Below are 115,343 nucleotides of genomic sequence, written 5' to 3'. Positions count from 1 at the left end.
TCTTCCTGATGGTTTTGGATTTTTGCGCTCATCAGAAGGCTCATATCTAGCTGGTCCTGATGATATCTATGTCAGCCCTAGCCAAATTCGCCGCTTTAGCCTAAAAACTGGTGACAGTATCGCTGGTACGATTCGCCCACCAAAAGATTCTGAGCGTTATTTTGCGTTATTGAAAGTCGGCGAGATTAACTTTGATACGCCAGATCGCTCACGTCATAAGCTTATCTTTGAGAACCTAACGCCGCTATTCCCAACCGAGCATTTAAAACTTGAGCTTGGTAACGGAACCACTGAGGACTTGACTGGTCGTATCATCGATCTAATCGCTCCGATTGGTAAAGGTCAGCGCTCTATCATCGTCGCCCCGCCAAAAGCGGGTAAAACGATGCTGCTACAGACCATCGCTCAGTCAATTACCCGTAATAACCCTGAATGCTATCTAATCGTCCTATTGATTGATGAGCGTCCAGAAGAAGTCACCGAGATGGTACGTACGGTACGCGGTGAAGTGGTTGCCTCTACCTTTGATGAGCCGCCACAGCGTCACGTACAAGTGGCTGAAATGGTGATCGAAAAAGCCAAACGTTTGGTTGAACATAAACAAGACGTGGTTATTTTGCTTGATTCAATCACTCGTCTGGCTCGTGCTTATAACACGGTTATCCCATCATCAGGCAAAGTACTAACTGGTGGTTTGGATGCCAATGCGTTAGAGCGTCCAAAGCGTTTCTTTGGTGCTGCACGTAATGTCGAAGAAGGCGGTAGTTTGACCATTATTGCCAGTGCATTGATCGATACTGGTAGTAAAATGGATAGCGTTATCTTTGAAGAATTCAAAGGAACGGGTAACCAAGAAATTACGCTTGAGCGTGACTTGGCCGAAAAACGTGTTTTCCCTGCGATTAATATCAAAAAATCTGGTACACGCCGCGAAGAGCGCCTGCTTGATGAAGACAAGCTGCGTAAAGTCTGGATCTTGCGTAAGTTGCTGCAACCGATGGATGGTGTTCAAGCCACTGAGTTCTTGTTGGATCGTCTAAAAGAAGCGAAAACCAATGATGAGTTCTTTGAGCAGATGAAGCGCAAATCACAGAATTAATTTGCGAGCATTGTTCTACAATTATTTATATTAAGACTGCCAATAGGTGGTCTTTTTTATTTCCGATTGCCAAAATACTCGCCTACCTATTTTTGAGCTAAGTACCTCATATAAGCAAGTACCTGCTTGATGATACAGTCTGGAAACATCAATTACATGTTGTTTGCAAAGTTTAGCGCTTTTACTACGACTATATAGTCAGCAACCGACTATTATGACAGATAGTAGGAATACATTTGAAACTACCATGGACATTGTTTTTTAAAGGTCTTACATTTTAAATTTGATGGATAAATAGGTGATAATATGAAATTTGCTAAAACGATCGCAATGACAGCAATTACGAGCTCAGCACTAATCATGACTGGTTGTAATTCATATGGTGGCGGTATGAGCAATACTGCTAAAGGTGCTACTGCTGGCGCTGCTGCTGGTGCTCTTATCAGAAGCAAAGGCGATAGCAAAGACATCGCTCGTGGCGCATTAGCTGGTGCAGCTATCGGCGGCGCTGGTGGTTACATTCTTGATAATAACTAAATCCTTCTATCTGATATCTCTTCATTATTAAATTGAGTGATATCAACCAGAGGATAAAAAAAAGCCTGCAATTGATTGCAGGCTTTTTTATGTCAACTTTTTGCGTGGTTATTATTGTACTGATAACCCATAGGCGGAGTTGTCAAAAGTAAATCACTTTTAAAGCGCGCCACTACTTTTAAAGCGCGCCACTAAACGTATCGCAAGATTGTACATTACCACTCTCTAGGCCACGAGTGAACCATTCAACACGCTGCTGACTGGTACCGTGAGTAAAGTTATCAGGCGCGACCGCTCTCCCACTCGCCTGTGCCAATCGATCATCACCGATCTGACCGGCAGCATTGATAGCCTCATCAATATCGCCCGCTTCTAAAAACTGTACACGCTCTTGATTACGCTGTGCCCAAACGCCAGCAAAGCAGTCTGCCTGTAGCTCTTGTAACACTGATAACTTATTGGATTGTGCTTGGGTGACTTGCTGACGGGCTTCGTTGACCTGCTGACTAATCCCCAATAGCGTTTGAACGTGGTGTCCAACCTCATGTGCGATAACATAAGCCTGCGCGAAATCGCCCGCTTTGCCTTGGTTTTCTTGACTACCTGATCCTTGCTGATCACCTGAAATACCGAGGTTTTGACGCATCTCCACAAAGAAGGACGTATCTAAATAAACCGTCTGATCCCCTGGGCAGTAAAACGGACCTGTTGCCGCGCTAGCACCACCACAAGCTGAATTCACTTGACTATTGAACAGAATCAATGAAGGCTCTTTATAAGTACTACCCGCTTCGTTAAATATCTGATGCCAGACCTCTTCGGTATCCGCCAGCACAACTTTGACAAACTGGGTATCTCGATCATCGCTTATCGCAGGCTCGCTAGAAGTTCCATTACTACCTCCACCAGCGATTACCTGACCTGTTTGCAGCGCAGTCATGGGATTTACCCCAAATACCAGCCATAAAATACCTGCGATAATGATACCGCCGATACCACCACCTATCATTTTCCCGCCGCCCGTACTGGAGCGTACGTTAGAACTGCCTCGTCTGCCTTGCCATTTCATAGTTTGTTCCTCAAATATACGATATATACCTGTTCGTATCAGTCATTATTTATTTTGTACCGCTCCTAGCCAGATCCTTCAAATCAATATTTTAGCCAGCTACATTTCACTCAATTATCGTAAAAGTAAGCGGTCTAAAAGTACTTTCTCATAAGGTCAATCATTATTGACTCCTAATATCTCAATAATCGGCGTGTTTACTTCTATTTTGCTCGATGAAACATGATGAATACTAAAAATCATGCTAATAAATGGACACCAAGAGTTCTCTGCAATAGGCTGATGTCATTGATTATACGTCGATTAATTTGGTTTGTTGTATTAAAAATACTATCGAACAGCTGAAGTAAAATATTATTTTAAATATTATTGTTACTTAATTGTACAACCCTATTTCCATTTTCATATAAAACATATAGAATGCGTGGAAGCTGAGTAGCTGTGACTAAGACTAGTTGAATTCTGAGAAATCTCGGAATTCGACCTTTGTTGCTGCTACTGCTCATTTCATTTTCCGGAGAAAACCTTATGAAACTTAAATTACTTGCTCTAGCTGGTATCATGACTGCAACTATGGGCCTAACTGCCTGTGACAGCAACAAAGAAAACGCTGCTGAAGATTTATCTGACGCGCAAGAAGAAGTGCAAGACGCACAAGAAGAACTAGCTGAAGGCACTGCTGACGGCGAAGCGATTCCTGCTGATGCTGACGCTGCTGTTGCTGACGCTGAAGCGAACATCGCTGATGCACAAGTTGCAACTGCTACTGACGAAATGGACGCTGAAGTTCCTGTAGACGGTACTACTACTAGCGTTGACGTAGCTAGCGAAACTGATACTGCTGCTGTTGACGCTTCTGACGAAGTTGTTGTTGAAGAGCCAGCTCAGTAATTTATTGTTCATACAATAAATAAACGGTAATAAAAAAAAGAGAGCCTATGCTCTCTTTTTTTATGCCTGCAATTTATGACAGCTAGTTACCCGTAACCATACTTGGTACTCATTGGCTATATAAGATACATGCAGCGCAATATATGAAAAATCGTAATCGCAGTCATGTGCAAACACATATCAATAGTTTTACAAGGCTATAGCGAAAATAAGCAGGCTTTCATACTCAATAACGCATTAAGTATCGAATAAACGCTCATCAACTTTCTGACGAAATTTTTGTCCCGTTTTGAACGTAACCACGCGGCGCGCGGATACTGCGACAGGCTCCCCTGTTTTAGGGTTACGACCTGGACGGCTGTTCTTGTCTTTAAGCTCAAAGTTGCCAAAGCCTGAAAGCTTGACCTCTTTGCCATCAATCAAACTATCTGACAGCTCATCAAAAAAGTTCTCCACCAGACAGCGACCTTCTTGGCGTGTCAGATTTAGATGACTCATTAAGTGCTCAATCATGTCAGATTTGGTTAAGGTGCTCACAGTACGACTCCTATGCTATGTCGTGATGTCGAATATCATGGTTTAGCGGTATGAAGGTTAAGTCTAATTATTATAAAGGTTTTTTGAGCAGTTTTTAATAAACTATGCATTAAAATCCTTTATTAATAATGACTTAACTTATTCTACAAGTAAAAGGGTTATAAATAATAGTTTTTACGAATAGCAATGCTCCATAACCTAATCGTTGAAAAGGCTATGGAGCATTGGATATAACTAAATGTCAGCTGTCACGTAGCTGGACTGAGTGTTGATCTACTAATGCTTGGACAACCTTATCAGTGGCAGCTTTCACTGCTTCATCAGACAAGGTTTGTGTACTGTCTTGCCATATGAGCGCAAACGCCAATGAACGTTGACCTGTTGGCATGTTATCACCTTGATACACATCAAATAGCCATAAATCCGTTAGCAAAGTCCCTGCCGCAGAGCGTATTGTCGTCTCTAACGTCTGCATACTGATATCACTGTCTACTAAAATAGCAATATCACGGCGTACCTGCGGAAATTTACTCGGCGTGGTAATTGTGTGCTGCTCACGAGCCAGCGTCAATAGCGGTGCCAATGACAATTGAGCGACCCATGTTGTCGGCAGATCTAACTGCTTAGCAGTATTTGGATGTAGCTGACCCAACCAACCAACATATATATCATCGATATATAACTCAGCGCTTTGTCCTGGATGGAGGAAGCTCAGCGCACTACGCTCATAGCGAATACGGGCGCTATCAAGCTGCGCTGGTAATAATTGTTCAATGTCATGTTTTAGATCATAAAAGTCTAGCGCACGATTTTGATACGCTTGCTCGCTCCATACATCACCCACTGCTACCACAGCAATGCTTGGGGTTTGTACCAAATCACTGATACTTTGTCCAACAAAGCTAAGACCCGTCTCAAAGAAACGTACGCGTGGCTGCTGACGATTCAAGTTATATTGCACGCAAGGCAGTAGGCTCGATAGCAAGGTACGACGCATGACCGCCAAATCACTAGAGATAGGGTTTGCCAGTGCCAACACCTCCCCTAACGCTTCATCATCAAGCAATGCTTCTAATTTTGCATCACTAAAACTAAAGCTAATCGCTTCCATATAACCGTTATCGACCAGTGCTAGCTTCATCCCATGAGTCAAATCTGCAGTATCGTCATAATCCATGCTAACTTGCAAATGTGGCAGGACGCTTGGAATATTGTCATAGCCATAGATACGGGCAATTTCTTCGATGAGATCTTCTCGGATACTCATGTCGAAGCGATAAGACGGTGGCTTACAAATTAGTGCGTCGTTTTGCTGCTCTACCTCAAAACCTAATTGAGTTAAGATACGCACCATCTCTGATGGATCGATATCAATACCAATAACATCACGTACTTTCGCGATTGGCAATGTGATCGGAGCACGTGCTGGTAAACTCTCAAGGTTTTCGGCCGTGACTATTTGACTCGCTTCGCCGCCCGTGATGGTTGTGATCAAATCACAAGCGCGTGCCAAGGCCAGCTGTGGCAATTCAAAATCAACCCCACGCTCAAAACGCTGTGATGCATCAGTATGCAATCCAAAACGGCGTGCGCGCGCAGCGATAGCCAGTTGATTAAAGAAAGCACTTTCTACCACGATATTGGTCGTACTATCAGTGACACTACTACGCTGACCACCCATGATACCAGCCAGTGCCAAGGCACCTTTGTCGTCAGCAATCACAAGCTCATCACCGGTTAGCGTAACCGTTTGCTCGTTGAGCAAAATAATGGTTTCGTCAGGCTGTGCTAAACGCACAACAATATCACCTTCGATGGTATCAGCATCAAAAGCATGTAGCGGCTGACCCAATTCCATCAACACATAATTGGTCACATCGACCAAGAAGCCATGCGAGCGTAGACCTGATTGAACTAGCGCGTCTTGCATCCATTTTGGGGTGTTGATACTGCGATCGATATTGCTAATAGATTGTAATAGGTAGCGAGGACATGCTTCGATGGCATCAACCGTTACAGCGGGCGTTGCCCCATTATCAGAAGCAACTACATTGTCAGGAATTTCTGGCATTTGCACAGACAAATCATTGATGACTGATATCTCACGAGCGATACCGCGAACGCTAAAACAATCACCGCGATTTGGGGTGATAGAAATATCCAATATTTGATTATCTAGACCTAAATATTCACGGATATCGGTACCAATTGGTGCGTCTTCAGGCAGTTCAAGCAAGCCATCTATATCATCGACCAAATCAATTTCAGAGGCGCCGCATAGCATACCGTTTGAGGTAACGCCGCGTAGTTTACTTTCCTTAATCTTGAACCCTTTTTTGTCATCACTGGGTAAAACCGCACCGACGGTGGCAACAGGCGCTTTCATACCGACGGTCACATTGGGCGCACCGCAGACAATTTGTAGCGGCTCAGCGTCGCCAATATTTACCTGCGTGACTCGTAATTTATCTGCATCAGGATGCTGCTCAACGCTCACGACTTCACCGATGACCACACCACTAAACTCACGGGCAACCGCATAACGATCATCAATCTCAAGCCCTGCCATGGTCAGCTGTTCGGCCAACTGTTCGCTGGTATTTTGGGGGTTTACCCATTGACGTAGCCACTGTTCGCTAATTTTCATAAATATCTCGGATCAGAATTTTATAATAAAGATGTTGGAGTAAAGCTTGGCAAATTAACTTGTTGTATTAACAAGGAGCACTTTTATATCAACAAAAGCACGTTAGCCAAATTGCTTTAAGAAGCGCACGTCATTTTGGAAAAATAAGCGCAAGTCATCAATACCGTAATACAGCATCGCAAAACGCTCAATTCCCATACCAAATGCAAAGCCTGTGTATTTGTCGCTATCAATACCGCAGTTGGTCAATACTTGTGGATGCACCATGCCGCAGCCCATCACTTCAAGCCATTTACCGTTATCATCTAAGATATCCACTTCTGCAGACGGCTCAGTGAATGGGAAGAATGAAGGACGGAAACGTACGGTCAGCTCTTTGGCAAAAAATGCTTCCAAGAACTCACTAATCAGACCTTTTAGCTCAGCAAAAGTGCTCGACTCGGTGACCATAAGGCCTTCTAGCTGATGAAACATCGGTGAGTGGGTTTGGTCTGAGTCGTTACGATACACACGGCCTGGGCAAATGATGCGAATCGGCGGCTCATTTTTTTCCATGGTACGAATCTGGACAGGACTGGTATGCGTACGCAGTAGATAATGCGCATCGAAATAGAATGTATCGTGCATCGCGCGCGCAGGATGGTGCGACGGGATATTCAACGCCTCAAAGTTATAGTAATCGCTCTCAACTTCAGGGCCAGTTGCGACATTGAAACCCGCTTGAATAAAATACTGCTGCATACGCTGAGTAATCATCGTTACTGGATGCAGATGACCTTTTTGACCACCGCGAGCAGGCAACGTAATATCAATGCTCTCTGCTTCTAGCTTGGCATTGAGCGCGGCGACTTCTAGCTGCTGCTGCTGATCAGTCAATGCTTGCTGAATGCGGCTACGTACCTCATGCAACCAGCCACCGTAGGTTTTTTTGTCGTCAGCATCGAGTTTGCCCATCTGCTTTGACCAGCCCGTCAATGGGCTCTTTTTGCCAGTCAATTGCACACGCAAATCTTGCAACGTACGCGCATCAGTTACTTGTAGAATCAAAGCTTCAGCAGCACTCGCAAAGTCAGTAAGCTGAGCTTCATTGAGCTCGTTTAGCTCTGAAGACAAGGTCGGTAGCGCCGACAAGTCGTTGGTAGCAGCAGGGTTAGTCATAAGACGCATTATTCCTGATTTGAACGGACTATTAATTGTAGGGGTTTGACCAAATATTGCAAACCATTTATCCAGTTATGTTTATATAAAAAATTGATATAAAGACTGGTTATAAGAATGGCTTGAGTATTTAGTCGATGACAAACGTATTTCGTATCGACAAAGCCTCGACGTCGAACAGGCATAGAATAATTTCATATAAAAAAAGCCACCGACCAGCGGTAGCTTTTATTAATATCGTACTATTAATCAATATTAGTTCTATTCGTTTAGATGCTTACTTAGATAAATTTTATATCTACTTAATCTCTAAAGAGTAGTTAATATTTATGCTAGTTCCGCTTTTGCTTTTTCGACCAATGCTGTGAAAGTCGCTGCATCATGCATAGCGATGTCTGCTAGAACGCGACGATCGATTGCGATGTTTGCTTTTTTCATGCCATTGATAAAGCGGCTATAGCTCAAACCGTTTAAGCGTGCACCAGCATTGATACGTGCGATCCAAAGACGACGGAAAGTACGTTTTTTGTTGCGACGGTCACGATAAGCATATTGACCAGCTTTGGTCACTGCCTGTACCGCTACGCGGTAAACACGTGAACGGGCACCGTAGTAGCCTTTTGCGCGTTTTAAGATTTTTTTGTGACGGCGATTTGCCTGTACACCACGTTTTACACGGGCCATAATTTACTCCAAGATTTTGTAATCACTGTTAAGCGAGTGATGATGCTGTCAAATAACAAACATCATTGTCAGATTGCAAAGTCAAATATCATTTCATCAGATAGTTTTCAATCAAAGATAGATGACGGTAGGCTATTAGATGTATGGGCACATACGACGAACTGCTGCTTCGTCAGACTTATGTACCAACTTAAGACCACGCAACTGGCGAATACGCTTAGGTGATTTCTTGGTCAAAATATGGCTTTTGAATGCTTGCTTACGTTTAAAGCCGTTTGCTGTTTTTTTGAAGCGTTTAGCGGCACCGCTTCTGGTTTTCATCTTAACTTTCATGATGATTTGCCTCTTTTTCTGTTTTAGAACCTGGTCGTCAAATAGTCATACCGAATAATCGTTATATAAATAACAACTAAACCTCTATTTGCCTCGAGGTGGGAGGCGCTATTTTAGCAGATAGTGCCTTGTTTTGCCAAGTAAAGTTTTGGCTAACCTTTACCTGGCAACAAAGACCGTTAATCAGCATGAGTAGCGCTGTAGCGCGGCTCTCAAAAACCTCATGAAAATGGTCAATTTTCATCCAAATAGATTGAATGTCAGCTGAAGCTGTGCTTAAGTAGATACTTAAGTTACATCATAATATGAGTGTCATGGAAGCACACTCATTTATTAAGTGTATACAGCTTTATTGTCTGTTCATCATTATTATGATTCTGCCAACCTATCGCATGATAAGTAGCATAATTGTTTGCCATCACTTTAGGAGATAGTGTGTCAAAGCAAGAGTTGGTATTTGAGGATTGCTTATTTGTTTTTGAGACAGTGATGCGCGTGCGTCATACCGAAATCGACTTGGGACAGCATGTGACCATCGAATCTCTGACTGCCCTTCTGTCCGAAGCGCGACTAAGGTTTCTACACGCTAAAGGTATTAAAGAAATCAATTCAGATAAACAGGGCTTGATTATTGATACATTGCAGTTGGTTATTTTGAGTCGTATACAAGCACGTGAAGAGCTTTTGTTTGAAGTCGGTGTTGAGCCAATATATGATAATGGCGGTAATATAGTGATAAAAGTTACCCGTATGCACACGGGCGAAACGGTCGTAAAAGCACGGCAGCATTTTAGAAATTATGATTTTAATCTCAATAAAGTGATTAAGCTTGATAACACAACCAAAGAGGCTCTATATCCTCATTTATTTAGGCTGTAAAATAGCGAGTCAATATCACCCTTTTCATTCTAATGCTCGCGCAGATTTCATATGACATCATATTTCAGATTTCAGAGCATTACAGATAGTCTTCTCGCTCTAATCATAACTCGCTCCAATCATAAGTAGTATAATTACTTATTGATATTTTTACTCTCTAACTATAAGACGACACATAAATTATGATTCTACCTGCTTGGCTGACTGCCGTAACTTTTAATGCTGATGGTTTGATTCCTGCAATTGCTCAAGATCATGAGTCAGGCCGTATTTTGATGATGGCTTGGATGAATGCAGAGGCATTACAGCTCACGGCACAAACGCAGACCGCGGTTTATTTTTCGCGATCGCGTGGCAAATTGTGGCACAAAGGCGAATCATCAGGTCATACGCAAACCGTCCACGATATTCGTCTAGACTGTGACGCAGACGTGATTGTGCTAAGCGTGACTCAAGCGGGCGGTATTGCTTGTCATACAGGCCGCGAGTCTTGTTTTTATCAGCGTTTAGATCTATCAGGCCAAACACCTGAATGGCAAACTGTCGATAAAGTATTGAAAGACCCTGCGGATATTTATCATTCTGATGAATCTGCTAGCACCAATTCTGAAAACGAAAATGCTAGCGCGACCACCCACTCTAATAACACTCAAGCGCAAGTCGATACTACTCAAGCGCCAATTGATAAAGGCTCTGTGCTACAACAGCTTGATCAGGTATTGGCAGAGCGCAAACAAGCCGATGCCGACAGCTCTTATGTCGCCAGTCTATACGCTAAAGGTTTGAATAAAATATTAGAAAAAGTCGGTGAAGAGAGTACAGAGAGCATCATTGCTGCCAAAGATTTTGCTCACTGTGATGAAGGTAAAGACAAAGCTGCTTTTGAGGCGGCGCGCCATGAGCTGATCTATGAAGTGGCAGATGTCTGGTTTCATACTTTAGTCGGACTGGCATGGTTTGACATAGAGTCAGATGCGGTATTGAACGAACTGGGTCGACGGTTTGGCTTATCAGGTATCGACGAAAAAGCGGCTAGATAGTTATTGAGATACAAAAAAAAGCATCGACCCTGTTTGATTATTGTTGATTTCACCTATTTGTAATAACTGCGGGTTATAATATAGCTCTGTTTTATCTCGCATTATATGTGATGCTTTTTTTTGATACAAAAATCTTTTATCAACACAAAGCAGGTTTTATCAACACAAAGCAGACATATAAAGACTGAAAACTAAGTCACAAAACCAGGTCACAAGGATACCATTATGGGTAGTTTTTCTATTACGCATTGGCTGATACTATTGGTCGTCGTCGTTGTCGTGTTTGGCACTGCAAAACTAAAAAATGCTGGCAAAGATTTGGGCGGTGCGGTTAAAGGCTTTAAAGAAGCGGTCAAAGATGAAAACACAGAGCATGCCAAAAAACGCGTGGTGCTTGACCATGATGGCACTGCCCATACCGACGAGCGCCCAACAACCACTAAGGTTGATGACAAGCATAATGTATAGCCTCTAGACAGTGACATCGGACCATTATGTTTGATATCGGGTTTTCTGAACTACTTCTCTTTGGCGTAATCGCCCTAATCGTTTTGGGCCCAGAAAAACTGCCACAGGCAGCGCGTACGGCTGGGCAATGGTATGCCAAAATTCGCCGCACCGTCTCGACCTTGCAATCTGAGATAGAGGCAGAGCTGGACTTGGCTGAAACGCGCCAACAAATGCAAAAAGAGCTGGCCAAAATTCGCCAAACTGAAGCCGATATGAGGCGTGAGATGGCGGAGATGCGCGGTAATATGAAGGCTTTTGAAAGCTCACATAGTCCATCTTCAATGTCTGATGACGTCGCAAGTAGTAGAGATAGCGAAAATAGCAAAGAGAACGGAACAAAGCACAATCAACCAGCCGCGCCAAAAGCGTTTGACTATAGTTATACAACTGACAGTCATGCCACTGAGGCGCACGAAGACACTGCAGAAAATAACCAACTGTCGAAGAGTGACCACAGCGATGCTGATAGTGATGTGGTCGATAAGGACAACATGGCGCAAGCTGCCCAAACCTTCTCTACTAGGCCATGGGAAAATATGTGGTTCCGTTTGGGTGCTTACGATAAAGCCCGTCGCCTCCCAATGCCGCCTTATCTACCGAACTATAAAGCCGATACCTTACTAAATAGCTCGGTAAGTACGCAGACTTCTGATAATAAGCAGGGGACTGACTGATGCAACTACTCAAACGAAAAAAAAGCCGCCAAGAAAAACTCACTGATTTAGATATTCCTGCTTTAGATGGTATTGATCAAAACGATAAAGCAACAACTGATAGCACTCAAAATGAATCATCAGATGATGTTTTAAGCGCATTGGGTGACATGCCTATCACCGAGCATTTGATTGAGCTACGCCGCCATTTGATCAAAATATGCGTGGCTGTCTTGATCATCTTTTTGGGTTTGGTCGGTTACTCACGTGAGCTTTATAACTTCTTATCAGATCCGTTGGTGGCGCAATTACCTGCTAACTCAACCATGATTGCCACAGATATCACCTCGAACTTTATGGCACCGATACGTTTGACGGTCTTCGTCGCCGCCTTTTTGGCAATGCCTTATATTCTTTATCAAATTTGGTCGTTTGTCGCGCCAGGGTTATATAAAAAAGAAAAGAGAATCGCTATTCCAGTGCTGCTGTCTTCTATATTTTTGTTTTATGCAGGTGTGGCTTTTTCTTATTTTATTGTGCTCAAAGGGGTCTTAAAGTTTTTTATTATGTTTGCCCCGCAAAACGTATTACCGATGACCGATATCGACAGTTATCTGAGTTTTGCTTTAAAGCTATTTATGGTGTTTGGCTTGACGTTTGAGATTCCAGTTGTGACCTTGCTATTGATATTGGCAGGCATTGTCTCCATTCAGAGTCTAGAAGAAAAACGTCGGTATATCATTGTCGGCTGTTTTGCTGTCGCTGCCGTGGTCACGCCGCCTGACGGGGTATCGATGCTGATGCTAGCGATCCCAATGTGGTTACTGTTTGAGCTTGGGTTATTTTTGGCAAAAATTTTGATCAAAGAAGAACCTAGCACTGATCTGATATCAACCGTCAAAGAATAAAGTATTTACCCGTCTGACTTATCTTGTTTTCTTCTTGCCCCACGCGTAAGCTTAGTGCTTATTGTCACGATTGAGTACCGCCATCTATAAGCCATTGTCGATCCAGTGGCTTTTTTTGCCCCTTGTGTTTTTAATCACTTTTGTATTTAGGTAGCTTTATTATGTCCGCATCGATGCCAGCTTATATGAGCGATCCCACTGATGAGCAGCTCGCCGCGCTGAATATGGCGATGGACCACAAATCATTTAAAGTGGTGGCGTATGCAGGCGCTGGTAAGACCACGACACTAAAGCTAATCGGTGAGCGCTTGCGAGGTCGCGGACTGTATCTGGCCTTTAACAAAGCGATTGCCAATGATGCTCGCTCAAAGTTTCCACCACATGTAGAATGCCGCACTTTTCACTCGCTAGCCTATCGTCATGTGGCGCGTGATATCACCGCCAAGCTATCTTTGCCGCGCTTTTCACCCAAGCGCCTCGGTGATGATTTGGGATTGCAGCCTGTGCAAGTCCGTCGGCAAATGGATGGCGTTAACAAATACATTACGCTGACGCCAGCACGATTGTCTCGGTTCGTCAGTGATGCAGTAAGTAACTTTTGTAGTACACATGCCAGCTATCCTGCACCAAGGCACATACTGTTCCCAAGCTGGCTCGATGCCTCAGACGCCGAGCAACTACGTGAGATGCTCTACCCTGCTGTTGAGCAGCGCTGGCTACAGTCGATCGATGCGCGTCATCCTGCGGGCATTGGTCATGACATTTATCTCAAACTATGGGCATTGTCTAAGCCGAGTATTCCTGCGGACTTTATCTTATTTGACGAAGCGCAAGATGCTGATCCATTAATGATGGGTATTTTGACTCAGCAGTCGAGACAAGTAATCTATGTGGGCGATGCGCATCAGCAGATTTATGAATGGCGCGGCGCGGTCAATGCGATGAAAAAACTACCCCTACCGCAGACACTATTGACGCAATCTTTTCGCTTTGGTGAGCCGATTGCAGAAGTGGCAAATACCTTACTAAAAGCACTGCAAGAAGACGTACCGTTAAAGGGCAATCCAAACAAACAGTCTTCTACTGATAAAGGTATGGTACACAGTAAAAAGGACGCCATTTTATGCCGTACCAATGCTGCGGCGATGTCGCAGTTGTTGACAGGACTAAAGCACGGGCATCGCGTGGCGCTACAAGCCGATACCGACCGTATGCTCAAATTCTGCCAAGCAGCGGAAAACTTAAAAAATGGTAAATCGGCTTATGGTGTACCAGAGCTGGCTTATTTCTATAATTGGGGCGATGTACAAGAGTACGCTGAAACCAATGAAGGCAGTGATCTTAAAACACTGGTCAAATTGGTCGATGATCATGGAACTAATGTGCTCAGCCAAGCGGTCAATAGCTTGACCAGCATCGAAAATGCGGATTATGTCATCTCTACCGCGCATAAAGCCAAAGGGCTTGAGTGGGGTAAAGTACAACTAGATGATGATTTTTACTACGATGTGACTACCAATGCGGTCAAGATAAGTCCAGAAGAGCTGCGCTTGCTCTATGTCGCTTGTACTCGGGCGCAGAATAATCTAGATATCCACAATATTAAAGACTTAATATCTGGATTACAGACGGGCAAAAAAGTGATTTTTGGCAATACTTAGTCACTTTTCATATTTGCCAATTTAAGTCCCTAGTCTATTTCTATTTATAACGACCTTTTAGCAGTGAATAACCAGCATGAATCAGAACCAACAACTTCAAGAACGCCAAAATACCGTTAACCAGTTATTTGCAGCTCCCGTCCGACTCCTCGCACCCATGGAAGGCTTAACCGATCCTTTGATGCGCCAAATCTTAACGCAGATTGCGACGGATTTGGGTCGTCCTTATGATTGGTCAGTAAGTGAATTTATTCGTATCACGCAGCATGTCTTGCCAGCCCATGTGTTTTATAAATACGTGCCAGAGTTACATCACAATGCCAAAACCGCCTCCGGCACGCCGATTCATGTGCAGATATTGGGTAGCGACGCGCAGCTGATGGCAGAAAACGCCACTTATGCTGCCGAGCTTGGTGCACCTGCGATTGATATTAACTTTGGTTGCCCTGCCAAGACCGTTAATAGCCATCGCGGCGGCTCGGTGCTGCTTGACGAACCTGAAACCATGTATCAGATTATCAGTGCGGTACGTAAGGCCGTTCCTGCTCATATTCCTGTGTCTGCCAAGATTCGCTTGGGCTATACAGATACTAGCCGAATGGATGACATTCGCGGCGCAATTGCTGCAAGTGGCGCTGACTGGTTGACCATCCATGCACGCACTAAAACCCAAGGTTATAAGCCGCCTGCCTATTGGGACAAAATCCAGAGTTTTAATGCGCTCGATATTCCAGTCATTGCCAATGGGGAAATTTGGAACTTTGAGCATGCGCAAAACTGTATGGCGCAAGCAGGTACACAGCATTTGATGCTTGGGCGCGGTGCAGTCACGCGTCCTGACTTGGTTGCACAAGTTGATAATGATGATGATGATGATGATGAAAGTGGAGAGAGTACGACAACCTTGTTCTGGCAAGATTTGATTGCGCATCAGATTCAGTTTTTGGAAGGTGAGGCAAAGAACGATGTGGTACTGGTTGGGCGTTATAAACAGTGGTTAGGGATGCTCACCAAAGGCTATGCTGAGGCGCAAACAGTGTGGGAAAGTATCAAGCGAGAGAAAAACAAAGCGGTGATTATTCGTGCACTACAAGCGAGTGTTCAAGAATAATCACCTATTCTGATCTGATGTATTTGATAAGTATGGATGGGCAGCGCTATACACTGACTCGTATCGCTAAATAAAACAGCATCAGACAGCATGCCATTGATAATACCCAAAGGATAGAGCGAAACGTCGATAAGTTGGTGATGTACGCGGTGCAATAACCAATCCGAATAATCACATAGAGCCAAGCCAATACGTTGATAATCGATTGTGGTACAAAGAACAGCATAGCCACCAGCACTGCCGCCAAAAATACCGGTAAAGTCTCATAACTGTTTTTTTGTGCAGCATCAGCACGTGCCGCCATCCCTGTCGCATTTTTGAAAAAATCGCGAGGATGTGCATTATTTCTGACCCTAAAGCCGCCAGATACTTTTGCAATTATTGATACAGCCCATGGCAATAAGCTCGCTACCACCATCGCCCAAATGGCAGACGCAACTTTATCAGAAACCAAGTCAAAAAATGCACTGATCATTATATAAGTCCTTAGCCTGCAATCACTTCAAAATCATGGGTGATATTAACCCCACCCGCGACCAGCATGCGACTGGCTGAGCAGTATTTTTCTGCGGATAAATGAATGGCTTTTTCAACCTGTTTGTCTTTAATGTCTTGACCAGTAACCACAAAATGCAGGTGAATATCGGTGTAAACGGCTGGTGTGGTCTCGGCACGTTGCGCAGTTAGCTCACAACGCACGTCTGTCACTGCTTGACGTGATTTTTGGAGGATTGACACCACATCGTAGCTCGCACAACCACCCAGCCCTAATAAAACCAGCTCCATTGGGCTTGAGCCTTTTTCTTTGTCCGCATCGATTTGTACATTATGTCCTGACGGTGACACACCCATAAAGGCTTTGTTCTCTTGCCATGTAACGCTTGCTTTTGATTCTGACATTGTGAATGTTCCTTACTTTAATTGGCATATTGCCTATTTTTATTGTTTGAAATATATGCAGCTTAGCTAGTGTAGCATAAGCCAAAGCAAGATTTTATAAAGCCATTGTTTGGCTATGGTGTCGTGAGAAAACAATTTCTTGATCTCACCCTCTTTTTTAATAAATGATTTGAGCACTATGCAGCTATCGTTACTCGCATCAATATTTATTAAATTTTTATTTGAAAAACCTACAAAAGTTTGCTTATAAATAGTTGATTTTAAAAGGTAAAACTCGTGAAACATTTTATAGCAAAATACTGTTACACATTTTGCTTGTTTCTTGGTTTAATAACGGTAATGAATCTTGTTTTGAGCTGATATCGATAACAATCACCTTATAATAATTACGATTGCTATCATGGTTTTAATTCAAAACGAGCTATTTTTAAACAAATTAAAGGGTTTAGTCATGATAGATGCAGACGGCTTTCGCGCCAATGTCGGCATCATCTTGGCAAATACACAAGGGCAGGTTCTGTGGGCAAAACGCATTGGTCACAACGCTTGGCAATTTCCGCAGGGTGGTATCGACCGCGGGGAGACGCCGATGGATGCAATGTATCGCGAGCTCTGGGAAGAGGTCGGTTTACATCCGCGTCATGTGGACTTATTAGCAGTCACCCAAGACTGGCTGCGCTATCGTCTGCCAAAACGCTATGTACGTCATGGCCAGCACCCCTTATGTATTGGGCAAAAACAAAAATGGTTTTTGCTACGCTTAGATGAGCCAAACACCCAACATATCCGCTTCGATGAAGGGAAGCCTGAATTTGACCACTGGCAATGGGTCAGCTACTGGTATCCACTCGGACAAGTGATCCACTTTAAACGAGGCGTTTATCGTCGCGCCTTACAAGAATTGGTACGAGAACTTCCCTTAAAGCAAGAACTGATCATTCCTGAGCAAAACAATCATTTGATTCAGTCTTAATTTACGAAATGTTCTTTTACCTTTTTATATAAATGATGAAAAGCCTGTATCCAGTGATACAGGCTTTTTTTATTAAATATGAGTAAGGCTAAAGCGTATTCTAGGGTTTGATAGCAATTTTTAATACGCCATCACGTTGATGCATAAATAAGTCATAGGCTTCTACAATATCGTCTAGTGCGTAGATATGCGTGACCATTGCTGATAAATCGACACGCCCTGACTCAACCACATTCAATAGACGACGCATACGCTCTTTACCACCTGGACATAAGGCGGTACGGATCGTGTGATCACCAAGACCAGCCGCAAAATGTGCCATCGGGATTTTTAAATCTTCGGAATATACGCCAAGGCTTGAGAGTGTGCCACCTGGTTTCAATACTTTAAGACATTGCTCAAATGTAGATTGTAAGCCTAGCGCCTCAATACTGCTATCAACACCGCGACCACCAGTGATTTTCATGATCTCGTCAATGACATCAACTTCGTTAAAATTGAGAGTGATATCTGCTCCCAGCTTTCTGGCCATGGCTAAGCGCTCGTTATTGCCATCGATAGCGATGATCGTTGATGCACATCTAAGCTTTGCGCCAGCGGTCGCGCACAAGCCAATTGGTCCTTGCGCAAATATCGCAACGATATCACCGATTTTTATATTGGCATTTTCAGCACCTTTAAAGCCTGTTGACATAATGTCTGGGCACATCAAAACTTGCTCATCGGTCAGACCATCAGGTACAGGTGCTAGGTTAGCCTGCGCATCAGGTACCAATACGTATTCGGCTTGCGTGCCATCGATGATATTACCAAAGCGCCAACCACCAGTCGCTTTATAGCCATGACAAGCACAGGTACCATCTGGTCCAATGTAACCGCCATCTTGTGAAGGGAAACCATCTTGACTGGCATAAGAAGTAAAACTTGGACAAATCGCACCAGCGATGACTCGTTGACCTTCTTCATAACCCATCACCGCATTACCAAGCTTTTCGATAATGCCCACTGGCTCATGACCAATAGTCAGCCCTTTAGCAACAGGATATTCACCCTTAAAGATATGAATATCAGTACCGCAAATGGTCGTTGTGGTGATTTTTAGCAAAGCATCATTTGGCCCAACATCGGGTATCTTCTTATCAGTGATTTCGATCTTACCTGGCTCAACAAATATTAGTGATTTCATCATGCTCATGCCACACTCCTTGTTTTAACCCTTATTTGGACATAATAGAGTTTGATACCCTACTCAATGAGTGTAGGCCATAAAAGTGACACTTTAAAGCAAAATCCACAATTACTTTATGGTTTTAAAAACTACTGATAAATTCACGTGAAATGAAATATAGATACAGCCGAAAATAAGTGATGACTTTTACTCACTATCAATTGAATGCGGATACTCTCGACTGACAATATGCGCGGTAATCTCTGCACCTTTTCCCTTCTCTTGTCTCAAGGTTAAAATACTCTGGGTTCGTGTTCCATAAGTAGGCTTGCTGGTGTCAGCATTGCCAAAGCTCACAGGCTCAATATAGACAGAGGACAAGGTTTGCTCAAGCTCAGTGCTCATCCCTGTATCTGGTAGCTGATCATCTGGTGCCTTGGTATTATCTGACAACACATTGAATGCAGCTGCTTGCCAGTAGCTAGCCGCGCTGTCTTCGGCAATTAGCGGTAGCACTTCTTGGCGAAAACGACCACGCAACCGCTCAGTCTTAAACCAAATGTCCTCTGGCTGACCGTTAGAAAGCACGTGTAGACCTGTATGCAGTGGCGTGGGAGCATGACCGCGATTATTAACGATGACCGCTTGCCGAGCGTCACCGATAATCAGATTAAAGCCCGCATAAGCTTGTAATTCAATCTGTCGTGCAAACGCCATCGGACTGAGCGTACTGGTCAAAAAACGCGTGACCAACTCACCACGAGAACGTTCATCTGAACCTGCCTGCACACCATCACGAAAGTTGAGTACCGCCGCCCAGCGTCCATTTTTCTGATAAATAGTGTCATCCTCGCCTACTGTATCTGTTAGCGACTGCTGATGAATACCTAGCCATGTGCCGCCACTTTGACGGTCACGCCCTGCATAAATCGGCTGATCAGACCATTGATGCAGCGGCTCTGTCGGACGCTGCAAAAACTCATCGCGATTAGACAATAGCACTAATGGCAGCTCGTCAAACAACTGCCAAGCAATGGCGACAATACACATAGTATTCCTTTTATAATCGTTTGTTAGGCACGAGATTTTTGGTAAAAACCAAAATCATCACTTAAAACTGATTTGCTCAGCAAGTATCATTTATCGATCACCACTCAATATCTTATTGGCAGGGTAACTGATTTGCGATGTTGTACGTATCACCTGTGACTGCTTACTTGGCACGTTAAACTCCCACGCTACCATGCCTTGATTGTCATTCCAATTGCGCTCCGTGACAGGCGGCGTGTGGGTGACTGCGACTTTGAGACTGTCATCACGGCTAATAGGCTCGCTACCCAATACTTGCAAGCGCACAGTGCGGTTATGCTGATTGGTAAATTGATAGGCCTTAGTCATTGTTAAGGTTTGTGTACGGTTCAGCACGCCTTTTTCACCTTGCTTGTCTTCATTGATTAGCTCTTTGACCATCATGCTGGGATCACGGCCAAAACCAATTCCCTGCTCTTTTAACACCTGATAGTTATAGCGCGACTGTCCAACATAGTTGTCATCACGGTACAGCTGTAGTGAGCCATCTACCCACTCTGGGGTCAAAAATGGCGCTGATGCGTACCAATAGGCAGCTTTCTCAACGCTCGGGGTACTACGAACCCAAAGTTTGCTACTGCCAGACTGCTCACCAATGACAGTGCGTACTCGCCTGCCACCACTGGGTATCGTCACTCGCTGCGGCAAGCGATATTCAATAATACCGTTTTTGTTTTGGCTACTGACGGTGAAGTTCGGCAATGGTGCCATATTTGGTGCTCTATAATCGTCGCTATAACCTTCTCTGGCAAATACTACGACAGGCGTGTTATCCGACATAGGTATTGCATACTCAACATTTTGGTTTTCTTCATAAAGTGATAGGCGCGGCACATGAGGCAGTCGCCCTGTCGCACTTTGGTTAGGGTTAGCAGTACTAAGGGTCACAGGGACGTTTGTCCAGTTCTCGCCGGTTTGTTGGGCGATAATCGCAGAGGCGGTGATATTTAGCTGCTCGCTATTGGTGTTGAGACGCGCTTGATAGGTGGGCTCCCAGCCTGCGCCTTGCACCTGATAATGCAATTTAATGCTACTTGGCGCGCGACTGGCAGTGCGTACACTCACCTGTGTCACATTACTCGCCGTTGACATGACACTGCCTGCCATCAGCTGATTCAGTGCCTCTTGGGCGCGTGCTTGGCGCTGCTGAATGTCCAAAATCTTTTGGTTAAGACTGTTCGCTTGAGTCTCTATATCGCGTGTGTTGTTGGCGATAGTCCCTTCGGTATTGAGTTGCGTAACTGTGGTCAAATTCTGCAAGTAGGCTTTTGCTAAGCGCGCCGCCTCTAATTCCGCATTAATACTAGCCAAGGTATTTTGCTGTATTTGTACCTTGGCGTCACCTTGATATTGGCACTGGATTGCTTGCTCTCCTGTTAACTCTTCAATACTGATTTCACCAATATTGACATTACCCACCGCCTGTACGCTGAGACTGTCTTTATCCATATAAGCTGATAGGCACGAAAATACCACGGTTTGCTCACCATTCCCTGTGATAGGCAATGAACGTGTCACACTCGCCAGCCCTTGATAAACCGTCACTTGCTCGATACTACTCGTTGCCGCCTGGGCGACGGGTAACCCTAATACTGTACTGCCACCAAGCACAAGTGGCAAAACCATAAGGCGCGATCGTTGCGAGCGCCGTGATGAGGTGCGAGCAGGAGCCGTTAGGCCAGACCACTGTGTTCGGTATGCGTTCATATATCTTTCCTTAGAAGTGAAATCGATCATGGCGTCAGCGTAATATATTCATGAGATAAGTATGTGAAATAATGTCTATTCTATAAGCATTACCGTAGCCGTTTTGCAGATTTTTAGCAATAAGTGCTTTTAGCAACCTATGTGCTTATATCAGCTCTTCTCTATGTCGTGACTTTGTTTTTACATTGCACCAATTTTTCATCTCCTTCCCCGTTATGGTGCAGCTTATTAACAATCGTGCACTAAATTAACGAAAATAACAGACAATATTTATTTATTGCTCAATTATTACGCGATTATTGGCTTTTTTGACTTGGCACGGAACTTGAACGCTTAATAACTGTTCAGGAGCAGTACTTTATCTTTTGTGTCTATTTAGGAGATGTCCATGTTTTCATTACCCACTTTAGCCAATCCTCAGTTTATTGACGCTCAATCACACGGCAAAATCAAATCACGCTTTTCGTTACTAGCAATTGCCGTCGTTGGTAGTCTGAGCCTCGCTGGCTGTCAAAAGCCTGCCGAAACTGCGACATCGACAGAGACAACGACTGAAACTACAATAGAGACAACGACCACTCCTGCCGCTGATGGCGACACGATCAAAGTAGGCATCTTGCACTCGCTATCTGGCACCATGGCCATTTCTGAAACCTCGCTAAAAGACACCGCACTTATGACCATTGACGAGATCAACGCCAATGGCGGTGTGCTCGGTAAGCAACTAGAGCCAGTAGTCGTCGATCCTGCCTCTGATTGGCCATTGTTTGCCGAAAAAGCCCGTCAGCTGCTCACTCAAGACAAAGTCGATGTGATTTTTGGTGGTTGGACATCAGTATCGCGCAAGTCAGTATTGCCAGTGGTTGAAGAGCTGAACGGCTTGATGTTTTATCCAGTGCAGTACGAAGGCCAAGAGCAATCAGAAAACATCTTTTACACTGGCGCCGCGCCCAACCAGCAAGCCATTCCAGCGGTAGAGTATTTGATGAGTGAAGAAGGCGGCGGTGCAGAGCGCTTTGTATTGTTGGGTACGGATTACGTCTATCCACGCACTACCAATCAGATTTTGAAGGCATTTTTGAAATCAAAAGGCGTGGCTGATGCAGACATCATGGAGGAATACACGCCATTTGGTTTTAGCAACTACCAAACCATTGTCTCGAATATTAAGAAATTCTCAACAGGCAAAAAGACTGCGGTGATCTCTACCATCAATGGCGACTCAAACGTGCCGTTCTATCGTGAACTTGCCAACCAAGGTATCAAAGCCTCAGATATTCCCGTCATGGCGTTCTCAGTCGGTGAAGAAGAGCTGCGCGGTATCGATACCAGTTTGCTACAAGGTCATTTGGCGGCATGGAACTACTTTATGTCGATCAAAAACCCAACCAATAGCGATTTCACCAAACGCTATAAGCAATACGCGCTGGACAAAAACCTACCTAATGCCGACAAAGTCGTGACCAATGATCCGATGGAGGCCACCTATGTGGGTATCAATATGTGGAAACAAGCCGTTGAAAAAGCAGGCACCACCAATGTCGATAAAGTACGTATTAGCATGGCGGGACAAACCTTTGATGCGCCTTCTGGCTACACCCTAAAGATGGATGACGAAAATCATCATTTATGGAAGCCTGTGATGATTGGACAAATTCGTACGGATGGTCAATTTGACATTATCTACAAAACTCCAGAAGTTATCCAAGCGCAGCCATGGAGCGAATACATCCCTAAATAAACGGTCTCCTAAATAAAGTTGTACTGAAAAATGCATGGATAGTCGGTAGATGGATAAATGAGATAAATAAGCCAACGCCTACTCTCCATATTGATTTTCAACACTTATTTTCAAAATTTCAAACACCTCAAAACCTTATCATCACTTCTACTGCTTAGTCCGCTAAGCAGCAGAAGCTAAGGGTTTGTTGTCTGTAAAAACAGGGAGCCGCACATGCAGCGCCATACTTTACGCCCGTTTGCAGGGCAAACATCATCCGAACATGGTAATAGTCCAAAAGCATCAGTTAGTGAAGTCATGCAGCACGCGGCTCGTTTTTCCATCTATGCACCGCTACAGTTACTTGCATTGATTGCATTATTCATAACCGCCACTGCCCATGCTGACAACGATTCCCAATCGGCAAATATCGCCATTGTCACCTCAGAGTCGATGACCGATGGCAATGACACACTACGCACCAATAACGAGCAATCATTGACTACGCCTACACAAGCCTCAGCTGCCATATCAGGCGATGCTATCCAACAATTTGTGGCGGGCGATTTTAGTAAGCGCCAAGCCATGTTAAGTGATTGGCCAGGGTCAATTGAGAGTTTGGACAGTTTTGTTGAGTTGATTGCCAATGATGAGCTGTATCAAGGCAAAGGCGGACAGACTTATTTACTCAACGCAGAGGATCAGCTATTTACGTATCCTGACAGAAAAGAAACGAACGATTGGCCAAGTGATCTATCACAAATCACCCTGACCAATGCCCTACGCTCGGCGCTTATTTTTGGACAAGCAAAGGTAAAACTGGAGTCTGACAAGCCAGCACAGCGCCTGCAAGCGGTGGATATTTTGGCTGATAATATTGACCAAGTCGATCCAGCCATTATTACAACGGCCGCCGCAAATGAGGACAATGCCACCGTTCAAAAAGCACTAACCGCACTACAGGCACGTATTGATTTTAAAAATGGCGACCTACCTACTCAGATTGCAGCGGTCAATCTACTCGCTGATAGCGACAGCCCGCAGGTATTGGTTGATATTGAGTCTGCCCTTGCATCTGACAACTTAGATCCGACGCTTGAGGCGGCACTTACCGATGCCAGAGATAGCGTGGCACGCCGTATCCAGATAAGCACATGGACAGGTCATATTTTCACTGGGATGAGTACCGCCAGCATTTTATTGCTCGCGGCACTTGGCCTTGCGATTACTTTTGGACTGCTTGGCGTAATTAATATGGCGCACGGTGAGCTGATTATGATTGGCGCGTATACCACTTATATGGTGCAAAATTTCTTCCAAGCTTATCTGCCGAATATGGCTGGCTGGTATTTGCTTGCCGCTATTCCAGCTGCGTTTTTGGTCAGTGCCATCATCGGTATGATTATTGAGCGTATTGTCATTCGTCCGCTGTATGGTCGTGAGCTAGAGACCCTATTGGCAACTTTTGGCGTCAGTCTAATCTTAATGCAATTGGTGCGAATGATTTTTGGCGCGCAAAACGTTGAAGTTAGCAATGTGGCGTGGCTCAGCGGTGCGTATCAAGTGTCATCAAGTTTGGTACTGCCTTATAACCGTATCGCCATCATCGTGTTTACGGTCATCGTCGTGGCGCTACTGGTGTACTTGCTCAATAAGACTCGCTTTGGTTTGTTTATACGTGCCGTCACTCAAAACCGTCAAATGGCACGTGCCGTCGGTATCCCTTCTGCGCGCATCGATATGATGGCATTTGGTTTGGGTTCTGGACTGGCTGGTATGGCAGGCTGCGCGCTGGCTCAAGTGGGCAACGTGGGTCCTGATCTGGGTCAGACGTATATTATCGATACCTTTTTGGTAGTCGTCGTTGGCGGAGTTGGACAAGTATGGGGCGCGGTTTTGGCCGCCTTGGGATTAGGTGTCAGTGGCACGGTGCTTGAGATTGGCATTGGCGCGGTATTGGCCAAGATTGTGTTGTTGGTTCTTGTGATTCTGTTCATTCAGAAGCGGCCACAAGGTTTATTTGCGCTCAAAGGCCGCTTTGTCGAATAAGGAGACTCTTATGATACTGACCAAATTACTGTCTGATACAAGGCGCAGCGCCATTTTAATCGGTTTGTGCTTTGCGGTGCTATTAATACTCCCTTGGCTGCACTTAATGCCAGAGGCATCACCCTTTCACCTATCCGCCTACTGGATTACCCTGATTGGCAAAATCATGGCACTGGCAATGGTGGCCTTGGCACTAGATCTTGTCTGGGGTTATGCTGGTATTTTGAGTTTAGGGCATGGTCTATATTTTGCGCTGGGTGGTTATGCGTTTGGCATGTACTTAACGCGTGAGACTGCTGGCGATGGCCTGCCTGACTTTATGCGTTTTTTGAGCTGGACTGAGATGCCATGGTATTGGGCGGGCACGCAGCATTTTTGGTGGGCGATGGCATTGGTGGTTTTGGTGCCAGGGGTGATTGCCTTTATCTTTGGTTTTTTTGCTTTCCGCTCAAAAATCAAAGGTGTTTATTTTTCTATCATTACTCAAGCCATGGTTTATGCCGCCGCCCTGCTATTCTTTCGTAACGAGACAGGATTTGGTGGCAATAACGGCTTCACGGGCTTTACCACGCTTCTAGGCTACGACATTACTGCTGCCTCAACCCGTGCGGTGCTATGTTTTGTCACTGCCTTGGCGCTCCTCTTGTCTTACATGGGACTGCGTTATTTGATGAATCAGCCGTACGGGCGAGTGCTAGGCGCGATTCGCGATAGCGAAAACCGCTTGCAGTATTTAGGCTATCGCACGCTATGGTACAAGCTCTCCGCTTGGGTATTATCCGCTGTCATTGCTGGTATCGCAGGTGCGCTCTATGTGCCGCAAGTCGGCATTATCAATCCAAGTGAAATGAATCCTGTTAACTCCATTGAAATGGCAGTTTGGGTAGCGACTGGTGGTAGAGGCAGTTTGATTGGCGCGATTTTAGGTACTGGTGTGGTGAACGCGGTAAAAACCTACTTTACGGTTGCCTACCCTGAGTTTTGGCTATTGATTTTAGGCGGACTATTCGTTGTGGTCACGTTGTTTTTACCCAATGGCATTATGGGCTTGTTCGATCGCTTTAAAAAGGAGAAAGAGTAATGCTAACTGATAAATCAACAACGTCCGAGCAGCCAACCAATGAGTATGGGCGTACTCATGGTGGTACGGGTCGCAGCCATCCAAAGCCGTCAGGCGTTGATTTTAGCCATGGTATTGCGCTATATCTAGAAGATGTGAGCGTTTGGTTTGACTCGTTTCGGGCCCTTAACAATCTGTCGCTCTATATTGAGGAAGGTGAGCTACGCTGTATTATCGGCCCCAATGGCGCGGGCAAAACCACACTGATGGATGTCATCACTGGTAAAACCCGCCCTACCGAAGGCAGCGTGTTTTTTGGTCAAACGCACAATCTTGCCAGCCTATCTACCGAAGAAATCGCTGAGGCTGGTATTGGTCGTAAATTTCAAAAACCCACTGTCTTTGAAAACTTCACCGTCATGGATAATTTGCTACTTGCCGCGCCAAAAGACAAGCGCGTTGTCAAAAGCTTGTTCAATAAACTTGATGCCGATACTCGCGATACTCTCGATGCCACCCTTGAGCAAATCCGCCTGACTGACAGAATCAATAAGCCAGCTGGCCTGCTCTCTCATGGTCAAAAACAGTGGCTAGAGATTGGCATGCTACTTATGCAGAGTCCCAAACTGATCTTGCTCGATGAGCCAGTAGCCGGTATGACCGACGCCGAAACCGAACATACTGCCGAGCTGTGTCTACGACTAAAGAAAAATCATACCTTAGTGGTGGTCGAGCATGACATGACCTTTATCGATGCGATTAGCGAAAAAGTCACGGTATTGGCTCAAGGTGCGATATTGGCCGAAGGTACCTTGGCGGAAGTGCAAGCTAATGAAGCGGTGATTGAGTCCTACTTAGGTCGATAATTGGGGCACCAATTCAATACATCGCCCGCCAATAAACCGCGAAACTATGCAAATGCCAAGCTATGCAAATTCGAAACCATGCAAATATTAAAAATCATTGAAAGATTAGGAGACCGTCATGTTACAAGTCAATGGTATCAATCAATATTACGGCGGCAGTCATATTTTACGAGATGTCTCACTCACAGCGCCTGTCGGTGCGTGCAGCGTGGTACTTGGCCGTAATGGCGTGGGCAAGACCACCTTACTCAAATGCTTAATGGGGATATTACCGATCAAATCAGGGCAAATTTTGCTCAATGACCAAGACATCAGCAAACTCTCACCCGAGCAGCGTGTGCGAGCAGGACTGGCTTATGTGCCGCAAGGTCGCGATATATTCTCGACACTGACGGTAGAAGAAAATATATTGATCGGTATGGCAAAGTTTTCACGCGCTAAAGCTAAACAAGTACCCAAGCATTTATATGACATTTTTCCAGTGCTTGATGAGATGAAACATCGCCGCGGTGGTGATTTGTCCGGCGGTCAACAGCAGCAGCTTGCCATTGCTCGTGCGCTCGCCTCCGAGCCTTCAGTACTGATTTTGGATGAGCCGACCGAAGGTATACAGCCGTCTATCATTAAAGATATCGGCCGTGTGCTTCGGGACTTGGCTGACAAAGGGGACATGGCCATTGTACTGGTCGAGCAGTTTTATGAGTTTGCCGAAGAGCTCGCTGACAACTACACCGTATTATCACGCGGTAAGGTCGTGTCTCAAGGTGCAGGCGATACGATGGCCGACAACAAAGTACAGGATCTAGTCGCCATCTAGCTGCATTTACTTAACCGCATTTATTTATGAGCACTTGGTAGTGACCACTTAAAAACGATAGAGATCACATTTTTATCTTAAATTGTTAGCTACCAAGACTATATATCATCATGAAAACCCACCCCAATCACAGTCAATTTTTTATCTCACTTTTTATCTTTTTTGGCTCTTAGCATAGATATTATGCACTACCTCAAAAACTTAAATTGCCAATAACCTCTGATTGGGTTGGAGCAATTATGTATGCTGGGCGCATGAAATTTGCTATTATAGTCAGCACTTTATTATCAATATTATGACACCCTTATGATGATTCATCCTCAGTACGATCCTGTCGCCTTGGCACTTGGGCCCGTCGAAGTCCACTGGTATGGGCTGATGTATTTACTGGCGTTTGCTGCCGCTTACGGTCTGGCATGGTATCGGAGCACCAAGCGTGAGGGCTGGACAACAGATATGGTCTCAGATCTCGTGTTCTTTGGTGCACTGGGCGTCATCTTAGGTGGTCGTGTCGGTTACGTATTGTTTTATCAATTTGGCGAGTTGCTACAAAACCCTGCCTACCTCTTCAAGGTTTGGGAAGGCGGCATGTCATTCCATGGTGGCCTGATTGGTGTCATGCTGGGGATGCTGTACTTTGCTCGCAAATATAAAAAGACCCCGTTTCAAGTACTCGATTTTATCGTGCCTTGCGTCCCGACAGGCTTGTTGTTTGGTCGTATTGGTAACTATATCAACGGCGAGCTATGGGGCCGTGTCTCTGATAGTGGCTATAATTGGCTCACCTACTTTCCCCAAGCGGCTGGCTTTGATATGCAGCAACTACAGGCCAATCCTGAACTACAAGAGGTGATGACTGAGGTCAATGGTCAGTACTTATTACCTCGTCACCCATCACAACTGTATGAAGCCTTTGCCGAAGGTCTGCTGTTATTTTTATTCCTTTGGTGGTATTCATCAAAACCTCGTCCGCGCATGGCAGTGACTGGTGTCTTTATGCTGGGCTATGGCTTGAGCCGCTTTATCATTGAGTTCTTCCGTCAGCCAGACGTTGACCAAGGATTTATTTTGTTAGGTTGGGTGACCAAAGGGCAAATATTAAGCACCCCGATGATTATTATCGGTCTATTCTTGATCGGTTACGCCTATAAGCGTGGCATCTACGATTGGGGTAAGCATGCCGCTTACTAAGGCTCTCGCCTTACCGATGAAACGATTAATCACTTGAATAAGAGGGTACGCCTCATAACGCCTACCCTAGCAATACTTTTAACAATGATAGCGTCTATATGGATTACTAGCCTAATCTGTGGACGCTGTCAGCAGTAATTAAAGAGCACTTTTATGAGCAATGGCACCCAAAGTAACAACGAGCAAGCGTATCTTGATTTGCTGCGCCACGTCTTAGACAACGGTACTGAAAAAGGCGACCGCACGGGTACGGGTACGCTGAGTCATTTTGGCGCACAGCTGCGGTTTGACTTAGCGGCAGGTTTTCCACTATTGACGACCAAAAAAGTTCACTTCAAATCTATCGCCTATGAGCTGCTGTGGTTTTTGAGTGGCAGCACCCACGTTCAGTATTTGCAAGACAATGGCGTGCGTATCTGGAATGAATGGGCGACAGCGGAGCAGACCGCACGCTTTAACCGTCCTGCAGGCGACTTAGGTCCCGTATATGGTCATCAGTGGCGTAACTATGGTGCAAGTAAAGGCGCGGACGGCAGCTATAACGATGATGGTGTCGATCAAGTCGCACAGGTCGTTGAGCAAATCAAAACCAATCCCAACTCGCGCCGCTTGATTGTCTCTGGCTGGAATCCGGGCGAAGCAGAGCAAGTGGCGCTACCGCCGTGTCATACGCTGTTCCAGTTTTTTGTGGCAGACGGTAAACTCTCCTGCCAGCTATATCAACGTTCGGCTGATCTTTTTTTAGGTGTGCCCTTTAACATTGCCAGTTATGCGTTATTGACGCATATGGTTGCGCAAGTGTGTGGTCTGGAGGTTGGTGAGTTTGTTTGGACAGGTGGTGATTGCCATATCTACCAAAACCATCGTGAGCAAGCTGAGCTACAACTGACACGTTCGCTATATACACCGCCAACATTGACACTGAACCCAGAGGTTAAAGATATTTTTGCCTTTGAATACGACGATATTAGCGTCAATAACTATGATTCTCACCCGACCATCAAAGCCAAAGTTGCCGTTTAACAGAGTCTTATTCACTATCGTAAATAAGACCATGAGTTAAAAATATAGACGTTTAAAAATATAATAGAAAGGACACATTATGAGTTATGCCCACACTGAAGTTGCCCAAATCGCCGCCATAAGTAGCAATCGCTGTATCGGTAAGAACAATGAGCTGCCGTGGCATATCTCACAAGACCTGCAGCACTTTAAACAGTTGACCACACGTGACCCGCAGAATACGGCCTCGAGTAGCGATATGCAAGGCATCGTCATCATGGGTCGCAAGACGTTTGAATCAATGGGTAGTAAGCCTTTACCAAAGCGTGTGAACTTCATTGTCTCCACTCAGATGGACTATGCAGAGCAAAAAGGACTGGTAGGACACGCCCATGCGCACGTGGTTCACAACTTAGATGACGCCCTGACGCATGCCGCAAGTTTGGCACATGGACTGCATTTAGATACCATTTGGGTGATCGGCGGTGAGCGTATATTCAATGATGCCATGATGTACACGGATCGCATTGAGCTGACGCACGTAGACACCGAAATTACCGATGGCGATGCTTTTTATCCTAAGCTACCCGCGCGCTATAAAGTAGCTGAGGAGTCTGAGCAGATGCATGACGAAAAGAGTGCGTTAGATTTCAAATTTGTGACTTATAGAGTAGAGAAGACTGACCAATAGTATTTGATTAACTCAAAAAAAGGGCTGTCGCAAATAAATCAAATTATCTGCGGCAGCCTTTTTTTTGGACGCTATCAAGTTATTGGTAAAAATAATAGATCGAGCTACTCGTGCAATACTTTATAAACCGTTTTTGCCAGTACAGGTCCAATGCCCTGCACGCCTGCAAGTTCCTGCTGTGACGCGCCAAGCAGTTGCTGCATACCGCCAAAGTGATTGAGCAAATCGCGGCGGCGCTTTTCACCAAGACCTGGTATCACCTCGAGCACCGATGATGAACGACGCTTGTCGCGTTTTTTACGATGCGCGGTAATCGCAAAACGATGCGCCTCATCACGAATATGCATCAGTAAATGCAATGCTTTGCTATCCATAGGTAAATCAAGCGGCTCATGATCTAAAAAGTGCAAGACTTCGAGTCCCGCCTTACGCCCTTCCCCTTTGGCAACACCAATGAGCAAGGTATCACCAAGAATACCCAATTCAACCAGTACTTCTTTTGCCATACTCAGCTGACCTTTACCACCATCAATCAGCAGCAAATCAGGCAACGGCTGCTTTTTATACCGCCTTGTCAGCACTTGTTTCATCGCTGCATAGTCATCGCCGCCTTGGATATCATGAATCGCATATTGACGGTAATCACGCCTGCGCGCGCCGCCTTGATCAAACACCACGCAGCTACCGATGGTCGCCTCGCCCATGGTATGGGAAATATCAAAACACTCAATCCGATCAATGGTGCGATCAGTCACCTCAGCCAGTACGTCTTTTAGCGCGCCAAAGCGTGCATGTAGCTCCAAATAATCGCCCAACTTAGTTTTTAGCGCATTACTGGTATTCAGCGTTGCCAAGTCCAGCCACTCTGAGCGATGCTCACGTACATTGGTTTTGATGACCACTTTATTGCCAAAATGCGTTGCGAGAGCCTCGCTTACCGCTACCTGATCAGGAATCTCATGGCTTAATATAATCTCGGCTGGCAGATCGTCGGTCACCTGAAAATAAAACGAGGTAATAAAAGCCGATAGGTTATCTGCTAGCGGCTCGCTACTGTCCACATCAGGGAAATAGTTTTTGCCACCTAACACACGACCACCGCGTACGGTCAGCACGTTGACACAAGTCATGCCAGCCTGACTAGCAATCGCAATCACATCTGCCTCACCTTGCACCGTATAGACGGCCTGCTTTGCTTGCACTTCGCGTAGCATCGACAGCTGATCACGATAAAGAACGGCTTTTTCAAAATCCAGTGCTTCAGCCGCGCCTTCCATCTTCTCAATCAGCGTGCTATGAATATCGCTAGAATCTCCCTTCAAAAAGCGAATGGTATTATTAACGTCCTCTTTATATTCTTCTGGCGATACCAAGCCGACACAGGGCGCACGGCAACGCTTAATCTGATACTCCAGACAAGGACGCTGACGCTGCTTAAAAAAAGTATTGGTACATTGGCGCATTTGAAACATTTTTTGCATCAACACGAGCGTTTCTTTTGCTGCATGGGCAGAGGGGAATGGGCCAAAGAAACGGCCTTTTTGATGATTGCCTTTGCCGCGCCCATACGCCAAACGTGGATAAGGCTTATCCGCTGAGATAAACACGTATAGATACGACTTATCATCACGCAGCAAGACGTTATAAGGCGGGCGATACTCTTTAATTAAGTTCTGCTCGAGCAACAGCGCTTCGGTCTCACTACGCGTGATGATGGTCTCAATATTATGAATCCGTGCCACTAGCGCCCGCGTTTTTGGATGATCAATCGTCTTTGCAAAGTAACTGTTTACACGGCTCTTTAACGACTTGGCTTTACCAACGTATAAAATATCGCCGTTTTTGCCCAGCATTTTATATACCCCTGGCAAATTGGGCAGGTTCTTGATCAGATGCTTAAGACGGGCTTTTTTATCATCGACAGGACTCGACTCTGAGACAGTAACCATAGAATGTATTGCTCTTAAAAATCTTAGTAATACTGCTAGTTATGGGGCAGTAATCGTGGTTTTGCAAGCTGATTATTGCCCCAATAGCACGCATAAAAAAAGCCAGCTTTATGCTGACTTCGTTTGTTCGGTCATATGCTAATCATTAATGGTCTAATGACGGAAGTTTGCCATCAATGCTGGAATACCCGGCAACATACCAACGATAGCCATCACCCCGGTCAGTACCACAAACATAATACCCGGTATAATCCAGCGGCTCATTTTAGTCAAACTGGCGCTGCGCTCTTTTGAGCCAATCAAGCCCAAATTATCAAGCAATAGCGTGAGTGACCAACCAAAGGCTGGGTTCACTAAGGCAGAAGCAAACACCACAATAGCGGCAGATTGCGTGGTTTTACCTTCGCGCGTCATCTCCATACCAGCCTCTAATAGTGGGATAAACACCCCAACGATCAATGCTACGCACATCACTGGTTGCCAGATGGCCAAATCCATCGGATAGCCCCATACACCTGCGATAATACAGAACAAAGCCGTCAATAAAGCACCAGCAGGAATCGGACGCTTAGCAATCGCCGCAGGGACAATATACGTTCCCCAAGAGGACGCAAAATTGGCACCACCCAATACAGAGCCAACTACCTGACGAAATGAAGCGCTGGTCATCGTATCATCGATGTCCATAAGTACTTTTTCAGTACGTTTAGGGTAGCTGATTTTTTGGAATACCTGATGACCTAAGAAATCTGGTGACCACATTGCCACGGCCAAAATAGCAAACGGCAATACCACAATGAAGCTTTCAATCGTCGGTAGCCCTAACATCCAACCTGTGTTCTCACCCCACCAGTACATTGGATTCATATGCGGTAGACCTGGTGCTGTTTTGAACGCAAAAGGTGCGCCCAATGCAAAAGCAAGACCGCCGCCTAATACGCAACTGAGCGGAACCGCAAGCCAGCGTTTTTGCCAATGCTCAAGCAATGCATACAACAGGATAGTCGCCAGAATAATAAAGAAAGCAATGTGCGACATGCCAATCCCTTCTGCCCAAGCAAAAAGGTTCTTAACCTGTGAGGTGGTTCCGATAAAGCCCAAGTAAATCAATAGGCCACCGCATACGCCTTTGCTGGTCAAATTAGCCAGTAAGCTCCCCCCTTTACTAATAGCGAGCAGCAGACCAAAAGCACCAATCAGTAGTCCAAAAGCCATTGGATGACCACCTGCAGCCACAACAATAGGAATCAATGGAATAAGTGGCCCATGAGTACCGGCAAGGTTGGCCGTCGGTAGCAAAAATCCTGAAAATAAGATAATAAAGAACGAGACAATCAACAACTCATAACGAACGTTTTCTAAAACAAAGGCATCACCTAGGCCGAGTGGGCCTGCAAAGGTTGCCGCAATCGCACCCACCATGACCACTTTACCGATGGTCGCTGCCATCGCAGGGATAGTATCTTCATACTCAAAACGATAGTCACGGAATGGTAAATTGGGACGCCAGCGTTTTGGCTGCATGATTTGCAACTCATGGTTTAGATAAGCGTCACGACTGTCAAAGCTTGAACTTGGCTTATGCAAATCTATATAACTACCCTGCAATTCGCTGTTTTGATTGATTGGGTTTGGTCGCGGCGTATTAGACCCTGAAGATGAGGTCTGAATGTTACTCATCACATTTCCTTGTGTTGATTGCGTTTTTGATTGGCTGATACTTTTAATTTGGTATTCGCTAAATGACCGAGCGGTCATAATAAACGGAAAACCATTGTATGTTAAGGGATAAGAAAATGCGAATTTAAGGTGAATTAAAGAGACTGTATGTATCGTTATGACACATAAATTAAAGTTTTCATTGAATACAGGAATGAACTTAATAGGAAACTATCAGGAAAAAACAGCGCTGATTTGGGCGTAAAATTAAATTAAAGCCCAATTTCCTTAAGAATGACTTACATCTGAATATTTTTTATCATATAACTAAATACTAAAGATAGTTATAATAAATACTAAATATTGCTTTACGATAGCTATAAAGACTATGCTCAGTTACGCTTTAAAACTAGCGAGCGCAGTCATTTTTAACTATGATAAATGTCTTTGTCGTTTATCATCTAATAGTAAGTACTAAAAAACAGCGTTACCCATATCACTGAAAAATCAATAAAAGCAACAGGATAGATTTATGAGTGTACTACCCAGCAATTTTGAGACTTTGAAGCGTCGAGCCAAGCAAAGTATCATGCCGCTACTGACCCCGCACCTACTGAAGCTGCGACTCAATACTTACGCGCCCTATATCGGTGCAGGCATCAAAATCGACCACATCAGCCTCGATCAGGGATTGTGTGTGGTCAGCATGGGACTGACCACTCTCAACAAAAATATCGTCGGTACTCAATTCGGTGGTAGCTTGTATTCTATGGTTGATCCCTTCTATATGCTCATGCTGATGCATCAATTGGGTAGCAACTATGTGGTCTGGGACAAAAGCTCAAATATCGATTTTATCGCACCGGGAAATAGCAGAGTCACAGCACGAATGAAAATACCTAGCACTGAGGTGATTACCATTCAAGAGTTAGCGAAAGACGGTGAAGCTGTGTTTCGTGAATATAAAGTCGATATCGTAGACGACCAGCAAAAGCTCATTGCTACCGTCACCAAAACCTTGTATATCAGACTGCGCAAATACAGTAAATCTAAAGAGCAAGCCAGCCGAATTGAGACGCCTCATACTGAATAGTTTTCGACTATTCGTAAGAAGTAGCACCTATCATCTGTTAATATCCAGCTAATCGCCCAGCAAGCCTAAATTGATAAGCGTGCACATACAAAAACCCCAATCCAGCATTCGCATAGATTGGGGTTTTGTCTTTTTTGGTATGGCCCGCTTATTTATAAATAAACCTATGAATAAGGGCTTGTATCTACTATTACCTTGTTTTGAGTCAATTCTAAAACCATACAATCAACTCAAAACGGCAAACTTGTACTTAGATACCAGGTGCAGTATCAACTGCATCAGGTACGCCAGCGTCAGTCTTTTTCTGAGCTGGACGTGGCGCAAGTTTTTCGCGGATACGTGCTGATTTACCAGAACGCTCACGTAAGTAGTACAGTTTCGCACGGCGAACAGCACCACGACGTTTCACTTCAATACTATCGATGATTGGTGAGTGCAATTGGAATGCACGCTCAACGCCAACGCCGCTTGAGATTTTACGTACGGTAAACGCTGAGTTTAAACCGCGGTTACGCTTAGCAATTACAACGCCTTCAAAAGCCTGTAAACGCTCACGCTCACCTTCACGTACTTTTACTTGTACCACAACGGTATCGCCGGGTGCAAAGTTTGGGCGCTCGATCAATTGAGCGTTTTCGATGACCTGAACCAATGGATGCTTGTTGCTCATGAGAGTTATCTCCTCACATTAGATAATAGAGGCTTTACGCATATCACCTGTTTGTAATAATTAATCATATCTCTTTATAGTGAGATACAACATAAATGGGTTATAACCAACGGCCACTATGCGATGACTCGTTTTATTATTGCTCAAAATTCTGTTTCTTAACTGTTTATCAAGTTTAATGACGATAAAATAAGGTATCAACAACCTACTTTTTATCTGCTTTCGCTAGTGCTTTAAGCCACTTCGCTTGCTCTGCCGTTGGGATAAACGCTTGCCACAAATCTGGACGACGCGCTTGCGTACGACTGACTTGCTGACTAAAGCGCCACTTGGCAATATTGGCATGATGCCCTGATAGCAATACTTCAGGAACTGCCATGCCCGCAAACTCATGCGGCTTGGTATAGTGTGGACAATCAAGCAAGCCATCGACAAACGAGTCTTGCTCTGCTGACTTATCATCACCCATGATATCGGGCAGACGACGTATCACACTATCCATCAGCACCATTGCTGGTAGCTCACCACCAGTCAACACGTAATCACCTAGTGATACTTCCATATCGACATACTGTGACAGTAGGCGCTCATCAATACCTTCATAACGACCGCATAACAAAATCATGCCATCGTAATCAGTCATACCGACGACGCTACTCTCACTAAGCGTTTGCCCTTGCGGTGACATATAAATCACCGGACAATGCTCACTATCGACACGGCAACCGTATTGCTTGGCACGCAAGCGTGCATCCTCAATGGCTTTTGACAATGGCTCAGCCATCATCACCATCCCAGGACCGCCACCATACGGGCGCTCGTCAATACGGCGATAGTTATCAGTGGTATAATCACGTGGATTAATGCATTCAATCGTAACTTGCTCCTGAGTCACTGCCCGTCCCGTGATTCCAAACTCACGAATCGTGGCAAACATCTCAGGAAAAATACTAATTACGGCAAAATACATCTGATGTCTACTTGCATTGAGGCTAAAATAATCGGTGTGACTATCAATAACATCTGACTAAGAGCCAGAATTGATATCAATAATCACTCGGCCATGCCACAAGTACTGTTTTTTCAGTCATATTGACCTCTATTACAGTTTGCTTATGCCATGGAATTAGGCGCTCTTCATTATCCAAACTGTCTGAGTTGGCTGCCACGCGCATGATGTCATGGGCACCAGTTTCAAACATTTCAGTGATATTGCCTAGATACTCGTTCTGCTCGTTCATCACGCGCAAACCGACCAAATCCGACCAATAATATTCGTCTTCAGCTGTTTCCGGCAAGACGTTTTGTTCGACCCAAACAGTCACGCCGTTCATGGTCTCAGCAACATTGCGATCAGGAATCTGCTCAAATTGAGCCACAATTCCTGTTCCTTGCTCACGCCAAGCTTTCACAGTCAAAGGTTTCATGCCAGTAGCAGTTTTCATCCACCACGGCTTCATATCGAATATCGCTGTACGATCATCCGTATCACTAAACACCCAAAGCCAGCCTTTGATGCCATAAGGCTTCTTAAGTTGACCGATTTTCATAAGGGCACTAGCGTTTGGAGTGGATGACATAGCAGCTAACCTAACAATGATTAAAACAGCAATTGCAAAAACAATTGTGTCAAAAGCGATAAACAGTTAATGGCGCACCCTGGTCAGACCAGTTACGCTATGTATTCTAAGTCTACTGAGTCGTCTTGTAGTCATACTACAAGTGGCTCAGTAACAACGAAAACTTAAGCAGTTGCTTCAGTTTGTGCTGCAGACTTGTTGTAAGCTTTTGCTAATGAAGCAACGCGATCTGAAGGTTGTGCACCTTTTGCGATCCACGCATTGTACGCTTCCATGTTTAGGCGTACTGCTTCTTCAGACTCTTTAGCGAGTGGGTTAAAAAAGCCGATGTTTTCAATATAGCGACCGTCACGCGCGCGGCGTTGATCAGCAACAACTACTTGATAAAATGGGCGTTTCTTGGCACCGCCCCGTGCTAAACGAATAACAACCATGTGAATTCTCTCTTTCGCAGGTATACCAAAAAGGGCATAATTATATCACAGTCTTTATTTGTTGAAAACATAAACTGCGCATATTTAATTATTTATTAACAATAGCTTAAATACCAGTCTATGTAAAACATAATCGAGCATAACCATGCGTTTTATACAATTATCAACGACGGTCTATCTTAATCAGTTACTAAAATATACCGCGCTTTAAGTTTGATATTATTAAAATATTGGAGAGGTACATAACAAACTGCTTAAATGAATAGCCTCACAGCACGATTCATTGATTATGCTATTCTATGGTGTGTTGAAGTAGACTGACACACCCTACTCTCAGCCGCCATGTTTAGAAATAACCCGCTCTTTCTCCAAAATAAAATCGCGGCTCAACTCAAAACCAAATTTAATCAGACATTTTCTTAATCTGCTGGATTTATATGATTACTCCAAACTCAAAGCCCCGTCGCAAAGGTTGGCTACCACGTTCTTACTCCAATACTTGGCTGACAACCTTGATGGTCGCTTTTATTGTCCTCATCAGTGTGAGTTTGTCGATTTTATTCTTTTGGCGCAGTCTGTACCTACCAGAACTCAAAAACCATGCGCGTTATTTGACAAGCGAGCTGCGATTAATTAATAGTGTGAATAAAGACTGGCAATATCGTCCTGATATCCGCCAATGGGTTTATCAACATTCTCATGTCGTGGTGGTGAACAACCCCAGTGACTTTCCGGAGGTGGCTGACAAAGCATTTGTGAGCTTCTTTACTGATGTACTTCAGTATGAGATTGGTGCGCAGCTGGGTCGACCTGTCGAAGTTTATTTCAAGTTCAAACCAACACCGCAGCTTTGGGTACAAGACAGCCGCGATGACAGCTTCTGGATTCGTGAACCAGTGGTTTACTATTCACAGTACAGCCCAACATTGCTCATATTGTTTTTGATTGGATTGCCTATCTTATCGCTACTGACCATTATTTTGTTAGCACGTCAATTGAACCGTCCTTTACGTTATCTACAACGTGCAGCGACTAACTATATTCGTTTGGGTCATGCGACCACACTGCCAACGCAAAAAGGCCCTACCGAGATACGTCAAGTAAACATGGCTTTCAACCGTCTATTTACAACGTTAAATCAGGCCCAAAAAGAGCGAACTATTATGCTCGCTGGTATCTCACATGATCTGCGGACACCATTGACTCGTATGCGTCTGACTGCTGAGATGTTGCCAGATGATTTTTTTCGTGAAGGGCTAATTTACGATATTGAGGATATGGATGCGATTTTGGAGCAGTTCATCTCATTTATGAAGGATGGTTCCGATGAGCCAGTTAGCTTGACTAATTTGGACACGATATTTAATGAGATCATGGTGCAGTTTGCACCGATGAAGTTCGTTTATCAATCAGAATGTCACAAGGTCGTTCCTGTACGCCCCTTATCCATCAAGCGTCTCATCATTAATCTAATCAATAACGCCAATCGTTATGGCAAACCGCCGATTTATCTATCAGCCACGGTAATACCAACATTTATAGAAACGGTTGAAGAAGAAGATAGCGATGTCGTCAGTGAAAACGTTGTCAATAAGGAAGCACAAGAGCAACTGATGATTTGTGTGCGTGACTGCGGTGACGGTGTAGCAGAGGATCAATTGGAGCGTATCATGCAGCCATTTGAGCGTGGAGAGACCGCACGCACTACCCAAGGTAGCGGTCTAGGGCTGGCCATTGTAGATCGCATTGCGCGGTTACACCATGGTACAGTCGAGGCCATCAATCACCCTGATGGTGGGTTGCAAGTATGTGTGCGTATACCCCTACTCTCTAAAGTTGCTGGAGACAATACCTTGGCTGCTGATGCAGTCCATGACACATCTACAGCCGATAGTATTACATCGAATGCAGAAAATCCTTAACACGATCGCTTGAGAAAACCCTGCGTGGATAAATTAATCTTTGCTGCCAATAATAGGCGGAATATATTCAGCACTATTAGTAAATGCTAATGGCTGAGTAATTTCTTCTTTGGCTGTCTTGAGCGTTTGGGTTGTTGATGGCTGCTTTAGAAACAAGTAGTAACCCAGCGTGATCGCATTTAATAGCACCAAGCCACCAAATAAATATGGCATCCTTTGCCTCCTATATTGTCAAACTACCCTAGAATAAGCTACTGCAAGCATGACACCTGATGATCAAAATATTGGTAATCAGGTTCGTTTAATGATGACAAATTTTTTACTTGTCATCATTGTTCAGTATTGTTATTTAGTGTCAAAATCGCGTTCGCTTTTTTCTTGTGTCAATTCGTCAGCAGCCAAAATTTGTGTGAGCGGCTTGATAGGCCATGTCATTACGAATCTTGCGCCGCCAAGATCTCGGCTCTCATCTACTTTCATACTACCATTAAACCAAAAGGCAATGCGCGATACAATAGACAGACCTAGGCCGTAGCCGCCTGATGCTCGTGTACGGCTATCATCCAAGCGCGAAAACGGTATAAATACTTTTTCACGATCAGCCTCAGGAATACCATGGCCGTCATCTTCGACGCTGACAAATGCATTGCCCTTTTTGACACCAGCACTAATAATGATCGTGGTCTCGGCATAACGTAAAGCATTACCTGCAAGATTCTGAATCACACGGTGCAGATAGCGTCGATCGGCAATCGCGGTTACTTTCGCATTTGGCAAGTTGGTCACTATTTTAATCGGCTTACCTAGCGCATTGGTCTCACGCTCAATCTGCTGTAGCAATTCTCTGAGATTTACTGGTTCTAAATCTAATTTTGGCGAGCCCTCTTCGAGCTTGGCATAAGTCAAAATCTCATCAATCAAGCCATTAAGTGATTCAATATCTTCATCGATATAGTCACGCTGCATGAAACGTGAATCTTCGTCATCAGTATCAGCCAGCATATCTACCGCAAATCGAATACGCGCAACTGGCGTACGAAGCTCATGTGATACGGCTCGCGTGAGCTCTCGTTGCGACTCAATCAAACGCTTAATATGTGACGTCATCGCGTTAAAAGTCGCTGATAAACGTGCGATCTCATCTTGACCAATTACTTGTACTTGAATATCAAGGTTGCCTTTACTTACCTCATTAACACCCACTTGAATCAGCTGCAGCTTGCGCTCAAGTGGGAAAATGAGCGCATAAACACCCAAACTGATTAAAAACATACTAATCAGAATCATACTAATAATTAAATTAAGTGGAAACCAGTTAAATAAGGGTACAGGGCCTATCAAGACTGCCATATCATTAATTTCAGACGGAACCACTATCTTGATGGCCGAACTACTGGTACTACTATTAGGGTCTTGCAATGAGATGACCACTTCATCACGGCGTAGGCGCGACATTTGATCTGAATCTAAATCGAGCGTGTTAACGGGCACAAATGCCAGAGGGAAAGAAAATTTCTCCTCAAGTTCAGCCAAGCGCGCGCGTTTATCAGACAAGGTGACTTCATAAGACAAATCGTCCAATAAAAAGACAGCAATGGCTCTGACTTGCTGCTCCGTGACTTCCGATATCCGTGCTGTTAGGACATTCTCATTATCCGGCAAGCGATAATAAACATCTGCATACACAGGCTGTTCGACGTAACGAACGACCGTATTATCATTTTTAAAGCGTCGTAGCTCGCTGGCAGTAAAATCTACTTCATCAATAGGTATGATTTTAAAATTTGCACCAAACAAACTACTGGCATCAGACAGCCAGTATTCACGCTCTTCTGCAGTATTTTGGTGAGAGATACCTTCGCTCACCAAATGAAAAGCCCCCATTGCCATGTTTTCACGATAGGACTGTACACGCTCCTTATTGATAGTACCCATCAATAACTGCGCAAACAATGCTACGCACAAGCAGACTATAAGTAGTCCAGCATAGATACGAACAAAAATACTGTGTTTTAAAGAAGAGACTAATGACATACGTGCCGTGACCAACTTAATAAATAAAAACTGCTGACATCATCTAGCATATAATCGCTGCTATGTGATTGATATCGAACACTGTTGAATAGGATTATCAGACGCTAAATGGTATATTTTAATGGATATGTAATGATCATCCAAACAGAATAGACATCTTGTGCATTTAGTTCGCGTCTATAATAAGTGCTTAATTAAACCACATAACACCGCATTTAAGTTCAAAAATTAGAATTTAGCCACAAAAAAAACCAGCAACTAGGCTGGTTTTTTCAAACGGCGATCAATATTCAGTCATTAAATGAGCAAAAATGACTTAGTTACCTTCTTTCACAAACAGATAACCCTTACTACGTACCGTCTTAATACGTTTTGGATTTTCTGGATCATCACCGATTTTTGGACGGATACGTGAGATGCGCACATCGATTGAACGATCTTGTCCATCATATTCAATACCGCGTAGACGTTCAAAGATATCTTCACGAGATAAGATACGACCTGCGTTAGACGCAAGCAACCATAGTAGATCGTATTCTGCACTGGTAAAATCAACCAATTCATCACCTAGATTGACTGAACGACCACCATTATCAATGACCAACTCGCCAAACTCTAGACGCTGTGGCACGTCTTCTGATGGTGCATTCTCTGAACGACGTAGCAAAGCACGAATACGGGCAAGCAATACACGTGGCTGAGCAGGCTTGGCGACATAATCATCAGCACCCATCTCAAGACCCAATACCTGATCCATGTCTTCAGTACGTGCAGTCAACATCAAAATTGGATTTTGATAATGCGGGCGCACTTCACGGCATACGGTCAGACCATCGCTACCAGGAAGCATAACATCAAGTACGACCATGTCTGGTTGCTCATTGACGATACGGCGTATAGCACGGTTACCATCAGTTTCAATTGCTACTTCTAAACCATTTTTGACCAAGTAATCTTGAGTCAACATGGCCAGACGCTCATCATCTTCAACAATCAAGATTCGGGGGGTGTTGTCTTCTTCAGTCGTTGTCATTGTTATATCCTCTAATACATCTAATTTAAAAGCAGTAAAAGTAAGAGCGGTAAAAATTAATAGCACCATAAAGTGGCACAATCGATGTTCGTATAGCTGTTACAAACTTAGCAGCACAGTATACTATTAAACGTATCGCTTCCTATACTATAGCTGATAGTCGTTAACAAAACCTATAAACTACATCGACTAAAACTTTAGTTTACGTCCAAAAATAATGTCATATATTTCTGCATTAGCTAATGGTTTTACTTTTGCAGACTACTTAATATCTAAGTGCATATGAATTATCAAATGAATGATTAAGGTTGCTCAAATACACTCAATCATCGCTGTTTATTTACGATGTTCCATTATCTAATATAACGACATATTACGATTGTCGCCAGTAACTTTTCGGAATATTCTAATATTGTTTCTCTCAATCATAGATGAGCCATTTTGCTTTAAAAAATAGAGAATTCATTTATTCATACCTCAGAGCTTATCGAGGTCAATCATGATAAAGTGAATCAATCATTAACAAGTAGACATAAAAAAACAGCCCATATAATGGACTGTCTTTTTATCATTACTTCTAGCGATAACTCTAAATGATTAGCTAGAACTATCAGTAATGAATTATGCGCGGTTTTTATACTTACGAATAGTCTGTAATTGTCCTACTGACTCTGCAAGTGAGGCCAAAGCCGCATTGGTTTGTAATGTATCAGATTGATTGACCAGCATTTGCTCCGCTTTTTTACGTGCTTCAACGATTTTGCTTTCGTCAAGATTATGCGCACGCATGGCCGTATCAGCCAATACGGTAACCATTTTTGGTTGTACTTCTAATACGCCACCTGAAACATAGATCACTTCTTCTTCGCCGTTTGCTTTTTGCACTCGCATTGCACCCGGTTTTAGCAAAGTAATAAGCGGTGTGTGACCTGGCAATACACCAATCTCGCCTTCGGTACCAGTAGCTATTAACATGCTAATTTCGCCTGAATATAACTCTTCACGAGCACTTACGACGCGACATTGTAACGTTGCCATACTTAACTCCTTACCATAAAAGCGCGATCAAAAAACAGTAAAACTGCGATGCGTTACTGAAGAGTAGATATAAGGTTTATATCTACTCGTTAGCTTATGCGCATACAACTTACGCTGACTTAGACTTCATTTTTTCTGCTTTAGCAACAACTTCGTCGATGCTACCAGCCATGTAGAACGCTTGCTCTGGTAGGTCGTCGTATTCACCAGCAATAATTGCTTTAAAGCTAGCAATGGTATCGCGTAGTGGTACATATTTACCAGGTGCACCAGTGAAGACTTCGGCTACGTGGAATGGCTGAGACAAGAAGCGCTGGATCTTACGAGCACGATAAACAACCAGTTTATCTTCTTCTGACAACTCATCCATACCCAAGATAGCGATGATGTCTTTAAGCTCTTTATAACGCTGTAGAACTTCCTGAACACCACGAGCAACATTGTAATGCTCTTCGCCGATTACTTGTGGATCTAGCTGACGTGACGTTGAATCGAGTGGATCAACCGCAGGATAGATACCTTGTGATGCGATATCACGGCTTAGTACAACTGTTGCATCCAAGTGAGCAAACGTTGTAGCAGGTGATGGATCGGTCAAATCATCCGCAGGTACATATACCGCCTGAACTGACGTGATAGAGCCTGACTGAGTTGACGTAATACGCTCTTGTAGTAAGCCCATTTCTTCAGCTAGTGTTGGCTGATAACCAACCGCTGACGGCATACGACCGAGCAATGCTGATACTTCTGTACCCGCTAGTGTATAACGGTAGATGTTATCAACAAACAATAGTACGTCACGACCTTTGCCAGTAACAGGATCTTTGGTATCACGGAAGTACTCAGCCATGGTCAAACCAGACAGTGCAACACGTAAACGGTTACCCGGTGGCTCATTCATCTGGCCATATACCATTGCTACTTTAGACTTACTGAAGTCTTCGGTGTTTACAACGCCAGCTTCCTGCATTTCGTGATAGAAATCGTTACCTTCACGAGTACGCTCACCGACGCCCGCAAATACTGACAAACCTTCATGTTTTAGAGCGATGTTGTTGATCAGCTCCATCATGTTAACGGTTTTACCAACACCAGCACCACCGAACAGACCAACTTTACCACCTTTAGCGAACGGGCAAAGTAGATCAATAACTTTGATACCAGTCTCTAGTAACTCAGTGCTGTTTGACTGATCCGCGTAGCTTGGCGCTTCACGGTGGATAGACCATTTTTCGTCAGCAACAACAGGACCTTCTTCATCGATAGGACGACCAAGAACATCCATGATGCGACCTAGCGTACCAGTACCTACAGGCACAGAGATAGGTGCGCCAGTATTAGTAACAGGTAGGTTACGCTTTAAACCTTCGGTTGAACCCATTGCAATAGTACGTACAATACCGTCACCTAGCTGTTGCTGTACTTCTAGGGTAGTTTCGGTACCATCTACTTGCAAGGCATCAAAAATTTGAGGAACTTCATTACGGTTGAACTCAACGTCAAGAACCGCGCCAATAATCTGTACAATACGACCGCTACTCATTGCGTTCTCCTTGAACTTCTATATATAGGTGTAGTCAATTATGAAACAGCAGCAGCACCGCCAACGATTTCCGAGATTTCTCGGGTAATCGCCGCTTGACGCAGCTTGTTATAAACCAACTGTAAATCGTTAATAAGGTCACCAGCATTATCTGTTGCCGCTTTCATGGCTACCATACGTGAAGACTGCTCAGAGGCAATGTTTTCCATTACCGCTTGATAAACAATCGACTCAATATAGCGACCAAGCAATTCATCAATTAACGTCTTGATGTCAGGCTCGTAGATATAATCCCAGCTAAGTTCTGTCTGTAGACCACTGTCTTCATCATCAAATGACTGCTCTGGTAGAGGAACCAACTGATTGACTGTTGGTTTCTGAGTCATCGCATTGATAAATCGGTTATAGACCACATAGATACGGTCAATATTGCCGTTACTATAGTCTTCAAGCATTGCTTGAACCGGTGCATTTAATTGTTCAAACGTTGGTTTATCGCCATAATCGGTCACAGCCGATGTAACTTTACCACCAAAGTTCTTGAAGAAACTCACACCTTTGGCACCGATGACTGCAAACTCAGCTTGTACAGACTGATCTTGATAATCTTGGATACTTTTAGTTAGGGCTTTGAATAAATTAATATTCAAACCACCCGCTAGGCCACGGTCAGAGGTAATGACAATATAGCCAACCTTATTGACTGGACGCGATACCATATACGGATGTTTGTAGTCTGATGAGGCATGCACCAAATGTGAAATAACCCGGCGCATACTATCAGCATACGGGCGACCCACTTCCATGCGCTCTTGCGCACGGCGCATTTTACTTGCCGCTACCATTTGCATAGCACGAGTAATTTTCTGGGTGCTTTTAATACTGGTGACTTTGGCACGTATCTCTTTTAAGCTTGCCATAATGATTCCAATATAAGAGGGTTAAAAAGCATTGGCGCATGCGACAATCGTTTGATATACAACATCAATCCTACAGAATAACATTTTATATCTTGTGGCATTACGCGATCTAATACCGGTAATGGTTAAAACAGTGGCGCAAATATCTGGTCAGACAACGCGCCACTTTATCAGCTCTAAGCTACAGTTATAACCAATTCGGCTTAACCCGTTAAATTAATAACTGTGATTTTGTTTAAAGGTCTCTAGAGATGACTTTAAACGACCTGCGATATCATCATTGTAGTTCGCAGTGTCATCAATCTCACGCATCAATTCACTTTGCTCATCATGCATATAACGTAGGTACGCTTCTTCGAAAGAACCAATCTTTTCGACAGGTACGTCAGCTAAGAAGCCTTCGTTTGAAGCATAGATAACGGCTGCTTGCTCAGAGATTGACATCGGCTGATACTGCTTCTGCTTCATCAGTTCAGTTACACGCTCACCATGATCAAGCTGCTCGCGAGTGGCGTCATCAAGATCTGAGGCAAACTGAGCGAATGCTGCTAATTCACGATACTGAGCTAGAGCGGTACGGATACCACCAGATAGCTTTTTGATGATCTTAGTCTGAGCGGCACCACCAACACGAGATACCGATATACCAGCGTTTACTGCTGGACGGATACCTGAGGCGAATAAGCTAGACTCTAGGAAGATCTGACCATCAGTGATCGAAATCACGTTAGTTGGTACGAATGCAGATACGTCACCAGCTTGTGTTTCAATGATTGGTAGTGCGGTCAAAGAACCAGTTTTACCTTTCACTTCACCGTTAGTGAACTTCTCTACATAATCAGCATTTACACGTGATGCACGCTCAAGTAGGCGTGAGTGTAAATAGAATACGTCACCAGGATAAGCTTCACGACCTGGCGGACGACGTAATAGTAGTGAAATCTGACGATAAGCAACTGCTTGCTTTGATAAGTCATCAAATACAATCAGTGCATCTTCGCCGCGGTCACGGAAGTATTCGCCCATCGTACAACCTGAGTACGGTGCGATATACTGAAGTGCTGCAGGCTCTGATGCTGAAGCAACCACAACAGTGGTATATTCTAGTGCGCCAGTTTGCTCAAGCTTACGTACGACGTTAGCGATAGTCGAACGTTTCTGTCCGATAGCCACGTATACACATTTAATGCCTGAAGCTTTCTGTGCGATGATCGCATCGATAGCCATCGCTGTTTTACCAGTCTGACGGTCACCAATGATAAGCTCACGCTGACCACGACCGATTGGAATCATGGTATCAACGGCTTTATAACCAGTCATTACTGGTTGATCTACTGACTGACGGTCGATAACGCCTGGAGCGATCTTTTCGACTTTATCAGTCATCTTGGCATTGATCGGACCTTTGCCATCAATAGGATTACCCAAAGCATCAACAACACGGCCTAACAGCTCAGGACCTACTGGTACTTCAAGAATACGACCAGTACAATAGGCTTTTTGACCTTCTTGCAGCTTTAGGTAATCGCCAAGTACTACCGCGCCAACAGAATCACGCTCTAAGTTTAGAGCCATTCCGTAGATTTCGCCTTCAAACTCAATCATTTCGCCGTACATGGCATCTTCAAGACCATGAATCTGCACGATACCGTCAGATACTTTGACAATCGTGCCTTCATTCTTTGCAGTTGCACCCGCATCAAGGTCTTGAATACGCTGCTTAATCAGGTTACTGATTTCCGCTGGATTCAATTGTTGCATTGCCTTGTTTCCTTTAATTTATGATAACCCGCCCACTGACTCAAATGCTCTTGCTATGACGCACGTAATATATGAATGCGTCGATAAATGGCATTAGGCAGTTAGCTGTGTTTTTAACTGTTGTAACTTGCCGCGCATCGAATCATCAATGACTTTATCACCGACTTTGATTGTAGCGCCTGCCAATAAACTTGGATCAACTGATTCGTGAATCACTACACTGGCATTTAGCGAGGTAGCAAGACGCGTTTGTAGCATTTGACGCTGGTCATCAGTCAATGGGTAGGCAGAAGTCACATATGCGTCAAGCTGCTTTAAGCTTATTGCCTTGTGACGGCGATAATGCTCATAAACTTCAGGAAGCAGCGCTAGACGCTCTTGTTGCGCCAACTGCTTAACAAAATTATTGAGCTGGGGTGATACTTTAGGGTAGCTAATACTGTTACCGTAGCGAGAACCTTTGCTCTCGCCTAGTAGCTGTTTAAAAGCAGAGTCGCTATCACCGGCCACTTGTGAGTCATAAAGATCGACCAAAGCAGCTGACTTATGCTCAGCAGAAACAGCTGGATTGTCTAGCCAAGTACTGAACGACTTGTCATTGACAACAGTGCTAGCGACAAGTAAGAAATCTTCCCACTCGTGTACAGCGCCGTTTTCATTGGCATAGTCAAACGCGGCTTTAGCGTACGGTCGTGCTAAGGTTGATAAGTCAGCCATTATATCCTCACAATTACAGCTTCGCCGCCAGTTGGTCTAACATACTGGCATGTTTTTGCACATCGACTTTGTCTTGCAAAATCTTCTCTGCACCAAGTACAGCCAGTTCAGCAACTTGGGCACGTAATGATTCACGCGCTTGATTGATTTCTTGGTCGATAGACGCTTGCGCTTGTTGACGAATGCGCTCGCCTTCCGCTTGGGCTTGCGATTTTGCATCTTCGATGAGCTGATTGGCACTCTTGTTTGCTTGCTCAATTAGAGCGGCAGCCTTGGTCTTTGCAAGATCAAGTTCCTGCTGGACATTTTGCTCCGCGGTCGCCAAATCTGCTTTTGCTTTTTCTGCGGCATTCAGACCTTCAGCAATTTTACGCTGACGCTCATTGATGGCACCGATAAGTGGTGGCCACACGAATTTCATGCAAAAAATCACAAATATTGCAAAAGCAATGGCTTGACCGACGAGGGTAAAATTGATATTCACGTGATCACCTCTTTGTTAATGAAAAATCAGTTTCATTGATCATGTTTGGTAGTCAAATCTTGACTATCTTTAATAGAAAACCCTTGAGCACCAAACATGTACAACTGAGCTTTCGGATTAACCTGCTAGAGGGTTAGCGAACAACAATAGCATAGCAATACCAACACCGATCATCGGAATAGCATCCAAAAGACCTGCTACGATGAACATACGAGTTTGCAACTGTGAGCCAAGCTCTGGTTGACGAGCAACGCCTTCTAAGAATTTACCACCTAGAATAGCAAAACCAATACCTGTGCCAAGTGCGCCAAGACCGATAAGTAGTGCTACTGCGATAACTGTGTAACCACCTAATACTGGATCCATTGATGTATCCTCATTTACCTATTGAATGTCTAATTAATGTTCAGTTGATGATGCAAGCGACATATAAACTATCGTCAGCATCATGAATACGAACGCTTGAAGTGTAATAACTAAGATGTGGAAGATAGCCCACGGTACCGATAACGCCCATTGAATCCAAAACGGCATTAGAGCAATCAGTATGAAAATCAATTCCCCAGCATACATGTTACCGAATAGACGCAAACCAAGTGATACAGGTTTTGCTATTAAGGTAACTGCTTCTAGGATGAAGTTGATCGGGATCAAAATCGCTTGTACGATCGGGTTTTTGGCGCTAAATGGATGCAGTGTTAACTCACCGATAAAGCCGCCCAACCCTTTTTCTTTAATGCTATAAAAGATAATCAGTGCAAAGACAGAGAACGACATGCCAAGCGTGATGTTAGGATCAGTCGTTGGGACAATCTTAAAGAAAACATGATGTGGATCGTGACCCATAGCGGCGCCAACTTGACCTGCAATACCTGGAATAAAATCAACAGGTATCAAATCCATCAAGTTCATCAAGAAGATCCAAACAAAAATAGTCAACGCCAATGGCGCGATCAATTTTGATGTACCACTGTACGAATCACGAACGTTGTTATCAACAAACTCAACGATCATCTCAACCGCTGCTTGAGTTTTGCTTGGTACGCCTGAGGTGACTTTTTTGGCAACCATCCAAAAGATGGTACAAAATAAAATACCTAGACCAACTGACCATAGCATAGAATCAAGATGGATAGCGTTAAAGCCCATTTGCCCTGCTTCTTCAGCATCATAGGCAACTTTCCAACCTTCGCCCGGCAGATAGCCGTACGTCCAATTCGTTAAGTGGTGAGAGATATATTCTGATGATGTTTGCTCGGATGCCATAATGTAAGCTTCTTATTAATCAACGATTTAATCAACTACCAAAAATATGGTTGTCATCTGATGGGGTTTGGTATTTCTATTTGCCTTGTAACTAAACAAACAAATAAATCATACTAAAAGCACCCATGTAACCAACAACATCCAACCCATAGTTCTATTACTAATGCTATATTTGATAACTTGACATAAATTTTAGCTATCAAAAAAGGGCTTATGATAACTCAGTAATAGCCCTTGCATGTATACGCAAAATTATTATATATGTGCTTGTCTACTGGCCGTTTTTTACGACCGGCGCTTAGTGTAGCGCTCATAAACAAAATATTTAGCTGCCTATATTAATGCAGCGTTGTATTCGTGTAAAGTCAATTATGATTTTATTATCCACTGTATGAATAAGTTAGCTGACAATAACGGCTACTAATATAGTTAGTCGTCCATAACTAAACTGTAAAAATTTAATCATCAGTGAGGTTAATAGCTTGGTCAGCTCTACCCTATCACTGTGTCGTTGCATACTGCGCCTGACATAGAGGCTCATACTTCGATTTTTATAATCATTGGTGCTGTCATGGGACAGTTTTGTACTTTGACTTTCTGAACTAGTCATAGAGAAGTTGGACGGCAGGGTGACGTGCCAGTACTATTAATAAATTATCTATGTAGTGATCATTTATTAGCGCTAGCGTATATGCCACAACATCCAACTGTGACTAATTTGCATTACCATAAAACCGATAAACAGCGCAGGCGCCGATAGGGGTTGTACGGTAATAAAAATTAGTGCGAAACCAAACACAGTCAACAGCCATTTAGCCATTTGACCTCGATATAGCTGGCTAACGATATGTTGGCGCGCGCGATATCCAGTGTACCAAAAGATAAAAAAAGCAAAAACGGCTTGAGTCGTGAAACTGAGCAGTGCACCAATGGCGGCGCTCTTTGCTACAGTAAGCTCACTACGTAACCAAATCGTATCTATAATCCAAGCAATAATGATAAGGATAAACAATATCCATGCTTGCCGTTTGATATAGATGCCTATTTTATCTTTTTGCGTGCGTTTGGCAGGCTTGGTCATCGATATTCCTATAGCCTTTCAGCATTGGGATAATATAGCATACTTGCGACACTTTTATCCGTAAATGACTTACTCTACAGGCATTACCTTTAAACCAAAATAAAACGCCACTTATTATAAGGAGACAGCCACTATTAAGCAAGTAAAATATGACTTTTATCAGTCACCTAACGCAATCCACTGCTATTGCTATGTTACGTAGCCGTACCAGATACTTGAAAAACAGCTGTCTCACTCTTTTTAAAACTCTAGCCTCTAGAACAGCCCTAACGAATGGCTTCCTATTCTAGGATATGCATTGGTGGATTTGCTGAGCCATTGCTGTCCATCCTTCTACAAAGTCTTCGCTATCGCTCATGTCTTCGATTTGGACAGTGGTATTAATAGGTTGCAATTTGGCAAGCAATCCTTTGCTAGCGGTGCTTTGGTTGATCAAGCACATTTGTTTGGCTGGACGATTGTCATTAAGCCAGCGCAATTGACTTGCTTTTGGGGCAAGGTGATGGTCTGGGCTTAAGCTACCTGCCAGCTTTATTTTTGTGGCATTTTCAATATATTGATAGGCATCGTGATAGGCCCAATAAGGACGCTGTTTTTGTGTGGATTGCTGTATCTTTGCTACAGCATTGTCCATACGCTGTGCAAACTTTTTGGCGTTGGCTTGGTAGGTGCTTTTATACTCTGGATTGGCATGGCTATGGATAACAGCTAAAGCACGAGTAATGGCCTTTGCATTTTCAGGATCAAGCCAGATATGTGGATCAAATGTGCCTGCAATAGGTTTTCCTTGAATATTACGAAGAGGATGTCGAGTAAAAGCATCAAAAGCAAATAGGTCAATGGCATTAGGTGCCATCTCTAAACTGCCAGTCAGGCTGTTTTCTAATGAGGGACCAAACCAAACCACAAATTTACTGTCTTGAATGGCTTTCTTATCACTTGGACTAATACTGCCATGGTGACCGACATCGCCAGCTTGTAAAATTTGGTTAGCAGAAGGGGTGCCTTCCGTCACAGCTTGGCTAAGTAAAAACATAGGATGATTGCTGACACTGACCGTTGCTGCGTGCGCGCTTAATGTAAAAGAGCCTAAGACTACCAATCCTGTAATCAGTAAGCGCTGTAACGTAATGATTGAGCGTCGTAAATAAGTAAAAACAGAGTTCATGGTAAGCTCTTTAATGAATGAGTAACAAAATTATGAGTCACAGTGTCGTGCCGCATCATGGATAAAAAATGATCAATATATATAAGAGAGGTAAGACAACTGATTCGATTCCACGTTTATTATGTTATACTATAACAATAAAAAACGCTATCATAAAAAACGTCATGCGATTACCATGCTATTTTTGGGAGCCTGTACTATGTCTACTACCTCATCGAATTGCGAACATTTACATGATGTGCAAGATTTGACTCCGCATGACGTTATTGAACGCTTAGCAGCAGCAAAAGAGCACTGTCGTCTGAGTGGGGCACGTTTTACCCCTTTGCGCCAGCAGATATATCAGCTGGTTTTAGAGTCTGATCAACCTGTTGGTGCTTATGACTTAATCACGCAATTGCAGCAAATGCGCCTCTTTGAAATGGATGATAGTGATACGCTAAAAGCATCAGGCTTATCAAAGCAATCTATAGAAAAACCATCAACCCAAAAGCGAGCGCCAAAAAATGTTGCGCCGCCAACGGTTTACCGCAGCTTGGAGTTTTTACTAAGTGAAGGTTTGATTCATCAATTAACGTCTATCAATGCTTATGTTCCTTGCTGCCATCCCAGAGCACAACACACGGCTGCCTTTTTAATCTGCGATCAGTGCCAGCGGGTTCAAGAATGTAGCAGCTTACCAGTACAAGAAATGATGAGTTTCGCTGAGCAAGATGTGGGTTTTACTGTTGAGCGTAGTGTGATTGAGCTTAGTGGTCGTTGCCAAGTTTGCCAATAAGATTTATTCAGGCTCTTTGGTTGCCTAAAAAGTACGTCACTGTCATTGTTTGTTTATTTGTATTATCCATTTACCTATTCGTTGTCACCCTATGAGCCTGTCTACCTCACCCTCTAAACAGTCGACTACTGCTATTGTGAATAGTAGTCCCACGAATGAAGCTGGCAAACTGCTGAGCTTGAACGACGTCAGCTACCATATCGGGCATCAACGTTTGCTCTCACATATTGATATCGATATTGCAATCAATGAAACCGTTAGTATTATCGGACCTAATGGTGCCGGTAAGTCAACGTTGGTCAAGCTTATTTTGGGTCTGATCGAACCCACAAAAGGCAGTATCACAGCCCATCAGCAGCTACAGCTTGGCTATGTGCCGCAGCGATTTGCTGTGCCGCCCATACTGCCGCTGCGCGTCTGCGATTTGTTGGGACAAGCAGATAAGAAGCGTCTTACTTCTGAGCAGCGACAGTTTATATTTGATAATTTGTCACTAACGCATTTATTGTCGCGACAAATGCTGCACTTATCAGGTGGTGAAACACAGCGAGTACTATTGGCACGAGCTCTATTAGATAAGCCAAATTTACTTATCTTAGATGAACCGATGCAGGGTCTCGATCCTGACACCGAGGTTTGGTTATATCAATTTATTGATGAGTTGCCGGAGTTTTTGCGCTGTGCGATGCTGGTGGTATCTCATGATTTGCACTGGGTAATGAAAGGCAGTCGCCGTGTCATTTGTCTCAACAAGCACATTTGCTGTGAAGGACAACCAAGCGAGCTTGCTATCAGCTCTGAGTTTCAAAAGCTATTTGGTCATCATTATGAGCAGCCATATGTGCATCAGCCGCATGCTTGCGAGCATCATGCACCAAGCGAGCTATAACGATAACGACCAAAAACAATGATGAGCTAAATCGAAAATAGCTCATATCAAATTCGTTAAAGCTAGGGTTACCAGACCGATAGATAGCACTAACTTTTCTTATAAAAATTTTACGGACACTTCTTATGACCGCTTGGTTAGCCATTATTGCACCTGCTTGGATCGCTGGCAGTATTTTAGCCCTACTATCAGCGCCTTTAGGATGCTTAGTCTTGTGGCGACGCATGGCATTCTTTGCCGATGCTTTAGCACATGGTACCTTGCTTGGAGTTGCACTTGCTGCTTGGTGGCAGTTGCCTATGGGTATAGGTGTGGCGCTGGTTAGTGCAGCGGTGGTGCTGTGTCTGGTACTGATGGATGATGACCGTCTGCCAGCTGATGCCGTGCTTGCGGTGGTAGCCGTCACGCTGTTGTGTTTGGGGCTATTGACTTTAACGCAGCTGACCAATCAACAAGCCAATGTCTTGGGGTTTTTATTTGGCAATTTACTTGAGCTGGACTGGGCGGATTTACCACTACTCGCTGGTAGCGTACTGGCTGGATTGGGGCTACTGTTGTATATTTGGCCCGCTCAAATAAAACTTGCAACTCATGAAGCACTAGCTCGTATTCAAGGCATTAATCCGACCCGCCAGCGACTATTTTTTATGGGCGTTCTCGCAGGGTTTTGTGCGATTGCGCTACAGGCTGTTGGAAGCTTATTGATCAGCGGTTTATTGGTATTACCTGCACTGACGGCACGCTTATGGTCTTCATCACCAAAACAAATGGTGGTCACAGCATTTATCATTGCGCAGCTCGGCGTGACGCTCGGCGTGTGGGGAAGTATCTGGCTAGATATCCAGACGGGACTCTCTATCGTATTGATACTAGCGATATTATTTTTTATCGCGCTAATTGTTTCCAAGCTAGCCAAAATAAAATTTCGGTCAGCGCGCTAGCGTGCTGATATATGGGCTATAGCAGCATTATACATTCCCTTTAGTCAACTTTATTTCATTAATATTACTAGAGCTTTCATTGGCTTTATGTTATAAACTTGCTTTACCATTATTTATAACGATTCGCTATATGACTTATCATTAATTAGCGTTAATAATAGATTCATATAACTTTGAAAATAATAGATCATTTATCCATACTCGTTCTCACAATGACCATTGTTTTGATTCGATAAGGGACCGACCCAATGCCGAACTATCCCGTCAATAAAATCAGCACGTCCGATGAACAGATAAATATTTTACAAATTACTGATTTGCATCTATCTACGCCTGTCGCTGCTGATACTGACAGTAGTCATGTCAATGAGGTGGGTGATTGTCAGCGTAATTTTGAAGCTGTACTGCAGCAAGCGTTAAATGAAGATATTCGCTGTGATTTGATTATCGTGACTGGCGATCTGGTCAGTAAAGTAAAGCCCGCCACCTATGACCATATTTTTGCCGTACTACAGGCAACCCAGATTCCTTTTGTATGTATCGCTGGCAATCACGATGTGACTGATGAGAATGGTGAAGATTTGCCGTTTTTTCAGCGGACACTCATTGCCCAGCCTGCTGACTCACGCTTACTCAGTCGGCACATCATTGAGAGTGATCACTGGCAGCTACTGTTATTAGACTCGTCTATCACAGGTAAAGTGGCAGGTGAGATAACCACCACAGATATTGATTGGCTATGCAAACGGCTTGAGGCATGTGACAAGCCTGCGCTTATCGCCCTACACCATCACCTCATCCCAGTAGATTCTGACTGGATTGACACCCATATGGCGCAAAACGCTGAAACTTTTTGGGAGTATATGGCGCCTTTTGAGCATTTACAGGTGATTATTAGCGGTCATACTCATCAAGAGCAGATTCGTTATCGCCAAGGTGTGACTGTTTATAGCACGCCATCTACCTGCTATCAATTCAAACCTTATTCGCATGATTTTGCTTACGACGAAGCGTGTTTGCCTGGTTACCGCTGGTTGCAATTAGCCAACAATGGAAAGGTTGCAAGCTGGATTGAAAGACTGGATACTTAATGCCCATATTTATTGGTGCATAAAATAGCTATAGCGCTTACACCTCAAGGATTTAGCACCTATTAATTGAAGTGGCGCTAGAGAGTAGATTAAGAAAAAATGAGATCAGTATAAAAAATAACTTCATTATTATTAAAAACAATGATACAACTTGTAAAATGAAGCGAAATGACCTGATATCTCATATTAGTCAGCAATATAGTAGCTAAAATCGTTTTTTACAGTCAGTAATTTACCACATGATTGCAGCCATGCTATCGAACCAAAATGTTGCATCGCAGTATAACTAAGCAATGGTGTGTCGATACCGATAGACCAGCATAACGATATTATTTGATCAGCTGTGTTACTTGTGTTACCAAGTGGTAAAACGTTTGATAAAGGGACAAATTATAGCGTTTGTAAAACTGATAACGTCTTGTCTTTTGATACGTCGTTTTATTGAATTAATTTGAAAAAGTAGGATACCCATATGAGCACCGTGACCACAAATCCAAGTGAAGTCAAGTTTACTCCTTATGTGCCAGCCCCAGACGAAGAGTATATGTCTGATGCACAATTAGAGCATTTTAAGGCGATTTTGTTGGAATGGAAAAACCAACTGATTGGCGAAGCGGATCGTACCAAAAACTACATCCAAGACGAATCAAGCGCCATGCCTGATATCAATGACCGTGCGACTCAAGAAGAAGAGTTTGCGCTCGCTTTGCGCACACGCGACCGTGAACGCAAACTTATCCGCAAAATCGACAAGTCTATGCTAGAAATCGAAAATGACGACTATGGATTTTGTGAAACTTGTGGCGTAGAGATTGGTTTGCGCCGTCTTGAAGCACGTCCAACAGCGACCCAATGTATCGACTGCAAGACTTTGTCTGAGATTAAAGAACGCCAAAACCAAGGCGCTTAAATCAGATAGAACTAAGATGACTGTAAAACAAAGCGACCCTATAAGTGGTCGCTTTTTGCATTTTAGACGACCGTTTAGACGACCGCCTCCTCACGCAAACGCTCCCCCTACTCTGTGTTGAGTATATGACTGATGTAGCGTTGGTGAAATGTTGCCCTTGCTCACGAAACAATCTCATTTAATAAATATCTTTTGAACCTGATTTTTATTATTCTATCTATATTATTTTTATCGATAGCCATTTATTGTGAAAACTATTCCTACTGACGCGCCATCTCACACCAAATTATCCCAGCCTATTGGCCGCTTTGCGCCTTCACCAACGGGTGAGTTGCACCTTGGTTCTTTGACCACGGCACTTGCAAGCTTTTGCCATATCAAATCGATCGGTGGACAGTGGCTGCTGCGTATCGAAGATACCGACATCGAGCGCTGTGATAGACAGTTCACTGAACAGATTTTGATGGACCTAGAGGTGCTTGGATTGCACTGGGATGGTGATGTCATTTATCAATCTGAACGTATTGATATTTATAACGAATACTTGTCTTCATCATTACGCCCATTGACCTATGGTTGCCAGTGCTCACGCAAAGACTTAGAGCAATATTGGGCGCAAGAGGAAATTAGTAGACATCACAATAATGCAAACTTAACACAACCATGCAACCAAACGCAGCCAAACAGACAGCGTTACCCACGACGCTGTGTCGCATCTGGCCTTGACAGACAACAGCATAAATTACGTATACAGCTACCAGACTATAAAATTGGCTTTCACGATGGTATCCAAGGACTGCAATGGGACAATCCGCAGCAGACACTAGGAGATATGGTGGCTCGTCGTCAAGACGGTATGATCAATTATATACTGGCAGCCAGCATTGATGACGGCCTACAACAGGTGACTCATATCATGCGTGGTTTGGATATCTTACCCATGACCACGGCACAGATCAGTATCATGCAAGCAGCACAACTGCCAACCATCGACCAATGGTATCATCTGCCATTAATCAATAATGCGGATGGTCAAAAGCTCTCTAAGCAAAATCTTGCGCAGCCAATTGATACTTCAGACCCAAGCCAGCTTATCGCTGATGCCTTAAAACTCCTACAGCAACCAAAGGTCGATATTGATACACCAGAGAATATGCTCAAGCAAGCAATTGCTCAATGGGACAATACGCCGCTACAAGGGAAACAGCAGTTGAATTCGCCTTATTGAAGATAACTAAAAAGTAACTCACAAAAAACAAATAGCAAAAAGCGCCACTGTTTGCGGCGCTTTTTTAGTGCTTGCTCATACAGTATATAAACTAACTTCAACTTTTTAGTAGTAGCGGCATTGGCTTTTTTCAATCTCAGGACTTTCTTTATATATTTTCAATAATAAAGCCACCATCACTAAGCTAATCAACATTGAAGAACCGCCATAACTAAAGAATGGCATGGTGAGGCCTTTGGTAGGAATAGCACCCATGTTCATCGCCGCATTAATAATTGTCTGTGCAATAAACACCACACCGATACCGAACGCGGTATAGCTCATGCGCATCTGGCGACGTTTTAGCGCGTTGTAGCTGATACGCATCGCACTACCGATAATCAGTGCTTCGAGTATCAATACCATACTGACACCAACAAAGCCTAACTCTTCACCCGTAATCGCCAATAGAAAGTCAGTATGCGCTTCAGGCAAATGCGACAGTTTTTGTACGCTTTCGCCATAGCCAACCCCAGTGAACTGTCCACGGCCAAAAGCAATCAGACTACGTGCCAGCTGATAATCGGTATCCTGCACATCATCAAACGGATCCATGAACGACATCACACGTACCAATCGGTACTCTGCCGTGGTCACCATCAACACTGCGCCACCAACGGCAGCCGCACCCAATGCTAAGAAGTGCTTGTAAGGTGCTCCAGCGATATAAAAAATCGCGAACAGCGTCCCCAAAATAACGACAAAAGAACCAAAATCTGGCTGCGACAATAGCAGTATCGTTATCAATGCCACCACGAGCATAATGCGTAAAAAGCCATCTAGGCCATTACGAACCTCAAAAGAGCGGCGCACCACAAAATCAGAGACAAACACAATCATGACCAGCTTGGCTAATTCTGCTACCTGAAAGTTAAAGCCACCTAGCGTGAGCCAGCGTTTAGAGCCGTTAATGGGCGTACTAAACAGGGTTGCCACCAGCAATATCCCGGTGATACCCAATAGCAGAAACTGAGTTTCAGTCTTATATAGCGTCCGTAACGACACACCATAATAAGGGATAATAGCGACGATTAACCCAATCGTCATGTACAGTAGCTGATTATTGAAAAAATACAGCTCCGTCATACCGCGACTGAGCGCAAAAGGGATAGAAGCAGAAGCCACCATCAGCAGACTGAGTACCATGATACAGCCGACGCTCGATAATAAAATTGCGCGCGCTGATGGCATAGAAAGAACACCATCTGAGCCAGAGGCTTGCTTGGTTTTGGGCGAAGAACGAAAAAAAGAGGAGAGCGCCATAATTTTATATACACTAACAAACGAAAAAACACGGCGTCTATGAAACGCCACCGTTTAAAAAATCATAAAGTAAATCTTACTAGATAGACGATGATAAAAACCCTCAATCATCAAAAAATGCTTGAGCAATCATCTATCTAGCAATCAGAGTCGTTACGGTTGACAGTAGCAGCAATCTATAAGCAAAACAATCATTTATAAGAGAAATACTGCTTTGGTTAATAAGTAATTCACGTGCTACTACACCATCTAAGCTAATCTGTTCGAGCCCATAGCCATTTAAAACTTTTAACTGATAATCGTGCTATCTGATTGTGCCATATCTAACTGAGCAACCAGTCGACTGAAATGCTCACCGCGAGCCGCATAACCACTGTATTGATCAAAACTGGCACAAGCAGGCGACAACAATACCGCTTGCACTTGCGATAAGCTGCTAGCAGTGACTTGCTGAATAGTGACAAAGGCGTTTTCTAATGTTTGGCATTGATGCAATGCGACATCATCGCTTAATTTTGTTGCGCGTAAATGCTGCTCAATTTGCTTGCCATCCTCACCAATAAATAACACTTGGCTGACATACTGATTGATAAAGGGCGTCAACTCACCAAATTGCTGACCTTTACCTTGCCCGCCCAAAATCAACAATAGCTTACCATCTTTTGGTGCATAGACCGCGCCTAGCCCTTCGATAGCGGCCATGGTCGAGCCAATATTGGTGCCTTTAGAATCATCAAAATAGTCGATATTAGCAAAGCTCCCTACATATTGGCAGCGATGCTCAAGACCTGTGAATTGCTGTAACGTCTCGAGCATACTCTCAAGGGGCAAACCTGCAAGCTCACCAAGTGCCAAAGCTGCTTGCGCGTTCAGCAGATTATGACGCCCTTTAATCAACAGTTTGTCTGCGGACAGTAATCTTTCTGTACCGCGTGCAAGATAAGTTTGGCCTTCTGTGTCTGTAATGAGACCATACTGACCTTTATCGGGCGCATGGATACCGGTACTGATTCTGGGTAGGTTGTCTGCGACTAATGGACGGGTGAGCGCATCTTCGCGGTTAATGACCACTGACTTGGCACCTTGAAAGATACGATGCTTGGCTTGATGATAGCCAAGCATATCACCGTGGCGATCTAAATGATCAGGTGACATATTGAGAACAGTCGCTACTTTTGCCCCCAAGTTAGTGACGGTTTCTAGTTGAAAGCTAGACAACTCCAGCACTGCCAACTCCATATCTGCATTATCAAGCAAAGTCAGTGCTGGCACGCCAATATTGCCACCAACACCAACATTGACGCCAGCATCTACCGCCATTTGTCCAACTAAGGTCGTTACGGTACTTTTAGCGTTGGATCCTGTGATCGCCACTATCGGTGCAGTACAGGCTTCGCAAAATAGCTGAATATCGCTAACTACTGGAATATTTGCTTGGCGCGCGGCTGCAATTGCATCATTTTCGAGCGAAATGCCTGGGCTAATAATAATGCGTGCCGCTTGTTGTAATAGCTCTGCGTCAATCGCACCAAACTGACGAACCTCGATCCCAGCGGGCAGTTGCTCTGCCAATTTAGGCGCGACTTGTGCATCTGTTACCGCTACTTGATAGCCTTGCTTGGCCAGATAATGCGCGACCGATAACCCAGACTGTCCCAAACCGACCACGACCTGTAGACCGTTGCCTTTATGGATTAAGGTTTCTGTTGCGGTATTAGCGGTCATATCTATTCCTTCTATTGAACGAGCAAAATGGCGTCAAGCAAACTGAGCGTACAGCGACTCTAAATGACACCGCCAAGATGACAAGCATCATAACGGTATCGTTCATATTTCGGTACTGATTTTTTATGACTTTGTGCTATTATTCGCCTGTTTTTATATTCAGTGGCTAATGCTATAATAGTTAGCTTGATTGATATGTGACATTGTTATGTGACAAGGCGTTTCGCCTGACTATTTTAGTTTAGCATGTTGTCACATTTATCGCGCTATTGTCACGTCTCTTTAGCAACGATTCGTGTGTGATAGTGATATGTCAGATAGTAGTCATGATTTGGCAGATTATTTATCACCCTCTACTGCAGCAAGCGATTGCTGACTCTATGTCTTATGATAGGTATTTTTTTATAGCCTATTTTAAGCAACCTGATTCAAACCATATTTTTAGGTCATTTTACTGTCCTTATCATCGTATTGATTATTGATGAGCGTATTCGTGATACCAAAAAAAATCAGTAGACATACTTATTATTGACCTTTCACACTCCAACACAGCAACATGATCCAGTACATGTTGACGTAAAAGAAAAATGAATAGCTATTATTAGCGACGCGATCATTTTATAAATGAGTAATGATTACTTTTTTTGCCTCTAACCCTATGTAGTTTACTTATGACATCTTTTATTGATAACTTGCGTGACGAGTGGTTTTCCAATGTTCGCGGTGACGTTTTATCGGGCTTGGTTGTCGCCTTGGCGCTTATTCCAGAAGCCATTGCCTTTTCTATTATCGCAGGTGTTGATCCAAAAGTCGGCCTATATGCCTCATTCTGTATCGCGGTCGTGATCAGTTTTGTTGGTGGTCGTCCAGGTATGATTTCGGCAGCAACGGGTGCTATGGCCTTAGTCATGGTCGATTTGGTTGCTGATCATGGCTTGCGGTATTTACTGGCTGCAACATTATTGTGCGGCGTTATTCAGGTCGTCATGGGCATCCTAAAGCTTGGTAATTTGATGCGCTTTGTCTCGCGCTCAGTCGTCATTGGCTTTGTCAACGCACTGGCAATATTGATATTCGCCGCCCAGTTACCAGAACTGAATCCCATGACCGAGCGTGTCGGTATGACTGTTTATATCATGACCGCTGTAGGCTTGGGGATTATCTACCTGTTTCCACTTATTCCTAAAATCGGTCGCATCATTCCGTCACCATTGATTTGTATCGTTGGGTTGACGGCTGTTGCGATGTATATGAATCTTGATATTCGTAACGTCGGTAGCATGGGTGATTTGCCAGATTCGTTGCCTGTGTTTTTGTTGCCGGATATTCCATTAAACCTAAATACATTGCTAATTATTGCGCCTTATTCTATTGCGCTTGCCATTGTGGGTTTATTAGAGTCTATGATGACTGCGACGATTGTCGATGAGCTGACCGATACGCCAAGTGATAAGAACAAAGAGTGCCGCGGTCAAGGTATAGCCAACGTGGTGTCAGGTTTCTTCGGTGGTATGGCAGGTTGCGCCATGATCGGTCAGTCAATGATTAATGTAAAATCCGGTGGACGCACGCGCCTTTCTACCTTGATCGCAGGTGTGGTACTGCTCATCATGGTAGTATTCTTAAGTGAATGGGTCAGCCAAATCCCAATGGCAGCCCTCGTTGCCGTCATGATTATGGTATCGATTGGCACGTTTAACTGGCAATCTATTCGCGAATTCAAAACGCATCCTATGTCATTCAATATAGTGATGCTAGCGACGGTATTGACCACTGTCTTTACGCACAACTTAGCTTATGGCGTTGGTGTTGGCGTGTTGCTATCTGCCTTGGCATTTGCCAATAAGATTGGTCAGTTCTTAACCATATTCAGTGAGTACGATGACAGTAGCAATACCCGTTATTATTATGTTCAAGGACAGGTGTTCTTTGCCTCGACGACACAGTTTTTGAATAGCTTTGATACCAAAGAAGCGGTAGACAGCATTCAAATTGACGTCAGCCATGCGCATTTTTGGGACATCAGTGCTGTTGATACCTTGGACAAGCTGGTCATGCGCTTGCAACGTGAAGGTATTGATGTCAAAGTGGTAGGACTCAACAATGCGAGTCGAACACTGATTGACCGCTTCTCTGTTCACGATCGCCGAGATATTGGCTTATTAGATTAAGCAAATCTGCATCCGCCTTGACATTGATGTATGGCAAGGTTTTGTGAATCGATGGATAAATAGACAGCTGCGTTGGTCAAAAGAGGTGGGTATGTACGTGATGCCTTAACCCTACGCTGAGTGGCTGATTTTTATGATTAGAATGATGTGGCCGTTTTATGAGTAACTTAAAACCAGATAGTGTCATTGCTTGCTTGGACTGTCCTGATCATGTTCAAGCCGTATTAGAGGCCAGCATGTGGGCTTCCATTCGCTTGCGCGCGCCTGTAGGACTACTACACTCAGTCCCAAGCTTACAGCAAAAAGCTGCAGTCAATTATTCTGGTTGTCTCAATATCGATGATGAAAATGCCTTGCTTGAGCAGTTCACAACCAAAGAGCATTTGAGCAACTGTGAGCTAAAAGCACAGGGTAGATTGCTACTGTCTCAAGCTACCACGTATTGTGAGCAAAAGCCTCATAAGCTCAAAACTTATACCTTGCATCGTCATGAAAACCTGAACCAGAGTATCGATTACGTCGATGATAAGGCACAATTGATCGTCATCGGTCATCATGTCACATGTAAATCGACATTGGGACAACTGATTAGAGTCAGCCACTGCCCCATTTTGGTGACACATGCACCATTTTTGCCCCCTACTACCGCTTTATTTGCTTTTGACAACAGTCCAACATGCCATAAATTACTTAATTGGTTGTGTAAGACCCCGCTCGTACGTGCCTTGACCATTCATATTGTCATGATCGGTAAAGAAACCTCTGATAACTGTGATGCCCTACGTGAAGCATATGCGAAGCTCAAGCAAGCAGGTATCAAATCTAAAAAAACATTATTAGACTGCCGTGATGTTGCAGCGGCTTTAAATTACTACCAAAACCAAAACGATATCGGCTTACTCATAACAGGCGCGTTTGGCCAATCGCGTTTACGTGAGTTGCTACAAGGCAGCGATACTAAGAAGTTACTAGGCAGCACCAAAACACCATACCTCCTTTTTCCTAAGGCTTAGGCATCGTTTTATCTACACACACATAGCCTATCTATTTAAGCGCAGAGCACCAACGACTCTTTTGGTCTCTGCCGCTTACCGCAACCTCTCCTCTATTTAGCTTTAATCAGCTGTCATCAAATACCCACTTTATTACTAAACTCAAGTTAGCAAATCGTCACATGAAATAGAGGGATAGCCTCCCCAAGCACCTAAAAAGTTGGTTATAATAAAGTTTTCATTAACCAAATGCTAAAGGTTGATTCACTTTCACTATGTTTATAATGATGGCTCTCATCATTACATCGTCACTCATATGCTCTGTTGCAACCGCGGTTATTTTTGAATAAATAAACCCAATTCTACCTCCCCCTTGAGTAGGTTGGCACAGTTCTTGAATAACTTACCGTAAGCAAAGCAGAGATACGACGATGCACCATAATGCCTCTATCAATCTGCGGCATCACACAAATAAGGAATTTTTTATGAAGCTAATCACTGCGATCTTAAAACCGTTTAAGCTCGACGATGTGCGTGAAGCGCTTTCTGACATCGGTGTTAAAGGTGTTACCGTCACTGAAGTCAAAGGTTTCGGTCGTCAAAAAGGTCACACAGAGCTCTATCGCGGCGCAGAATACGTGGTGGACTTTTTACCCAAGGTAAAAGTCGAAGTCGCTGTGATCGATGAGATGGTCGAACCTGCTATTGAAGCGATCACTCGTATCGCTAGCACTGGCAAGATTGGTGACGGCAAAATCTTCGTCACTGCGCTTGAGCAAGTCATTCGTATCCGTACGGGCGAAACCGGACCTGATGCTATTTAGATTTGAGGCCATATCTATAAACATCGATTTATAGGAAAAGGCTCTTACTGCATTTTTATCTATCGGTCACACCGATATCTATATCGTAAATTCAAGGGGAATTTAAATGGAAAGTCAAATCTTTGAGCTCCAGTATGCGCTCGATACGTTTTACTTTTTGATCTGTGGGGCGTTGGTCATGTGGATGGCAGCCGGCTTCACTATGTTAGAGGCCGGACTGGTCCGATCAAAAAATACGGTCGAAATCTTAACTAAGAATGTCGCGCTATTTGCAACTGCCAGTATCATGTACATGATATGCGGCTACGCTATTATGTATGGTGGCGATCTGTTCTTGAGCGGAATTGCAGGCGGCGACACCTTGGTAGAAGACGCGTTAGCAGCCTCTGCCGAAAATGGCTTTGGTGGTGACTCTGTCTACTCTGCAGCCTCAGATTTTTTCTTCCAAGTAGTCTTTGTAGCGACTTGTATGTCAATCGTTTCAGGTGCTGTTGCTGAGCGTATGAAGCTATGGGCTTTCTTATTATTTGCTGTTGTTATGACCGGTGTTATCTATCCATTAGAAGGCAGTTGGACTTGGGGTGGCAACGATGTCTTTGGGTTATTTAACCTAGGTGATATGGGCTTCTCTGACTTTGCAGGCTCTGGTATCGTCCATATGGCGGGTGCTGCTGCTGCTCTAGCAGGTGTATTGCTCTTAGGGTCACGTAAAGGTAAATACGGTCCTAACGGTGAGATACGTGCGATTCCTGGTGCTAACCTACCACTGGCAGCGCTTGGTACGCTAATCCTATGGATGGGTTGGTTCGGCTTCAACGGTGGTTCAGTACTTAAACTTGGTGATATCGCCAGTGCCAACTCTGTCGCCATGGTATTCTTGAACACCAATGCTGCTGCCGCTGGCGGTGCTGTAGGCGCTCTGATAATCGCTCGTATCATCTTTGGCAAAGCAGATCTAACCATGCTCCTAAACGGTGCATTAGCAGGCCTAGTCGCCATTACTGCAGAGCCATCAACCCCTTCTGCGCTACAAGCCACTCTTTTTGGTGTTATCGCTGGTGTCATCGTCGTGTTATCAATCTTAGCGTTAGATAAAATCAAAATTGATGATCCAGTGGGTGCAATCTCAGTTCATGGCGTGGTTGGTCTATTTGGTCTACTAATCGTACCAATTACCAACCCAGCATCTACCTTTGTCGGTCAGATTGTGGGTGCGGCGACCATCTTTGCTTGGGTGTTCATCGCTAGCTTGATCGTTTGGGGAATCCTCAAAGCAGTCATCGGTATCCGTATCTCTGAAGAAGATGAATATGAAGGTGCTGATATTGCAGAATGTGGTATGGAAGCTTATCCAGAATTTATCAGATAAGATTCCTCAATAGTCTAAACCCTATCATTCGATACGCTGATACTACTTACCGTAGTGTCAGCGTTTATTATTCTAGTCATCAAGCAATCCCCTTTCTTAAAACGATAAAATAAGAAGTATAAAAAATCCCGCAAAACCTTTCGGTAATGCGGGATTTTTATCTATCAGGTTCAGACTTAATAGTTAGGTTCTTTATGGATTTATTTCTTTTTCCATACTTGACTACGTGAGAATGGACCGATATAACCTTTTATGTTTAACGAGTTACCGTTTAGAGTTGCAGTCATACGATAATCTTTACCTTTTGCTGGATCAGTAATCGTACCACCACTATATTTACCGTTACCATCAGACTTCAGACCCTTGATGACCGTCGTACCAACATGCTTTTTGCCTTTAGCCGTATTGGCAGCAATAAGTGTACCGGTTAACACGCCGTTTGACTCAGTGATTTTTACCGTGCCTTTTGGCTCACCATCGTCGTATGTCTGCCAAGTAGTATTGGCTAATGGATCAGCGGCAAATGCCATACTAGCAACACTAATACCAGCAACTGCCAAAGTGGTTTTTGTAAATAATTTCATAGATTGACTCCCTTCATACAATGATTGCTCGAAACATTATGTTTCTGATGTCCTATGCTTATCCTTTGCTAGAATCTTTTATTACAAGCTTTACGATTCTCTACTTATAAAACGTAGGTTATCGATATTGCTCATAACTCTTTGTCAAAGATTTTGAGCGACATAAGCGATGTCTTGACTCATTATAAGCAATTTTCCGACTTTGCCTAGTAATTTTTTTATACTTTATTATTTCTATAAAATAAAACCATATCAAAGACTTACAAGAAGGGATTGTCGATATCTTTGTCCAACTGGTCATCATTTTCTTTTGACTTATCATCATTATTACTATAAAGGTTTTTACTTTCAAATGCGTTTATGACCCGACTCATTAGCTCATGCAATTGCTGGGCGTGTTCATATCCAGATGCATCCAAAGTCAGGTCAATATCACCATAGATGATGACTTTGTCCTTTTGGTTTTCAATAACAAGATCACCAACCTGCATGCTTTGGTGATCATTGGCGAATGGGTCAATCATGTGTTCATCCTTATGGTGTATTTAAAACCCAAAAAGTACTCTACGTTTTGCTCTATGCCTTTAATTGTGCAAGCAACCACTCCAAAATAGCCCAGACAAATAGTATCCAATCCGGCTCCTGAGCGGGCGTATCAGTTGTGTCTGAACTCTCACCTGCCTTCAATGGCAAGTCAAACGCTTCTCGCTTGGTTTGAATGTCCAACATCGGCAAGACATCGATACCGGTTTCAGCGGTCAGCTCATCGATACTAATAACATCGATGCGCTCCGACTCGTCATTTGGTGCGTAATATACCCCTGCTTGATTGGTCGCGGGTATATACACTGCTTTGAAAAAATGGCTGGGTACAAGCACACGATTGGCAAGCTGCTTGGTTTTTTTATTGGTAAATGCGACACCTGTGATGGTATAAACCTCACCGTATTGCTGCGTCAAATACCGAGTGGCAGACTCGATATTACGCCAAATATAACGATTGTTACGTGGTGACTGCGGCGCAATATTGGCCAGACTGAAGCTATCATACTGTTGGCTGCGCGTTGCCATATCGGCATTTGGTGCTAGGTGTCCGCGATCATAACCAGAACCTGAATAGTCAGATAATGACGCGCGTGCTGATTCTGGAAGCTTGCTTTCTTCATGGAAGCTATCTTCACGGTCGATCTGTTTGGCTTGCTGCAGACGTGTGCGATCTAGATGCTCTGCTGACCACAGCGGTGTCCGTGATACACCAGAGTACATAACGGCAAAGCCATCCATGCATAATGCTTGTGTCTTATTACTCAGCTTAGTGTTGGTAAATTCAGGATAGATACCACCATAAAAAGATTGGCTACACTGCGTGAAATCATCAGCATGCGCTTGAGTAATACCTATTGCAACTGTCATGACAGTCATTAGCATGCTGTGTTTAAGCCCATATGTGCGCTCACGGAAACTTATCATTCAACTTTCAACCATTTATACTCATCATTGCGTATCTGCTATCCTAGCAGGCAGTTAGCAATAAAGAAAGATAGCGCGCAAGTCGTGACATTTTAAATGGTATCCGCTATACTTAGGCGTTCAAAAAACGGTGAAGTGGGTGAGTGGCTGAAACCGCACGCCTGGAAAGTGTGTATACGTTCATAGCGTATCGAGGGTTCGAATCCCTCCTTCACCGCCAATCTTATTAAGTGCTAGTTTTCCTATCTTGTCCCACCCTATCCCAAACACTGCTTAAACCCCTTATAAATAACGCGTCTAGCGTTTTTTTTATACTTGTTATTTACCTATAGATAATATTTCAATTCTGAATGATTCAGCTGTATCGATGATATTAGCTCATGATGGGGAATAGTGCATAAAAAAGCCCCAAACCACTAAAGAGTTGCTTGGGGCAAAAAATTGATATCGTCTATCAATGATTAATCGTCATGATCCACATGATCACTCAAAACCTTACCTGTCATGCTATCGACCACAACATCATAGATTTGACTACCTTTACCAATTTCAATCTTATAAACAGGCTTATTAGCATCCATATCAAACTCGGCTTCCAGCACCGTGCCGTTTAGCGTTTTATTGGCACTTTTCATGGCTTGCGACAGGCTAGTTTTTGCTTGTTTCATGGCGTTATATTCGGCCAAATCTTCTTTATCTAAACGCTCTATTTCATCTTTTATCACTTCACCTGTATTGGCATTGACGATGACTTCTTGCTCGTTGTTATTGGCAATAATTTTAATCTCATAATGGTTATTTTCCATACGGTCTTCTTGATCAAAGCCTGCACTAATAATATTGCCTGCTACCGCCTTATTGGCGAGAATCATCGCTTGCTCTAAGCTGATTTTACTCTGTGATAACGCAACGGTTTCATTCACTGATGTAGCGGCTTGGCTCAATGGAATAGCAGCCGCGCTAAGGGTAGCGACACTCAATGCTACTGCTAATGATTTTTTTAATGTTGATATGTTTTTCATAATAAGGCCTTCAGGTTTTCCAGATATATTATCGAGATCGTTATTTATTGAAATAATGTCGTGAAAGATGGTGACACAGTCCGCCGCGTTCTGTCTAAATGATTTATGCTGATAAAACGTAACTTATGTTGTGTCTACAAGGTAAAGTATTTTATAACTATGTCAAAGCGTGGCCGAATTGTTTACTACTTTTCAAAATATGGTGTTTATCAAACAGAACGATATTGCGATTAGTAGCGATGAGACGTCGGAATACAGTCATTTTGATAGATGTCTTGGCTAAGTTAATGCCAATCGATAATGCTTAGTTATTAGAAATCAATAAAATGGTTTCTTGATGAATGGCTTAATCTAGAAATGACAAAAAATAATTAGAGAATATTTTTCATCATTACTCCCATGTGAATTTTTATAGTGATAATAAATGTATAAGTACTTATAGGTAAAAATAAATAAAGGTCATCTTTAAATTACTACGTATTGTATTTGCGGTGATTAGTGTTAGAAAATTTAACTTTAGTACAGATACTGCCACTATTTATTAGCACAAAAGGTGTCATAAGATTTCCAAATAGATTTATTAGCGTTATCTTGGTTGATTTTCTCCGCGGGCGTTGCCATTTCAAATAGGGTTCGGAGCACTACAATTTTACGGTTAATGAAAATATTAGGTTTTTGAATATCATATGTGAATAAAACGTAAATTCTATTGTAGCAACACTGTTAAAACCGAAAATTTGTTTTGCAATTAACTATAGCTTTATCTATGATTATTTTCTTACGGGAAACTAACGATAGGTAACAATATGAAAATCAATAAGCTATACGCAGGGATCGCCTTGGCAAGTACAATGATATTGACAGGGTGCGGTGATGATAACGAGGTCGGCCCTACCGTTAATAACGAATTGGACTATACAGTTTTTGATCCTTTCACCGATATGTCAAATGATGAATATCAAGATGGCTGGGGCAAGCTCGCGTACAAACTCAGTAATAATGGCTTGATACAAACAATCTCCACTGTGGTAGGAAGCTCACCTACTGCTTATCAAAATAGTAGAAGCGACGATGATGAGCTGGAATATTACGCTGGCAAAAACGCGTTCGCTGCTGTTCCTGAAAATTTTGACAGTAAGTTTTATAAAATCAACTTCGTTGATAGCGATACCTTTACACTAAAAGTTCAGTCAAATAATTCAACTTTTAACTCTACTTATGACATTGCTACTCTTGACCTTACGGGCGTAGGCAAGCAACCACGCAATGCTACTACTGGTATAGATACTGATTTAGATTATTTCCCTGATGGATTTAATGCCACTTTTCCTAGTGGCTCTCAATGCTATATATTTTTAGAAACACCTAATCAAACTTTCTATACTTTTTCTGAAGATGAGGATGAAGGTAGCATGACTATAGATGAGTGGATTACTAACCAGCAAGAATGGTATACAGTCACTAATGTTGTCAAAGAATATGTCGGACTCAATAATGAGCTACCAGCTGTTAGATATACTGACGAAGATGGCGATATTATTGCCGCTATTAGATACAACGGTTTGATATACAGCGCTTCATATAGTCAGGAAGGAATCCAAGAAAAAGAAAACACTGATCCTGGTGTTTCAGAAGTTTACTGTAATCAGTATAACGATGTAGCGACTAAATTCTTGGAAACACAAATCAAGGCTAATTATTAATATTAGCTGTGAATTGAGACCTAGCTACTTGTATACATTAAGACAAAAAATAGCGCCTACAATGGGCGCTATTTTTTTATATTACGACACTGCGTAAGTATTCGAGAATTAGCACAGATGACCAAACTCTATTGAGTAGATATTTTATCGTTCAAAAGATCGATCAAACGTTTATTACTTTTTGATTAAGGTATAGGCCACGTTGGTATCATCCAACTGCACTAAAGACGCCAGTCTGGCTGATAGCGGATCTTTATTTTCGATGGCCGTTAAGATTGCTTTGTGCCTTGGTAGGGAGTGCGTTTGTAAGTTAGGTCTTAAGCTGGTCAGCTTAATAGATTGTTGTAGCGGTAATACCAACATTTTTGACATATAAGCCAGTAGGTCATTATGTGTGGCCTTGGCAATGGCAAGATGGAACTCTATGTCAGGTTGCATAAATTCTTCTGCATTAGTCGCCTTTTCCATGCCTTCATACGCTGTTTTGATCTGTAAAATATCGTCATCGGTTGCAGTGGTAGCAGCAATATACGCCATCTCAGGCTCTAACACACGTCGAACGGTCGATAAGGTTTTGAAAAAATCATTCTCTGGTGTAGATTCAATCAACCAAAACAGCACATCTGGATCAAGCATATGCCATTCGTCTTTGGGACGCACGACCGTACCGACTTTGGGACGCGAGTATGTCAGACCTTTAGAGTTCAGTACCCGTATGGCTTCACGAGAGACAGGACGGCTGACCTGAAACTCCTCACACAGCTCATCTGAAGAGGGTAGTTTTTCGTTTTCAGGAAAATGACCAGAAACGATTTTTAGACCCAATTGTTGAACAATTAATGCATGTTGGCTTTTGCTTGGAACGGGGTTTTTGTAGTCGGCAGTGCTCATATATTATCGTTACTCATATTTGACACTAGTATGTTATAGAAGACCTTATCAATAAACAAGGTCTTCTATTTTGCATAAACTAGTGCCAATTTTTGAGCAAATTAGTGCGAATGACGAGGTACCTCAGAACCGCGACAACCGACCAGAAAATCAAAATCACAGCCTTCATCCGCTTGCAGCACATGCTTGACATAGAGTTCGCGATAGCCGCCAATAAAGTTGGGTGTCGGTGGTGGTGGTAAATTCGCTAAGCGCTGCTGTAGTTCTTCATCACTGACATCTAAATGCAATTTACCTGCGTAGGCATCAAGCTCAATAAAGTCACCGTTTTGTACCGCAGCCAATGGTCCGCCTGCGCGGGCTTCTGGTGCCACATGTAGTACTACGCTGCCATACGCCGTACCACTCATACGTGCATCAGAAATTCGCAGCATATCTGTGATCCCTTTTTCTAGCAGTTTGGGTGGCAATCCCATATTGCCAACTTCGGCCATACCGGGATACCCTTTAGGTCCTGCGTTTTTGAGTACCAAAATACAGGTTTCATCGACATCCAAGTCTGGATCTACAATACGGGCTTTATAGTCGTCAAGGTCTTCGAATACCACGGCACGACCACGATGTTTCATCAGTTCCGCTGAAGCCGCCGACGGTTTGAGGACGGCTCCTTTTGGTGCTAGGTTACCATGTAAGATACACATACCGCCGTCTTTACTCAGTGGATCGTCTATTTGACGGATAACCTCATCATTATAGATAGGCGAGCTTTGACAATTCTCCCAAATGCTTTGTCCATTCGCAGTCAGTGCTTGCGGATGCGGTAGCAGATTGTGCTCACCCATACGGCGCAGTACCGCAGGCAGTCCGCCGCTATAATAAAACTCTTCCATCAAAAATCGCCCTGATGGCTGCAAATCCACAATAGTAGGCATGCCGCGACCAATACGATTCCAGTCCTCTAGCTCTAAATCAACACCAATACGTCCAGCAATGGCTTTTAAGTGAATCACTGCGTTGGTTGATCCACCAATGGCGGCGTTGACTTTAATCGCATTCTCAAATGCTTCTTTGGTTAAAATTTTGGATAACGTCAGGTCTTCTTTGACCATATCAACGATACGCATACCTGATAAATGCGCCAAAACATAACGGCGTGAATCTACTGCTGGAATAGCGGCATTGTGTGGTAAAGACGTCCCCAATGCTTCAGCCATACAGGCCATTGTCGAAGCTGTGCCCATCGTATTACAGGTACCCGCTGAGCGCGACATGCCTGATTCTGCAGATAAAAATTCATTGAGATCAATCTTGCCAGCCTTAAACTCTTCATGCATTTGCCAGACAATGGTACCCGCGCCAATATCTTTTCCTTTATGTTTGCCATTTAGCATCGGCCCACCGGTGACTACAATAGCTGGAACATCGCAACTGGCCGCACCCATCAGTAGCGCAGGTGTGGTTTTATCACAGCCTGTTAATAGTACGACCCCATCCATCGGGTTACCACGAATGGCTTCTTCTACATCCATACTCGCCAAATTACGCGTCAGCATCGCCGTTGGGCGTAGGTTGGATTCACCATTTGAGAAAACAGGAAATTCAACAGGATACCCACCCGCTTCTAAAATGCCTTTTTTTACATGCTCAGCGATTTTGCGAAAATGGGCATTGCAAGGAGTCAATTCTGACCACGTATTACAAATACCGATAATGGGTCTGCCATCAAACTCATGATCTGGGATGCCTTGATTTTTCATCCAGCTACGATACATAAATCCATTTTTATCCGCCGTTCCAAACCAAGCTGCCGAGCGTAGTGGCTTCTTTTTTGACATCTTTACATCCTTATATAGTAATACTATTTAAATAATATCAATTAAAATACACTAAAAACAATCTTTTTAAAAGGGTTTACATTTAAATAGTATTACTATATTTTAGTTAAAGCTTTTATACATTATTTCAGTTATCGACTGATAACACCCTCAATTACAGATAATTTCTCTTTGGCATGATGCGTGAGAATTACCACATGGAACGTGGAGTCGGATATGGATTTCGAAAAGAACGTTATACGAACAGTGACCTACAGATTAATCCCTGCATTAATTTTGCTTTATGTGGTCGCTTATATTGATCGCGGTGCAGTCGGCTTTGCCCATCTACATATGGGTGCTGATGTTGGTATCGGTGACGCCGCTTATGGATTTGGCGCAGGCTTATTTTTTATTGGTTACTTCATGTTTGAGGTGCCAAGCAACTTACTATTGGCCAAGTTTGGAGCACGTAAGTGGTTCACTCGCATTTTATTGACATGGGGTTTGATTACCATGGCGATGGCGCTTACCCAAGGCCCTAAGAGCTTTTATGCGCTTAGGTTTTTACTCGGTGTTGCTGAAGCAGGGTTCTTCCCTGGTGTTCTATATTTGATTACCCAATGGTTCCCAGTGCGTCATCGCGGCAAAATCATGGGTATGTTCGTGCTGTCGCAGCCGATTGCAATGGTGATTGCAGGCCCGTTATCCGGTGCCTTACTCGGTATGGATGGCATGGCGAACATGCATGGCTGGCAATGGTTGTTCATAGCTGTCGGCTTACCTGCTGTTCTTTTGGCGCTACCCACGTATTTGTATTTGCCAGATGATATTAAAACAGCCAACTGGTTAACCACAGAGCAAAAAAGTTGGTTGCAAAATGAATTGGTTAAAGATGAGTCTGAGTATGAGCAAACAAGGCATGCCAATCCTTTACATGCACTAAAAGACAAACGTGTGTTACTCCTTGCGCTGTATTACCTACCTGTCACCTTGAGTATTTATGGTTTAAATCTATGGCTACCTACGATTATCAAGCAGTTTGGTGGTGGTAGCGATCTACGAGTTGGCTTCTTGTCGAGTATTCCTTATCTTTTCGGAGTTGTCGGATTACTGATTATTCCGCGCAGTACGGACCGTCTAAATGATCGTTATGGGCATCTTGGTTTTCTTTATGCAGTAGGTGCTTTTGCTATGTTCTTAAGTGCTTGGCTCACCTCTCCTATCCTGCAATTGGTTGCACTATCTGCCGTCGCGTTTTGCTTATTTTCGACAACGGCTGTTTTTTGGACACTGCCAGGCCGTTTCTTAACAGGCAGTAGTGCGGCAGCTGGTATTGCCTTGATCAACTCAGTAGGTAACTTGGGCGGTTATTTGGGACCTTATGGCATTGGTTTATTAAAGGAATACACAGGGCACATGGCAGCGGGCTTGTATTTTCTCTCTGTGGTGATGGTATTTGGCTTGATTTTGACTTATTTCGTCTACGCCAAATTTGAAAAAAAGAAATCTGAAAAAACAACCGTTAGCGAACAAGCGTACTAAGGACATTAATCATGAATATTATTCAATTTGAAACCCAAGACCAGCAGCGCGCGGTTGGCATTGTCGAAAACAATACTGTCAAGCCAATCAATCAGGTGACGACGGTTCGAGACTTAGCATTAATGGCAATCGAAAACACACTGAGCCTAGAGCAACAAATCGAACAATTAGGCTTCGCCTCTGAGAACTATGACTACGCACAACTACTAGACAACTTACAGGTACTTGCGCCTTTAGATCATCCAGATACCGCGCATTGTTTTGTCTCAGGGACGGGTTTGACCCATCTAGGCTCAGCGTCTACTCGTGACAAAATGCACCAACAGAACGTAACGGATACCGCATCAGTGACCGACACCATGCGTATATTCCAGTTAGGGATTGAAAAAGGCAAACCTATTGACGGTGAGGTGGGCGCACAACCTGAATGGTTCTATAAAGGCGATGGCTCTATTGTGGTTCGTCCTGGTGCAGACCTGCCAATACCTAATTTTGCAGAAGATGGTGGCGAAGAACCTGAAATTGCAGGTCTGTATGTAATTGGTCCAGATTCAAAACCTTATCGCATTGGCTTTGCCATGGGTAATGAGTTTTCTGATCACATTATGGAGCGTCGCAACTATTTGTATCTTGCCCACTCCAAATTACGTTTTTGTAGTTATGGCCCAGAGCTACGCACGGGTGAATTGCCAAAACATTTGGTCGGCACCAGTCGTCTACGCCGTGATGGTGACGTGATTTGGGAAAAAGAATTTTTATCAGGTGAAGACAATATGTGTCATAGCCTAACCAATCTTGAATACCACCATTTTAAATATCAGCAATTCTTAAAACCAGGTGATGTACATATTCATTATTTTGGTACGGCGACGCTGTCATTTGCAGACGGTATGCAAACCCAAGTCGGTGATGAGTTTGAGATTGAGATGAAAGAATTTGGTCATTCTTTAAAAAATAAGATTACACATACTCAACCTGAGCTATCCATTGGTTCAGTTAAAACCCTATAAGGAGAATACTATGGTTATTGGACATAATTTTATTGCAGGTCAACGCAGTGCGCTTGGCAGCAAAGTCTTACAAAGCGTTGATGCTAGCACAGGAGACGCCTTGGCTTATGAGTTTCATCAAGCGACTGAAGAAGAGGTCAATACAGCCTGCGAGGCCGCCAGTGACGCCTTTAAAAACTATCGTAATACGTCACCTGAACAGCGTGCGTTATTTCTAGAAGCGATTGCCGATGAACTAGATGCACTGGGGCAAGATTTTCTTGACGGTATTTCACAAGAGACCGCCCTACCACTTGCCCGCTTACAAGGCGAGCGTGGTCGTACCAGTGGTCAGATGCGTTTGTTTGCTAAAGTACTACGCCGAGGTGACTATCTAGGGGCGCGTATCGATACGGCATTGCCTGAACGTGAGCCTATGCCGCGTGTAGATTTGCGTCAAGTGAAGATAGGGGTCGGTCCGATTGCTGTGTTTGGGGCCAGTAACTTTCCTTTAGCCTTTTCGACAGCAGGCGGTGATACGGCTTCTGCGTTAGCAGCAGGGTGTCCTGTCGTGGTCAAAGCGCATAGTGGTCATATGGTAACAGCGGATCAAGTAGCACAAGCGATTGATAGAGCGGTTGCGAGCACCAATATGCCCAAAGGTGTATTTAGTATGGTTTATGGCAGTGGTGTCGGTGAAATGCTGGTAAAACATCCCTTGATTCAAGCAGTTGGTTTTACAGGTTCGCTAAAAGGTGGGCAGGCATTGAGTGCGATGGCAGCCGCTCGCCCCAATCCTATTCCAGTATTTGCAGAAATGAGTAGTATCAATCCTATGCTCATGCTACCCGCTGCCCTAAAAAATCGTGGAGATAGTATTGCTCAAGACTTAGCAGATTCTGTCGTGATGGGCTGTGGACAGTTTTGTACCAATCCTGGTTTAATCATTGGTATTAAATCACCTGAATACAGTCAGTTTATTGAAAATCTGACAACTATTATCGATGCCAAACCTGCACAAACCATGTTGAACGCAGGCACATTAGAAAGCTACTCATTGGGTCTGGAAGATTTGATGACACATGAAGGGTTCCAGCATTTAGCCGGACAGCCTCAACAAGAGAATCAAGCGCAGCCGCAACTGTTCAAAGCAGATGTGGAGTTACTGCTGGCAGGCAATCAGTTGCTACAAGAAGAAATTTTTGGTCCTGCGACCATAATCATTGAAGTCCAAGATAAGGCACAGCTGATTCAAGCACTCAGTAGCATGAACGGTCAACTGACAGCCGCTTTGATTGCTGATGAAGCCGATTTTGCTGAATTTGCAGACGTGGTACCTGTATTAGAAGAGAAAGCTGGACGCCTACTCTTAAACGGTTATCCAACAGGAGTAGAAGTTTGCGAGGCAATGGTACACGGCGGGCCTTATCCTGCAACGTCTGATGCACGTGGCACGTCGGTCGGAACGCTGGCAATCGATCGCTATCTACGCCCTGTGTGTTATCAAAACTACCCCCAAAGCTTGTTACCAGAAGCATTGAAGGATGAAAATCCATTCAATATCTTGAGATTGGTTAACGGTGAAATGACCCGAAATAAAATTTAGTATGAGAAATTAACCAAAAAAGAGACCCATTAATGGTCTCTTTTTTTACTGTATATACCATTAAAAAATAACGCCCATTTAAGGCGTCATTTTTGGATTATCGAAGGTTAGTCTTAAGAACGATGTTCGTGAGTATTTTTACCTTGATATTTACCTTTCACCTTATATTTAGTAGCTGCCGCCTTTGATCTATCGTGAGAATCCTTCGCCTTATTTTTGACAACTTTATGCTTGCTATCTGCCTTGTTACCATGTTTTTGGTGTTGTACTTGAGACGCATGATGTTGTGAATAATTTGGTGCAGCATTGGCTTGACCAACCATCGACAAACAAGCAGTAGCGGCTAGAATCGAACTTACTATTATCTTTTTCATTGTTTTTCCTAATTTAATTCATATTAATAAATTATGATTAAAGATACCTTATGAAGTATCACGATAAAGCATCGCTCTATCGACAAAGAAAATGATAACTGGTTCTCGTATTAAGTAGCTTTATGAAACTTGAAGAAAGGTTGCGATTGTTACCACTGCTAAGCGCATTCATATACTAACGGTAGAAAGCTACAGAGTTGCACTATTGGCTGGTATTTATTGAACCTACCAACCTCTATATGACGATTTTGCCAACCGTACAACGAATTTATAGCGCTTAGCATAATGCTTGACGCTTATACACACAGCTCAACTCTTCTATCAGCGCTGATTGGATAACAAATTTATGTGTGGGTTATTACGTGTTTTATTAACCGTGCTTGGGGCGATACTAATTATCGACTGCGTTACCTTGATGGCTGTTGATAAGATTAATTTTGGTACAGTGCTGCCTTTTTTGATAGGCGTGGTTTTTGTAGGCCATGGACTGTTTGCGCCCTTAATTACGAAAATACTTTCCAATAATCCTTTATTGCGACGTATTTGGTACGGATTATGGCTGATGTTTGGGTTATGGCTCGTCAGCTTTTTAATTTTTATTTATTCATTGCAGCAGCAGATTGCAAAGGGCAGACAAGATTTGCCATCTGTGGCGGCCATTATTGTACTCGGTTCTGGGACGGTCGATGGCAAGCCAACCCCCACCCTAGCTAGTCGCTTGGATACAGCCGCACAACTGATCGAGCAGCAACCACAGGCGCTCATTATTACAAGTGGCGGTGTGGGCTATGAGCGCACGCGCAGTGAGGCGGACATCATGGCGACTTACTTGCAGCAAGCACATGACATTCCACTAGATCGTATTTATCAAGAAGGCAAAAGCACCAGTACTGAAGAAAATCTGGCCTACAGCCAAATCATACTTGAACAGCATGGTATTGATAAAGAGGCATCCATTGCGATTGTCACTAGCGATTTTCATACTATCCGCGCGGCTGCTATAGCTCGCCATCAAGGTTATACGCAACCAATCACGCTTGCCAGTCCAACACCGCTGTCTATTCGCTACAATGCATGGTTTCGTGAGTATTTTGCCTTTGGTAGCGGTTGGCTACTACAAGAATACTGATTAATGGATACCGTAACAAAAATATTAAAAGGCGCTCAACTGGTCGCCTTTTTTTGCAAAATATAAACCACGAATTTTGCCTCTGTTTTAAATGATGCTTTCTCTACTGCTGTCAGCAACGCTTGTCTTTTTTCACTACGTGCGCGGTAGGCATAAGGTGTCATCGTCATTAAATCAGCCAAATCATCCGCTGATAATGTCATCTCTGTACTAACATGGTCAGTCCCCATCAACATAAAGTATGGTGCCAATTCGTGTAAAAACTTATCAGAATCATGCTCACGCACGTCATCAAACAAAGCCTCTCGCATCGTCGCTAAGTGTCCGGCATCTGGTTTGGCAATGATTAAATACCCATCATCAGCCAATACCTCAGCGAACGCTTCAGGCAAAATAGGACTAAAAATACTGCTAATACCCGTCACACTATGAGAGCGTAACGGTAGATGCGCGGCGCTGGTCACTAGCGGATAAACCACTGTTGTTTTGGCAGCGTTAGTATTCTTGCGCTGATACCAAAGACGACCTGCCGCTTTACTCACTTTAGCCAATTCCACCAATGCAGGTTTGCTGATATCCGCCGCTATAAGAGTATCTATGATATCCGAGCCCAGTTGTGCCATTGCTTGTGTGTAGTAGCCTTCGCCGCAGCCAATATCAAGCCAATTAACAGACTTAGTATCTTGCTCCTCTATGACCTCACTTTTTGACAGTAACGCTGCCATCTTTTGGCTAATCAGATTCTGTAACGGCGCATAGTGACCATGGTTCAAAAATCGCTTGCGGGCATTGATAGATTCTTGACTGTCGCCAGGTGCTTTTGATTTCTTCTGCTGTACAAGCAACAGGTTGACGTAACCTTGGCGAGCCACATCAAACGGGTGTGAGGTTTGCTTGGGGTGCAAACTACCGTCACAGCGCCAAGTATCTGCGGCTGGCTGTAGTGGCGACTGACAAAGTGGACAAATAAATAAGGACACAGGTATCTCAAAGTCATAGCAATATGACCCACATTTTAACAAATTTCGTGTGCCTTAAACGATAAAAAGCCATCTCAATACTCATTAAGATGGCTTCTAAGCAGGAAAGTTAGGTACATTTGAGGCTTGTCTTTCTAACGCAGCTTCAAGGTCATTAGCCCAAGAATAACGAGAATGATGGCGATAATCCAAAACCGCGTCACCACCTGCGTTTCTTTCCAGCCAATTTCTTCAAAATGATGGTGTAGCGGTGCCATACGAAAGACACGTTTTTTACGCAATTTATAAGAACCCACTTGCAACATCACTGATAGCGCTTCGGCGACAAATAGACCACCCATAATGGCAAAGGCAATCTCTTGTCGTGTCATCACGGCAATCGTACCGAGCATCGCACCCAATGCCAACGCACCCACATCACCCATAAATACTTGTGCAGGATGCGCGTTGAACCATAAAAAGCCAAGACCTGCCCCAACCATGGCACCACAAACGATAATGACTTCAGAGTTGTAGGGAATGTACGGAACATGCAAATAATCCGCAAAGCGCACATCGCCCGATACATAAGCCATCGCACCCAAGCCTGCTGCGACAAGCACTACTGGTAGGATTGCCAAGCCATCCAAGCCATCCGTTAAGTTGACCGCATTGGACGCACCATTGATCACAAAGTAGGTGAAGATAATAAAGCCAATACCAAAAGGTACTGCCGAAAATGGAATCATCCAATCTTTAAAGATCGGTATCAACAAGTCCTGCATCTCGCGAGTGGTGTTGATATCCGGCTGTAGTGTGGCGATGTAGTATAAAGAGACGCCGACGAATAATGCGCCCATCGATAACCAAAAATATTTCTTTCGCGCAATCAAGCCCTTTGGGTCTTTGTACTTGATTTTGAGCCAATCATCCGCCCAACCTACAGCACCAAAGATCACCATAACAACGAGCAAAATCCACACATAAGGATTGTTTAAACGTGCCCATAACAGAGTCGATACCCCAATAGCACTGAGAATCAATACCCCGCCCATGGTGGGCGTACCGGTCTTGACCAAATGCGATTGAGGCCCATCATTGCGAATAGCCTGACCGTATTTGAGTGAACGCAGGTGTTGAATGACACGCCCGCCAAAAAACATACTAAATGCGAGGGCAGTGACCACCGCAAGCAGCGCTCGCAACGTCAACGAAGAAACCGCAGAAAACGGCGTATAATACTGGCCAAGCCAGCCAAACAACCAAACTAACACCGCCTACTCCTCTACTAGCGCATGAATAAGTGTTTCCATTGTCATGGAACGCGAGCCTTTGAACAACACAGTACAAGGCTTAGCTTGTTGCGCTTGCAAATACGGCTGTAAATACTGTAATAAACTGTCTTTGTCTGCGAATGCCTGAGCATTGATATCAGCAATCTCTTTCGCACCAGCAACGGTGGCCTTGGCATATTCGCCAACACAGAGCAGCACATCGATACCTGTGGTCGCGATAGTACGGCCTAGGCTTTGATGCTCACTAACTGCCGCCTCTCCTAGCTCGCCGATATCACCCAACACCATCACTTGCGTACCCGTTTGTGCAGCCAATACTTTGGCAGCGGCACGTACCGAGTGTGGGTTGGCGTTATACGTATCATCAATCAGGCGGTGCTTACCCAGTATTTGACTGTTCAGACGACCTTTGGCTGGACGCGCGTTTTCAAGCCCAATAACAATGTCACTGACGTCGATATTTAACGCATGCGCACAGGCTGCAGCAGCCAAAGCATTATTGACATTGTGTTCGCCTGCTAATGGCAAGTTGATATCATGAATCTGATTACCGATATGTAGCTTAAACTCACTACGCTCTGGCTCTACGTCTAAATGGCTCGCGCTGACATCGGTATTACCAAACCCAATCACATGTGACGTGTGCTTTTCAGCAATGCGGCGCAACTGGTTGGTAAAATCGTCCTTATCAGGAACAATCGCAAACTGCGCATCCGTTAAGGTGTGATAAATTTCTGCTTTGGTTTGGCAAATACCTTCACGGCTACCGAACTCACCCAGATGAGCCGTACCAATATTTAGGATACAGGCTACATCAGGACGCACAATTTCAGTGGTATAAGCGATCTCACCAATATGGTTGGCACCTAACTCTAAAATGGCATAACGATGATGGTCTGATAACTCAAGCAGCATCATTGGCACACCCAAATCATTATTGAGGTTACCACGGGTAATTAGTGTCGGTGCCAGTCGACCAAAAATGCTACCTAGCATTTCTTTGCAGGTGGTTTTACCACTAGAACCAGTAATCGCAATCACGGTCAGATCTTTATGCTGCTGGCGACGATAGCTTGCCAGCTGCCCTAACGCCAAACGGGTATCACTAACAACCAGCTGCGGAATCGCATTTGATTCAGATAAGATAGGACGAGACACGATGGCTGCGATGGCACCCTTTGATGCTGCCATGTCGATATAGTCATGACCATCGAAGTTCTCACCACTTAACGCCAAAAAGATATCACCGGGTTTTATCGTACGGGTGTCGGTCGCAATACGCTTACTCGCTAATGATGCCTGTCCTGCATCTGCATAATCTTGTGGCAACTGCCAATGACTATCGAGCGATGCTGTCGCTGCGAGCATATTATCCATTTGCCAGACATAAAGCCCTTGCGACTGGATGGTGTTATCGTGGTCGGCTGTCATAATGGTTACCTTATATAATGACTACTTCATTTTTATATTTAATAATTAATTTTTTGATAATAAGCGTATCGATAGTCAATCGACTATATGCGGCCGGCTTTATCTAACGCTTGCTGCAAAATAACACTGTCATCAAAATCATAACGGACGTTGTTAATCTCTTGATAGGTCTCGTGGCCTTTACCAGCGATGACGACAATATCGTCTACACCTGCCTGACTCACGACATACTCAATGGCCTTTTGGCGAGCAGGTTCTATATGCGTACGTTGATATTGCTCAGCACTCATCCCAGCCTGCATATCCTGCAAGATTGCATTAGGGTCTTCGGTACGTGGATTATCAGCGGTCAAGACAACTTGATCAGCACCTGTGAGGCCAGCCTGCGCCATCAATGGACGCTTACCTGCATCACGATCGCCGCCACAACCAAACACTGCCCATAGCTGGCCTTTACAGTGAGTTTTCAGGCTCGCCAGCACTTGACTTAAGGCATCTGGCGTATGCGCATAATCAACGATAAAACAGCCGTCATTGGATGGCACACGTTGCATACGCCCAACCGCACCTTGTAGCTGCGTGACCGCAGTCGCAATGCGCCCAATATCCACATTTGACTCAGTAGCAGACTTAGTAGCAGACTTAGTAGCAGACTTAGTAGCAGACTTAGTAGCAGACTCAGTACTAGTAACAATACCAGTCGCTACTGCTGCTGCGATAGCGGCAAGCAAATTAGCAACATTAAAGCGGCCGAGTAATGGACCGACAATCTCGATAATATCTGTTTTCTCATCACCAACTGTTTTATCATTAAAGTTAGTACGCAGACTGATTTTGACACCCTGTAGACTTGGCTCGATATCAGCAGCGACAAAAGTAGCAGATGTTGCAGGCTCTAGACTATATGTCCATACCGTCAAGTCACTAGCAGTGGCTGTATCAAGCATAATCTGAGCATGCTCATCATCGACGTTGATGATGGCATGGGTCAAATCTGGGAAGTGAGCTTTATCAAACAGCTTGGCTTTGGCAGACGCGTATTCTTCCATATCAGCATGATAGTCTAAATGGTCACGACTCAGATTGGTATAAATCGCAATGCTAACTGGCACGCCTTGTAAACGCTGCTGATCCAGACCATGAGAGCTGGCCTCTAACGCCAATATTTCAGCATTTTCGGTGCCCATTTGATACAAAAACCGCTGTACAGCCAAGGCGTCTCCAGTGGTATGACTGGCTTGTACCAACGCACCAAGGCGACCATTACCCGCCGTACCCATCACTGCACTGCTCATGCCTGTTAATTGCGTCAGTTGCGCCACCAATTGACTGATGGTGGTTTTACCATTGGTGCCCGTGACAGCGACTACCTTTGGCAGGGTCACTGGCTGCTGATATTGCAGATATGCTTGGATTAAGCTGCCTAAGAAATCACGAATATTAGGGACGTATAAGATTGGGCACGGCAGCGCTGCTAATTGCTGTGACGCATCGCTTTTACTATCTATCGTTGACGCATTACTGGTATCTGCAGAGCCACTGGTATCGCTCATTAAAGTAATAGGATCAATTTCCGATAGCACAAAAGCCGCTTTTGAGGCAGCCTGCAACAGATAATCGCGACTCTTTTGAATGTTCGGCGTGTGGCTGTTCAGAAGGATAAATACGTCATTATCAGACAGCTGACGGCTGTCCAGTCGGAACTGCTGAAAAGGAATATGAGCAATCGATTGAATCTGATCCGCCCCTGATTGACTCGGTGCCTGTTGAACCGATGTTGAGATCATCGCTGTTAGCTGTTGCGCCAGCCTATTATCGCTCGTATCGATAAGCTGCTGTAGGGTGGCCGTCGTAACAGTGGCGCTATTTGGCGATAAGGTAGGCATGGTCATGGGCAAATCCTAAACAGTTAATACAAATCAGCCCCTAAAGAGCTGACTACTTAAAATCATTAAACGCCTACTGTGGTTCTGTTTTGAGCGGCTTATCCAAAGGCACATTGTATAATCGTAACGCTTCTTTCATCACGTTGTGGAACACAGGTGCGACCGTTAGACCCGCATAAATCTGACCACGCGGATCTTCAATAAGCATGACGCCCACAAGCTTTGGATTAGACGCTGGTGCCATACCAGCAAAGACGTTACGATACTGATCAGTATAATAACCACCTTCTGGATTGATACGGCGCGAGGTACCAGTCTTGCCTGCCACACGGTATCCGTCAATGGCGGCGGCTTTAGCTGTTCCACCTGCCTCGGTCACACTCTCAAGCATCTGTACAATAGACATCGCCTGCTCGCGCGCCATAATGCGTTTGCTTGGTTGCGGCTTGTCATTCTTAATCAAAGTCAATGGGTGCATCACTCCGCCTGCTGCGAGGGCTGAATAAGCCTGCGCTACCTGCGCTAGTGTCACTTGTAAACCATAACCATAACTGACTGTCGCACGGCGTGAGGTTTCTTTCTCTTTTGGCGTCACAATGAGACCACTGCCTTCACCTGGGAACTGTAAAGGTGTTTTTGAACCAAAGCCAAACTGTCTTTGCATATTAGTGATGGCATCAGGCGGTAGCGATAACGCAATCTTAGTCGAAGCCACGTTACTAGACTTCTGTAGTAGCGTCGCCATGTTGATCATACCCAAGTTATTATGATCGCGGATGGTATAGCCACGCACGCGAATTGAGCCTGGATTGGTATCAATTAAAGTAGTCGGCGTATATTTTCCTGAGTCTAGGGCGGCGGCAACGGTGAAGGGCTTCATCACCGAACCTGGTTCAAACACATCCAACAGCGCGCGGTTACGCTGGTTTTCACCAGTCATCTCATTGAGGTTGTTTGAGTTGAACGATGGCCATGTGGATAGCGCCAGTACTTCACCAGTCTGTACATCGACGATCATACCCGTCGACCAGCGCGCTTTTTGCAGACGCCCTGCTTTTTCTAGCTCTTTATAGAGCAAATATTGCAACCGCGAATCAATCGTCAGCGCCACATCTTTGCCTGGTATCTCAGGCTCAAGTTGCTTGATCTCTTTTAAGCTGTTTTGTTTGGCATCTTTTAAAACAAGCACCTTGCCATCATCACCTGCTAAATCTTTTTCATACTGGCGCTCAATACCAGCACGTCCTTCATAACCACCCTCAGGGTCGTTGGCGTTTTGTCCCATAAACCCTAACAACTGCGCGTTAGATTGCGGCTGCGGATAATAGCGCTGAAAGAAGTTTTTCTCATGGACACCAGGGAAATCAAGCGAGCTAACACTTTGCGCAATCTCAGGTGTGACTTTATTGAGAAGGGGTAAATAATGCGAGCCTGCACCAGACGGCAGTGCCGCTTTGACTGCTGCTTCATCGGTCACATCAATGCTGTCATCGATTGCCGTGGCTTTTTTTAGCTCATCGACTGAGATATTAGCAGCCGCAGCCAGTGTGGTCAGATCCATATTGTCCAAACGCTTTTGCATACGCGCCTGCAATTGTGGGCTGCTAGGATTGGTCAAGATAATACGTTTGAGCTCGTAGTATTCACTCGAGTAATCATGCGGGCTAAACGACACGGTCGCCAGCGGTGCGCTGACCGCAAGCGGTAAATCATTACGGTCGGTAATCATACCTCGATAGGATTTTTGCGTGCGCTCACTGGTAATGAGCTCATTACCTTTGTCTTGATAGAACTGCGCGTTGGCCACCTGAATATAGTAGGCACGGCCAATCAATAGCACCAATATAACCAGCGCCAAACCCCAAACGGTACGAAAACGGTTTTTATCCTGCTCAAAGCCGCCACGAGAGGACGCGCCAGAGGCTTTACCTAAAAACCCTCTTTTACTCTTTGGGTTTCTGGCACTGGCATGCGTCCCTTTCGTGTCACTCTTTTTTATACGATCAAATAATTTGGCTTTGCGACTGCCTGCCGCCTTATCACTCGTTTGTCCAGATTTGGCAGCGCTCGCACGGCGTAATGGTTTGGTCACCTTGCCACTGGCTGGTTTTTTGCTGGTGTTTTTTGCTGGTGTGGATTTAGGTTTTTTGTCACTCATTGTCCTGCCTCCGCTACCGGTTCTTCAGGGGAGATATCGGTAGAGGCTCGTGGTCCGACCACATCCAAATCTAACTCATCGTCGTCATCATCAGAGACTACTGGTGCCAAGGCGGTGGCGACACCCGGTTGAATAATCAGTTTATCCTTCAATGTCGGTGAGTACATACCCAATTCCGCCACTGCACGACTGGCGATTTGCGGTGTCGCGCTAAAGGTTTGCTGCTCAATCAATAGACGCTGATGTTCTATTTGTAGCTTACGCTCTTGTTTTTTCATGTCTTGCAAGGTTTTATAATCCTGATGATATTGCTGAACGGCTTCGGCAGTCTTGATGCCGCTCCATACGATTGCGGCTGCCAAGAGCAGTAATACGACCACATAAATGCTCACCACATTGAACCGACGCACGAATAGCTCGCCGACATCGGTGTTATAGGGCGCGGCGGCGCGGCGGTTTGCAGGTTTGTCAGATATTGCCATGACGATCTCAAAAAGTGAACGTAAACGATAAAGTAGATAATGGTCTGTAAGCAATGAACGCATCATTGCTCAGCCATACCATTGATAAAAATAAAACCAAAGATAACCGTCTTATAGCGGCAACAGCCTACCGCTATAGCGATATGTCATATCAACACCAAACCTGCTGTCTTGCCAAACCTGCTGCCTTACAAAGTCGAATAGGTCGAATAAATAACCTCGTTATCTTAGAATAAAAAACGACTGAGTTACTTGATATCTCAGCCACTCTCAACTAATAAATGACAGAAAATTATTTGCTGAGCCTAACAGACAATATTTACAGCTTTTTAACAGTGGCGTAGCGATTAAGACATTTATGCATCATTCAGACAAACAATAGCAATCATATGCGATTTACTCAGTGTTTTCATCCATGATTTATGGCGCGATCGTCTGCTGATACTCTGTGTCGGTGCGAGTTGCCATACGCAACCATGCACTGCGCGCGCGCGGGTTTTGGCTCGTTTCAGCTTTGCTGGGGCCAACGCGTTTAGGTTTGCTAAAGTAACGTGGACGATTCGGCGGCATCGGTAGATTTTCATCTTCTGGATACTGGCCTTTGCTATGACGCTGCAAAAACTGCTTGATACGGCGATCTTCTAGTGAGTGAAAACTAATCACTGCTAGCTGCCCGCCTGACTTTAAGATAGCAATACTTTGCGCTAAAAAGTCGTCGACATCGCCCAGCTCATTATTAATAAAAATACGCATAGCCTGAAAGCTTTGTGTGGCTGGGTGTTTGCCACGTTGCCAATTAGGATGGGCTACTTTGATCACTTCTGCCAGCTCAAGCGTAGACTCGTAGCTTTCCATCTGTTTGATAGCGCGCGCAATACGCCGACTATGACGCTCTTCACCAAACTCATAAAGCACATTGGCCAACGTTTCGTCATCGACCTGCTCAAGCCACTCGGCAACTGACTGGCCACGGCTGGTATCCATGCGCATGTCCACTGCCCCATCGCGCATAAAACTAAAACCGCGACTACCGTCATCAATCTGCGGTGATGAAATGCCCAAATCTGCCATCAAGCCATCCACTTGCGTAATACCCATAGCAGCCAGACTGTCTGTCAACGTTGCAAAGCTGTCATGAACCACACGCACGCGGCTGTCTTTACTTGCCAATTCCTGCGCCACGCTAATGGCCGTCGGGTCTTTGTCAAAGACAACCAGTGTGGCGTCATCGGCAAGCTGACTTAATAGTAACCTGCTATGACCGCCACGACCAAAGGTTGCATCAACGTATATACCGCTTATATTTAAGCTATTTTGGTCATTATTGCTTTGAGCAGCATTGCCTGTTTGCTTGGGTAGAGATTTTACACCCAATACTGCTGCGACGGTCTCTGGCAACAGCACCGCATCGTGGACAAAATCCAGCTCATTAGACGGGGCAGAATCTTCCATCGACGATTGCAGGTTTTGAGCTGCATCATTTTCTATCGAAAAGGGGCTGATCGCAGGCTTAGGAGCAGCCGCGACTGAAGAATGGTTAGCGTTAGCATTTGACTTAGATTTAGATAGGGACACAAACAACTCAGTAGATGACGACCATACTGGCCAGTAATTGGATGAAAATAAACAAGTTATGACTTGCCTAGCATTATTATCGCAAGGATACACGGCTAGTCAAGCACTAGAAGGGCTTTTCATTAAAAATATCACATGTCTCTGTTATACTAGCGCTATATTTTACGCTATTTCTTCACATCGACTTCATATCTTTCATCGCTATTTATACTAATAGCTTATATTGATAGCAAACTTTGAGACTTTTATCATGCAAACCTCTACTGACAGCAAGCGCCCTGTACGCACGCGTATCGCCCCATCACCAACCGGCTTCCCACACGTAGGCACTGCTTATATCGCCCTATTCAATTTGGCTTTCGCCAAAGCGCACGGCGGCGAGTTTATCTTACGTATCGAAGATACCGACCAGACGCGCTCGACTGAGCAATCAGAAAAAATGATTTTGGATGCCTTGCACTGGGTTGGCCTAGATTGGAGCGAGGGTCCAGATATTGGCGGCCCACATGCGCCTTATCGTCAGAGCGAGCGCAGTGATATTTATAAAAAGCATGCAGAGATACTCATAGAAAAAGATCATGCATTCCGCTGTTTTTGTACCAGCGAAGAGCTAGATGCTATGCGCGCTGAACAAATGGCCAATGGTGAGACGCCGCGTTATGACGGTCGCTGCGCACATCTTGCTCCAGAAAAAACCGAGCAATTAGTAAGCGAAGGCAAACCACACGTGATTCGTATGCGTGTGCCAACCGAAGGCACTTGTCAGGTACAAGACATGCTACGAGGTACGGTTGAGTTCCCTTGGACCCAAGTCGACATGCAAGTACTGCTAAAAACAGACGGCATGCCAACCTATCATCTCGCCAACGTCGTCGATGACCACTTGATGGAAATCACCCATGTCATGCGCGGTGAAGAGTGGCTGAACTCTGCACCTAAGCATCAACTGCTGTATGATTATTTTGGTTGGGAGATGCCGACCCTTTGCCATATGCCACTACTGCGCAACCCTGACAAATCAAAACTGTCTAAGCGCAAAAACCCAACGTCTATCACCTACTATCGTGATGCAGGCGTGCTGCCTGAAGCGCTGCTAAACTATCTCGGTCGTATGGGCTACTCAATGCCTAATGATGCTGAGCAGTTTACGCTAGAGGAAATGATCGCCAGCTTTGATATTCAGCGTGTGTCGCTTGGTGGCCCTATCTTCGATATCGAAAAACTGAACTGGCTTAATGCCGAGTGGCTACGTGCGCTTAGCCCTGAAGAGCTAAAAAATAAAATCCTTGAATGGGCCAGTAACAGTGACAAACTAACGGCCATCGCAGCGGCGATTCAGCCACGTATCGAGCTATTGTCTGATGCGGTCAATTGGGGTGGTTTCTATTTCCAAAACCTACCTGACATCAACGCTGAAAGCTTCACTCATAAATCACTCACCCCTGAGCAGATTATCGAAATGCTGCAATTGGCGCTTTGGCAGCTTGAGACCTTACCAGCGTGGTCAGAAGAAAACATCTATGCCACGCTAAAAGGCCTTGCCGCGCACCTTGATATTAAGATGCGTGACTTTATGGCGCCGTTCTTTATCGCTATCGCTGGTAGCACGTCATCGACGCCCGTCATGAACTCCATGGCGATTATTGGCGCTGATATGACCTTAACTCGCTTACGTCATGCCGTTGATGTACTGGGCGGTCTTGGCAAAAAGAAACTGAAAAAGCTTGAGAAGCAAGCGGCAGAATTGCCAGATTTCTTAGCAGCTGCTGAATAGCTCAGAAGCTGAATAACTTCTCTGCTAAATAGTCAATTAGCGAAACTTGTCGAGTGTAAAAGGGTCAGACCATCTCTGACCCTTTTTTCGTTATGAATCAGTAAAACTATCTTCGTACTATTAAACGTCTTTTATTAAATATTTTAATTGGAAACAAACATGGCCGCCAAAACCGTCACAATAGAAAGCAAAGATTATGTCTTTAACACCTTAAAAGAAGCGCAGAAATACTATGATGCCATCGTAAAAGAGCTGTTTGATGCAACTTTGACCCTGACCAAGGGCCAAGACTTCGAAGATTTAAAATGGATATACAGCACTTACTGCGGTTATACCAAACATAATCTAGATAAATTGGGCGAATATGACATCATTGGCGTCAAAGGTATCAGAACGATCAGAGAAAAAGGCGGTCAATATATGCCAACGGAATGCTGTGCGATTATTTTTTCTGATGGCAGCGAAGCAGAGTTTTATACCGATAAAGCCATCAAAGAGATCGCGCTTAAGCAAAATCCACGCTAATTTGGGCTTGTTGGGCCTTTAAAATAGGCTAAAATGCTTTTTTTTGCATATTTATGAATTATTTTTAAAATAGTTGTTGACAAGACTGCCGCTCTTACATAAAATACGCACACTCTTAGCGAGGGGCTATAGCTCAGTTGGTAGAGCACTTGCATGGCATGCAAGGGGTCAACGGTTCGACTCCGTTTAGCTCCACCATACTTATTTATAGCAACGCTCAGTATTACTGAAACGTAATCATAAATACTCGCTAGTAGGACGATATCAGCACCTAGGCAACGCTTATTTACTAAGCTATCTGATATTGTGAAGTACCGTTGTAACCACTGGTTATAACACTCTATGCGTCCCCATCGTCTAGAGGCCTAGGACACCGCCCTTTCACGGCGGTAACGGGGGTTCGAATCCCCCTGGGGACGCCACTATTCGGCGTCACTTATTAGCACTTTTGCTTAGCATTAGATCAGACTAATAAGCGAACACTAAAAAAGCCCAGTCATCATACGGTGACTGGGCTTTTTTACGTCTGTCATTTCTCCAATATGTCTTAACGCAGTTCTTTTCATAGCTATCCGCGCTATTGCCAACCTATCTAATGCTCGCTACTATCTATCTCATCAGCATTTTATACAATATAAAAATGCCCTACGACGTATGGATTTTCGGTGCTATTAAAGGAAGGGATTAGCTATGTTTGGTATTGAGAATTACCTAGGGTTTGTCCTAGCGGCTATTTTGTTAAACCTCACGCCCGGCACCGATAGCATGTATATCATCACTCGCAGTGTCTCGCAAGGACAAGCTGCAGGGGTTTATTCTGTATTAGGCATCACCACAGGTGCTTTGGTACATACATTATTCGCGGCGCTAGGACTGTCAGTACTGCTCGCCAACTCCCCTACGGCATTTATGCTCGTCAAATATATTGGTGCGGCTTACTTGTGTTATTTAGGCTTTAAAATGCTAACGAGCAAAAACTCGAACTCAATCGCAAACAATTTGTCTAAAGCTCAGAATGTGACTAACCAAAAGGCTGTAGACGGCTGGAAAATCTATCAGCAAGGCGTGTTGACCAATCTATTTAACCCAAAGGTAGCCTTATTCTTCTTGGCGTTCTTTCCGCAGTTTATCGACGCTAGTTATGCTTATGGCATGCTGTCATTTTTGATATTGGGATTGACTTTTGCTACCACTGGCTTTATATGGTGTTTATGTTTGGCGCTATTGGCGTCAAAGTTCAGCAAAAAACTAAGAGAGAATCCAAAAATTGAATCCATGATGAATAAAATAAGTGGTGTCGTATTTATGGGGCTAGGAATTAAGCTGTTGACTGAAAAGGCTTAAAGAGTAAAGTAACAAGAAGAAAAAACGTTTTTCATAAAAAAGCCCAATCTCCTACTTTGACGGAGATTGGGCTTTTTTCATACTAAGTCTAATACATTACTAGCCTGCTTCTTTGCTCTCAGCAGCCAACTGACGTAGTACATAGTGCAACACACCGCCATGACGCACATATTCGCGCTCTTTTGGTGTTTGCAGACCGACATTAACCTCAAAGGTCTCGCTTGACCCGTCAGCACGTGTAGCTGTAACCGTAGCTGTTTTACTCTCGCCATTATCCAGACCCGTGATGCTCAATACTTCAGAACCATCTAGTTTGTAAGTCTCTGCATTTTGACCGTCTTTAAACGTCAATGGCAAAACACCCATACCGACGAGGTTTGAGCGGTGAATACGCTCAAACGAGCTGGTCAATACCGCTTTTACGCCGAGTAAGATCGTACCTTTGGCTGCCCAGTCACGACTAGAGCCTGAACCATACTCTGACCCACCAAGTACGACGAGCGGACGCTTATCTTCTTTATACTTCATCGCTGCGTTATAGATAGGCATTTCTTCGCCATCTTGTAGCGTAGCGCTGTCATCTTTAAAGTAGTAGGTATAGCCGCCTTCCTTGCCACCCATCATGGTATTTTTGATACGGATATTGGCAAAAGTACCACGGGTCATGACTGCATCGTTACCACGACGTGAGCCATAGCTGTTGAAGTCTGCTTCCATCACACCGCGCTCTTGCAAGTACTTACCGGCTGGTGAGTCTGGATCGATATTACCTGCTGGTGAGATATGATCGGTGGTGATTGAATCACCAAACAGACCTAAGATACGTGCGCCTTCGATATCAGGGATGCCTTCTGGCTCCATGGTCATGCCATCAAAGAACGGCGGGTTTTTGATATAGGTCGATCCTTCATCCCACGGATACAGCTGGCTATCCGCTGAGCTAATGGCGTTCCATGCGGCACTACCGTCGAACACTTCGCCGTAGTTTTTGCGGAACATATCAGCGTCGATGTTATTGGCAATCAGCTCGTTAATTTCTTCTGAAGTTGGCCAGATGTCTTTTAAGAATACATCCTTACCGTCTTGGTCTTGGCCTAGCGGATGGGTCGTCATATCGATATCGACCGTACCTGCGAGCGCGTAGGCAACAACTAGCGGTGGTGATGCCAAGTAACTGGCCTTCACGTGCGAGTGAATACGACCTTCAAAGTTACGGTTACCAGATAGCACCGCTGCCGCTACCAAATCGTTCTCTTCGATGCCTTTTTCAATCTCTTCTGATAATGGGCCTGAGTTACCAATACAAGTGGTACAACCATAACCGACGAGGTAAAAACCTGTTTTTTCTAGCTCATCCATCAGATGGGTTTTTTCTAAATAGTCAGTAACGACTTTAGAACCCGGTGCGAGTGAGGTTTTGACCCATGGCTTGGCTTTAAGGCCTTTAGCAGCGGCTTTTTTGGCAACCAGACCGGCACCAATCATAACGGCTGGATTAGAAGTATTAGTACAAGAGGTAATAGCAGCAATCACTACTGAACCATCACGCAGTTTGTGCTCCTTGTCGTCAATATTAACGCTTGAGAACACGTTATTAGCTGGCTGATAGCCTTTGCTATCGTCAGTTTCGGTATCAACGTTGATGTTTGGTTCGGCTGCCAAGTGTTCCGCTTGCTCCTGCTCGCCACCTTCTTGGTCAAAGCGTACTTTACCTTCGACTTCTGACTTGCGATCTTTGGTCATTTTTTCTAACGTTTCGCCAAATTTTTCGTGCATATCAGACAGATTGATACGCTGCTGTGGCAAGTTTGGCCCTGCTAATGCTGGTTGTACTGACGACAGATCGAGCTCTAGCTTGCTCGAATAGGTCGCCGCTGGCGTATCGGCATCGTGCCATAAGCCTTGCGCTTTAGCATACTTTTCGACCAGCTCGATCTGCGCTTCTTCACGGCCTGATAGACGCAAGTAATCAATCGCCATTTGATCGATTGGGAAAATACCACAAGTCGCGCCATATTCTGGTGACATATTGGCAATCGTGGCACGATCTGCAAGCGGCATACTGTGTAAGCCTTCGCCATAAAACTCGACGAACTTTCCAACCACACCGTGTGCACGTAGCATTTCAACGACACGCAATACCAAATCGGTCGCAGTAACGCCTTCGGTTAGCTTGCCTTTTAACTCAAATCCGACCACTTGCGGAATCAGCATCGACGATGGTTGACCGAGCATCGCCGCTTCGGCCTCGATACCGCCCACACCCCAGCCAAGTACACCGATACCATTAATCATCGTGGTATGACTGTCGGTACCAAATACAGTATCTGGATACGCCATCAGCTCGCCATCGACATCGGCTGCCATCACGACGCGCGCTAAATACTCAAGGTTGACCTGATGCACGATACCCGTCGCTGGTGGTACGACAACGAAGTTTTCAAAGGCTTGCTTGCCCCAATGCAAAAACTCATAACGCTCATTGTTGCGTTTAAATTCGATTTTTTCGTTCAAATCGAGCGCGTCTTCTCGGCCATAAGCATCGACCTGTACAGAGTGATCGACGACCAGCTCGCTAGGGATAAATGGGTTAATCTGCTCCGCTTTGCCGCCAAGCTCAACCACTGCATCACGCATCGCAGCCAAATCAACGACTGAGGGCACACCAGTGAAATCCTGCAACACCACGCGCGCTGGCATAAAGGCAATTTCTTTTGACGCCTCAGCGCCCGCATCCCAGTTAGCAACCGCTTCGATATGGTTTTTGCCGACTGACTGACCACCGTCTTCGTTACGCAATAGATTCTCTAACACGACCTTCATACAAAATGGTAGCGTTTTGATATGCTCATAGGTTTCGGTAAGTTTGGGCAGGCTGTAGTAGGCATGTTCCTTGCCAGCAACTGAAAGGGTGTCTTTTACATTAAAAATATCACTCATGATAGCTTCCTTATCGTTGTTATAGATCCTAGACATAAATTATTATAAGTTTATGTATAACTGGTGGCTCAATAGATGATCGATATATCTTTAATCAGCAGAGCAGTTCAATAAAACTGTCTGATGTGACTCTGTATTAACAAAAGAGATAACCATCTCTTTCCTGTTTAACAGAAACGCCCTTTTACCATAACAAACATATGAGGCTTTGTTAACGTCTGGACGTTGTCAAATCGTGGCACAATCGTAAACGTAACAAAGGTTTGGCTAGCCAATCCTAAGTGACTCATTCCTATTTATTTTTCATTTTTCTGACGACGTCCACTGCGGAATACATAGCTGTCTTCATAAAAATCAGGCGCTGCATTTTCTGCCCAAAAATGCGGCACACCCAAAATAGGGAGCGGCGCAAGCTGGCGCGGTGTTACGTCATCTTTTGATAGTAATGTGTCCATGTATTCGGCAACTTTGTCATCCAAAAAACGTATACGCTCAGCTAATGGTAGGGTAAAGAAACTTTGCGTCACGTGAATGACAATGCTGTGAGCGCATAAGGGTTTGCGCGGACGTAGTAACTGCTCTAGCAAGGCATGCCCAAAGATATAGACTGCGGCTTGAGCACTGTCATCAGGCTGTGTTGGATCGTCCCATTTATCACGGGGCGTCACCAAACTTGCCTGCCAGTTAAAATCAACCAATTCCTCGCCGATATTAGGGTCTGCCGTGACTAGTACTGCCCCATTCTCATCAAAAACAGTGATGGTATCGCGCACACGCCCTCGACGCTCACTGATGCCTTGTTTGGCGATTTCTAGCATATGGTAATAATTGAGCATGGCTTTTGTTTTTGGAAAGGTCAGCCAAATACTGCCGTTAAATAAGTCATGCAAGTTATCACGCGTCGGAATATTGCCAGTTGTACCGATGAAATGCTCATAGGCTTCACCTTCAGGCAATGCATTTTGAGAGACAAATTGTAGCGTTTGAGGCGTTTGGTTATGGGTAGGTTTGGTCTGCGGTAACGGCTGGTCTAAATGATTGGCCTGCTGCTGCATCGCTGTTTTTAAGACGTTGGCAATCGTGTCAGGCGTATTGATGTCAGAAGCATTTACATGCTGCTCATCTAAACTATCCGATTCACTTAAGCTATTCTGCTGACTTGGCCTACTGAGATGCTCAATGCTGTTGCTGAGGTAATGTAGTTGAACAATGTGTGACAACCATGGTGCTTGCCAATCAATCTCAGCAAAGCTGTTACCAAGCTTGCCTTCTATAACAGGCGAGTGGTCGGTACAGGTATCAGAATCAAGTGTGGTGGGTAAATCATTGGCGGGCATAGGCGCTTATCTCTTAAGGGCTATCTCTTAAAGGCTATCTCTGTTAGACGTATGGACGGTCTATGGTATCATGGTGCGCTTTTTTACAGCTAGATGCACCGCTCGAAAGGTCTTTTTGAGCGCTATGGATGAATGAGTTTTATGGCAAATTTTAATACCCACTTAAATGTCGCCTTTATGGTCAGCGGCACACTGAGTTTGACGGTTTATAAAGCTGGATTGATTGATGATTCAGGGTTTTTGGTGTGCGTAGTGCTTGGTACTATCGGTGGATTGCTGCCAGACTTGGATTCTGATAATTCAACACCGATTAAGCTCGGTTTTAATATCACCTCGTTTATATTTGCCTTTGGACTAGTCATGCATTGGCGTAGTGATTTGAGCTTACTTGCACTGATAGTATTGTGGCTGGCGGGCTACGGTTTTATGCGTTACGTCGTTTTTCATATCTTTACCACTATGACGGTGCATCGCGGCGTCATCCATTCTGTGCCGTATATGGCGATACTGGGATTAGGTCTGACGTGCCTAAGTTACTATGGTCTGCACCTACCACTGACGACCAGCTGGTTTTATGGGCTGTTTCTATTTGGTGGCGCGATGGTACATTTATCATTGGACGAGCTGTATAGCGTCAATTTGTCCAATATGAAAATGAAGCGCTCATCGGGTACGGCGATGAAGTTTTATCAGCAAAAAGACAAATGGTGGTATTTGCTTCTATACACTATCCTTGCGCTACTGGTATATGCCGCTCCGCCTTTTGAGATGTTTTGGTCACGACTAAGTGACCCTTCCGCATGGGCGCAGCTCAAAGTCGGAATATTGCCAGAATTAATAAAAAGCATGCTGCAATAAAGTTATCAAAAGACCATTAAGCCTAAACGAATAAGCCCAAACAAAAATTAGAGTAAAACATGCAATCTTACCCAGATACTTGCCCTTGCCAAATCAATCCAACAGCAGAGACGACAGACGCTCCACTATCCTATCAAGACTGCTGCCAACCTTATCATGATGCTTTTTATAATAGTAAAATTGACAAAGCAGACAGTATAAAAGCGGAAACAGCTGAACGGCTTATGCGTACACGCTATAGTGCCTTTGTGTTGATTAAGCCAGAGTATATCGTCAAGACCACAGTGCCTGCGCAGCAAGGCTTACTTGACGTTCAGGCGATTGAAAGCTGGGCGACGGAGACAGACTGGGCAGGATTAGAGATTGTAGAACACACACCTAAGATCGGTAAACGTCATGCGCAGGTTGAGTTTAAGGCTTATTTTAGTACTAAGGAGAATGCAGGTGATTTAGAAGAAAAAGTACAAGCGCATCATGAACTGTCTGCTTTCGTAAAGGCAAAAAGCAAAGCTAATCAAGATGCACGCTGGTATTTCTTAGACCCGACGGCTGCGATGACTATGACGCAAAAGCAACCGTGTATTTGCGGGTCTGGAGAGAAGTTTAAGCGGTGTTGTGGGATGTATTTGGTTTAATGAGTACTACTGCTCTAATATTTCAAAACATATGACTGTCAAGGCACATATTTATCAAACTCCCAATGAAAATACTTCGATAAACTCTTGGATATCTCGTTTTCGTTCTTATTAATACTTTTCTCTTCGATTAAAGTATTAATGAAATTTAACAAGATATATTTATCAAAGTCCTTTATCACAAATTCTGCTTTCTTCCGAAAGTAAACCTCGTAATCTTTGATGAGGATATGGTCAGAGCTAGGATAATAGTCATTAGTGACATCAAAGTAAAAAAGACTACTACCCCTCTCATCACCTAATGCTAGGTATACCGTTAGAACAAAATAATCACTATTCTTAAATTCAAAATCGTCAAAGCTTTGATGGTCGTCAAAATATATGTACTGAATCGATAGCATTATTCAACCCCTACCATCCAACTTAAAATGTTCGGAGCAAAAACTTTCTTTACACACTCGCTCCAACTTCCCGTGCAATCGCAATGCCTTCTTCAACCGTTAAAAACTTGCGCTGGCTTGGACTGTCTTTATAAATGACATCACCATCTTGAAATATTAAGCATTCATTGACGGCCAACTGCTGCCATTTCTCATTTTCAGTCAATGGCACAGTGACTAAAATCGTGACTTTATCCGTGTCTGTGGTCACATCACCAAAGTTAATCGCCATATCATCGTCTGCCAGTTTGGCTTCACCAAATGGCGCTTTGCGCGTGAGATAAAATAGTAAACTACCTGCATAAGCCAGTTGCCACCTGCCATTGGATATTAAGCAATTAAATAGCCCATTGGCCGATAGATAACGACATTGCGTGGTCAAAAAATTAAACAGCGTTTTGTCATCAGGACGCGATTTAAAGCTGCTCTTTAGGCGATTGACAAAATAGCAGAATGCCATCTCAGAATCAGTTGAACCGACTGGCTGGCAGTGTGAGGCATTGCCGTTGTCTTGCAGGCGCTGACAGCGTTTGATAAATTCGCTATTCATCTGTCCATTGTGCGCAAACACCCACTGCTCGCCCCATACCTCACGGACGAACGGATGGGTGTTTGCCAAGCAGTTCTGCCCTTGTGTCGCCTTGCGGATATGCGCAATGACGTTCATGGCCTTGATTGGGTAGTTATTGACCAAATCAGCGACTGGCGACAGATGGCTTGGACGATTATCATGAAACAGACGCAGACCCGTTGAGTCATTTGCCGTTTCATCGTTAATTCTGTCATTATTGCTGCATTCGCTGCGCTCAAAAAAGGCAATGCCAAAGCCATCTTCATGACTGTCCGTCATTCCGCCACGCTTGCGAAACCCTGCAAAGCTAAAGCCAATATCCGTTGGGGTATTACAGTTCATTCCTAAGAGTTGACACATTTATAGATTACCGCCGTTATTGTCGTCTATTATTGAATTGCCTTGCGTAGTATTGCTTTGATTGGCAGATAGCGCATCAAAGTCAGCATCACTCATCTCATCAAGCAAAGCGGCACCATCAGTTGGTATGGTATCCAATATGCGCTGAGCTTCTGCCAAGTCGGTGTCTTCTACCCAGAGAACGATACCCGAGTTCATACCAGGGATCGCGCTGAGCGGCTGCAAGGACACGGTTATGCCGTTATTACGTAATAGATTGGCGTGTAGCTCACCTTGCATATTGGTATCAAAGCGCGCCAGTTTGTGCCAGTTATCAACTTGATCGGTCATGGGGTCGCCTCTAAGGTTTCGGTGCTAAAATTAGTACTAGCATTAGTACTAGAATAAATGAATAAGCAACGCTTACGATAATTGATCTAGCGTATATTCTTTGATTGCAAACTCACTACTATTTAATGTTTCCTGCGCTTGCTCAGCTTGGGTGATACTGCTAAACACACCGACTATCTGATTGTCTGGTTTGCTTAATAGTACAAATACGGTATTTTGCGACTTTTCAACATGCGCCCAATGGTAAGCGGCCAGACGTTTCATCAAGTCAGGGTTTTTGACCATGATGTTATCACCCGTACGACCTTCGGTACGGTTGTAGTGAATCACGTTTAGGCGTAATAACCAGAAAATCACCGCGGCTTTTGCCAGCATAACAGGTAGTGCACGGTTTTCGTCGTTATTTAGCGGGCGGATCGACTCATAACCTTGTAAGAACGCTGCCATTTTACTGCGGTCAAAGTTTACTGACTCGCCTTGTTCTGCAACGCCCCACGTGGTACAAAAATCATTAATCGTAATGGCAATATCCATCACGTAATGCTCGACGCTGACTTCGGTAAAGTCCAACAGGCCCGTCAAACGCGCTTCGCCTTTTTGTAGATTCCATAAGGTATTGTCGGCAAACATATCTAAATGGCACAGACCTTTTGGCAAAGTGGCCAGTGGTAATTCTGAATAAGAGCGCCAAATATCTCTCATCAGCTTGGCTTCGTCACCTGGCATGAACTGCATTTCACGGTCACGCACGTCGCTCCATGGATACAAAGGCACGCCGTACTGCTCGCTGGGTTGCAGTGCTTGGAGTGTCTCATGCAGCATCGCTAATGCTGCGCCAATATCATGACACATCGCTTGCGTGGTTTGCTCCGGATGTGAACCTGCTAGACACGGCACTAGCGTAATCGCTTTGTCTTCATAATGGATGACATAGCGTTTATCATCGCCATCCGTTTGCGAACCAGTTGATTCAATAACGGCTAGCGGCGCGGCGACTGGTAGCTTGCCATTTAATTGATTGAGGATAACGGCCATTTTTTCGATATCAGCGGGCGGACGCTCTTCAAATAACGTAAACACGTAAGAGTAGGTGCCATCTACATCGTCAGTCGTTTGAATAAACCAGTTTGAGTTTTTAATACCTTGAGTGATCGGAATCGCGCGGGAAAACGATACGCCAAAGCTTTGGCAAAAGGCGGTAAACTGGTCGTCGGTTAACTGGGTATAGACGGACATGACATCTCACTTATAGCAATTGGATAAGAAGTTAAATAGGATAAATTTCTGCGGTAATGACAGCAATTGTACCGCGCATGATAAAACGATGGTGAAAAGCGTAATAATCTTGCGAAAACCTGCCTGAAATAGCAGTGATTTTGCTAGACTAGCGCCTATGAATTGATTATAAGGTGAAAGACCCTATGTTAGCAAAGCGTATCATTCCTTGCTTGGACGTTGACAATGGCCGCGTGGTCAAAGGCGTGCAGTTTGTCGATATCAAAGATGCAGGCGATCCTGTCGAAGTCGCCCGCCGCTACAATGAACAAGGCGCTGATGAGATTACTTTTTTGGACATTACTGCGACCAATGATGAGCGCGATACCACTTATCATACTGTTGAGCGCATGGCGGAAACGGTATTCGTTCCGCTGACTGTTGGCGGCGGTGTTCGCAAAATCGCTGATATCCGCAATTTGCTCAATGCGGGCGCTGATAAAGTGGCGATTAACTCAGCAGCCGTATTTACGCCTGAGTTCGTTGGTGAAGCCGCGCAGAAATTTGGTAACCAGTGTATCGTCGTTGCCATCGATGCCAAACGCGTCGCTGACATCAACGTCGATGGTATTGTCGTACCGCGTTGGGAGATTTTCACTCACGGCGGTCGTAAGCCAACCGGTATCGATGCCGTTGCTTGGGCGAGCAAAATGGCTGAGCTGGGTGCTGGTGAATTACTGGTCACTTCGATGGATGGTGATGGCACCAAAAAAGGCTATGATTTGGCACTCATGCAGCAAATTACGAGCCGCGTCAATGTACCAGTTATCGCCTCAGGCGGTGTCGGTAACCTGCAACATTTGGCAGAAGGCGTACTAGAAGGCGGCGTCGATGCCGTACTTGCCGCCAGTATTTTTCACTTTGGTGAGTATACGGTATTGGAGGCCAAAGAGTATATGGCAGCGCAAGGAATACAGATGCGTCTTTAGCACGCTCGTAATATACAAATAAAACCCAAAAAAATGCTATCATAGCGCTAACCATTTATTTTCGTTCAATTAACTAGGGCAACGCCAAAATAATAGGCGGCCAAGTCGATTGAACGCATCAGATTATTTAGCTATTTATTGATGCCTATATTTCAATTGAACGCTTATTAAGCAAAGGATTTTTTATGTCGAATTTACAACAGCAGCGCAACGACGTGACTCATATCGATGGTAACTTGCATCAGAACGCTGACGCTCGCATTGGTATCGTTGTTGGTCGTTTTAATGGTTTTGTCGTTGAGTCATTGGTCGATGGTGCCATCGATGCCCTACTCCGTCATGGCGTATTGGGTAGCAACATTACTGTTATTCGCGTACCTGGCGCATTCGAGCTACCACTTGTGGCCCAGCGCGCTGCGGAATCAGATCGTTTTGACGCGATTGTGGCATTGGGTGCAATCATCCGTGGCAGCACGCCACATTTTGATATTGTAGCCAGCGAGTCAGCTAAAGGTTTGAGTGCTGTGGCAATGGATTATAATATCCCTGTTGCTAACGGTATCATCACCACTGATAGCATCGAGCAAGCTATTGAGCGCTCTGGTACTAAAGCGGGCAACAAAGGCTCTGAAGCTGCGATGGTCGTATTAGAGATGATCGCTGTCCTATCACAGCTAGACATTGATGACGATATCGATGAAGCTTAAGCGCCAAAACTCGACTTTACTGATCTAATGGGTGCTGCTATTGAGCAATAGCAGCACCTCATAGCGTTAGCCAGCTATCAAAATAATTGGCTATTTTTTGAATTTTCGCCGTATTTCTATACCCTTTAAAATTTTGAATAAACAAAGCTAAAAAGCTACTTTGTTATTTTATATTTTGACTGGGTATCATCTCAAAAATTTAGGTACAGACCCCCTATGACTGACCAACTCAAGCGCGCTATCAGCGCTGCGAAAACCGCACAAGCCAATCAAGCTGAAGCTACCCGTATAGCGAGCAGTAGTGCAGGTGATCAAACCTTCGATATGAGTGAGTCTTCTTATAAGACCAGTCACACTGCTATCCGTAAGGCGCGCCGCTTTGCCATGCAAGGTCTATACGAGTGGCTCGTCACCGACCGCCGCTTTGATGTAGATGGCAAGCTTGGCTGGAAAGACAATGCACCGCATGATATCGCGGCACGCACGCGCGCAACCAACGCTATGCACACCGTCCATATCGGCTACTATCACGAAATGATGCGCGATATCCCAGAGCAAATTGAAGCGTTAGATGCGCTTATCAGCCAGCATCTCGATCGTGAGGTTGATAAATTAGATACGGTTGAACATGCTATTTTGCTCATTGGTGCGTACGAGCTACAAAACCGTATGGAGATTCCATATAAGGTTGTGCTTGACGAAGCAATGAAGCTAAATAATCACTTTGGCGCGACTGACGCTCATAAATTGATCAATGCGGTACTGGATAAAATGGCTGGTGAGCTGCGTGCTTTAGAGGTACAAGCAGATACCAATGCCAATCTACGTACATCACAAAAAGCGGCGGCTAAACAATCTGAAGCGAATTCGGCTGGAGTAACGGTAGCTGACAATATCGAAACGGCTGCTGAAACAGAAAGCGCTATCGATAACGCACCGACTGCATCAAACAAGCCGCGTATCAGCGCCAACAAAGCTAACGTCAAACGCAGTAGTGCCAGTAAAGCCAGTGCAAATATCAGTGACTTTAAGGCGAGCAAGAAAAACGCTAACGATACTAAAGACTAAGACTAGCCATGAACGAGTTTGAGCTGATTGAGCGTATATTCTCACAGATGCAGGCCACGCATGCGCCATTAACGGGTATCGAAAAAGGTATCGGTGATGACGCGGCTGTGATGGCATTGCCAGCAGGATCACGCTTGGTTAGCTGTATTGATACACTGGTTCAGGGCCGTCACTTTCATGCTGACTTTGCACAAGTAGATAAGCTTGCGTTTGAAATTGGTTATAAAGCTGTCGCGGTTAATGTTTCAGACATTGCAGCGATGGGCGCTGCCCCGCATAGTATTTTGCTAGCGCTAGCATTACCCGAACGTCTAGCGAATCATGAATGGCTTACGACATTTGCCAAAGGATTGTTTCATGCCTGCCAGCTGTTTGGCGTCACGCTAATCGGTGGTGACACGACGCGCAGTGAGCGCCTAGTGCTGAGTGTCAGTGCGCAAGGATTGCTTGCCACAGGTACACCAGCTGTTTATCGCTCGGGTGCACAAGTTGGCGATAAAATTTATGTCTCAGGCACGCTTGGTGATGCCGCTTATGCGCTACAGCATCCTGACAGCGCACAAGGTATCAAGTTGGCTCATCGTCTACATATGCCGACGCCGCGTATTGCGCTAGGTGCAGCATTAGCAAAAACTGGTGCCTCCGCGATGATCGATATCTCTGACGGTCTTTATCAAGATCTTGGACATATCTGTCAGCAAAGCTCAGTTAGTCTGCGTATTCATTTAGATCAGTTACCGAGTAGCGAGTCACTAGCCAAAGTAGAGTTATCTGAGCGTTTGTTATGTCAATTAGCGGGCGGCGATGACTACGAATTGGCGTTTACCTTGCCTGCACATATTGAACCACCTACTTCTAATACGCCTGTCACTTGTATTGGAGAAGTCGTTGCGCTCGCAGATTTTATTGCGACAGATACCGAATCGCCTAATCACTCACGTCTTGAACTGTTTTATCAAAATCAGCCAGTCACGCCGACTCAATCTGCACCCTTCTCTACGTGGCCCAATCTCACCGGTTATCAACATTTCACAGGCTAATCCATGACTGAACAACACCTATCTAAGCCTGATATCCGACAAGCAAATGACTGCCCACCTCTACCAATCGGTGCCAGTATGCTTGACCGCATGGTTTATTGGCTCGGACTAGGTTTGGGCAGCGGACTACCTCGACGCGCGCCCGGCACATGGGGCACGGTTGGTGGTCTGATTGTGGGTGTGCCACTCATGAGCTTGGGTTTCGTTCCTTTTTTGGTGCTAACTATTTTATCGTGTTTGGTTGGTGTTTGGATTTGCGGGCGTACGTCTGAGTTGATGCAGGTACACGATGATCCGCATATTGTGTGGGATGAATGGGCTGGCATGTGGATTACCCTATTGCCATTATCTTATATACTGTCCTATGTATTTCCTACGTCTGAAAGCACCTTGTCGATAATGATGCTGCCGATGTTTTGGGGCTGGCTACCGACTGCTTTTATCCTGTTTCGCGTATTTGATATTTTAAAGCCGCCACCGATTGGCTGGGCAGACAAAAAGGTTGCGGGCGGCCTTGGGGTAATGTTGGATGACATTATTGCAGGAATTATGGCAGCAGTGATTTGGCTGATTATTTACATCATTGTGATGATGTTTATGTCTTTTTAATATTGTTCTGCGGAAACAATTACTTTGGTTTAGCCTTTTTGCTCATTTGATTTTACTTGCTTAGGTTTTGGGTATTCAAGTTACAAAGCCTGCACGTCATAATTTTTTTTGTGCAAGTTTTTACGCTATAATTCAACATTATATTTTGTTACATTTGTAGGCTTATTATGACATCTCCTCTTTCTGTGATTATTTTAGCTGCTGGTAAAGGCACACGTATGCAGTCGGCAAAGCCAAAGGTTTTGCAGACCCTAGCTGGTAAGTCACTATTGGCCCATGTATTAGATACTTGTCATCAGCTCACTGTTGATGAAACCATCATTGTCCATGGTTTTGGCGGTGATCAGGTAAAATCAGAGATTACCAACCAATATACACAGTCGTCGTTTACTTGGGTTGCTCAAACTGAGCAGTTAGGAACGGGTCATGCGGTCAAAGTAACACTGTCTGATTTACCGAAATCAGGGCAAAGTCTCATTCTGTATGGTGATGTGCCATTGGTCAACTGCCAGACATTAGCTGCTTTAAAAGCTGCCAATACTGACGGTATGTCTATGCTGACGTTGACTGTCGATAATCCGTTCGGGTTGGGTCGTATCAAACGTGACCAAAACGGTAACATTGAAGCCATCGTCGAGCAAAAAGATGCCAATGCTGACGAGCAAAACATTAGAGAAATTAACAGTGGTATCTACTGCGTAGACAACGCCCTACTGCATAAGTATTTGCCAGAGCTCTCTAATAATAACGCGCAACAAGAATACTATCTCACTGACATCGTCAAAATGGCCGTCGCTGATGGTATTACGATTGCGGCGATTGAGCCTGAACATACGTTTGAGATTGAAGGGGTTAATAACCGCCAACAACTCGCAAGTCTGGAGCGCACGTGGCAACGCAAGATAGTCGCCGACCTACAAGAAGCGGGCGTTCAATTTGCCGATCCCACGCGCGTGGATATTCGCGGGTCGTTGAGTGCCGGACAAGATGTATTTATTGACGTCAACGTGGTCTTTGAAGGCGACTGCACTTTAGGCGACAATGTCTATATTGAGGCGGGCTGTGTGATCAAAAATGCCCAGATAGGCAATGCTTGTTATATCAAGCCTTACTGTGTGATTGATCGCGCTGACATCGGAGCTGGTGTCGACATAGGACCTTTTGCACACTTGCGTCCTGATACGGTATTGTCTGACAACAGCAAAGTCGGTAACTTTGTCGAAATTAAAAAATCAATAATCGGTCAAGGCAGTAAAGTAAATCACCTAAGCTACATCGGTGATGCAACTGTCGGCACAGGCGTCAATGTCGGTGCAGGTGTCATTACTTGTAATTACGATGGTGTCAACAAATCGCAGACTATCATTGGAGATAATGCCTTTATTGGTTCCAATGCGAGCCTAGTCGCGCCAGTAACCATCGGAGATACATCTACCATCGCTGCAGGTTCTGTCATTACCAAAGACGTTGATAGTAGTGCTTTAGCATTTGGCCGAGCTCGTCAGGTACAGAAAAATGACTTTCAACGACCGACTAAAAAATAACTGACTTATCGAAAGTTTGATCGAGCGCTGTCATTCTTGAGTAAACCTAAGCAGTACGGCAATCGTGGTGGTACTGCTTCATCATACTTTTGAGCTAATGACTGAGCATTGGTAGCTAACGAAGTTTATTAGTCTTGTGCCATCATATATTGAATCATTAAAAAACAAATTTAAGGAAAAGCCATGTGCGGAATCGTTGGCGCAGTTGCTGAGCGCAATATTGCGAATATCTTACTTGAAGGTCTTAAGCGTCTAGAATATCGGGGCTACGATTCGGCTGGTTTAACTGTCATTCGTGATGGTGAATTACATCGTGAGCGCCAAGTGGGCAAGGTTCAAGCCTTGGTCGATGCTGTCTCTATCAATCCAGAATTTTTTGATGGGCATATCGGTATCGCTCATACCCGCTGGGCCACTCATGGTGAGCCTGCACAGCGCAATGCACATCCGCACGTATCTGGTAAGATTGCCGTCGTCCATAATGGCATCGTCGAAAACTACGCTGAGTTAAAAGAAGTGTTAATAGCCAAAGGCTACGAGTTTACCTCACAGACCGACACCGAAGTGGTAGCGCATCTGATTCATGACATCTATGAGCAAACCAATGATTTGCTAGAAGCGGTACGCGCCGTAATCCCTAAGCTGCATGGCGCGTTCGCCCTTGGCATCATTCACGTGGATACACCAGATGAGCTGGTCACGGTACGTTTAGGCTCGCCACTGGTGATTGGTGTTGGTATTGGTGAAAACTTTATCGCCTCAGATCAGCTGGCACTCTTGCCGGTCACCAACCGCTTTATGTACCTAGAAGAAGGCGATATTGCCAAATTGACCCGTGACAGTATTAAAGTCTATGTCGATGGCGAGGAAGTCAGCCGCGAAGTGCATGAAATCGATGCCAAGCAGCACAATGCCGACAAAGGCGAGTTTAAGCACTATATGCTCAAGGAAATCTATGAGCAGCCAGATGCAGTCGCTCGTACGCTTGAAATGGCGATTGATAATCGCCAAGCGTCAACCCTACGTGATGACTTTTTAGCACGCAATGAAGCGCAGTTATCAGGCGTCCAGCACATACAGATCATTGCCTGTGGCACTAGTTATCATGCGGGAATGGTTGCTAAATATTGGTTTGAGAGCTTGATGCGCCTATCATGCTCTGTTGAGGTTGCCAGTGAATTCCGCTATCGCAATCCTGTGGTACTCGACAACTCGCTGGTAATTTGTATCTCTCAATCTGGTGAAACAGCCGATACCTTGTCAGCCCTGCGTGACATCAAAAAGCAAAACCCAGCAGGACTGGTTAGTCTAGCACTATGTAACGTGCCTACCTCATCATTGGTTCGCGAGACAGACATATTCTTGCCGACCCTTGCAGGTCCTGAGATTGGTGTGGCATCGACCAAAGCCTTTACCACCCAGCTGGTCGCACTCATGTTATTGATCTTAAAAACAGGCGCAGTACAGCAGCGCATCGACAGCGCAAACCTAAGCACCTTACTTGGTGAGCTACAAAAGCTGCCTGGTCAACTCTATGCCAGTTTGCACCTTGATGCTCCGATCAAGGCAATGGCAGAGCACTTCGAAGATAAGAAAAGCTGCTTATTTTTAGGGCGCGGTCTACAGTTCCCTATCGCTCTAGAAGGCGCATTGAAGCTCAAAGAAATCTCTTATATCCACGCTGAAGGCTACGCCGCAGGTGAGCTTAAGCATGGCCCGCTAGCGCTTGTTGACAAGGACATGCCAATCGTCGTATTGGCACCCAAAGACAGTATGCTCGATAAGCTCAAAGCCAACATGCAAGAGGTACACGCCCGTCATGGCGAGCTGTTCGTCTTTGCTAGTGAAGATAGCCAAATTGTTGCTGAAGACCGCCTACATGTGGTATATGTTAAAGCAGTTTGCGAGACACTTGCCCCTATCGTCTACAGCGTACCCGTACAGCTACTCTCTTACCACGTGGCCGTAATGCGCGGTACGGATGTTGATCAGCCACGTAACCTTGCCAAGTCTGTGACGGTAGAATAACAGTGATTACTCGCTGACAGTAAATATTAGCGAGTAATAAAACACAGTATTAAGTCTGACCCCTGCTATTGTTAACTCACTATTAGCAGGGGTTTTTTATGCTCTCAAAAAAACAAGGAAAATGGCTTAAAGAAGGCAGAGATCAAGGTGAGCTCGCCGATTATAAGCCTTGGATGAAAATCTCTGACATCTCTTCTTCAGATCGCTCTCATAGAGTTTTTGGTCATAAAACAAAACTAACCCATCATCTACTCTCAGATTTAGAATTAGCTACATTTTTGTTTCTCGAATGGAGCCCCACAATTCTTGATATTAGAGAACAATTCCCTCTTAATTACGACATCACCCTCATAGTTGCAGAAGACAAGCAAGTTAAGCATCTGAGCGTTAGAGACTATATACACATAATGACATCAGACTTCTATGTATTCAGCTCCAATAAAAACTATAGCCAATTCGCATTACAAGCTAAATACTCAAGAGATGTTAGATAACATTCGAACTATAGTCTAAATAAACGATCCCCATAAAGACCATCAGGAATAAGGTTACGGACAATGCCCTTTTTAGATAATATTTCCTGTAACCCTTATAACTCAGGAAAAATCCTGCTCCGTCCATATAAATAAACAAGCGTATTCGAAAGTTACTTGACAGACACGGTCCTCACATTCTATGGCTGCCACCCTATAGCCCTGATTTTAATCGCGTTGAAAAGAAGTGGGCACAAGATTTGTTTCTACGCCAAGGTTGGATGGAAAATAATCTACCTAGACTATTTCAAAATATGGGTTATATCTCTTTTATTTTGGATTGACTGTATACCATACAGTCTAAATTATTCTTGTTATTCACGGATACAATCCCGAATCCCTAATTATATCCCTCTTCCTTATAACCATTATGTTAGTATGGATAAAAGCAATCAAGAATAAGCGATCCAGCTAAGGGCTGATTGTGCATTCTGACAGACGAAGTCGGTACTGTAGCAATCATTATTATCAAATCATTAAACTACATAAGTTTGAGGGTTCCTTGGTGTAGCTTGGCGATTGCTTTGTATCAACTCAAAACAAGATCTGTGCTCGCAGTGAAACTAAAATTTAAAAACGTTCGAGCTATAAGACACCAAGCCAATTGTGGTTTGATTATTATTGTCGGACTGCGTGACTAAAATATCCCAAGTTTGTTTCTACGGTAGTTGAGTAGTAAAGCTTTTCTAAGTTAGTAATTATTAATCAGGTAAGTTTTTATATGAAACTATCAACTCAACGTTTAATTCACTAAAAAGAGTATAACGACTATGAAAAAGCTTAAAATTGCGACTTGTGATTCAGTCATAGATAGTTTTATCACTGATTATGAAATGATCAATATTCATCATACTGACCTTACTGATATTGCAGCCGCAGTTACCAGTGCTGAAGATGCACATAAGGTAGTAGAGTTGATCAAAAGTACTGGTTTTGATATTCCGTTATTTATTGCTTTAGAGCCTAATAAGCCAATACCTGAAGACTTGGTTTTAGAATTTACTGGGGTTATCCAGATGGGTTTGGGTAGTCGCCATTTTTATGGCAAGCAGGTAGAAGCGGCTGCAGAAAGCTACGATGACAAACTAGCACCGCCTTTTTTTAGTGCATTAAAGCAATATGTTAATCGTGGCTATGTGGCGTTTGATTGCCCTGGACACCAAGGCGGCCAATTTTTTAGTAAACATCCAGCAGGACGAGAGTTTTTTAATTTTTTTGGTGAAAACTTATTTCGTGCTGATTTATGTAATGCCGATGTCAAGTTAGGCGACTTACTAATTCACGAAGGGCCGTCACGGGATGCAGAACGCCACGCTGCAAAAGTATTCAATGCTGATACAACCTATTTTGTGCTAAACGGTACCTCAACTGCTAATAAAGTCGTCACTAGTGCTTTATTGGCAAAAGATGATTTGATGTTATTTGATCGTAACAATCATAAATCTATTCATTTGGGAGCACTAATGTTAGCGGGGGCGCGCCCCATATATCTACAGACTGCCCGTAATCCTTATGGCTTTATAGGTGGTATCGATGCTGATTGCTTTGAAGAAAAGTATATTCGCGATCAAATTGCAAAAATTGCCCCTGAAAAAGCCAACGCTGAACGCCCTTTTCGATTGGCAGTAATACAGTTAGGTACCTATGACGGGACGATTTATAACGCCCGTCAGGTTGTAGACCGTATTGGACACTTATGTGACTATATTTTATTTGACTCAGCATGGGTTGGTTATGAACAGTTTATTCCCATGATGCAAGAGTGTTCACCACTTTTACTTGAACTTAAAGAAGGTGACCCTGGCATTATTGTCACTCAATCAGTACATAAGCAACAAGCGGGCTTTTCCCAAGCCTCGCAAATCCATAAAAAAGACAGTCATATTAAGGGCCAAGGGCGCTACTGTAACCATAAACGTTTTAACAATGCTTATATGATGCATGCCTCAACCAGCCCGTTTTATCCATTATTCGCCTCAATTGATGTCAATGCCAAAATGCATGAAGGCGTGGCAGGACGCAAAATGTGGGCAGACTGTGTAAAAGTTGGAATTGAAGCGCGTAAATTATTGCTAAAAACCTGCCAAATGGTTAAACCTTTTGTGCCAGATACGATTGATGGTAAACCTTGGGAAGACTATCCAACGGAGATAATGGCAAATGATATTCGCTTTTTCCGCCTTAGTCCTAATGAACGTTGGCATGCTTTTCCAGGCTATGCAGAAAACCAATATTTTGTAGATCCTTGTAAATTCATGCTCACCACACCTGGTATTAATGTCGAAAGTGGAGAATATGAGAAATTTGGTGTCCCTGCGACAATTTTAGCCAATTATCTGCGAGACAATGGACTGGTACCTGAAAAATGCGACTTAAACTCTATTTTGTTTTTATTGACGCCATCAGAGAACTTGGCAAAATTACAGCAATTAATAGCACTAATTGCACGGTTTGAGCAGCATATTAGTGAAGATAGCTTAATGAAAGACGTATTACCAGACTTGTATAAACGCTACATCAATTACTACGAAGGTTATACCATCCGACGCCTGTGTCAAGAAATGCATGACTTTTATGTACGAAATAACATGAAAGATTTACAACGAATAATGTTCCGTGCGGATGGTTGGCCAACTGCAGTAATGAGTGCCTACGATGCGCAGCAAGCCTTCATTCGTAACGAGGTAAAACTGGTGCGCCTTAGTGAAATAGAGGGCGAGATAGCTGCTGAAGGGGCTTTGCCTTATCCGCCAGGTGTGTTGTGTTGCGTACCTGGTGAAGTATGGGGCGGTGCAGTACAAAAATACTTTTTAGCGCTGGAAGAAGGTATTAACTGCTTGCCAGGATTCGAGCCTGAAATTCAAGGAGTCTATTTAGATAAACAACCTGATGGTAGTCGTCGTGCCTACGGTTATGTAGTTGATGTAGCATAGTTTTTGCTACATCAAAATAAGAACAAAAGTTTTGTCTATTGAATAGTCGGGCGCACTTCGTGACTGTTAGCACCCGCCTTTAATTAACATGGTAGATAATTTTAATCTCACTTATATTTACTCTTGTTAGGAATCATTATGAGCAAAACTAAACGTAAAATGAGTCTTTTTCAGCTTACGATGCTAACCATGGTTAATATGATGGGCTCAGGTATTATCCTGTTGCCTACTAAATTGGCACAAGTGGGCACAATTTCAATATTTTCTTGGATCGTCACGGCAGTTGGTTCTATGGCTCTTGCCTACGCTTTTGCCCAATGTGGTCGTTATACTAAAAACCATGTTGGGGGTATGGGAGCGTATGCCGAATATTCTTTTGGCAAGTCGGGCAGTTTTATGACCAATTATACATATGCACTATCACTTGTCATTGCTAATGTCGCTATCGCCGTTACAGCAGTTGGCTATTTTAGCACCTTGATGGGGTGGACATTAGCGCCTGTGCAGGTTGCTATGTGGACGATTGGTTTTGTATGGCTGACAACCATCCCCAATTTTTTTGGTCCAGCAGTCACGGGACGTCTTGGTGCTATCACTATATGGGGCGTTATTTTACCCGTAGTAGGTATCTCGTTTATCGGCTGGTTTTGGTTTAAATCTAGCATATATGCCGATGCATGGAATCCGCATAATTTGTCGATAAGTCAAGCGTTACCTGCCTCGATTTCAATCACTTTATGGGCATTTTTAGGATTAGAATCTGCCAGTGCCAATGCGGATGCAGTCGAAAATCCTGAAAAAAATATACCTATTGCAGTATTGGGGGGTACGCTATTAACGGCGGTGATCTATATTGTTTCTACCAATGTTATAGCAGGTATCGTACCAAATGCTCAATTGGCTGAATCGAATGCTCCATTTGGCTTGGCATTTAGTCAAATGCTTGGCGGTAGTGCAGGTGTAATCGTCAATGCCCTGGCAGTTATTGCTTGTTTGGGATCATTGTTGGCTTGGCAGTTTACCTCAGCCAGTGTTTATAAATCAGGGGCAGATGAAGGGTATTTTCTGCCGTTATTTGGTCGTTTAAACAAACACAATGCTCCTGTAGTAGGTATGCTGGTGCTAGCT

102 protein-coding genes, 3 tRNA genes and 1 pseudogene (2 of these 106 only partly in view) are annotated in these 115,343 nt (G+C 44.2%); 54 read left to right on the top strand and 52 right to left on the bottom strand.

Translation table 11 applies throughout. From position 1 onward, the window contains the following. A protein-coding gene (gene rho, locus ACTXGK_RS16625; RefSeq protein ID WP_055125334.1) for a transcription termination factor Rho crosses the window boundary here: on the top strand, positions 1-1,099 show its 3' portion. The gene continues 170 nt to the left of window position 1, outside the view; 1,099 of the gene's 1,269 nt are visible here — the last part of the coding sequence; its start codon lies beyond the left edge, outside the window; it ends in the stop codon at positions 1,097-1,099. A 306-nt stretch (positions 1,100-1,405) separates the two neighbouring features. After that, the gene (locus ACTXGK_RS16620) at positions 1,406-1,636 is read left to right on the top strand and encodes a YMGG-like glycine zipper-containing protein (protein WP_201600262.1); all 231 of its coding nucleotides are present in this window, start codon (positions 1,406-1,408) and stop codon (positions 1,634-1,636) included. A gap of 178 nt (positions 1,637-1,814) precedes the next feature. Here the strand turns inward: ACTXGK_RS16620 and ypfJ are convergent, their stop codons facing one another. Then, a complete protein-coding gene (gene ypfJ / locus ACTXGK_RS16615; protein WP_443517285.1) occupies positions 1,815-2,705 on the bottom strand; it encodes a KPN_02809 family neutral zinc metallopeptidase in 891 nt (296 codons plus the stop codon). A 528-nt stretch (positions 2,706-3,233) separates the two neighbouring features. On the opposite strand from ypfJ, the gene ACTXGK_RS16610 reads away from it, so the two are divergent. Further along, the gene (locus ACTXGK_RS16610) at positions 3,234-3,596 is read left to right on the top strand and encodes a hypothetical protein (protein WP_443517287.1); all 363 of its coding nucleotides are present in this window, start codon (positions 3,234-3,236) and stop codon (positions 3,594-3,596) included. Between the two features lie 237 nt (positions 3,597-3,833). Here ACTXGK_RS16610 and ACTXGK_RS16605 read toward each other — a convergent pair whose 3' ends face one another. The 5 genes from ACTXGK_RS16605 to rpmI form a co-directional block, all read right to left on the bottom strand. Continuing rightward, positions 3,834-4,133, bottom strand: coding sequence for an integration host factor subunit alpha (locus ACTXGK_RS16605; RefSeq protein ID WP_058023539.1), 300 nt, complete (start codon positions 4,131-4,133; stop codon positions 3,834-3,836). Positions 4,134-4,374: 241 nt separating this feature from the next. Next, a complete protein-coding gene (gene pheT / locus ACTXGK_RS16600) occupies positions 4,375-6,780 on the bottom strand; it encodes a phenylalanine--tRNA ligase subunit beta (protein ID WP_443517289.1) in 2,406 nt (801 codons plus the stop codon). A 102-nt stretch (positions 6,781-6,882) separates the two neighbouring features. Continuing rightward, positions 6,883-7,938 carry a phenylalanine--tRNA ligase subunit alpha gene (pheS, locus tag ACTXGK_RS16595; RefSeq protein ID WP_371533097.1) on the bottom strand — a complete coding sequence of 352 codons (1,056 nt, stop codon included), beginning with the start codon at positions 7,936-7,938 and terminating at the stop codon, positions 6,883-6,885. 327 nt (positions 7,939-8,265) lie between these two features. Further along, complete coding sequence (rplT, locus tag ACTXGK_RS16590) at positions 8,266-8,622, bottom strand: 50S ribosomal protein L20 (protein ID WP_011281252.1); 357 nt, start codon at positions 8,620-8,622, stop codon at positions 8,266-8,268. Positions 8,623-8,757: 135 nt separating this feature from the next. Continuing rightward, positions 8,758-8,955 (bottom strand): 50S ribosomal protein L35, encoded by a 198-nt coding sequence (rpmI, locus tag ACTXGK_RS16585; protein ID WP_062845610.1) that lies wholly within the window; start codon positions 8,953-8,955, stop codon positions 8,758-8,760. Positions 8,956-9,390: 435 nt separating this feature from the next. On the opposite strand from rpmI, the gene ACTXGK_RS16580 reads away from it, so the two are divergent. The 7 genes from ACTXGK_RS16580 (at position 9,391) to ACTXGK_RS16550 (ending at position 15,717) form a co-directional block, all read left to right on the top strand. Further along, entirely contained in the window at positions 9,391-9,834 is a 444-nt protein-coding gene (locus ACTXGK_RS16580; RefSeq protein ID WP_443517292.1) for a thioesterase family protein, read from the top strand. A 182-nt stretch (positions 9,835-10,016) separates the two neighbouring features. Then, positions 10,017-10,874, top strand: a complete 858-nt coding sequence (gene hisI, locus ACTXGK_RS16575) for a phosphoribosyl-AMP cyclohydrolase (RefSeq protein WP_443517293.1) — start codon at positions 10,017-10,019, stop codon at positions 10,872-10,874. A 225-nt stretch (positions 10,875-11,099) separates the two neighbouring features. Further along, positions 11,100-11,342 carry a Sec-independent protein translocase subunit TatA gene (tatA, locus tag ACTXGK_RS16570; protein WP_201600244.1) on the top strand — a complete coding sequence of 81 codons (243 nt, stop codon included), beginning with the start codon at positions 11,100-11,102 and terminating at the stop codon, positions 11,340-11,342. 26 nt (positions 11,343-11,368) lie between these two features. Beyond that, on the top strand, positions 11,369-12,058 hold the full coding sequence (gene tatB / locus ACTXGK_RS16565; protein ID WP_443517295.1) for a Sec-independent protein translocase protein TatB: 690 nt from the start codon (positions 11,369-11,371) through the stop codon (positions 12,056-12,058). Then, positions 12,058-12,945 (top strand): twin-arginine translocase subunit TatC, encoded by an 888-nt coding sequence (gene tatC, locus ACTXGK_RS16560; protein WP_443517297.1) that lies wholly within the window; start codon positions 12,058-12,060, stop codon positions 12,943-12,945. The genes tatB and tatC overlap by 1 nt, the downstream gene beginning before the upstream one ends. A 161-nt stretch (positions 12,946-13,106) precedes the next feature. After that, the gene (locus tag ACTXGK_RS16555) at positions 13,107-14,606 is read left to right on the top strand and encodes a UvrD-helicase domain-containing protein (RefSeq protein WP_443517299.1); all 1,500 of its coding nucleotides are present in this window, start codon (positions 13,107-13,109) and stop codon (positions 14,604-14,606) included. A 76-nt stretch (positions 14,607-14,682) separates the two neighbouring features. Then, positions 14,683-15,717: a tRNA dihydrouridine synthase gene (locus ACTXGK_RS16550; protein ID WP_443517301.1), complete on the top strand. Its 1,035-nt coding sequence runs from the start codon at positions 14,683-14,685 to the stop codon at positions 15,715-15,717. A 46-nt stretch (positions 15,718-15,763) separates the two neighbouring features. On the opposite strand, the gene ACTXGK_RS16545 is transcribed toward ACTXGK_RS16550, so the two are convergent. After that, positions 15,764-16,192 carry an MAPEG family protein gene (locus ACTXGK_RS16545; RefSeq protein WP_371533090.1) on the bottom strand — a complete coding sequence of 143 codons (429 nt, stop codon included), beginning with the start codon at positions 16,190-16,192 and terminating at the stop codon, positions 15,764-15,766. A gap of 11 nt (positions 16,193-16,203) precedes the next feature. Further along, positions 16,204-16,617 (bottom strand): OsmC family protein, encoded by a 414-nt coding sequence (locus tag ACTXGK_RS16540; protein ID WP_075106436.1) that lies wholly within the window; start codon positions 16,615-16,617, stop codon positions 16,204-16,206. A gap of 451 nt (positions 16,618-17,068) precedes the next feature. On the opposite strand from ACTXGK_RS16540, the gene ACTXGK_RS16535 reads away from it, so the two are divergent. Further along, a complete protein-coding gene (locus tag ACTXGK_RS16535; protein WP_114701778.1) occupies positions 17,069-17,590 on the top strand; it encodes an RNA pyrophosphohydrolase in 522 nt (173 codons plus the stop codon). A 100-nt stretch (positions 17,591-17,690) separates the two neighbouring features. Here the strand turns inward: ACTXGK_RS16535 and ACTXGK_RS16530 are convergent, their stop codons facing one another. The 3 genes from ACTXGK_RS16530 to ACTXGK_RS16520 form a co-directional block, all read right to left on the bottom strand. Then, entirely contained in the window at positions 17,691-18,785 is a 1,095-nt protein-coding gene (locus ACTXGK_RS16530) for an NAD(P)-dependent alcohol dehydrogenase (RefSeq protein ID WP_443517304.1), read from the bottom strand. 180 nt (positions 18,786-18,965) lie between these two features. Next, positions 18,966-19,808, bottom strand: coding sequence for an NRDE family protein (locus ACTXGK_RS16525; RefSeq protein WP_443517306.1), 843 nt, complete (start codon positions 19,806-19,808; stop codon positions 18,966-18,968). Positions 19,809-19,898: 90 nt separating this feature from the next. Next, on the bottom strand, positions 19,899-21,554 hold the full coding sequence (locus ACTXGK_RS16520) for a DUF4139 domain-containing protein (RefSeq protein ID WP_443517308.1): 1,656 nt from the start codon (positions 21,552-21,554) through the stop codon (positions 19,899-19,901). Positions 21,555-21,942: 388 nt separating this feature from the next. Here ACTXGK_RS16520 and urtA point away from each other — a divergent pair, with 388 nt between their 5' ends. The 8 genes from urtA (at position 21,943) to ACTXGK_RS16480 (ending at position 30,950) form a co-directional block, all read left to right on the top strand. Continuing rightward, the gene (urtA, locus tag ACTXGK_RS16515; protein WP_443517310.1) at positions 21,943-23,295 is read left to right on the top strand and encodes an urea ABC transporter substrate-binding protein; all 1,353 of its coding nucleotides are present in this window, start codon (positions 21,943-21,945) and stop codon (positions 23,293-23,295) included. A 432-nt stretch (positions 23,296-23,727) separates the two neighbouring features. Beyond that, positions 23,728-25,323 carry an urea ABC transporter permease subunit UrtB gene (urtB, locus tag ACTXGK_RS16510; RefSeq protein WP_443517408.1) on the top strand — a complete coding sequence of 532 codons (1,596 nt, stop codon included), beginning with the start codon at positions 23,728-23,730 and terminating at the stop codon, positions 25,321-25,323. Between the two features lie 10 nt (positions 25,324-25,333). Beyond that, positions 25,334-26,404: an urea ABC transporter permease subunit UrtC gene (gene urtC, locus ACTXGK_RS16505; protein WP_443517312.1), complete on the top strand. Its 1,071-nt coding sequence runs from the start codon at positions 25,334-25,336 to the stop codon at positions 26,402-26,404. Next, positions 26,404-27,249 carry an urea ABC transporter ATP-binding protein UrtD gene (gene urtD, locus ACTXGK_RS16500; protein WP_443517314.1) on the top strand — a complete coding sequence of 282 codons (846 nt, stop codon included), beginning with the start codon at positions 26,404-26,406 and terminating at the stop codon, positions 27,247-27,249. Before urtC ends, urtD begins: the two co-directional genes overlap by 1 nt. A gap of 118 nt (positions 27,250-27,367) precedes the next feature. Then, positions 27,368-28,066 carry an urea ABC transporter ATP-binding subunit UrtE gene (urtE, locus tag ACTXGK_RS16495; RefSeq protein WP_443517316.1) on the top strand — a complete coding sequence of 233 codons (699 nt, stop codon included), beginning with the start codon at positions 27,368-27,370 and terminating at the stop codon, positions 28,064-28,066. Positions 28,067-28,372: 306 nt separating this feature from the next. After that, a complete protein-coding gene (gene lgt / locus ACTXGK_RS16490) occupies positions 28,373-29,257 on the top strand; it encodes a prolipoprotein diacylglyceryl transferase (protein WP_443517318.1) in 885 nt (294 codons plus the stop codon). A 153-nt stretch (positions 29,258-29,410) separates the two neighbouring features. Then, a complete protein-coding gene (locus ACTXGK_RS16485) occupies positions 29,411-30,280 on the top strand; it encodes a thymidylate synthase (RefSeq protein WP_443517319.1) in 870 nt (289 codons plus the stop codon). A 79-nt stretch (positions 30,281-30,359) separates the two neighbouring features. Next, positions 30,360-30,950, top strand: coding sequence for a dihydrofolate reductase (locus ACTXGK_RS16480; protein WP_443517321.1), 591 nt, complete (start codon positions 30,360-30,362; stop codon positions 30,948-30,950). A gap of 104 nt (positions 30,951-31,054) precedes the next feature. On the opposite strand, the gene uvrC is transcribed toward ACTXGK_RS16480, so the two are convergent. Together uvrC and ACTXGK_RS16470 are read right to left on the bottom strand one after the other, a co-directional pair. After that, positions 31,055-32,899 carry an excinuclease ABC subunit UvrC gene (gene uvrC / locus ACTXGK_RS16475; protein WP_371532830.1) on the bottom strand — a complete coding sequence of 615 codons (1,845 nt, stop codon included), beginning with the start codon at positions 32,897-32,899 and terminating at the stop codon, positions 31,055-31,057. A 153-nt stretch (positions 32,900-33,052) separates the two neighbouring features. Further along, on the bottom strand, positions 33,053-34,579 hold the full coding sequence (locus ACTXGK_RS16470) for a DUF3360 family protein (RefSeq protein ID WP_443517323.1): 1,527 nt from the start codon (positions 34,577-34,579) through the stop codon (positions 33,053-33,055). A gap of 511 nt (positions 34,580-35,090) precedes the next feature. Here ACTXGK_RS16470 and ACTXGK_RS16465 point away from each other — a divergent pair. Further along, complete coding sequence (locus ACTXGK_RS16465) at positions 35,091-35,651, top strand: DUF4442 domain-containing protein (protein ID WP_443517325.1); 561 nt, start codon at positions 35,091-35,093, stop codon at positions 35,649-35,651. 250 nt (positions 35,652-35,901) lie between these two features. Here the strand turns inward: ACTXGK_RS16465 and rplS are convergent, their stop codons facing one another. From rplS to rpsP, 4 genes are all read right to left on the bottom strand, one after another. Then, positions 35,902-36,321, bottom strand: coding sequence for a 50S ribosomal protein L19 (gene rplS, locus ACTXGK_RS16460; RefSeq protein ID WP_102093129.1), 420 nt, complete (start codon positions 36,319-36,321; stop codon positions 35,902-35,904). Positions 36,322-36,526: 205 nt separating this feature from the next. Beyond that, positions 36,527-37,291, bottom strand: a complete 765-nt coding sequence (trmD, locus tag ACTXGK_RS16455) for a tRNA (guanosine(37)-N1)-methyltransferase TrmD (protein ID WP_443517327.1) — start codon at positions 37,289-37,291, stop codon at positions 36,527-36,529. A 76-nt stretch (positions 37,292-37,367) separates the two neighbouring features. Then, entirely contained in the window at positions 37,368-37,901 is a 534-nt protein-coding gene (gene rimM / locus ACTXGK_RS16450) for a ribosome maturation factor RimM (protein ID WP_443517329.1), read from the bottom strand. 164 nt (positions 37,902-38,065) lie between these two features. Beyond that, positions 38,066-38,335, bottom strand: a complete 270-nt coding sequence (gene rpsP / locus ACTXGK_RS16445; protein ID WP_021812802.1) for a 30S ribosomal protein S16 — start codon at positions 38,333-38,335, stop codon at positions 38,066-38,068. 437 nt (positions 38,336-38,772) lie between these two features. On the opposite strand from rpsP, the gene ACTXGK_RS16440 reads away from it, so the two are divergent. Beyond that, complete coding sequence (locus ACTXGK_RS16440; protein ID WP_443517331.1) at positions 38,773-40,257, top strand: ATP-binding protein; 1,485 nt, start codon at positions 38,773-38,775, stop codon at positions 40,255-40,257. A gap of 33 nt (positions 40,258-40,290) precedes the next feature. Here the strand turns inward: ACTXGK_RS16440 and ACTXGK_RS16435 are convergent, their stop codons facing one another. The 13 genes from ACTXGK_RS16435 to ACTXGK_RS16375 form a co-directional block, all read right to left on the bottom strand. Then, on the bottom strand, positions 40,291-40,470 hold the full coding sequence (locus ACTXGK_RS16435) for a hypothetical protein (protein ID WP_058023511.1): 180 nt from the start codon (positions 40,468-40,470) through the stop codon (positions 40,291-40,293). Positions 40,471-40,602: 132 nt separating this feature from the next. Then, positions 40,603-42,291 (bottom strand): ATP-binding protein, encoded by a 1,689-nt coding sequence (locus tag ACTXGK_RS16430; protein WP_201601548.1) that lies wholly within the window; start codon positions 42,289-42,291, stop codon positions 40,603-40,605. A gap of 316 nt (positions 42,292-42,607) precedes the next feature. After that, positions 42,608-43,324: a response regulator gene (locus ACTXGK_RS16425; protein ID WP_058023509.1), complete on the bottom strand. Its 717-nt coding sequence runs from the start codon at positions 43,322-43,324 to the stop codon at positions 42,608-42,610. 621 nt (positions 43,325-43,945) lie between these two features. Continuing rightward, positions 43,946-44,362, bottom strand: a complete 417-nt coding sequence (locus ACTXGK_RS16420; RefSeq protein ID WP_058023508.1) for a F0F1 ATP synthase subunit epsilon — start codon at positions 44,360-44,362, stop codon at positions 43,946-43,948. 109 nt (positions 44,363-44,471) lie between these two features. Beyond that, positions 44,472-45,905, bottom strand: a complete 1,434-nt coding sequence (gene atpD / locus ACTXGK_RS16415; RefSeq protein WP_397477899.1) for a F0F1 ATP synthase subunit beta — start codon at positions 45,903-45,905, stop codon at positions 44,472-44,474. A gap of 38 nt (positions 45,906-45,943) precedes the next feature. Further along, positions 45,944-46,825: a F0F1 ATP synthase subunit gamma gene (gene atpG / locus ACTXGK_RS16410; RefSeq protein WP_057762000.1), complete on the bottom strand. Its 882-nt coding sequence runs from the start codon at positions 46,823-46,825 to the stop codon at positions 45,944-45,946. 216 nt (positions 46,826-47,041) lie between these two features. Beyond that, a complete protein-coding gene (gene atpA / locus ACTXGK_RS16405) occupies positions 47,042-48,586 on the bottom strand; it encodes a F0F1 ATP synthase subunit alpha (protein ID WP_201601534.1) in 1,545 nt (514 codons plus the stop codon). Positions 48,587-48,679: 93 nt separating this feature from the next. After that, complete coding sequence (locus tag ACTXGK_RS16400) at positions 48,680-49,303, bottom strand: F0F1 ATP synthase subunit delta (protein WP_201601531.1); 624 nt, start codon at positions 49,301-49,303, stop codon at positions 48,680-48,682. A 13-nt stretch (positions 49,304-49,316) separates the two neighbouring features. After that, positions 49,317-49,787 carry a F0F1 ATP synthase subunit B gene (locus tag ACTXGK_RS16395; RefSeq protein WP_058023503.1) on the bottom strand — a complete coding sequence of 157 codons (471 nt, stop codon included), beginning with the start codon at positions 49,785-49,787 and terminating at the stop codon, positions 49,317-49,319. A gap of 117 nt (positions 49,788-49,904) precedes the next feature. After that, positions 49,905-50,153 carry a F0F1 ATP synthase subunit C gene (atpE, locus tag ACTXGK_RS16390; protein ID WP_010197960.1) on the bottom strand — a complete coding sequence of 83 codons (249 nt, stop codon included), beginning with the start codon at positions 50,151-50,153 and terminating at the stop codon, positions 49,905-49,907. A 33-nt stretch (positions 50,154-50,186) separates the two neighbouring features. Beyond that, a complete protein-coding gene (gene atpB / locus ACTXGK_RS16385) occupies positions 50,187-51,053 on the bottom strand; it encodes a F0F1 ATP synthase subunit A (protein ID WP_075106457.1) in 867 nt (288 codons plus the stop codon). 682 nt (positions 51,054-51,735) lie between these two features. Continuing rightward, positions 51,736-52,134 carry an ATP synthase subunit I gene (locus ACTXGK_RS16380; RefSeq protein WP_201601528.1) on the bottom strand — a complete coding sequence of 133 codons (399 nt, stop codon included), beginning with the start codon at positions 52,132-52,134 and terminating at the stop codon, positions 51,736-51,738. A gap of 286 nt (positions 52,135-52,420) precedes the next feature. Beyond that, positions 52,421-53,302, bottom strand: a complete 882-nt coding sequence (locus ACTXGK_RS16375) for a metal ABC transporter solute-binding protein, Zn/Mn family (RefSeq protein WP_443517332.1) — start codon at positions 53,300-53,302, stop codon at positions 52,421-52,423. Positions 53,303-53,501: 199 nt separating this feature from the next. Between ACTXGK_RS16375 and ACTXGK_RS16370 the strand changes: the two genes are divergently transcribed. From ACTXGK_RS16370 to gluQRS, 6 genes are all read left to right on the top strand, one after another. Further along, on the top strand, positions 53,502-54,080 hold the full coding sequence (locus tag ACTXGK_RS16370) for a Fur family transcriptional regulator (RefSeq protein ID WP_443517333.1): 579 nt from the start codon (positions 53,502-53,504) through the stop codon (positions 54,078-54,080). A gap of 91 nt (positions 54,081-54,171) precedes the next feature. Then, complete coding sequence (locus tag ACTXGK_RS16365) at positions 54,172-54,969, top strand: metal ABC transporter ATP-binding protein (protein WP_443517334.1); 798 nt, start codon at positions 54,172-54,174, stop codon at positions 54,967-54,969. 125 nt (positions 54,970-55,094) lie between these two features. Further along, positions 55,095-55,910 carry a metal ABC transporter permease gene (locus tag ACTXGK_RS16360; protein ID WP_238038622.1) on the top strand — a complete coding sequence of 272 codons (816 nt, stop codon included), beginning with the start codon at positions 55,095-55,097 and terminating at the stop codon, positions 55,908-55,910. Positions 55,911-56,158: 248 nt separating this feature from the next. Next, positions 56,159-57,001: a metallophosphoesterase gene (locus ACTXGK_RS16355; protein WP_443517335.1), complete on the top strand. Its 843-nt coding sequence runs from the start codon at positions 56,159-56,161 to the stop codon at positions 56,999-57,001. 472 nt (positions 57,002-57,473) lie between these two features. After that, positions 57,474-57,911 carry an RNA polymerase-binding protein DksA gene (dksA, locus tag ACTXGK_RS16350; protein ID WP_201601517.1) on the top strand — a complete coding sequence of 146 codons (438 nt, stop codon included), beginning with the start codon at positions 57,474-57,476 and terminating at the stop codon, positions 57,909-57,911. 247 nt (positions 57,912-58,158) lie between these two features. Next, positions 58,159-59,139 (top strand): tRNA glutamyl-Q(34) synthetase GluQRS, encoded by a 981-nt coding sequence (gene gluQRS / locus ACTXGK_RS16345; protein ID WP_443517336.1) that lies wholly within the window; start codon positions 58,159-58,161, stop codon positions 59,137-59,139. A 105-nt stretch (positions 59,140-59,244) separates the two neighbouring features. Here gluQRS and ACTXGK_RS16340 read toward each other — a convergent pair whose 3' ends face one another. Both ACTXGK_RS16340 and murD read right to left on the bottom strand, forming a co-directional pair. Then, the gene (locus tag ACTXGK_RS16340; RefSeq protein ID WP_201601515.1) at positions 59,245-60,441 is read right to left on the bottom strand and encodes an FtsW/RodA/SpoVE family cell cycle protein; all 1,197 of its coding nucleotides are present in this window, start codon (positions 60,439-60,441) and stop codon (positions 59,245-59,247) included. 288 nt (positions 60,442-60,729) lie between these two features. Next, complete coding sequence (murD, locus tag ACTXGK_RS16335; protein ID WP_443517337.1) at positions 60,730-62,166, bottom strand: UDP-N-acetylmuramoyl-L-alanine--D-glutamate ligase; 1,437 nt, start codon at positions 62,164-62,166, stop codon at positions 60,730-60,732. A 671-nt stretch (positions 62,167-62,837) separates the two neighbouring features. Here murD and ACTXGK_RS16330 point away from each other — a divergent pair. The 4 genes from ACTXGK_RS16330 (at position 62,838) to amtB (ending at position 67,522) form a co-directional block, all read left to right on the top strand. Further along, positions 62,838-64,337 (top strand): SulP family inorganic anion transporter, encoded by a 1,500-nt coding sequence (locus ACTXGK_RS16330; protein WP_201601511.1) that lies wholly within the window; start codon positions 62,838-62,840, stop codon positions 64,335-64,337. 158 nt (positions 64,338-64,495) lie between these two features. Then, positions 64,496-65,350 carry a universal stress protein gene (locus ACTXGK_RS16325; protein ID WP_443517338.1) on the top strand — a complete coding sequence of 285 codons (855 nt, stop codon included), beginning with the start codon at positions 64,496-64,498 and terminating at the stop codon, positions 65,348-65,350. A 464-nt stretch (positions 65,351-65,814) separates the two neighbouring features. Continuing rightward, entirely contained in the window at positions 65,815-66,153 is a 339-nt protein-coding gene (locus ACTXGK_RS16320; RefSeq protein WP_010197981.1) for a P-II family nitrogen regulator, read from the top strand. A gap of 106 nt (positions 66,154-66,259) precedes the next feature. Then, positions 66,260-67,522, top strand: coding sequence for an ammonium transporter AmtB (amtB, locus tag ACTXGK_RS16315; protein WP_443517339.1), 1,263 nt, complete (start codon positions 66,260-66,262; stop codon positions 67,520-67,522). A 200-nt stretch (positions 67,523-67,722) separates the two neighbouring features. Here the strand turns inward: amtB and ACTXGK_RS16310 are convergent, their stop codons facing one another. The 3 genes from ACTXGK_RS16310 to ACTXGK_RS16300 all read right to left on the bottom strand — a co-directional run bounded on the left by ACTXGK_RS16310 (position 67,723) and on the right by ACTXGK_RS16300 (position 69,519). Further along, positions 67,723-68,106 (bottom strand): DUF2147 domain-containing protein, encoded by a 384-nt coding sequence (locus ACTXGK_RS16310; RefSeq protein ID WP_371532811.1) that lies wholly within the window; start codon positions 68,104-68,106, stop codon positions 67,723-67,725. 260 nt (positions 68,107-68,366) lie between these two features. Next, positions 68,367-68,630, bottom strand: a complete 264-nt coding sequence (locus ACTXGK_RS16305; protein ID WP_443517340.1) for a hypothetical protein — start codon at positions 68,628-68,630, stop codon at positions 68,367-68,369. A gap of 52 nt (positions 68,631-68,682) precedes the next feature. Further along, positions 68,683-69,519 carry a DNA/RNA non-specific endonuclease gene (locus ACTXGK_RS16300; RefSeq protein WP_443517341.1) on the bottom strand — a complete coding sequence of 279 codons (837 nt, stop codon included), beginning with the start codon at positions 69,517-69,519 and terminating at the stop codon, positions 68,683-68,685. 186 nt (positions 69,520-69,705) lie between these two features. Between ACTXGK_RS16300 and ACTXGK_RS16295 the strand changes: the two genes are divergently transcribed. Further along, a tRNA-Ser gene (locus ACTXGK_RS16295) sits at positions 69,706-69,796 on the top strand. A gap of 241 nt (positions 69,797-70,037) precedes the next feature. On the opposite strand, the gene ACTXGK_RS16290 is transcribed toward ACTXGK_RS16295, so the two are convergent. Beyond that, positions 70,038-70,598 carry a PepSY domain-containing protein gene (locus ACTXGK_RS16290; RefSeq protein WP_443517342.1) on the bottom strand — a complete coding sequence of 187 codons (561 nt, stop codon included), beginning with the start codon at positions 70,596-70,598 and terminating at the stop codon, positions 70,038-70,040. A gap of 806 nt (positions 70,599-71,404) precedes the next feature. Here ACTXGK_RS16290 and ACTXGK_RS16285 point away from each other — a divergent pair. Beyond that, positions 71,405-72,301, top strand: coding sequence for a hypothetical protein (locus ACTXGK_RS16285; protein WP_058023487.1), 897 nt, complete (start codon positions 71,405-71,407; stop codon positions 72,299-72,301). 174 nt (positions 72,302-72,475) lie between these two features. Here ACTXGK_RS16285 and ACTXGK_RS16280 read toward each other — a convergent pair whose 3' ends face one another. Beyond that, entirely contained in the window at positions 72,476-73,192 is a 717-nt protein-coding gene (locus ACTXGK_RS16280) for a FadR/GntR family transcriptional regulator (protein WP_201600087.1), read from the bottom strand. A 101-nt stretch (positions 73,193-73,293) separates the two neighbouring features. Beyond that, the gene (locus ACTXGK_RS16275; RefSeq protein WP_443517343.1) at positions 73,294-75,027 is read right to left on the bottom strand and encodes an IlvD/Edd family dehydratase; all 1,734 of its coding nucleotides are present in this window, start codon (positions 75,025-75,027) and stop codon (positions 73,294-73,296) included. Between the two features lie 216 nt (positions 75,028-75,243). Here ACTXGK_RS16275 and ACTXGK_RS16270 point away from each other — a divergent pair, with 216 nt between their 5' ends. Genes ACTXGK_RS16270 through ACTXGK_RS16260 form a run of 3 tightly spaced genes read left to right on the top strand, consistent with a single transcriptional unit; the run spans position 75,244 to position 79,146 of the window. Next, positions 75,244-76,551: an MFS transporter gene (locus tag ACTXGK_RS16270; RefSeq protein ID WP_443517344.1), complete on the top strand. Its 1,308-nt coding sequence runs from the start codon at positions 75,244-75,246 to the stop codon at positions 76,549-76,551. Positions 76,552-76,562: 11 nt separating this feature from the next. Then, positions 76,563-77,561, top strand: a complete 999-nt coding sequence (gene araD1, locus ACTXGK_RS16265) for an AraD1 family protein (protein ID WP_443517345.1) — start codon at positions 76,563-76,565, stop codon at positions 77,559-77,561. Between the two features lie 10 nt (positions 77,562-77,571). Next, positions 77,572-79,146 (top strand): aldehyde dehydrogenase (NADP(+)), encoded by a 1,575-nt coding sequence (locus ACTXGK_RS16260; protein ID WP_443517346.1) that lies wholly within the window; start codon positions 77,572-77,574, stop codon positions 79,144-79,146. 113 nt (positions 79,147-79,259) lie between these two features. Here the strand turns inward: ACTXGK_RS16260 and ACTXGK_RS16255 are convergent, their stop codons facing one another. Continuing rightward, positions 79,260-79,520: a hypothetical protein gene (locus ACTXGK_RS16255; protein ID WP_443517347.1), complete on the bottom strand. Its 261-nt coding sequence runs from the start codon at positions 79,518-79,520 to the stop codon at positions 79,260-79,262. 346 nt (positions 79,521-79,866) lie between these two features. On the opposite strand from ACTXGK_RS16255, the gene ACTXGK_RS16250 reads away from it, so the two are divergent. Then, positions 79,867-80,649, top strand: a complete 783-nt coding sequence (locus tag ACTXGK_RS16250) for a YdcF family protein (protein ID WP_443517348.1) — start codon at positions 79,867-79,869, stop codon at positions 80,647-80,649. A 35-nt stretch (positions 80,650-80,684) separates the two neighbouring features. Here the strand turns inward: ACTXGK_RS16250 and ACTXGK_RS16245 are convergent, their stop codons facing one another. From ACTXGK_RS16245 to rsmH, 7 genes are all read right to left on the bottom strand, one after another. After that, entirely contained in the window at positions 80,685-81,635 is a 951-nt protein-coding gene (locus tag ACTXGK_RS16245; protein ID WP_443517409.1) for a putative RNA methyltransferase, read from the bottom strand. Positions 81,636-81,763: 128 nt separating this feature from the next. Next, complete coding sequence (gene mraY / locus ACTXGK_RS16240) at positions 81,764-82,882, bottom strand: phospho-N-acetylmuramoyl-pentapeptide-transferase (protein ID WP_075106486.1); 1,119 nt, start codon at positions 82,880-82,882, stop codon at positions 81,764-81,766. 3 nt (positions 82,883-82,885) lie between these two features. Then, complete coding sequence (locus ACTXGK_RS16235) at positions 82,886-84,334, bottom strand: UDP-N-acetylmuramoyl-tripeptide--D-alanyl-D-alanine ligase (RefSeq protein ID WP_443517349.1); 1,449 nt, start codon at positions 84,332-84,334, stop codon at positions 82,886-82,888. A gap of 83 nt (positions 84,335-84,417) precedes the next feature. Next, on the bottom strand, positions 84,418-86,226 hold the full coding sequence (locus tag ACTXGK_RS16230; protein ID WP_443517350.1) for a Mur ligase family protein: 1,809 nt from the start codon (positions 86,224-86,226) through the stop codon (positions 84,418-84,420). 67 nt (positions 86,227-86,293) lie between these two features. Then, entirely contained in the window at positions 86,294-88,378 is a 2,085-nt protein-coding gene (locus ACTXGK_RS16225; protein WP_443517351.1) for a peptidoglycan D,D-transpeptidase FtsI family protein, read from the bottom strand. Further along, positions 88,375-88,860, bottom strand: coding sequence for a cell division protein FtsL (locus tag ACTXGK_RS16220; RefSeq protein WP_443517352.1), 486 nt, complete (start codon positions 88,858-88,860; stop codon positions 88,375-88,377). The genes ACTXGK_RS16225 and ACTXGK_RS16220 overlap by 4 nt, the downstream gene beginning before the upstream one ends. 420 nt (positions 88,861-89,280) lie before the next feature. After that, positions 89,281-90,312, bottom strand: coding sequence for a 16S rRNA (cytosine(1402)-N(4))-methyltransferase RsmH (gene rsmH, locus ACTXGK_RS16215; RefSeq protein WP_443517410.1), 1,032 nt, complete (start codon positions 90,310-90,312; stop codon positions 89,281-89,283). 370 nt (positions 90,313-90,682) lie between these two features. Between rsmH and gltX the strand changes: the two genes are divergently transcribed. The 5 genes from gltX (at position 90,683) to ACTXGK_RS16190 (ending at position 94,078) form a co-directional block, all read left to right on the top strand. Further along, a complete protein-coding gene (gltX, locus tag ACTXGK_RS16210; RefSeq protein ID WP_443517411.1) occupies positions 90,683-92,209 on the top strand; it encodes a glutamate--tRNA ligase in 1,527 nt (508 codons plus the stop codon). Between the two features lie 159 nt (positions 92,210-92,368). After that, positions 92,369-92,734, top strand: coding sequence for a hypothetical protein (locus ACTXGK_RS16205; RefSeq protein ID WP_443517354.1), 366 nt, complete (start codon positions 92,369-92,371; stop codon positions 92,732-92,734). Between the two features lie 122 nt (positions 92,735-92,856). Continuing rightward, positions 92,857-92,932: transfer RNA gene (locus ACTXGK_RS16200), tRNA-Ala, on the top strand. A 148-nt stretch (positions 92,933-93,080) separates the two neighbouring features. Further along, positions 93,081-93,156 (top strand) — tRNA-Glu (locus ACTXGK_RS16195). 268 nt (positions 93,157-93,424) lie between these two features. Next, positions 93,425-94,078, top strand: a complete 654-nt coding sequence (locus ACTXGK_RS16190; protein WP_443517355.1) for a LysE family translocator — start codon at positions 93,425-93,427, stop codon at positions 94,076-94,078. A gap of 99 nt (positions 94,079-94,177) precedes the next feature. On the opposite strand, the gene acnA is transcribed toward ACTXGK_RS16190, so the two are convergent. Beyond that, positions 94,178-97,018: an aconitate hydratase AcnA gene (gene acnA, locus ACTXGK_RS16185; RefSeq protein WP_443517356.1), complete on the bottom strand. Its 2,841-nt coding sequence runs from the start codon at positions 97,016-97,018 to the stop codon at positions 94,178-94,180. Between the two features lie 296 nt (positions 97,019-97,314). Further along, positions 97,315-98,355, bottom strand: coding sequence for a DUF3025 domain-containing protein (locus tag ACTXGK_RS16180; RefSeq protein ID WP_443517357.1), 1,041 nt, complete (start codon positions 98,353-98,355; stop codon positions 97,315-97,317). A gap of 141 nt (positions 98,356-98,496) precedes the next feature. Between ACTXGK_RS16180 and ACTXGK_RS16175 the strand changes: the two genes are divergently transcribed. Further along, positions 98,497-99,213 (top strand): metal-dependent hydrolase, encoded by a 717-nt coding sequence (locus ACTXGK_RS16175; protein ID WP_443517358.1) that lies wholly within the window; start codon positions 98,497-98,499, stop codon positions 99,211-99,213. 59 nt (positions 99,214-99,272) lie between these two features. Then, on the top strand, positions 99,273-99,848 hold the full coding sequence (locus ACTXGK_RS16170; RefSeq protein WP_443517359.1) for a YchJ family protein: 576 nt from the start codon (positions 99,273-99,275) through the stop codon (positions 99,846-99,848). 38 nt (positions 99,849-99,886) lie between these two features. Here the strand turns inward: ACTXGK_RS16170 and ACTXGK_RS16165 are convergent, their stop codons facing one another. From ACTXGK_RS16165 to ACTXGK_RS16150, 4 genes are all read right to left on the bottom strand, one after another. After that, a complete protein-coding gene (locus ACTXGK_RS16165) occupies positions 99,887-100,249 on the bottom strand; it encodes an Imm8 family immunity protein (protein WP_443517360.1) in 363 nt (120 codons plus the stop codon). A gap of 49 nt (positions 100,250-100,298) precedes the next feature. Continuing rightward, a complete protein-coding gene (locus ACTXGK_RS16160; RefSeq protein ID WP_443517361.1) occupies positions 100,299-101,219 on the bottom strand; it encodes a class II glutamine amidotransferase in 921 nt (306 codons plus the stop codon). Then, the gene (locus ACTXGK_RS16155; RefSeq protein WP_443517362.1) at positions 101,220-101,549 is read right to left on the bottom strand and encodes a putative signal transducing protein; all 330 of its coding nucleotides are present in this window, start codon (positions 101,547-101,549) and stop codon (positions 101,220-101,222) included. Between the two features lie 72 nt (positions 101,550-101,621). Beyond that, positions 101,622-102,785 (bottom strand): homoserine kinase, encoded by a 1,164-nt coding sequence (locus tag ACTXGK_RS16150; protein WP_443517363.1) that lies wholly within the window; start codon positions 102,783-102,785, stop codon positions 101,622-101,624. A 185-nt stretch (positions 102,786-102,970) separates the two neighbouring features. Here ACTXGK_RS16150 and hisF point away from each other — a divergent pair, with 185 nt between their 5' ends. The 10 genes and pseudogenes from hisF to potE all read left to right on the top strand — a co-directional run. Further along, on the top strand, positions 102,971-103,753 hold the full coding sequence (gene hisF / locus ACTXGK_RS16145) for an imidazole glycerol phosphate synthase subunit HisF (RefSeq protein WP_075106500.1): 783 nt from the start codon (positions 102,971-102,973) through the stop codon (positions 103,751-103,753). Between the two features lie 185 nt (positions 103,754-103,938). Continuing rightward, positions 103,939-104,460 carry a 6,7-dimethyl-8-ribityllumazine synthase gene (gene ribH, locus ACTXGK_RS16140; protein ID WP_058023462.1) on the top strand — a complete coding sequence of 174 codons (522 nt, stop codon included), beginning with the start codon at positions 103,939-103,941 and terminating at the stop codon, positions 104,458-104,460. A 216-nt stretch (positions 104,461-104,676) separates the two neighbouring features. Then, positions 104,677-105,507 (top strand): annotated as a pseudogene (nusB, locus tag ACTXGK_RS16135) (transcription antitermination factor NusB); the annotation flags it as partial. A 29-nt stretch (positions 105,508-105,536) separates the two neighbouring features. Beyond that, a complete protein-coding gene (gene thiL, locus ACTXGK_RS16130) occupies positions 105,537-106,568 on the top strand; it encodes a thiamine-phosphate kinase (protein WP_443517364.1) in 1,032 nt (343 codons plus the stop codon). A gap of 3 nt (positions 106,569-106,571) precedes the next feature. Continuing rightward, positions 106,572-107,177, top strand: coding sequence for a phosphatidylglycerophosphatase A family protein (locus tag ACTXGK_RS16125; protein ID WP_443517365.1), 606 nt, complete (start codon positions 106,572-106,574; stop codon positions 107,175-107,177). A gap of 167 nt (positions 107,178-107,344) precedes the next feature. Then, complete coding sequence (gene glmU / locus ACTXGK_RS16120; RefSeq protein ID WP_443517366.1) at positions 107,345-108,721, top strand: bifunctional UDP-N-acetylglucosamine diphosphorylase/glucosamine-1-phosphate N-acetyltransferase GlmU; 1,377 nt, start codon at positions 107,345-107,347, stop codon at positions 108,719-108,721. 183 nt (positions 108,722-108,904) lie between these two features. Further along, positions 108,905-110,749: a glutamine--fructose-6-phosphate transaminase (isomerizing) gene (glmS, locus tag ACTXGK_RS16115; protein WP_443517367.1), complete on the top strand. Its 1,845-nt coding sequence runs from the start codon at positions 108,905-108,907 to the stop codon at positions 110,747-110,749. 98 nt (positions 110,750-110,847) lie between these two features. After that, entirely contained in the window at positions 110,848-111,243 is a 396-nt protein-coding gene (locus ACTXGK_RS16110) for a TnsA endonuclease N-terminal domain-containing protein (protein WP_443517368.1), read from the top strand. An 809-nt stretch (positions 111,244-112,052) separates the two neighbouring features. Continuing rightward, complete coding sequence (speC, locus tag ACTXGK_RS16105) at positions 112,053-114,215, top strand: ornithine decarboxylase (RefSeq protein WP_443517369.1); 2,163 nt, start codon at positions 112,053-112,055, stop codon at positions 114,213-114,215. Between the two features lie 138 nt (positions 114,216-114,353). Beyond that, positions 114,354-115,343, top strand: partial view of a putrescine-ornithine antiporter gene (gene potE / locus ACTXGK_RS16100; RefSeq protein ID WP_443517370.1) — the 5' portion only. Its footprint extends 384 nt past the window's final position; only the first 990 of its 1,374 coding nucleotides appear in the window; it begins with the start codon at positions 114,354-114,356; its stop codon lies beyond the right edge, outside the window.

This window comes from Psychrobacter sp. T6-5, assembly GCF_052258485.2.
In the GTDB taxonomy this organism is placed as follows: Bacteria; Pseudomonadota; Gammaproteobacteria; order Pseudomonadales; family Moraxellaceae; genus Psychrobacter.
This window is presented reverse-complemented; position numbering and strand designations above follow the sequence as displayed.

Excerpts from the sequence above, each read along its gene's own strand:
- ACTXGK_RS16620 (WP_201600262.1), top strand. The coding sequence starts at position 1,406 with ATGAAATTTGCTAAAACGATCGCAATGACAGCAATTACGAGCTCAGCA.
- ypfJ (WP_443517285.1), bottom strand. The coding sequence starts at position 2,705 with ATGAAATGGCAAGGCAGACGAGGCAGTTCTAACGTACGCTCCAGTACG.
- ACTXGK_RS16610 (WP_443517287.1), top strand. The coding sequence starts at position 3,234 with ATGAAACTTAAATTACTTGCTCTAGCTGGTATCATGACTGCAACTATG.
- pheT (WP_443517289.1), bottom strand. The coding sequence starts at position 6,780 with ATGAAAATTAGCGAACAGTGGCTACGTCAATGGGTAAACCCCCAAAAT.
- pheS (WP_371533097.1), bottom strand. The coding sequence starts at position 7,938 with ATGACTAACCCTGCTGCTACCAACGACTTGTCGGCGCTACCGACCTTG.
- rplT (WP_011281252.1), bottom strand. The coding sequence starts at position 8,622 with ATGGCCCGTGTAAAACGTGGTGTACAGGCAAATCGCCGTCACAAAAAA.
- rpmI (WP_062845610.1), bottom strand. The coding sequence starts at position 8,955 with ATGAAAGTTAAGATGAAAACCAGAAGCGGTGCCGCTAAACGCTTCAAA.
- hisI (WP_443517293.1), top strand. The coding sequence starts at position 10,017 with ATGATTCTACCTGCTTGGCTGACTGCCGTAACTTTTAATGCTGATGGT.
- tatA (WP_201600244.1), top strand. The coding sequence starts at position 11,100 with ATGGGTAGTTTTTCTATTACGCATTGGCTGATACTATTGGTCGTCGTC.
- tatB (WP_443517295.1), top strand. The coding sequence starts at position 11,369 with ATGTTTGATATCGGGTTTTCTGAACTACTTCTCTTTGGCGTAATCGCC.
- tatC (WP_443517297.1), top strand. The coding sequence starts at position 12,058 with ATGCAACTACTCAAACGAAAAAAAAGCCGCCAAGAAAAACTCACTGAT.
- ACTXGK_RS16555 (WP_443517299.1), top strand. The coding sequence starts at position 13,107 with ATGTCCGCATCGATGCCAGCTTATATGAGCGATCCCACTGATGAGCAG.
- ACTXGK_RS16550 (WP_443517301.1), top strand. The coding sequence starts at position 14,683 with ATGAATCAGAACCAACAACTTCAAGAACGCCAAAATACCGTTAACCAG.
- ACTXGK_RS16545 (WP_371533090.1), bottom strand. The coding sequence starts at position 16,192 with ATGATCAGTGCATTTTTTGACTTGGTTTCTGATAAAGTTGCGTCTGCC.
- ACTXGK_RS16540 (WP_075106436.1), bottom strand. The coding sequence starts at position 16,617 with ATGTCAGAATCAAAAGCAAGCGTTACATGGCAAGAGAACAAAGCCTTT.
- ACTXGK_RS16535 (WP_114701778.1), top strand. The coding sequence starts at position 17,069 with ATGATAGATGCAGACGGCTTTCGCGCCAATGTCGGCATCATCTTGGCA.
- ACTXGK_RS16530 (WP_443517304.1), bottom strand. The coding sequence starts at position 18,785 with ATGAGCATGATGAAATCACTAATATTTGTTGAGCCAGGTAAGATCGAA.
- ACTXGK_RS16525 (WP_443517306.1), bottom strand. The coding sequence starts at position 19,808 with ATGTGTATTGTCGCCATTGCTTGGCAGTTGTTTGACGAGCTGCCATTA.
- ACTXGK_RS16520 (WP_443517308.1), bottom strand. The coding sequence starts at position 21,554 with ATGAACGCATACCGAACACAGTGGTCTGGCCTAACGGCTCCTGCTCGC.
- urtA (WP_443517310.1), top strand. The coding sequence starts at position 21,943 with ATGTTTTCATTACCCACTTTAGCCAATCCTCAGTTTATTGACGCTCAA.
- urtB (WP_443517408.1), top strand. The coding sequence starts at position 23,728 with ATGACCGATGGCAATGACACACTACGCACCAATAACGAGCAATCATTG.
- urtC (WP_443517312.1), top strand. The coding sequence starts at position 25,334 with ATGATACTGACCAAATTACTGTCTGATACAAGGCGCAGCGCCATTTTA.
- urtD (WP_443517314.1), top strand. The coding sequence starts at position 26,404 with ATGCTAACTGATAAATCAACAACGTCCGAGCAGCCAACCAATGAGTAT.
- urtE (WP_443517316.1), top strand. The coding sequence starts at position 27,368 with ATGTTACAAGTCAATGGTATCAATCAATATTACGGCGGCAGTCATATT.
- lgt (WP_443517318.1), top strand. The coding sequence starts at position 28,373 with ATGATGATTCATCCTCAGTACGATCCTGTCGCCTTGGCACTTGGGCCC.
- ACTXGK_RS16485 (WP_443517319.1), top strand. The coding sequence starts at position 29,411 with ATGAGCAATGGCACCCAAAGTAACAACGAGCAAGCGTATCTTGATTTG.
- ACTXGK_RS16480 (WP_443517321.1), top strand. The coding sequence starts at position 30,360 with ATGAGTTATGCCCACACTGAAGTTGCCCAAATCGCCGCCATAAGTAGC.
- uvrC (WP_371532830.1), bottom strand. The coding sequence starts at position 32,899 with ATGGTTACTGTCTCAGAGTCGAGTCCTGTCGATGATAAAAAAGCCCGT.
- ACTXGK_RS16470 (WP_443517323.1), bottom strand. The coding sequence starts at position 34,579 with ATGAGTAACATTCAGACCTCATCTTCAGGGTCTAATACGCCGCGACCA.
- ACTXGK_RS16465 (WP_443517325.1), top strand. The coding sequence starts at position 35,091 with ATGAGTGTACTACCCAGCAATTTTGAGACTTTGAAGCGTCGAGCCAAG.
- rplS (WP_102093129.1), bottom strand. The coding sequence starts at position 36,321 with ATGAGCAACAAGCATCCATTGGTTCAGGTCATCGAAAACGCTCAATTG.
- trmD (WP_443517327.1), bottom strand. The coding sequence starts at position 37,291 with ATGTATTTTGCCGTAATTAGTATTTTTCCTGAGATGTTTGCCACGATT.
- rimM (WP_443517329.1), bottom strand. The coding sequence starts at position 37,901 with ATGTCATCCACTCCAAACGCTAGTGCCCTTATGAAAATCGGTCAACTT.
- rpsP (WP_021812802.1), bottom strand. The coding sequence starts at position 38,335 with ATGGTTGTTATTCGTTTAGCACGGGGCGGTGCCAAGAAACGCCCATTT.
- ACTXGK_RS16440 (WP_443517331.1), top strand. The coding sequence starts at position 38,773 with ATGATTACTCCAAACTCAAAGCCCCGTCGCAAAGGTTGGCTACCACGT.
- ACTXGK_RS16435 (WP_058023511.1), bottom strand. The coding sequence starts at position 40,470 with ATGCCATATTTATTTGGTGGCTTGGTGCTATTAAATGCGATCACGCTG.
- ACTXGK_RS16430 (WP_201601548.1), bottom strand. The coding sequence starts at position 42,291 with ATGTCATTAGTCTCTTCTTTAAAACACAGTATTTTTGTTCGTATCTAT.
- ACTXGK_RS16425 (WP_058023509.1), bottom strand. The coding sequence starts at position 43,324 with ATGACAACGACTGAAGAAGACAACACCCCCCGAATCTTGATTGTTGAA.
- ACTXGK_RS16420 (WP_058023508.1), bottom strand. The coding sequence starts at position 44,362 with ATGGCAACGTTACAATGTCGCGTCGTAAGTGCTCGTGAAGAGTTATAT.
- atpD (WP_397477899.1), bottom strand. The coding sequence starts at position 45,905 with ATGAGTAGCGGTCGTATTGTACAGATTATTGGCGCGGTTCTTGACGTT.
- atpG (WP_057762000.1), bottom strand. The coding sequence starts at position 46,825 with ATGGCAAGCTTAAAAGAGATACGTGCCAAAGTCACCAGTATTAAAAGC.
- atpA (WP_201601534.1), bottom strand. The coding sequence starts at position 48,586 with ATGCAACAATTGAATCCAGCGGAAATCAGTAACCTGATTAAGCAGCGT.
- ACTXGK_RS16400 (WP_201601531.1), bottom strand. The coding sequence starts at position 49,303 with ATGGCTGACTTATCAACCTTAGCACGACCGTACGCTAAAGCCGCGTTT.
- atpE (WP_010197960.1), bottom strand. The coding sequence starts at position 50,153 with ATGGATCCAGTATTAGGTGGTTACACAGTTATCGCAGTAGCACTACTT.
- atpB (WP_075106457.1), bottom strand. The coding sequence starts at position 51,053 with ATGGCATCCGAGCAAACATCATCAGAATATATCTCTCACCACTTAACG.
- ACTXGK_RS16380 (WP_201601528.1), bottom strand. The coding sequence starts at position 52,134 with ATGACCAAGCCTGCCAAACGCACGCAAAAAGATAAAATAGGCATCTAT.
- ACTXGK_RS16375 (WP_443517332.1), bottom strand. The coding sequence starts at position 53,302 with ATGAACTCTGTTTTTACTTATTTACGACGCTCAATCATTACGTTACAG.
- ACTXGK_RS16370 (WP_443517333.1), top strand. The coding sequence starts at position 53,502 with ATGTCTACTACCTCATCGAATTGCGAACATTTACATGATGTGCAAGAT.
- ACTXGK_RS16365 (WP_443517334.1), top strand. The coding sequence starts at position 54,172 with ATGAGCCTGTCTACCTCACCCTCTAAACAGTCGACTACTGCTATTGTG.
- ACTXGK_RS16360 (WP_238038622.1), top strand. The coding sequence starts at position 55,095 with ATGACCGCTTGGTTAGCCATTATTGCACCTGCTTGGATCGCTGGCAGT.
- ACTXGK_RS16355 (WP_443517335.1), top strand. The coding sequence starts at position 56,159 with ATGCCGAACTATCCCGTCAATAAAATCAGCACGTCCGATGAACAGATA.
- dksA (WP_201601517.1), top strand. The coding sequence starts at position 57,474 with ATGAGCACCGTGACCACAAATCCAAGTGAAGTCAAGTTTACTCCTTAT.
- ACTXGK_RS16340 (WP_201601515.1), bottom strand. The coding sequence starts at position 60,441 with ATGGCGCTCTCCTCTTTTTTTCGTTCTTCGCCCAAAACCAAGCAAGCC.
- murD (WP_443517337.1), bottom strand. The coding sequence starts at position 62,166 with ATGACCGCTAATACCGCAACAGAAACCTTAATCCATAAAGGCAACGGT.
- ACTXGK_RS16330 (WP_201601511.1), top strand. The coding sequence starts at position 62,838 with ATGACATCTTTTATTGATAACTTGCGTGACGAGTGGTTTTCCAATGTT.
- ACTXGK_RS16325 (WP_443517338.1), top strand. The coding sequence starts at position 64,496 with ATGAGTAACTTAAAACCAGATAGTGTCATTGCTTGCTTGGACTGTCCT.
- ACTXGK_RS16320 (WP_010197981.1), top strand. The coding sequence starts at position 65,815 with ATGAAGCTAATCACTGCGATCTTAAAACCGTTTAAGCTCGACGATGTG.
- amtB (WP_443517339.1), top strand. The coding sequence starts at position 66,260 with ATGGAAAGTCAAATCTTTGAGCTCCAGTATGCGCTCGATACGTTTTAC.
- ACTXGK_RS16310 (WP_371532811.1), bottom strand. The coding sequence starts at position 68,106 with ATGAAATTATTTACAAAAACCACTTTGGCAGTTGCTGGTATTAGTGTT.
- ACTXGK_RS16305 (WP_443517340.1), bottom strand. The coding sequence starts at position 68,630 with ATGATTGACCCATTCGCCAATGATCACCAAAGCATGCAGGTTGGTGAT.
- ACTXGK_RS16300 (WP_443517341.1), bottom strand. The coding sequence starts at position 69,519 with ATGACAGTTGCAATAGGTATTACTCAAGCGCATGCTGATGATTTCACG.
- ACTXGK_RS16290 (WP_443517342.1), bottom strand. The coding sequence starts at position 70,598 with ATGAAAAACATATCAACATTAAAAAAATCATTAGCAGTAGCATTGAGT.
- ACTXGK_RS16285 (WP_058023487.1), top strand. The coding sequence starts at position 71,405 with ATGAAAATCAATAAGCTATACGCAGGGATCGCCTTGGCAAGTACAATG.
- ACTXGK_RS16280 (WP_201600087.1), bottom strand. The coding sequence starts at position 73,192 with ATGAGCACTGCCGACTACAAAAACCCCGTTCCAAGCAAAAGCCAACAT.
- ACTXGK_RS16275 (WP_443517343.1), bottom strand. The coding sequence starts at position 75,027 with ATGTCAAAAAAGAAGCCACTACGCTCGGCAGCTTGGTTTGGAACGGCG.
- ACTXGK_RS16270 (WP_443517344.1), top strand. The coding sequence starts at position 75,244 with ATGGATTTCGAAAAGAACGTTATACGAACAGTGACCTACAGATTAATC.
- araD1 (WP_443517345.1), top strand. The coding sequence starts at position 76,563 with ATGAATATTATTCAATTTGAAACCCAAGACCAGCAGCGCGCGGTTGGC.
- ACTXGK_RS16260 (WP_443517346.1), top strand. The coding sequence starts at position 77,572 with ATGGTTATTGGACATAATTTTATTGCAGGTCAACGCAGTGCGCTTGGC.
- ACTXGK_RS16255 (WP_443517347.1), bottom strand. The coding sequence starts at position 79,520 with ATGAAAAAGATAATAGTAAGTTCGATTCTAGCCGCTACTGCTTGTTTG.
- ACTXGK_RS16250 (WP_443517348.1), top strand. The coding sequence starts at position 79,867 with ATGTGTGGGTTATTACGTGTTTTATTAACCGTGCTTGGGGCGATACTA.
- ACTXGK_RS16235 (WP_443517349.1), bottom strand. The coding sequence starts at position 84,334 with ATGACAGCCGACCACGATAACACCATCCAGTCGCAAGGGCTTTATGTC.
- ACTXGK_RS16230 (WP_443517350.1), bottom strand. The coding sequence starts at position 86,226 with ATGACCATGCCTACCTTATCGCCAAATAGCGCCACTGTTACGACGGCC.
- ACTXGK_RS16225 (WP_443517351.1), bottom strand. The coding sequence starts at position 88,378 with ATGAGTGACAAAAAACCTAAATCCACACCAGCAAAAAACACCAGCAAA.
- ACTXGK_RS16220 (WP_443517352.1), bottom strand. The coding sequence starts at position 88,860 with ATGGCAATATCTGACAAACCTGCAAACCGCCGCGCCGCCGCGCCCTAT.
- rsmH (WP_443517410.1), bottom strand. The coding sequence starts at position 90,312 with ATGGAAGATTCTGCCCCGTCTAATGAGCTGGATTTTGTCCACGATGCG.
- ACTXGK_RS16205 (WP_443517354.1), top strand. The coding sequence starts at position 92,369 with ATGGCCGCCAAAACCGTCACAATAGAAAGCAAAGATTATGTCTTTAAC.
- ACTXGK_RS16190 (WP_443517355.1), top strand. The coding sequence starts at position 93,425 with ATGTTTGGTATTGAGAATTACCTAGGGTTTGTCCTAGCGGCTATTTTG.
- acnA (WP_443517356.1), bottom strand. The coding sequence starts at position 97,018 with ATGAGTGATATTTTTAATGTAAAAGACACCCTTTCAGTTGCTGGCAAG.
- ACTXGK_RS16180 (WP_443517357.1), bottom strand. The coding sequence starts at position 98,355 with ATGCCCGCCAATGATTTACCCACCACACTTGATTCTGATACCTGTACC.
- ACTXGK_RS16175 (WP_443517358.1), top strand. The coding sequence starts at position 98,497 with ATGGCAAATTTTAATACCCACTTAAATGTCGCCTTTATGGTCAGCGGC.
- ACTXGK_RS16170 (WP_443517359.1), top strand. The coding sequence starts at position 99,273 with ATGCAATCTTACCCAGATACTTGCCCTTGCCAAATCAATCCAACAGCA.
- ACTXGK_RS16165 (WP_443517360.1), bottom strand. The coding sequence starts at position 100,249 with ATGCTATCGATTCAGTACATATATTTTGACGACCATCAAAGCTTTGAC.
- ACTXGK_RS16160 (WP_443517361.1), bottom strand. The coding sequence starts at position 101,219 with ATGTGTCAACTCTTAGGAATGAACTGTAATACCCCAACGGATATTGGC.
- ACTXGK_RS16155 (WP_443517362.1), bottom strand. The coding sequence starts at position 101,549 with ATGACCGATCAAGTTGATAACTGGCACAAACTGGCGCGCTTTGATACC.
- ACTXGK_RS16150 (WP_443517363.1), bottom strand. The coding sequence starts at position 102,785 with ATGTCCGTCTATACCCAGTTAACCGACGACCAGTTTACCGCCTTTTGC.
- hisF (WP_075106500.1), top strand. The coding sequence starts at position 102,971 with ATGTTAGCAAAGCGTATCATTCCTTGCTTGGACGTTGACAATGGCCGC.
- ribH (WP_058023462.1), top strand. The coding sequence starts at position 103,939 with ATGTCGAATTTACAACAGCAGCGCAACGACGTGACTCATATCGATGGT.
- thiL (WP_443517364.1), top strand. The coding sequence starts at position 105,537 with ATGAACGAGTTTGAGCTGATTGAGCGTATATTCTCACAGATGCAGGCC.
- ACTXGK_RS16125 (WP_443517365.1), top strand. The coding sequence starts at position 106,572 with ATGACTGAACAACACCTATCTAAGCCTGATATCCGACAAGCAAATGAC.
- glmU (WP_443517366.1), top strand. The coding sequence starts at position 107,345 with ATGACATCTCCTCTTTCTGTGATTATTTTAGCTGCTGGTAAAGGCACA.
- glmS (WP_443517367.1), top strand. The coding sequence starts at position 108,905 with ATGTGCGGAATCGTTGGCGCAGTTGCTGAGCGCAATATTGCGAATATC.
- ACTXGK_RS16110 (WP_443517368.1), top strand. The coding sequence starts at position 110,848 with ATGCTCTCAAAAAAACAAGGAAAATGGCTTAAAGAAGGCAGAGATCAA.
- speC (WP_443517369.1), top strand. The coding sequence starts at position 112,053 with ATGAAAAAGCTTAAAATTGCGACTTGTGATTCAGTCATAGATAGTTTT.